The organism is Leuconostoc lactis, from assembly GCF_007954625.1.
Lineage (GTDB): Bacteria > Bacillota > Bacilli > Lactobacillales > Lactobacillaceae > Leuconostoc > Leuconostoc lactis_A.
In genome coordinates this window covers 650,343-747,500 of record NZ_CP042420.1, presented here as the reverse complement: position 1 = coordinate 747,500, position 97,158 = coordinate 650,343, and the positions used below count along the sequence as shown (strand labels likewise).

The following is a 97,158-nucleotide window of genomic DNA, read 5'->3' as shown; positions in this document are numbered from 1 at the left end:
AACCCAACATCTCACGACACGAGCTGACGACGACCATGCACCACCTGTCACTTTGTCTCCGAAGAGAACACTTCTATCTCTAAAAGCTTCAAAGGATGTCAAGACCTGGTAAGGTTCTTCGCGTTGCTTCGAATTAAACCACATGCTCCACCGCTTGTGCGGGTCCCGTCAATTCCTTTGAGTTTCAACCTTGCGGTCGTACTCCCCAGGCGGAATACTTAATGCGTTAGCTTCGGCACTAAGAGGCGGAAACCTCCTAACACCTAGTATTCATCGTTTACGGTGTGGACTACCAGGGTATCTAATCCTGTTTGCTACCCACACTTTCGAGCCTCAACGTCAGTTGTTGTCCAGTAAGCCGCCTTCGCCACTGGTGTTCTTCCATATATCTACGCATTCCACCGCTACACATGGAGTTCCACTTACCTCTACAACACTCAAGTTAACCAGTTTCCAATGCCATTCCGGAGTTGAGCTCCGGGCTTTCACATCAGACTTAATCAACCGTCTGCGCTCGCTTTACGCCCAATAAATCCGGATAACGCTCGGGACATACGTATTACCGCGGCTGCTGGCACGTATTTAGCCGTCCCTTTCTGGTATGGTACCGTCGAACTAAAATCATTCCCTATTCTAGCATTTCTTCCCATACAACAGTGCTTTACGACCCTAAAGCCTTCATCACACACGCGGCGTTGCTCCATCAGGCTTTCGCCCATTGTGGAAGATTCCCTACTGCAGCCTCCCGTAGGAGTTTGGGCCGTGTCTCAGTCCCAATGTGGCCGATCAGTCTCTCAACTCGGCTATGCATCATTGTCTTGGTAGGCCTTTACCCCACCAACTAACTAATGCACCGCGGACCCATCTCTAGGTGACGCCGTAGCGCCTTTCAACTTTGTATCATGCGATACTAAGTTTTATTCGGTATTAGCATCTGTTTCCAAATGTTATCCCCAGCCTTGAGGCAGGTTATCCACGTGTTACTCACCCGTTCGCCACTCGCTTGAAAGGTGCAAGCACCTTTCGCTGCGCGTTCGACTTGCATGTATTAGGCACGCCGCCAGCGTTCATCCTGAGCCAGGATCAAACTCTCAATTTAAATGAATTAAATTCATCGTTTGAAGATGTACTCTTCGATTAAACTGACTAATTGCTATATCTCTATAACGACTATCCGTTTATTGTTTGTTACGAATTGACTTCGCAAATTTGTTTCAGTTATTACTGCTAATAACTAGTAACAGATTCGTTTGTTCAAAGTTTTGTTCAGTTTTCAATGTGCTACTTGTTGTCGCTGAGACAACTATATTATCTTATCACGCGGTTGATTACTTGTCAACACCTTTTTCAAAATGTTTTTTCGTAATCATCCCCGCTGCGCTTTCGCACCGCTAAGACAACTTTATTATTCTACTACGTCGCGTTTCGCTTGTCAACTACTTCTTTCGAAATTTCTTTCAGAAATCTCTCACTGTAACCGCTTGCTTGTCCGCCGCCGTTAGAACATATACTAATATACCGCCTTTATCCCCCTGCGTCAACCCCTTTTTTACTTCTTTTTTACACGTTCGTTTTATACCTTTGTTGGCTTTTTTATCACTTTCTTCGTTCGCTTTTTACTGGATATTTCACCCAATTTTTTCACTATGTTAGGTTTGTTCCCATCAGTCATTTTATTGCAACGTCAATTTAAGATCTTCCGGTTTAATCAAATGCCATTTTTTGATAAATAACCACTTTAATGTCATAGCTAATACACAAGGTAACACGACAAAAACCAGTACAATATCCAATACTGCTTTTGTCGATTGATTAGACAACCCATAAGCCGTCATCGGTCCAATTAAGCCTGAAAAACCAAAACCAGCAGAAAACGGCGTCCCCTTGACATCAAATACCGTTGCCAAAATACCCATAATACCCGCGCCAATCGTTGTTGGGATAAATAGTTTTGGCTTCAAGAGCATATTGGCCATCTGAATTTTTGGCGAACCAATAAAATGTGCCAAAGTACCACCAATAGGATTCACACTAGCGCCCATTGCCGCTAAGGTAAAGCTTGCGACAACAATACCCGCATTAGCCGCCCCAGACCCAACGCCGGATAAATTAATCGCCATTGCAATGCCGACAGATGATAACGGCGACACCACAAGGAAGGCAAAGGCCATACCAAGCAAAGCCCCCATCAACAATGGCGTCAAGTGGGTAGCTGCTGAAACCGCTGCTCCCATCAGAACCTGCACTTGTCTTAATGGCGCTAATGTCACCAAGCCCAATCCGCCCGCCAACAAAACAACGATCAACGGTTGCAGTAACATCTTCAAATGACCAAACACAGTTGTTGTCAACTTTACTAAAATTGCCGCAACCAGCGTAATCAAAACAATGTTTAAAATAACCCCAGTCCCACTAATCATCATCCCCGTAGCTGTTTTCGTCACAACACCCGAGGACACAAACGTTGCCAAAGCAATCGCGCCAGCGTCAATCGTGGATAATTTCAATAGATGTCCCACCGCAAAGCCAGCAACAAGCGGTAACGTACTTTGAATCAACGTCGTCATAAAATTAATATTTGCTGCAATCACGCTATTAGGAAAGAGCAACAAGAGTTGACTCACTAGCGCACTTGGAATCAGGGTAATAACAATCCCTAAACTTGTCCCATTTAGCACATCAACGATAAATTGCTTGATTTGTTGGCCACGACCGACACTTGACTTCATTTCTTTTCTCCCGTTATCACGCATTGCAATAGTTACCTATATATGTACGCGCAAAAGCGCTTTTTAAATTTCATGTAATGCTGGTTGGCCTTGAATGATCAATAAAACATCATCCAATGCAATATCAATCATGTTTTGTACGGCAAGGTTCGTATAAAACGCCACATGGGGTGTCATGATGACATTTGGCAAATCAAGTAACTGTTGAATACGTTGATCCGCTACACCCTGTTGCCGTAAGTCATGATTAAATATCGCCGATTCACCTTCAACTGTGTCGAGTGCTGCAGCTTCGATCTCACCACTCATCAGTGCCGTAAGTAAATCATCCGTATTAACAACTGGCCCACGCGATGCATTAACTAAACCTGCATGTGATGGCATACGTTCAAAGTCCGTTGCACTCAGCAAGCCAACTGATGATGGATTTAAATCAACATGCAAACTCACAATATCACTCTCAGCCAATAACGTCTCTTTGTCGACATAAGTCAGAAATGACTCGTAGGCTGGTTGGGGATTAATATCATAACCCAACACACGTGCACCAAGTGCATGTAATAATTGCGCCAAGGTACTCCCAATCCGGCCAGCTCCAATAATACCTACCGTCACTGTATGAATTTCTCTTGCTTGTAAGCCGCCCCACCGAAAATCATGTTGCGCAACACGCTGATCAAAAGCCCATGTTCGGCGCAATAACCGGAAAATTTGCATCAATGCCATTTCAGCCACTGATCGTGGTGAATAGGCCGGTACATTGGTGACTTTTAAGCCAGCTTCTTTTGCTAACGCCACTTCGATCATGTCATAGCCAGCTGTTCGCGTCGTAATTTGTTGCAAGCCCTGTTGTGCTAATGTGCGGTAGAATGCCGAATCCCCACCGATTTTAGCAGTTTGTTGCACAATCAAACCATCATATTGACGCAAATCCGGTAGTTTATCTGGGTGCAATTCATCACGTGAAATATCAATCTCAACATGGTGTTGTTGCGCATAGGCAGCAATAGCCGTCTCTTCATCTTCACGTACGCTAGTCATTAAAATTTTAGGCATGGCGATTCGCCTCGATATATGCTGTTAAGCGCGCCATCGCTTCTTCCAATGTTGCCATTGATGCGGCATAACTCAATCGTACGTACCCTTCGCCACCTGGGCCAAAAGCTGAACCAGGAATAACCGCGAGCTTGTTTTTTTGCGCTAAGTCACGGGCAAACGCTACATCATCTTGCGGTAAATCAGCTGGAATCTTAGCAAAAATATAGAAAGCACCCGCTGGTTTTGGTATATCAAACCCTAAGTCAGTCATCGTTTGGTAAACATAGTCACGGCGCGCTTGATATTCGGCCTTCATTGCCAATGTATCTGCTTTTCCGGCTGGTGTGCCTAACGCTTCGGCTGCCGCTGCCATCGCTGAGTTCGTCGGTGTCGTAATCGTGAATTGGTGAATCAAACCCAATTTAGCCACCAATTCTGCCGGCCCGGCTAACAAACCGATCCGGTAACCCGTCATCGCGTGTGACTTAGAGACGCCGTTAAGCAAAATAGTTTGTTCTGGTAAGAATTGTGCCATCGAAACATGCGTTGTTTCATAGGTTAATTCGGAATAAATTTCATCAGAAATGACGACAATATTCGTATCACGCAACACCTCAGCCAAAGCGCGAACGGCTGCTTCGTCATAAGTCACACCGGTTGGATTAGACGGGAAGTTCAACACAATCGCCTTAATGCTGTCGCCATGTTCTGCAATCGCTGCTTTTAACATTTCCGGACTTAAAACAAATCCATTGGCTGATGTATCAATAAATACTGGTTCGCCACCGCCAACTAACGTCACCGGAATATACAATGGAAAGATTGGCGTTGGCAACAATACTTTATCCCCTGGATTTAATAGTGATGTCACAACCGTATAAATCGCTTCCGTTGCCCCAACAGTGACAATAATTTCACTTTCAGCATCATAGTCAACCCCATAGCGATCTGCCAAAAAGCCGGCAGCTGCTTGACGTAAAGCCAATGTACCGTTAGACGCCGCATAATGTGAATCATTTTCAACAATTGAACGAACAGCGGCCTGCTTAATATGTTCTGGCACATCAAAATCCGGCTCACCCAACGTCAATTTTAAAATGTCAGGAATGGCACTGACTTCATTATCGAAAGCACGGATTGCACTGGGCTTCACGAGATCCAATCGTTGGTTAAATGATGATAGCAAGGCTGGTTTTGCGTGTGGCATAATTTTCTCCTCTAATTCACAACTCGGTTTAACAAAAAAAACGCACATTCGGTTGTTTCCGAATGTGCGCTAACTTGAGTCATGACAAAACTCATCAGGCATTCGGAACCATCTCCTCCGAATACCAATGCAAAATGCTTTTGGTATACGGTAGGCTACCTAAAATACCAAAAGTAAAACTGTTCTGCATTTTCTATGTGTTTGACTGTCATTTGTTAAAAACCTTCATTAATTTATGAGATAATCATAATCTTTTACCTTGTGAAAGTCAAGCACATTATTACTAATTTATCATATAATATCGTATTAACCGAGCGGCTTATTTTTAGGCACGCTACGCCCATTCATAATATCATGAACAAACAAGTCCAGTTGTGTCTTTGTTTTCGCCCAGTCATCATTATCTAATTCGTAAGCCACACCCTTTAAGGCATCCGGCAATACCATGTCCCGCAAAAATTCCGGCGAAGCCACACGTTGTTTAATCGCCGTTGGATCATCCCCACGTACTTGCACCCGTTCCACTAAGACATCGGGACTTGTCACCGTCACAAAGAGAATGACCGCCTGATCACCTAGTTCGCGCGCATAAGTGATGGCCCCCGCCGTATCCAAAACAATCGTGATATAAGGATTTTTCGCCCAGGCACGTTGCAGTCCTTCATAAGATGAGCCATATTGCGCTCCAGCATAATTAACCCGCTCAAGATAATGATTTTTCTCAAATGACGTCTCATCTTCAAAATAATACGATACACCCTCGACTTCGCGATCGCGTGGTGGACGCGTTGTATGCGTAATGACACGAGGCATACGAAAATTATCTTGTAAATATCGTGCAATAGTTGTTTTGCCGACGCCGGTTGCCCCAGTAATCACAAATACTTTATTTTCTTTCATATATCCTGTATCCTGATTCGTTATTATTTCTATTGTAGCGTATCTTTACAAGCAACGTTAGACATTCGCGCGTCAACTTGTTAAAATAATAGTTATGTTTAAATTAAAATAGTATGGGAGAAATGTTATGTCTATCTTCACAAGAGCATTTAGACGTGAATCTGTGCAAAACTACATTAATGCAGATTCTCATATGACGCGCGAATTGACAACGCGCGACCTCATTGGTCTTGGTGTTGGGACGGTGATCGGAACAGGTATTTTCATCTTACCTGGCCACGAAGCTGCGCAACACGCTGGCCCGGCTGTATCCGTCGCCTTTTTGATTGCCGCCATCTTCTCTGGCCTATCTGGTATGGCCTTTGCTGAATTTTCATCAGCGATGCCGGTGGCCGGATCCGCTTATTCTTATGGGAGTGTCATCTATGGTGAGATTATCGGCTGGTTACTAGGTTGGTCACTTATCTTAGAATACTTCTTAGCCGTTTCAGCCATTGCGACTGGTTTTTCCGCTTATTTCGGTAACCTCCTCACAATTTTTGGGATTCACATGCCAAAAAGCCTGATGGCCGGCCCACTAGAAGGTGGCGTGGTGAATTTATTTGCCGTTTTGATCATCTTAATCGTCACCGCAATTTTGTCTCGCGGATTGAATACATCTAAAAAGGTCGAAAATGCTGCTGTAGTTGTGAAGGTTGCTATCCTAGGGTTGTTCATCATTGGTGGTTCTTTCTTTATTAAGCACACCAACTACGTACCTTTTTATCCAAAAGAATTCCATTCTGGTGTCTTTGGCTTAAACGGTATCTGGGCGGCCACTGCAAGTATCATCTTTGCCTTCTTGGGATTTGATACCATTGCCGCACATGCTGCCGAAGTTAAAAATCCACAAAAGACGATGGCCCGTGGTATCATCGGGACTGTTTTGATTTCAGCCCTGCTCTATGTACTGTTTGCCGTTGTTTTGACTGGTATTGTGAACTATAAAAAGTTGGGCGTGGATGATCCGGCAGCATTTGCCCTACAAGCCATTCACCAAACGCAATTCTCTGTTGTCATCATTGTCGGTGCATTAATTGGTATGTTTACAGCCATTTTGGCACTTGTCTACGCCTCATCACGTCTCACTTACTCATTTGGTCGTGATGGGTTACTCCCAAAGCCATTAGGTAGGATTTCTGCTGGTTCACGTTTACCAGTTAACGCATTAATCGTTGCTGTTGTCGTTGAATCAATCTTTGCTGGTTTAATTCCACTGAACACATTAGCGAGTTTGATCAATGCCGGTACCTTGTTAGCCTTCACATTCATTAACTTTGGTATCTTAATCTTACGTCGTCGGAAAGACTTATCTCATGACGGTTTCAAAGTGCCTGGTTATCCAGTGCTCCCATTCATTGCTGGCGTGATTAGCCTATTGTTGATCGCAAAACTACCCGTCAACACATTGTTCCTGTTTAGCCTCTGGGTCATTGCTGGTATTGTTTGGTACGCTATCTACGGTGTACGAAATTCAAAGTTATCTTAAAGCCACATAAAAAGGACTGCAAATGCAGTCCTTTTTATGTGGTCAAATTTTAAAGTAACGGTGTCTTGCGACGCATATAAGCATCCACTAACTTCTCATAGACCCCTGGTTCAACACTATCCAGTGCTGGTCCCAAAACATCCATCGCTTTACCAAAATTGTAATCTCGTTCGTAAAACATCCGTGCTTGTTCGCTTGCCGCAGCCACACGTTCATTAGTGGCACGATAGCGATTAGCGTACTGCAACAATTGTTCTGTCAACGCTGCTTGGTCGACAATCGTGTCCGTCTTTTCTTTTAAGGTATCAATATCTGCTGACACAATGTTTAATTGTCGTTGTACCTCATCCATGTCAACTAAATCAGCTTTGAGTGACTTGGCGAGTCGTTCCAATTCATTCGTCACGGCAAAGAAATATTCTAGATAAGTCGCAGGCAAACCAGGTAAACTCATCCGTTCAACAGCGTGCTTAATATTTTCAATTTCTTGCTGGTATTCCCCACCGAGTTGACGGGCAGAACGCTTAGCTTTTTCCAAACCAGAAATCTTTTCCCACATGTCAATTTGTTGGGCTTCAATTTCGGCAAAATGCTTGAGCAAAGCTTCTTGCTTCGCCCGTAATTCACTGTATGACATTTCAGCAGATTCCAACAAATCATCATTGTGATTTACTTGTTCTTCTGCCGCATTGATTTGTTCTAGTAACACACGACGTGTTTCAAGTTCCTTATGGTTAAATTGGAAACTCTGACTTAAGCGATCCAGTTCAATCGCCAATGTACTATTTTGTTCACGCAACCGCAAAAGATCTGATGACAATGTCTTCGCATTTTTCATGACTTGTTGTCGGGCGGTAATTTCCGTTTCCATCATGTCGTAGAGTGTGTCAATGCGACGTTCGATGTAACCGTTCTGTTCAGATACTTCTTTCAACTTCAAATCACCTAACAATTGCAACACTTGTTGGCGTTGTTGGTCAATCGCTTGTAGTTCTTGTTGCAGGGTATCATTTGGGAACACATAACCTTGGGCAACTAGTTCATCATGGCCTTGTGCTAATTCATTGAGTTGATCCACATAAACTTTATCAAGCTTTTCAAACAACGGCGGAATATCTGTCATCATCTTTTCCATTTGCGTTGTTTCCATCGCCAATTGTTCATAGATATCCGATGCAGTTGCATGATCACCAGCTTCAGTTAAACGGGTAAATTCATCATAATCAGCCTCAAGTTGTTTCAAGAATTGATCAAGCGCACCGTTGGCTGGCCCAAACTTAAAGTTCTCAGCCAGTAGTCGTTTACGCAACTCGTCATACTTCTTTTTCAGCTCATTAATGGCTTCACGATGCGCTTCATTGATCTTTTTCAGTTCAACGAGTCCATTGCGAACGTCATGAATCGTTTGTTCCGTGTCATCCACCATGGCTTCAAAACGGGCCAACTCATGGCGTGTTTTAATGAAGTTAATCCCGCGCGCTTCAAACAAAACAAGGTTGGCTTGCTGGTCAATTTTTAGAAATTTATTGTTTTTAACATCATTAAAACGACTCTCTAAATTTTGATATTCCTTCAGTGACTGCCCAGTCAAGGCTAACTTGCGGCCTTCAACGAGTTCATCGCGGACCTTCAAAGACATTAGTTGTGCTTTTCTATCTTTAAGGATGTTGACTTTTTTGACGGTGGCACGCTGCATAACAAAGATCGCCAAGTAAGCAATGACCACAATACCCAAAACAATTGCTAATATAATTAAATTCATGTGTTTTTATCCCATTTTTATTGATTATTCCAATTTTATCACGCCACTTTTTTTTATGCCGATTTTCTCGCCTTTTTTTGCTAAATCTCAACGCGTTTACAATTTTCTTAACAACTTGCTAATTTTGGCCTTTTCTGGTATATTGGGATAAGTTGTTATATTGAGTAGCAGTAAGTAAAGAAGCGCGTCAACAGCGTCCCCAAATCGTTAGTAAGGCCACAGCTACTGGCACTGAGAAACGTCAAGTTTGGCGCTGCACGCATCTGGTGCTTACCCTCAAATGTACGACAAAATACATTTTGGAGGACATATATATGTCACGTTATACAGGTCCAAAGTGGCGCATTTCACGTCGCTTGGGTGTTTCATTGTCAGGTACTGGTAAGGAATTGTCACGTCGTGCGTACGCACCTGGTGATCACGGTGCCGGACGCCGCGCAAAGGTTTCTGAATATGGTATGCAATTGCGCGAAAAGCAAAAGTTGCGTTTCACTTATGGTTTGACAGAACGTCAATTCCATTCTTTGTTTAACAAGGCTGGTAAGATCCGTAAGGGTACTCACGGTACTAACTTCATGATCTTGTTGGAACAACGTTTGGATTCACTTGTTTACCGTCTTGGTTTGGCAACAACACGCCAACAAGCACGTCAATTAGTTAACCACGGCCACATTTTGGTTGATGGTCAACGTGTTGATATCCCTTCATACCAAGTAACACCTGGTCAAGTGATTTCTGTTCGCGATAAGTCAAAGAACATTGTACCTATCCAAGTTGCTGTTGAATCAGTTGTGGCACGTCCACAATTCGTATCATTCGACGCTGACAAGCTTGAAGGTACTTTGGTACGTTTGCCAGAACGCGAAGAATTAGATGCCGACATCAACGAAGCTTTGATCGTCGAATACTACAACCGTTTGGGTTAATATCTTAAACCAAATCTGGTTAAAAAACACCACCTTCGGGTGGTGTTTTTCGTTTGAATTAAAATTTCATCTTAACTAACGTATAATAGACTTATTACAACGTATCGGAGAAGAAAGAAACCATGGATATCAATGAACGCTTGCAAAACGAACAATTAAACGGTGGTCAACATCAACTTAATCCCGATGAACAACACCGTTATCTGGGCACTTTTAGAGAACGTGTCATTGCTGCTGTTAAAAAATCACAACTCAACTCACCAGCAATTCAGGCACAGTTCGAGGCCACATTAAAGCAACATACTGAGGGTAAAGTCTTAATCAGCCAACCACTCGCTGGTGATTTCTTTACAACGTATGTCCGTATGGCAGTCACGACAAATCACCCATTCACCTTACTATCGACAAATGACGCAACAACAGAAGATGATCCGATTGCGGTTTTGTTGGCTGCTGATGACGCCGTTAATATCGATCAAATTTATTTCACTTAAACCAACTAGAAAGGATGCTCGTTCATTATGCAACAACCACTCGCATATCGCATGCGTCCGACCAAAATTGAAGAAATTGTTGGCCAACAACATCTTGTTGGCGAAGGCAAAATTATCTGGCGCATGGTCGCGGCGAAACGCCTTAGTTCCATGATTTTGTATGGTCCACCAGGCATTGGCAAAACATCCATCGCTTCGGCAATCGCCGGCTCTTCTAAGTATGCTTTTCGCATGCTCAATGCTGCGACAGATAGTCAAAAAGATTTGCAAATCGTCGCAGAGGAAGCAAAAATGTCTGGCGCAGTGGTTTTGCTCTTAGACGAAATCCATCGTTTAAATAAGGTCAAACAGGACTTTTTATTGCCCTATTTGGAATCTGGCGCCATTATTTTAATTGGCGCCACCACTGAAAATCCTTATATCAACGTCACCCCAGCCATCCGATCACGAACACAAATTTTTCAGTTAGAATCCTTAACTGAAGCCGACATTTTGTCTGCGGTGGATCGGGCGTTGGCCGACCAAACTAATGGCCTCGGCCAGTATGATGTCACACTCGATGAAGCGGCGCGCCAACAACTCGCCCGTGCCACAAATGGTGATTTGCGCAGCGCATTGAACGGTTTAGAACTAGCTGTCTTATCAACAAAACCAGATGATAATCAACAAATTCATATCACCTTACCAATCATTGAAGAAACCGTCCAGCGTAAAGCACTTTCGGCGGATAAAGATGGTGATGCGCACTATGATGTCATTTCAGCCCTTCAAAAATCCATTCGTGGTTCAGATGTTGATGCCGCCTTACATTACGCCGCGCGGATTATCGAATCCGGTGATATCAACATTCTCGCCCGCCGCTTGACGGTGATTGCTTACGAAGATATTGGTTTAGCTAATCCCGGCGCTGCACAACGTGCGATAACCGCTATTCAAGCCGCCCAAAACCTAGGATTGCCAGAAGCACGGATTCCTTTTGCCAATGCCATTATTGAACTGGCGCTATCACCAAAGTCAAATGCCGCCTACCGTGCGATCGACGCTGCATTAGCTGATATTCGTCAGGGCAAAAGTCGTGACATTCCGCCACACCTTAAAGACGCCCACTACAAAGGTGCCGCCGACTTGGGACATGGAACAGGTTATATTTATCCTCATGATTACGACAATGATTGGGTACCTCAGCAATACTTACCCGATCAACTGCAACAAGTGACTTATTTCCAGCCAAAAGGCAATTCCAAAATTGAACAATCATTCCAGGAAATCTATCAAACTTTGAAAACACAACAAAAAAAGGGGCTGCAGTAACCCCCAATATCATTTAAAATGTCAAGACTGGTTGTACGACCATTTTAGCGGTATAATAATTGATGAATTCCTCAGATATGCGCATTGCTACACCATCAGTTTTTTCCTTACAACCTTTATTTTTCGGTTGGGAATTCACGGCTGGAAAGATCTGCCCTTTCATTCGGTAATCTGACCAGCCTGATGAACCATCCACCTCGATAATTTCGAGGAAAATCTGCGTAGCAGTTAACGGTATCACGAGTGTTCCGGGCATGTCCCGTGCATCCATTTCGATGGATGCTTTTTTTGTAGTCAAATCAGGCCAAAATACTATTATTTTTTTCATGTAAGCGTTATACTTAGTATATACCTACACTAACTAGAGGAGATTTCTTATGACAGCAAACTACAACAAAATTTTGGTTCCTATGGATGGTTCAAAAGAATCAGAAGCTGCACTTGTTCGTGCCATTGAATTGGCAAACGAAGCTGGTGATCAAGGTGTTTTGTCAATTCTAAACGTTATTGACACACGCGCCTTCCAAAATGTTGCAAGCTTTGACGACACAATGGTTGAAGCTGTTTCTGAAGAAACACGTAAGAGCCTTGAAAAGTACAAGCAACAAGCGCTTGATGCCGGTGTAAAGAACGTTGATTATCTCATTGAATACGGTTCACCAAAGGCTTTGATCGCTAAGGAAGTCCCTAACGAAGTCCATGCCGATCTTATTGTGATTGGTGCCACTGGTTTGAACGCTGTTGAACGCTTTGTTATTGGTTCAGTTACTGAATTCGTCACACGTACTGCTAAGGTTGATGTCTTGGTTGTTCGTGGCTAAACAGCAAAAAAAATAAGCCTAACGGCTTATTTTTTTTTGCTTAAATTTCAACTGTATCTAATTCAGCCAAATGCTTTTCAGCGGTTTGACGATTTGACAAATAGGCGGCGACATGTGCGTAATGTAACTGACGCTTGGCTTCAGCCAAATTACCACGTTTTTCTTCTACTTTCGCCAACAATTCGCTCAAGTCTGGCACCCAGAACAAATCAACGCGCTTACGTAATACCTGCAACGCTTCTTGCAAGAGTTCTGCTGCAAAATCCAAATCACCACGTTCAATCAAAAATTCAACATAACGTTGCCGCGCTTTCAACACAACATGAAATTCCAATTCATTTGCAGTGAGCAGATCTGGTTCGAGTTCAGCGGCTAATAAGAACTTTTCTGTAGCTGCTTTAATATCGCCTTGTAAGAAATAATTGGTTGCCATTTGACGATAGGCATAAAACACGTAGAAATCACCTAGTGATGGCGTCTTCTTATCAACTGCCAAATCAGTGTATTGAATCACTTTGGCAAAATCTTCACCCTTATAGCTTGCTTCTTCAGCTTTAAGAATATAGTAAGCTTGCAAAGTCGGCGCGTTTTGACTCAAGGCTTTTTCAAATTCTTCAAATTCTTTCAGGGCTTCATGCTTCATTTGCAAAACCACTTTGCCCAGTAATTCCTTAGCCTTTTGCGTCAAGAAATCACCCGACACAAATTCTGACATGTCGAGGTTCAAGCGATCTAGAATTGCTAACAAAACATCAGCATTTGGGACACGATTTTGATTTTCAACTAACGAAATCGTTGCTTGCGTTGTAATCCCTTCTGCAAGTTCGACTTGAGACAAGTGCATCTTCTTACGCGCTGCACGAATTGCCTTTCCGTCGAAACTGTCATTTTTTCCGTTCTTTACCATTAATTAAACTTCCCTATTTTTTCTTCACCTAATGTGACAAATTGATAACTTAACTTGGCATTCTTCTCGAATTCTTCAAAACCATAGGCGATCATCTTTTCAACAAGTGCCACATTATCAATATCTGAATAATCCCATAAGCGCTTAAACAATGACATGTTTGTAAAGCCTGGCAACGTATTTGGCTCACCCAAATAAGGGACATCGTTTTCATCTAGCAAAAAGTCCATCCGTGCTTCACCACGCAAGTTCAAAACTTTATAAGCCTTCAAAGCCATGTCCTTCACTTCTTGCGTGATGGCATCTGGCAACTTTGCTGGAATTTCAAATTCAACAGCAGAGTTATCCACAAACTTGTTGTTGTAATCATACCAGCCGTCACCATCACCCTGATTTGGTACGGCATGCGCGCCAATTTCTGAGACCAATGGTTCATCATTACCGATCACACCAACTTCAAGTTCGCGTGGGCCCTTGACTGCTTGTTCTACCAAGACTTTGTAGTCATATTGGAAAGAATCAGCCAACGCAGCTGCAAATTCCTCAGCTGTTGTGGCACGGGAAATGCCGACTGATGAGCCTTGGTTCGCCGCTTTAACGAAAACAACATCGCCAAACGTTGCCACAACCTTATCCCAAGTCCAATCTTTGGCTGTTTTTTCATCCAACACGACATAGTTGGTATTGCGAATGTTGTTAACAGTTAGCAATTCCTTCGTCATAGCCTTATCAAAGCTGACCGCATGACCACGCAGTGGCGCACCAACAAATGGCTTATTCAAAAGTCGAAAGAGTCCTTGCAATGTGCCATCTTCACCAAGATTACCATGCACGACTGGGAAGAAAATATCAAAGTCTCCTGCTTCACGTAAAGCACTAATGCGCGCCAACGGATCCGTCGTATCAACTTTGGCCATGAAAGCATCAACAATTGGTTGTTCGTCTTCTAAGGCCAACACGCGTTTTGAGCTTTCAGGGTCTAGAAAATAGCCATTTTGCGCAATTGCAAATACGGTAATATCGTACTTACCACTCGCTTCAATCGCTTGATAGTAGTTTTGGGCGGAACGCTTTGACACATCATGTTCAGAAGAATTTCCACCAAATAATAGGGCAACGTGTTTTTTTGTCATTGTATTTTACTCCGATTTTTATTATATCAATATGAGGTAATATTATGCAAGGTATATTCTATGTTAAGTAATCTTTTGTCTGTTCGACGTAGTTGTATATCGCGTCAGGAACAGCCTGTCGATCTGTCAATAAAATTGCGTGAAAGAAACGTGTTCGGTTATACAGTTGATGCCACCGCCCTTCTGATTGTGGCGCTTGCCGCGTCACCAAATCTTTCCGCCATAACTTCAAGGTTAACAGCAGATAGTCTTCGTAAATCGCATGTGTTTGCGCTGCTCGCAAGGCAACCTCAGCAATACGGTCGGTTTCTCCCATCACTAAGGGCTGGTGTAACTCGCGATAGCCCGCTAACATACTGGCCATTAAAAATAATTTGTCAGCCCGCATCAGCTTTGGCATCAACATGATTTCATTAACAGCATTGCCAATATGTGTAAACGCGTGCGCCCAACCATTGGTGCCAATGAACCCACGCGCATCACGCTCTAATGCCGCATATAGCGCAACCCGATTAATCACATAGTCTAATAAGTCATCAGACATAAAGGCCGTTTTTGTCCGCTGCGTAAATAACAAAAGTGACACTAACAACACACTAAACGATCGTCGATAAATCGCCGCATTGTTCACTTCAAAAATGTGCGCAAATAATTGCTCATCAGACACCAAATCAGTGATTAGCCACCGCATCTGTGACTCAGACACTAATTGATTTTGAATGATATCACTCAGGAAAAAAAACGCCCCCGTGTCGCGATACTTGGGCAATGGATTGGCCAACTGTGCTACTGCCAGACGTAACGTCTCATCCGGAACTGGTAGCAACTGCGCCTTCCCGCCATGGGCCTGCGCAGCTTCCTCTAGTTGTTGGCTATACGCTCGCATAGCAATCAAGGCTTGTTCACCGTCTACTGGCAACGCCACAGCAGTGACGGGTTGTGGCGACAACTCAGCAAGTATTTCAGCCATCATTTCCCCTAACGACTGGAAAATCTCACCATCACGCGTTTTATTTCTTAAAGCAATAAATTGTGTTTGTAGTTCGCTTAATGTCATCATTACATTGAAAACCCTGTCGACTCTTTAAAGGTCGCGTTCTGCTGCTGATAACCGATACTTAAAATCAGACCAATCCCTATCAAGTTACCCAGCAGCGATGACCCACCCTGAGAAATAAAGGGTAGCGGAATACCAGTTAACGGTAGCAAGCCGATATTCATCCCAATATTTTCAAATACGTGGAACAACAACATCATCACTACACCAGTAGCAATATACGCATAAAAAGCATTTTGCGCTTTAAATGTGGCCGCAATGAGACGATAAATCAAGATAAAGTACAGCGCGATGAGCAAAGCGCCACCAATAAAGCCAAAACTTTCACCAATTACTGAGAAAATCATATCAGACTCACGTACCGGCACATAGACCTTCAAATGGCCAAATCCTTGTCCGGTCAGTTGACCAGAGCCAATGGCCTTCAAACTTTGATACGTTTGATAACCTGATGATGACGTATCTTGATCCGGATGCAGCCAAGTCTGAATACGATCAAATTGATACAACTTGAAGCCCAACGCATCCAAAATATTTTTCCCAGTTGCTGATGTCACTAATGCCAGTAACGTAATTCCAATTGCCGCTGCTGCCGCAATAACGGGTCCCAGAATACGCCAAGTCACACCTGACACAAGGGCAACCCCACCAAAAATCGCCATAAATACAAGCAATGTCCCCAAGTCATTTTGCATCGCGATCAAAACGGCGACTGGTAAGAAGCATAACGCCATCTTACCTAACAATAACCAATCCGAATGGATGTCATGATGCTCATATTGACGATTGTGTTGGGCTACTACCCGACTCAACATCAGGATAAACGCTGGTTTCACCACTTCGGACGGTTGGAAAGAAACTGGCCCGAAAACAAACCAAGATTTAGCGCCGGTCGCTGCCGCCATCCCTCGGTTATAAAAAATTAAAACGGCCACCAGCAAAAATATGCCTAAGCCGTAAGCCACTGGCGCTAGCCGCCAGAGTTGAGAGGCATCAAATCGCAACAAGAAAGCAATAATAATTGCCCCCAAAATCCAAAACACCCCCTGCACAATTGTCGCTCTCAGAGCCGATTGCATCGTGCCATACTGTGAGTTGAGTGCTGCTTCGAAAATCGAACTCAGACCAATAATCATAAATAGCAAAAGAATTAAAATAATGCCCCAATCCAATTCTGAACCGGACGTACGATTACTCATTTGTCGTGAAGGTCGTTGCATGTTGATGTTACCTCGTTTTATGTACAAACCCTTATCATGTCTTAATGATAAGGGTTTTTCTGATTATTTTATTGATATAAGTTAAAACTTGCTAAAATAGCTTCAATTGCTTCATCTTGTGTTTTCGCTTGGTTAATCACTGCTTGCTGCCCAAAATAACCAACAAAACCACGGTCTGCAGGTGCAACGTAACCAATCTGTTTCTTGTCGATCAAGACTTGCGTTTGGTTCTCGACAACCACAAGCTCAACACCAAAATTTTGATTTTTCTTCCGCATATTACAATCCTTTACGCCCTGATTTCATGTGTTCAAGCAATGCCCCAGCGCCCTTAGCCACATTGTCTAGTGGTGAATCAGACACAACAACCGGTACTTCTAGCGCATCAGATAATAGTTGATCCATGCCGTGTAACAAAGCACCACCACCCGTCAACATGATACCACGATCAATAATATCAGCTGCTAATTCAGGTGGTAGCTTAGCCAAAACAGAATGCGTCGCACGAACAATTTGTTGCAACGTGTCATGAAGTGCTTCTTCGACTTCGTTCGAATTAATCGTAACCGTTTTTGGCATCCCTTCAAAATTATCACGACCACGTACTTCCATCGTCAATGGTTCATCGACCGGCAAGGCTGAACCAATTTGAATTTTGATTGTTTCCGCTGTGCGTTCACCAACAATCAAATTATGATGGCGCTTAAGGTAACCTACAATGTCAAAGTTCATTTTGTCACCGGCCACCCGAATTGATTCAGATACCACAATATCACCAAGTGATAGCACCGCAATATCTGAGGTTCCACCACCCATGTCAATGACCATTGACCCAACTGGCTTAAAGATATCCAATCCGGCACCAACAGCTGCAACCTTTGGTTCATATTCCAGATAAACCTTGGCGCCACCTGCTTTTTCTGCAGCTTGAATGATCGCCTTACGTTCGATTTCAGTGATGTTTGTTGGGGCGCAAATCATAATGTTAGGCTTTGACATGAAGCCCTTAACATTCAACTTATTCACAAAGTACGTCAACATGGCTTCGGTTACGTCAAAGTCTGAAATAACCCCATCTTTCAAGGGACGTACGGCCCGAATATTGCCAGGTGTACGGCCAACCATCCGGTAAGCTTCAGAACCCACTGCTAATACACGATCTGTTTTGTCATCAACTGCTACAACAGAAGGTTCGTTCAAAACGATACCCTTACCTTCTACATAAATGAGAACATTGGCTGTTCCCAAGTCAATGCCGATATCTTTTGCCATGTTTTGTCTCCAGTTTTTTTATTTTTATAAACGGGCGTACAACGCCGACTTGTCTACATAATCTAGTCAATTATACCACAGTTGCTAATCGTTTTTGAGCTACTTTCCAAATACCGTCGCTGGTAGGACAAGGATCCAATTCGTAATAGAAATAAAGAAACTCGCCACCAAATAGCCTAAAGCAATCGCCAAAATAATCTTTAAAAATCCGGCTTGTTTCGGTGTATATGGCATAAACTTGGCGAAATTAATTGGTTTAATCGTCCAAAACACAAAATACATGGCCAATACATTGAGACTCAGCATAACTATTGGATTCATGATGCCCCCCTTTTTTTGATCACATTATTGTAATCAATTATAACAATATGCACGTTACTTTTGTCACAGTAATAACCTGCAATAAAAAACAAGACACCAGTCCAATATGGTGTCTTGTTCTCTTTTATTTCTGCTGTGTCAAATCAACATCTTCCAATTTAACGATGTGTGTTTTGTGACGAATTTTGTAGCCAACGTATAATACTAGGAAGAACGGTACTGATAGGTAAGTCACCGCCAGCTTTTCTAGGTTAAATTGTGAAAAACTTGCCGGATCCTGACCAATAATCACGCCAATTGAAATCACTAGCGCAAATAGTGGGCCAAATGGGAACCATTTTGCTTTATATTTCAATGCATTCAAATCTTTTCCCTGTACAACGTAGGCACGACGGAAACGGTAATGAGACAGCGCAATACCAACCCAAGCGATGAATCCAGTCAAACCTGAAGCATTCACAAGCCAAGTATAAGCCACTGATCCACCCTTCGTGTTTGAAATGAAGGCCAATAAACCAATCGCTGTCGTCAAGAAGAGGGCCGCTACCGGTACCCCACGGGTTGACAATTTTGCAAAAATCTTTGGTGCCTCACCCTTACGTGCCATTGCATATAACATACGGGTTGAGGCATAAGAACCTGAATTAGCTGATGATACAATTGATGTCAAGATAACCGCGTTCATCAAACTGGCGGCAAAGGCAATTCCTGCATTTTTAAAGACAATTGTAAACGGTGATTCTGCAACATTTTTAGTTGATGCACTCAACAAGCTCGGATCACGGTAGTAAACCAAAGCTGAAATGACGAAAATGGCCATAATATAGAAAAGTAAAATACGCCAGAAAACTTGATTGATCGCCTTAGGCACAGACTTTTCCGGATCCTTAGCTTCACCAGCAGTAATCCCGATTAACTCCGTACCTTGGAACGAGAAGCCAGCCACAACAAAGACTGACAAAATAGCTTGCGGACCACCGACAAAACCATGGTTCCCAACAGATAGGTTTTTCATCACGTTAATATCTGAATGGATAACCCCAAAAATCGTGGCGACACCCACAATCAAAAAGGCAATAATTGTAATGACCTTTATCATTGACAGCCAAAATTCTGTTTCACCAAAGGCCCCCACAGAAAATAGATTAATGAAGAAAATGAACACCATTGCCACCGCTGAAAAAATCCACGATGGGGTATTGGGGAACCAAAAGTTTGACACCAAACCAACAGCCACAATATCGACGGCTAATGTAATCGCCCAGTTAAACCAGTAGTTCCAACCCATCGCAAAACCCAGTGCGGGGTCAACATAGCGGCCAGCATAATCAGAAAAAGAGCCTGATGTTGGTGAATAAGTTGCCATTTCACCTAAACTGGTCATTAAGAAATAGACCATGACACCAATTGCCAAATAGGCAACAATCGCTCCTGACGGACCAGCTTGGGCAACTGTCGCACCGGAAGCCACAAACAAACCTGTTCCAATTGAACCACCTAAAGCAATCATTGACACATGACGTGTCTTGAGATTACGTTTCATCTCACCATTATGTTCTGCCATTAACATTCTCCCTAATCGGGGCAAATAAAAAGCCCCTTTCTTGTAAATAGAAAGAGGTCTAAAAAGTTAGTTTATCGTAACTTTTCAAAGCACACCACGTCGCCGTGACAGTCTAACAACTATTCGTTGTTAGCCCAATCTCCCGCTGCCTTGCGAGAAATTTCGGCAACCGCCCCTTTCGCGTAAAATCACTGTTCTTGGCGAACTCATTTACGTTACTCATGTTGGTTGCAACCTCTTTGATAACTTGAATATCATATCATCTTTAAATTAAGGTGTCAATTTCTAATACACGACGCCAGTGTTTTGCATGTCGACGATATTGCTGTTCGCTCAATTGCCACCAAAAATACCCAAAGCATAGCGCCCCAAGTTCACTAGATAGCAGCATGCCATTTTGTTGCATGCGCGATAGCGCCATCAAACACCATCCGAACACAACCAGCAGCTGAATTCCCCACTGCCATTGCCAGTCAGCTGTTAGTCTTGGCACAATAATAGCGGCAATGACCGCCAAAATCTGAAACCACCAAACTAACAAAAGATCTGGCATCATTGATCCCATTTTGAAACCCTTATCCCAATAAGTGGTTAACACCATCGATAATAGCTCAACCACCAGCAGCCCTAGGACTTGCGTGGCAATTAACCAACCCATGGCAATTTTATAATTGACCAAGTAGAGCAAACCAGATAGGCCGATAATCCCAAACACTGCCAACCAGTAATGATTCAACAAGCTAGCAAAACCAATTCCTTGTTGCACGAGCTGTGGCATAAAATTATGCACCGCTAATTCTGCCCCATCATTCATGACATGCATAAACAACAAATTAAAACGTACCTGAATCGCTAAAATCAGAAACAAACCACCAAAAATCAACATGAGGCATTTTCTTAATTTATCCGGCTGGATTAACATGCTATTAACTCCCTTGTCTGTTGATCACAACAATTGTACCATTATAGCCAGTATCATTTGCTTAAATTCACGATCTGGCACTTTTTTAACCTTGTCTTTATATTCAAGTGTTATGATAATTATAATTGTGAGTCCTATCATATTGTTGAATATGATAGGCAAATCTAGCAACATTTTAGGAGACTTATTCATATGGATCCCCAATCAGATTCACGTACGCACCGATATCAAGCGCCAAAGCACAAGCTACGCAATCTGATTTTTATTGGTATTGCTATTATGACGTTTGTGATCGGCTGCTTTGCTTGGTTAACCATTCACAACACAAAAGGTGTCATCGACAAATCATATGCCGGTGCTGGCCTCACCAAATCACGTGATGTATCCGAAGTGATTAAAAGTGGTCGCCCAATTTCTGTTTTATTGTATGGTACGGATACTGGTGAATTAGGTCGCACCTATCGTGGGCGTACTGACTCCATGATGCTGTTGATCATCAACCCTAAAACTGAACAAACAACTATGATTTCGCTCCCTCGCGACGCCATGGTCTCAATTGCCGGTTATGAAAATACTTTCCCACAAAAATTGAACGCAGCTTACGCCTTTGGTTCCACAGCTACGTCAATTAAGACGGTGGAATCATTTTTGAACATCCCCATCGACTTCTATGCCCTCGTCAATATGGGTGGTCTAGCAACTATGGTTGATCAAGTTGGTGGTATTTCCGTAAAGTCACCACTTGATTTTACCTATAGTCAAGAAACTGCCCACAATTACGGGCCTAATCTCTACCGTTTCCATAAGAACAGTAACAAATATGAGCATTCTGACGATAACGGTGCGACTTGGTCCGCTTCCAAAACGGTTATGAATGGCGATGCTGCTCTGGCCTTTTCACGCATGCGTTACGGTGATCCGACTGGTGATTATGGTCGTCAGCAACGGCAACGCTTAGTTTTAGAAGGCCTCATCAAAAAGTCGGCCAATGTGTCCAGCTTACTCAATGACAAGTTCATGGCCACTATTTCTAAAAATGTGCGAACTGACCTGACGTTTGGTGATATGACAACAATGGCTAGCAAATATATTAAAGCTAAAAATCATATTACCACCGAACACATGCAAGGTGTGACCACCAATTATCCCGATGCTGCCGGTAACGATGTCTCTTATGAAGTGATACCACAAAAGGAAAAGCAACGGGTCACGGATCTCGCCAGAAAAGCCCTTGGTCTTAAAGCCGAGAAAACTGGCCGCCCTTACGGCGGTAAAATTCCATCAAGTCTCGCCAACATCGCAGCATCATTACGTCCAGTAGACGATAATAGTAGCGACGAGACCGATACAACCACAGCACAATAAAAGCACCATGCCAAATGGCTTGGTGCTTTTTTATTATGCTTTATCCAAAGTAATCAACGCCCATCGCATGACGGACATCTTTCATCGTCGCTTCCGCCACCACATTAGCACGTTCTGACCCTGTTTTTAACATCTCCAGAACCGCCGGAATGTCCTGAGCAAATCGTGCACGTCGTTCACGAATTGGTGCCATTTCGGCTTCCATCACGTCAATTAAATGCTTCTTAAGCTTCATGTCGCCTAGACCACCGGCCGTATAGTGTGCCTTTAATTCAGCCACGCGTTCTTTGTCGGGATCGAAAATATCAAGGTATGTGAAGACAACGTTACCCTCAACATGTCCCGGATCGTCAATATTGATGTGCAACGGATCAGTATACATCGCCTTCACTTTTTTGGCCAATGTATCGGCATCATCAGAAATATAAATCCCGTTGCCCAATGATTTAGACATCTTAGCATTACCATCAATACCAGGTAAACGCCCTTGTCCCTTCGGTGGAAAGACACCGACTGGTTCAACAAGGACATCAGATTGGTAGGCATTGTTAAATGACCGTACCAGTTCACGGGCTTGTTCTAACATTGGTTCCTGATCATCCCCAACCGGCACTTTCGTGGCGCGGAAAATGGCAATATCAGCAGCTTGTGACACCGGATAAGTTAAGAACCCAGCGGGGATTCCTTCACCAAAGCCTTTTTGTGAAATTTCTGCTTTCACGGTCGGATTACGTTGTAGACGTGCTACCGACACCAAGTTCATAAAGTATTCTGTGAGTTCAAATAGCCCTTTGATTTGTGATTGTACAAAAATCGTTGTTTTCGTTGGATCAATCCCAACTGCCAAATAATCCAAAGCAACTTCTGTTAGTGATTGTCGAATTTTTTCTGGATTACGCGCATTATCTGTAAAGGCTTGCGTATCAGCAATCATCACAAATGGTTCATATTCGCCTGAATTTTGCATTGCCACACGATTTTTTAATGACCCAATATAATGACCGATATGCAACTTACCAGTTGGTCGATCACCTGTTAAATAAATTTCTTTAGACATTTTAACTTCCTCTATTAAAAACGTGCAGTATGCACTCTATCTCTTATTATACGGTAAATTTCACAATGTTCATAGCCAAAAAGATTAAAAATACCCTTGACTTAAAATGTGATAAACATTAGAATTATATCATTATATGACGATAGGAGATCGATACGATGAAATATGCAGTAGTTGGCGCAGGCGCAATGGGATTGCGATACGGTATTCTCCTTCAGGAAAATGCAGGTGTCCCAGTAGACTTTGTTGAACCTACCCAGGCGAGTTTAGATAAGATTCGTGCGCAAGGCGACAAAGTTTGGAAATCACGTGACCACAAAGATCGTCATGACATTAAAATTAACATTTTCTCACCCGAGGAATATGATGGCGAGCCTGATGTCTGGATTTTCTTTATGAAGCAAATGCAGCTACAAGATACCCTCGATCGTCTGGCACCAAAATTCAAACCTGGTCAAACAGCCTTAGGTGCTATGAATGGCATGGGCCATATTGAAAAACTACAGCAATATTTCGATGATGAACACATTATTGGCGGCACAGCCATGATCGCCACTGTCTTAAATGATTTTGGCGACGTCGACTTTATGGGCGCTGAAGGCGCTGGTTCTTCTGTCTATGCCAATTTGACAGAGAAACCTTCCGCAACCATGGATGCGCTCCTAGCTGACTTTAAAGCTGCGCATTTAAACCCAAGTTACACTGAAAATTTCATGGGTACACTGCTGACTAAAGTCTTCTTCAATGCCGTTGAGAACTCAATTGCAACGATGTTTCAATCACGGATGGGCCAATTAATGGCTTATGATAATTTCCTGGAAGGCATTGCCCGGCCACTCATCAACGAAGCGTACGATGCCGCTGAAGCTGCTGGTATTGAACTCATCGAAAGTCGCGATGATATGGTGGCGCAAGTTGACTATGTCTCAAACGTGGCCAATCCCCTCCATTTTCCTTCTATGTACCAAGACTTTGTGAAGGGACGGCCAACCGAAGTTGATTATATCAACGGCTGGATTGCAGACCTTGCGGATCAACACGGTACCCAAGCTCCAAATCATCGTTTGGTCACCAATTTCGTCCACTTGGCTGAATCAATGCGTGAGTTCACGCCACCTGTTAATAAGTTAGCCCCAGATTATACTGGCGCTTAATAAAAAAGCATGCCACGGCATGCTTTTTTATTGTGCTAACAAGGCCAATGTTTCAGCGTGTTGCACACCATTAAAATATTTATCAAGTGCTTGTTGGTAAAGGGGCGTCTCCGGCGCAACTTGGTTAAATAGCGTCAAACTGGCTTGGAACTTTGGTGTATCTACTGCGCCAAACACAGCCACTGGATCGTTACCTGCCAATGCCAGCGTCGTGGCGACAATCGCCTCTAAACGCGTCCGAAGTACTGGATCTGCCAAGTAAGCTTGTGCCTCTTTGGCATCAGCTAGCCCATAATAAATGGCCCGTTCACTTTTACCCAAAGCACGTAATTGTGGTAAGACGTACCACATCCAATGCGTCTGCTTTTCACCCTGACTTAATTCTGCTAACGCATCTGTATACGTATTAACCCCGACAATTTCGCCGTTTTGCGCATCCACAAAGCGCTGTAAGGCTGAATCAAGCGTGATATTTTGGACAGCGCCAGATGCTTGGTACTTTCTAAATAAACGATATACGGCCCGCCCTGCAAACGTGAGGTGCATATGGTCAATTGTTTGGGGGGAGACCCACTTTTTGGCATCGATTTCCGTCTCGTCAATACCTGTTTGTTCAGCCGTCCAATCCGTTAAATGAAAAACCGTCGTATAAAGTTTTGCACGGTCGCCATTTGGATAATGCGCCACAAATTGTTTGCCGGACACTGTCCCAATCAATTGTAGCTTTTTCGGGTCAGCCGTAATGCCCGCTTCTTCGGTCGCTTCTCGTGCGGCATTCTCTTGCCAAGACAATTCTGGTTCAACGTAACCTCCAGGAAACGCCCAACCGTCAAAATCCCGATTATAAATCATCAGCAATTCACCTTGTGGGTTTTCAATCACCACATCGGTTGTAGGCATCACTAATTCAAAATCGTGCCCCACTCGTTCACGAATTTTTGCAACATAAGAATCTGCGTATGGCATGACATTGTTTATCCAAGTTATAACTAACTTAGCCCTTTCTTACCTTATCCTATTTTCCTCATTATAGCAGTAAATGGTTCTGTACCCAATAATTGATACTGTCACACTGAAAACTTATTGGCAATTTGTTCAATATCTTTAATGACCAGTGAGATTGTGCCATTGTCATGATTGATAAATTCGACTTTTGAGCGATCTTGATAGACAGCCATTGGGATGGAAACTTCAATCCCTGAATCTAATTTAAATTTTTGCACGCGATACTTCTTTTCATATTTTGGCGTATTCTCGACCGGTACTTTGGGCGCAACCGCTTTTTCGGTTAACTTTTCTTGATATTGCGCTTGGGCCGTCAAATTATCTGGAAACGCTTGTTCAGCAATTGCAGTTGTATCAATCTATCCCGTTGATAAGCCGTCATAAATGACTGCCTGAGTCATCGCTAATGCTTCATGCGCCGGTATGTCGTCAAATTTTTCAGCCACGGCTTTCACAGTCCGCTTAATGGTCTGAATATTTTCTTTCAACGACGTTTCGGGTGTCAACGCCAGAAACTTTTCCGAAAAATAAGCACAACGCTGGCCATCAATCACATATTTTTTCTCTAATAACTGATAACGTTGCGTCGTCAAATCAACGATAATCGCCTCATCAACGGTTTGACTGCTGGCCGGTAAAACCGTTTGGTTCAACACCAAATTGTTCACCATTTGATCGTCAATATAGGTCACAGTGTGCGCATAACGCGGTGAAAAATTCAGCTTGAGTAAGCCAAAGATTGGGCCATCATCTGACGTCGCCAAAAAGCTCAGCACATCCCCGGCTGGCACAGCGTCACTAGCAGCAATAAGATCAAATAATTTTGTGGCTAACGCCGTCGTCATCTCTGAAAAATCAGGATTAGCCAGCATCGTTGCCAGATAATCTTGCGCTGTCAAAGTGCCTTGTTTCACATCCCCGGCTGACACTTTAGCGACCAGTTTTTCAATATACGCTTGTACGCCAGCATTATCTAAGGGCATCTCTCCTTGTGAAGCGATGAGGCTGCCTGTATTCGTGTCTAGAATATGTAACATCGCATGTTGGATAATCATCTTTGCATCCTTTATGTTTAATCATTTTATTATATCATGCACGCTAATGTTGCTATCTTTCGGATAACAAAAAAGCCGACAAACCGTTAGGTTTATCGACTTATCACGTATGATCACGCAGCTAATTACTTCTTCTTATCAGACTTGCCTTTGTGATCCTTGCCCTTACGAGCTTCACCCTTGTTAGCTTCGCCCTTATCGGCTTCAGCATCTGAAGCTTCACGAAGTTGTTCATCTTCATTCACGACATCATCGTCAGTCAAAGCAGAAATGATCAACTTGTCGTCAACTAAGTCAGCACGCAAGTGCTTTTCTTCAGGATTTTCAAGGTAGAAGTCCGTCACTTGATCACGGATTTGTTGTTCGATCACGCGACGAAGTGGACGTGCACCCATTGCTTCATCATAGCCTTGTTCAATCAAGTATTCCTTGGCGGCATCAGTCACTGTCAACGTGATGTCCTTCTTAGCCAATGTTTCGTTCACATCGTCCAACATCAAGTTCACAATGTGCTTCAAATCTGTCTTTGTCAAAGCTGAGAATTCGATCACACCGTTAAATCGGTTCAAGAATTCTGGACGGAAGTATGGTGCCAAACGGTCCATTAATTCACCTTCGCTCTTGTCTGAGAAGCCAGCGTTTGATGTTGCGATAATCACTGTGTTCTTGAAGTTCACAACGTTACCTTGACCATCAGTCAAACGACCATCATCCATGACTTGCAACAACAATGTCAAAACTTGTGGGTTAGCCTTTTCAATTTCATCCAATAGGACAATTGAATATGGATTACGACGTACCTTTTCAGTCAATGTGTTGCTGTTGTCGTCATAACCAACGTAACCGGCTGTTGTACCAATCAACTTTGATACGGCTGTCAAGTCTGAGTATTCTGACATATCCAAGCGGATGATGTTTTCCTTTGAACCAAACATATCAAGGGCTAGTTGCTTAGCCAATTCTGTCTTACCCACACCAGTAGGACCGACAAATAGGAAGCTACCGATTGGACGGTTACCTTCGTCAAATCCGGCACGGTTACGACGGATGGCACGTGCCACCATGTTAACCGCTTCATCTTGACCAATAACCTTACCAGCCAAACGTGAACCGATTGTCTTCAAACGTTCGATATCTGAAGCACCCATTTGTGATACTGGGATACCAGTCAAACGTTCAACAGATTCAGCCACATCGTTTGTTGTTGCAACAACCTTAGTTGCCTTGTCTGCGCCAGCAATTTCCTTTTCCAAATCGGCAATCTTGTTCTTGTGCATCAAAGCAGCTTCGAAGTCTTCGTCAGCAACAGCCTTTTCTTGCTTTTCCTTAGCTTCAGCAAGTTGCTTTTCAAGACTTACCTTATCTGTAACAGGGTTCTTAGCACTCAAGTGCGCAGCTGTCATATCCAACAAATCAATGGCCTTATCTGGCAATGAGCGTTGTGGAATGTATTGAATTGAATAGTCAACTGCAGCCTTCAATACTGGTTCTGGCAATTCAACATGGTGGTGCTTTTCATACAATGACGCAATACCCTTAAGAATTTCCAATGTATCCTTTGCTGATGGCGCATTAACCGTTACTTCATTGAAACGACGTGCCAATGCGGCATTCTTCATGATTGTGTTACGGTATTCGTCTTGTGTTGTCGCACCAATAACTGAAATTTCACCACGGCTCAAAGCTGGCTTGATGATATCAGCCAATCCCTTACCGCCATCTTCACCGCCAGTTGAACCGGCACCTAGGATTTGGTGGATTTCGTCAAAGAACAAGATGATGTTACCGGCAGCCTTAACTTCCTTCATCAAGTTTTGGATGTTTTCTTCAAAGGCACCACGGTATTGTGTACCAGCTTCAAGACTTGAAATATCAATTGAGAAGATTTCCTTGTCCTTAATTGCGGCTGGGACATCACCATTCACAATGGCTTGTGCCAAACCTTCAACAACTGCTGTCTTACCAACACCAGCATCACCAACCAATACTGGGTTGTTCTTTGTACGACGACCAAGGATTTCAGCTGTTTCTTGAATTTCTTTGTTACGACCAATAACTGGATCAAGCATACCTTCACGCGCTTCAGCCGTCAAGTTACGACCAAGCTTCATCAAGATGCCTTCTTGCTTAACTTGTCCAGGTTGTTGTGCAGCCATGCGACCGTTCCCAGCAACTTGTCCTTGTTGTGTGCTTTGTGGCAACTTACCAGTTTGACGATATTCTGCAAATTGTTCAGGTGTCACTTCTTGTCCGTTGATCAAGTAACGACGGTTTTCAGTGTTGAAACCGTTCATGTTACCCATCATGTTGTTAAAAATTTCGTTCATGTCAGATCCGAATGGATCATCGAAAAAGTTGTTATTTGCCATAAGTATATCCCCTCTTATCTTAAGTTATAATCAAAATTATCTGCGTCAAGCCCCAACTGCGCTGATATCAAATAACGGTTCAACGTCCCTCAGGGTTGAAATAAAAATTTTCTAGATCGCGAAGCACTTCCCACATGGCCTTATTTTGAGCCTTAGCAAGTGCATCCAAATCTCTAACATTTAAACTAGTTGCGTCTGATTGTGTTTTGTTAAACGATTTATGAATCGTTGTATAGCCGTAACCAGACGCCTTCGCTACCCGATAAATCGTGAGCGAATTATCATCTAAATACGCCTTAATATCAAATTTCATGATCGTTTGCTCCAACTAATTTATCTATTTTGTCTGACCGCGCACATGAATGTGGTGACGATCAGTAAAGCTTATGCTCCCCTTCATTTTCCCCCATCTCCTTTACGATTATCATTATACCACTTTTGTATTATAACGCAAGTGTAAAACACTCACTTTTGTAAATTATTTTATCAGCCCAGAGCTGTTATACTGAATAGGTAACAACGTCACCATGGCATTGCATTGCAGAAAGGACATGTGCGTGAGCTCACGCACATCATCAATATGACAGAAAATACAAACAAAAAACGGGCTTATGCACAAAAAGCACGGCCAACAACCGGCAAAAAGCCCTATTACGGCAAAAAATTTGATCCCCGTCGACAAGATCGTCGCCAAGCAACTGGTGATGGGGTCGACGTGCGCATTGGTCAAAATTTCCCACTAACAATTAAGCGTTTAGGGATTAACGGCGAAGGTATCGGCTACTTCAAGCGTAAAATCGTTTTCGTCCCTGGGGTTTTACCTGATGAAGTCGCAGTCGTTAAGGTAACCGATGTCCAACCCAAATACATCGCAGCTAAAGTGCTCAAAATCCGTGAAAAGTCCCCTAATCGGGTAACCCCACGCGATGAATACGCAGATGAAGTCGGTGGCTTTGAACTAGAACACATGACTTATCCAGCACAATTAGCCTTCAAAAAAGACGTGATTGCCCAAGCCCTGGAAAAGTTCCAACCACGCGGCTGGACTGATTATGACTTACGCGATACCATTGGTATGGCAAACCCCTATGAGTATCGCAACAAAGCGCAATTCCCTGTGCGAAAAATTGGCGATAAGCTGAGCGTGGGGATGTATAAGCGCAGCAGTCATGATTTGGTTGATTTGCCTGTTGTGCACACGCAAGATCCAGCAACCATGAAAGTGTTGCGGACAGTACGTGATTTGCTTGATAAATTATCCGTTTCCATTTATAACGAAGATAAAAATCGCGGGACTGTCAAAACCATTGTCGCGCGTGCGTCACATACAACCGGTGAAGTCCAATTAACATTTGTCACAAACACTGACGGCTTCCCCGGTGATGCCGCTTTAATTGAAGCCATTAACCAAGCACTCCCCGAGGTCACGGGTATTTTCCAAAACTTTAATCCTGGCCGAACAAGCATTGTTTGGGGTGAGGAAACCATCAAATTATGGGGTAAAGATTACATCGAAGAAACGATTATGGGCAAGACTTTTCAGTTGTCACCCCGTGCCTTCATGCAATTAAACTACACCCAAATGACCGTTGTTTATAACGAGGCCCTTGCCGCACTTGATTTGACTCATGCAGATAAACTCGTGGATGCTTATGCTGGTGTTGGCACAATTGGGCTGAGTTTGGCAGATAAGGTCGGTGAAGTACGCGGTATGGAAATCATTCCAGAAGCCGTTGATGATGCCAACATTAACGCTGAAATCAATCACATCACTAATGCCAAATATGAAATTGGTACGGCAGAAGAACTCTTTCCAAAATGGCAAGCAGAAGGTTGGATCGCTGATGCCCTCGTGGTGGATCCACCACGCACTGGTTTAGATACCGCCTTGCGTCGTGAAATTCTACGGACCAAGCCAGAAAAGTTTGTGTATATTTCTTGCAACGCGTCAACCTTAGCACGAGATTTAGTTGATCTCACCCAAGCTTATCAAGTTGAATACATTCAAAGTATCGATATGTTCCCGCAAACTGCCCGTTGGGAAGGCGTCGTGAAGTTAACACGCCGTGATTAAAACATAAAAACAGCCAAACCATTAATGGTTTGGCTGTTTTTAGTTTTATCATTCTGATTTCTTCATTCTTTTCACTGCAAAGTAACTCATTAAATAAAAGACAATCATCACAATAACCATTAACCCAGCGTACAGATACCGACCAGATTTAATACGAAGCAACGCATCAAAGTGCGGTATTCTTGCAATAATACCCATAATACCAAAGGCCAACGCTACAATCACAAAAGGCGTCCACATCTGTTTATCTGTCAGTCGCAGATAAACAATTCCGCCTATTAACCAACCTAACAAAATAACACCAATCCCCCAAATACCATCAAGAGATATTCTGACCGGAGTTTTCACCAAAATAGTGATTAAAGATAGCGGCGCTAAAGCAATAATGGCTATCAGACACCAAATCAGCCATTGCATCACCTTATGCAAGCGCCACGTCGATACACGATATATCGTTACCGCAAGGTACTTAAAAAGTATTATAACCATTAGTAAGGCATACAATCCAGCAATTAACATGGCCCCCACATCAGTTGGTTTACCAGTTGTCGTCAATGTTGGAAAGATGGTAATGCCCATATAACTCCCGACAACTATCAGCGCGAGTTTAACCACCGCCCAAAAACTTCTGGGTACTTCTGCCAAAAATGCATCCGCTACCTCTTTTGGCTCTTTTCCGAAATAATCAACTGCAGATAGGCCATCTTTTTGGGCAGCAAGAATATCTTGTAGTACATCAAGTAAGAAGGATTCAATCTGCGCCTCATCACGCGAGACACTTTGAAAGCGCAAATAAAGTAGCAAATCATTATAGTATGCTTTATTTTCTTCATTTAAACGTTGCCGCAATTGGTTATTTTCTTCAATCATTTGATTCGTGTTCATTTTTTCTCCCCCCATCAATCATGCGATTAACGACATTTGCTAAGATATCCCACTCCAAAAGAAATGCCTGCTTTTCAGCTTCCCCAGCTGGTGTCACATAGTAATACTTACGGTCTGGACCTTCTTGCGACGGTTGCATTTTCCCCATAATTAATCCACGCCTTTCCATTGCAGCTAATAGTGGATAAATTGTCCCTTTTGGAATATCTTCTAGGCCGTAGTCATTCATTTGCTTACTAATGCCATAGCCATAATCAGGTTTTCGTGACAAAATAATGAGCATCATCCCTTGTAGAATGCCTTTCAACATTTGACTCGACCTATTTTGCTTCATGTGAATACGACCTTTAGAACTATATTGTTTAACATACTAGTAGTATATAATATTTTTACTATATTGTAAAACATACTAGCGAACAAAATAAAAAGCAGTGATTTAAAATCACTGCTTTTCTTGATGCCGACTAGCGGATTCGAACCGTTGACCCCCTCATTACTAGTGAGATGCTCTACCAACTGAGCTAAGTCGGCAACGCCAAGTACTCAAGTATACCTAAGTTATACTAGATACCCCAGAGAACAAATTGTTCTCTTAGTACGGGTGACAGGAATCGAACCTGCACGCCTTGCGGCACTGGAACCTAAATCCAGCGCGTCTGCCAGTTCCGCCACACCCGCATTTAGTTGCTTAGACAACTATATTAGTTTACTTTAAAATCTAACATTCGTCAAGACTTTATTTCACTTTTTTGCTTTAACTGATAGGCCCGTGTCATGAGATCAAGTAAAATCCCATTTTCCACTAAAACCTGCCACATTCCTGGCGTGTATTTTTCCCCGCGAATGATTGCTGACAACACGGCACGTACTAAATCATAGTCTTCTGACGTGGCGGCAATCTCTGCAACAACAGCCTCTGGCACACCTTCATGAAAACCATGTTGTCGCAATGTGCGGTCAAAATTACGATCATATTCCGCTGACTTAAAGTAACTTTGCGCGAGTGCCAAAATATCAACTGAATAGGCTGGATATGGGCCAGATGGCCAGGGAATTGGTTGGCCTTTAGCTGATGCCAATACGGCAATATTTTTTTCAAAGTCAAATGCTTGCATAACTGAACCCCCTACTAGATTAAACTCACTATCTAGTATAGCACATTACTTACTTTTTGTCAGTATAAACAACTCAGCAGCAAACTGTACCACAACGCGTAAGATGGCATAAACTGGCACAATCAAAATCATACCAACAATGCCCCACAAGTTACCTGCAACCATCAATAAAATCATAATCGTTAACGGATAAATCGCCAAACTTTTACCAATCACATTTGGATAAATGAAGTTCCCATCCAATTGTTGCACAATCGTCATGACAATCAACACCAACACCACTTGTTTCCAAGATTGTGTGCTGGCAATAATGAGGGCTGGCACCACACCAATCCACGGTCCAAGGTAAGGCACAATATTCGTAATGCCGGCAACAATTCCGAGCAACCAAGCATAAGGTTGTCCAATTAAGAGATAACCAATGGCCATTGAGGCACCAACGAAGCCCATTTCAATTGCTTGTCCGGAAATATATTTTTCAATCGTCGTATCCATCTTTGTGGTGAGTTCTGAAATTGTTTCCGCGTGCCGTGCAGGAAATAGTTTTTGAATGGCGGGCACCAAGCGATTCCCATCGCTTAACATATAAAATAAAATGACTGGAATCGTGACCAAATTGATCGTGACCGTTGTGACCGTTGAAGCAACAGTGCCGAGCGTCCCAGCAGTTACCGTCAAAAACGAACCGGCGTATTTGCCCACCGCTGTTTTAACTTGTTCCACATCAACTGACAAGTGAAGCGCATCAAACCATTCACTCTTCACGACTTCTGTCGCGATGCGTTGCGCATCATTCACAAAGCTTGGCAAAGCGTTCACTAAATTCGTTATTTCTTGAATTAATGTTGGCACCAACACAACTAGCGCCCCGACAATCATGGCTAAAAATCCCAAAAATGTGATGACGACAGCTACTTGATGTGGCATCACTTTACCACGGATTTTTATTTTTTGAATCAGTGAGACCAGTGGCTTTAAAATATAATACAGAAAACCAGCGACCACCAAAGGTGCAAAGACCGTCGAAATGAAAACCTGAATCGGGCGCATCAAAAAGTCAAAGCCAGAGACGATATACACCAGCAGTGATAGCGCTAATAATTCAATTGTCCAAAAAAAGAGTTGCTTTAACTTAGGATTTGGAAACATGTGTGTTATTCCTCCAACGCATTCAGTAATTTGTGTTGTACTGTGGGCAGTGATAGGTGCTGCCACTGGTCAGGCGTCAAGTATTGCCGATTATCAGTTAATGGCAAATCTCGTTTCACAAGCCAAATTTCCCACCGACGATGTGTAAAGACGTGCACAATAGGTTTAATGTGTAGCTGTTCACCGACAATTTGCTCAATGCTTTGAATTTCTTCCAACGGGAAAGTCCAAAAACCCGATAACAAACCAGTATCTGGTCGTTTTTCAAAGAGTAGGCGGCCATCTTTTTCTGAAACGGTTGCCATATACAGCTGTTTAACTGGCTTCTGCTTCTTTGTTTTAACCGGATACGCCATTTCCACACCATCGCGATAGGCTGCGTTAAAGGCCCGCACCGGTGAATCCTCACTGTTAGGATTTTTAGCTGTCATATAACTTGAGCCAAGATCCATAATAGCTTGGTTAAAGTCGCCTGGTCGATCAGGATCAACAATCGGCAAGATAGCATCGTAAAAAATCTTTCGCGATTTTGGTTGCGCAATATCGGCGTCAATTTTTAGTAAACGACTGAACACGCGATAAGCATTGCCATCCACAGCCGGTACGACTTCGCCAAAGCTAATCGAAGCAATGGCTGCTGACGTATAAGGGCCAACACCTGGTAAGACTTGCAGATCATCAGCACTTTCCGGCCAATGCCCATGTAAATCATCCACAACAAAACGCGCTGCTTTTTGTAAGTTACGCGCCCGTGAATAATAGCCCAGACCTTCCCAAAGCTTTAAAACTTGTGCTTCTGGCGCACGTGCTAAATCCTGTACCGTTGGTAAGGCCTGCATAAACCGTTCATAATATGGTAAGACAGTATCCACTTGGGTTTGTTGCAACATGATTTCTGATACCATAACCCGATAAGGGTCATGATCCACACGCCAAGGTAATGTCGCACGTCCCTCACGGTCATACCAATCCAGTAATGTGCGACGAAAATTTTCAATTGTTTCTTCTGACCAAAATTCCATAATACTATTGTACCCTAAGTTAGCCTGAATTTAGCACGGGTTATTCGCAAAGCCTTGTTTTTTCGGGATATATAACGTATAATAATATCTTGTATGTAAAACATTTAAAAAGGAGTACCCATCATGGCATTAAAGAAGCCGCTTAATTCATTCGCCCGTGCTCGCAAGGTCGGACACAACTCAGCCAAGAAGCAACGCCAAATTGCGATTGCAAAGTTGCAACAATGGGCAAAAGGTAAGTCAGAAGAATTACCTGAAACAAAGTAATCACATCTGATCCCTAAAAAAACCAGTACAAGTACTGGTTTTTTTGTTTGCCCTTTTTTCACATAAAAGCACTTATTTATGGTACGGAGAGCCTTGTTGAATCATAAAGGCCCGATAAATTTGTTCAACCAACACCAAGCGCATTAATTGATGTGGTAGCGTCAATAGACCAAAACTCATTTTCATATTGGCGCGTTGCTTGATCGTAGGATCAAGCCCTAGCGAGCCACCAATAATAAACGTGATGTCTGAATAACCCGCTAAGGTGACATCTGCTAGTTTTTGCGCAAACGCCTCTGAGGGTAATTGCTTGCCTTCAATCGCTAACACAATCACAAAATCACGTGCCCCAATTTTTTCTTGAATCCGTGCCCCTTCTTTCATGAGAATTTGTTGATTCTGGGCTTCACTCGCTTTATCCGGTGTTTTCTCATCAGTTAATTCGATAATGGTCGTTTTAGCAAAACGTGATAATCGCTTCGTATATTCCGCAATTCCGGCTTTCAAGTAGTCTTCTTTTAACTTACCAACAGTGATAATTTTAATGTTCATAACGGTTAACACCTTTATATTTTCTTAAACTTTTTCATCATGATGCAAACATTTGTATCTGGCAACTTATCCACAATTTGTCATACGAACAACATAAATGCAACATCGTAATATGCCTATTATACCAGTACTTATCCTGTTCGTATATTTTTTTATCCACAGTTTTTAGCACATTTTAAATAAAATGTGGATAACTTTTTCCACGTTTTTGAATAGCGTTTTAGCCAATTTTCACCCGCAATTCTTGACCTTATCCACAGTTTTCCACTTTTTTATCCACAACTGTGGATAAGCACAGATGTTCCCTTAACATTACAACAGAAAAAATGGCTAATGTTCCTATTTTCAGTCACTATCTTGATTTCATCTGTTTTTTAACGTGCCTTACGTCCTAAACGCAAACATTGACGCGCTATTGACATTATTGATCAAAAATTTACGAAATCACGCCGATTTTGCCGTTTTCATCGTCTATTTAATGAAAACTTAACAAATAAAACCAGTTTTCAACATGAGCCCGCCGACTTATCCACATTTTATCGACTTTTACACCGATTTATCAACATTTTCAGGCGATTTATTAACATTTTCAGAAAACAGCAGCTCATCCAATTTGTAAAAAATGTGTAAAGAAAAAAGTTAACGTGTACGTTAACTTCCTAATTTTTGTGTTAATTTAACTTTAACAGTCTTTTTCTCTGCTTGGTGATAATAAGTGATTGTGACCGTATCATCGAGATCATGCTTATACAGTTCTTCACGCAAGTCAGCTTGCCCAGTCACTGTTTTACCATCAATCCCAGTAATCACATCGTATTTCTGAATACCAGCCTTAGCCGCTGGTCCATTAGGGGTCAAACTCATGACAACAACGCCGCCCTTAACTGTATCCGGAATCTTCAACAATGACTTTTGGTCATCAACAGTCACAGCTGATAATTCAACTAATCCAATCCCAATAGCTGGACGCGTCACTTGGCCATACTTGACCAACTTATTGACAATATCCACCACTTGATTTGACGGAATAGCAAATCCCATGCCTTCAACACTCGTGCCTGAAGCAGATGAAGAGAGTTTCATTGAGTTGATACCAATCACTTGGCCAGCAAAATTGATTAATGGACCACCGGAATTACCAGGGTTAATGGCCGCATCGGTTTGAATAACCGTTGAACCTCCATAATTTTGCCCATCTTCAGAAGAAGATTCCACCAAACGCTTCTTAGCCGAAATAATCCCTTCTGTGACCGATGAGGCGTATTGTGCGCCTAACGGTGAGCCAATAGCCAAGACTTTCTGACCCACCTGAATTTTATTGGAATCACCAAATGCTGCCGTTGTGGTAACCTTATCGGCCGCGATCTTTAACACCGCTAAATCCGTCATGGCATCTTTTCCAACCAACGTAGCCGTCACTTTTTGCCCATCATGTAACATCACTTGAATTTGGGCTGCCCCGTTAATCACGTGATTATTTGTCACCACATAGGCCGTATCCCCAGACTTCTTGTAAATCACGCCGGAGCCTTCAGACGCTTCTTGAAAAGAATTTTTCCCCGCTTGGGAGAAATTCAACACAGAAACAACCGCATCTGACACTTTATTATAAGCTGATGTCGCTGTCGCATCCTTGGCAATTGTCACCGTCTTATCGGCCTTGGTTGTCACTTTTTGCTGTGATTGTTGTACGTCTTCCAAACCACGCTGCCCATACAACATCGCCCCACCACCAAGAACACCAGCAATTGCGCCAGTTATGATAATTTTTGTTAATGATTTATCCACCATATTATTCACCCATCTATTGCTTTGTTTTAAGTGTACCGATTACAAATTAATATTAAATTAAATTATACCGATAAGTTATCCCCAGTAAAGGCATTAATCTTTAAAATATATTTATCACGACCACTATGTGCTTCAAACGCCCAAACTGGCAGATAAATATCATAACCATTCACCGTTAATATTTTATCATAGTACAAGTAGCCCTCAGATAAACGATCCCCACTATCCAATTCATTATATCGGTACAGCGCAACAATCGCCTCTTCTTCCGAAATAAGTGGTCGGTCATCACGGAGCTTTTGACTATTGATTAACTGCCGTTTCACCACGTTGGTTGGCTTGCCATTTTTATCATAGTGAAAAACCATTGTGGCTGGATCCGTCATCACCGGTAGACCATTGACGACTTGAGAATAGACCTTATCCCCATTCGACTTATTGGCGGTTAAAATCGGATTATAGCGGTAACCCGCATCATAAGCAATCACGTTGGGCGATAGGCTTGTTGGCTCACCATCGCGTGGTTTCAGCCCTTTAGCTGTGCGGAATTCGCCAACCAACGCTTCCGCATCGCCTGCCGTTGTTGTCGCGAGATCACTTGGCAAGCGGATAATTTCTGATTTTTTAGCATGTTGCGCAGCCAGATAGCTTTTATACTTAATCGTTGTGCTAAAACTCGGCAACTTAATATTTTGCTTTCTCATCTCCAAAATAATATTTGCGTTAGCGTCCGCAACTTGAATCGGTGCGACACGGCCAGCCTGCCACCAATTAAATAGGAAAATGTCCAGCAAAACAAACAAAATCAACATGAGCACGGTAATACGTTTAAATTGCATGGCTGCCTCCTTTTTGTTTTGCCAATCACGATTGATTAGCTTTTGCTGCTATATAGGCTGTGACACTGTGCCAACCATCTGGCGTCTCAATCATCCAAGTTGGCACCATGTTGACCGCGGCTTGGCTATCTTTATTAATCAGCCATTCATAACCTGGCGTAATAAAGTTATAATCGCTTGGCTTGACGCCTGCATCACGCAATTGCTTTAAGACATCAGCGGTTGACGGCAAGGTAACATCTGGCTGATTATTAGGTACTGGTACGCCTAATTCATTGAGCGAATAGGTACTGGTCTGATGCCCATTTTGTGACATATCAATATGAATCGCCCCACTTTCTGATTGGAAATAAACCGGAAAGCCTTCGACATATGTCCGATAGGTCACTGATTGGCCAAGATTCTGACTTTCAAAAAAACGCGTATCGGTTAAGTTAAGTTGTAATAAGTTGATTTGTGCAAAACTCAAATTCAAGCGCTCAAGATATGATTTCGGTAACTTATTTTTAACGTTATTGTCCTCAAAGGTGATCGTTTCCCACTCAGGATCATACGTGACTTTTTGATGGTTTAATTTGTTGGTGTAAATCGTTTTATCGCCATCTTCGGTCATCACGATCTGATTCATCGTGCCCAGTAATGCAGAAACATACATTTTGGGGTCGCGTCGGTTCACAAGATAAGAATAGACCGGTAGCTTAAACGATTGCGCGTAGTTTAACTCGGCACGTCCTTGCTGTGTTTTAAAATTAACCGCAGTATGTTTAGGGAGCTGATTCACCATGCGCCAAACGTCATCATCATCCAATCGCCCGACCTTAACCGTGGTGATCTGTCGCTTTTTAGTATTCACAAAATAACCATTATTAGACTGATCAAGTGCCAAAACAAAGTAATCAAAGTTAAGCGCTTTCTGGCGTTCAACTTGTTGATTATAACGTGTATTGAAATAATCAATTGGGATCACATCCGGATAACGTAACACTAGGCTACTTTTGGTCCTTAAAATCTTTTCTATCCGCTGCGTACTGACCGTGGTTGTTTGCGCATCGGAAAAACGCGCTGACATCAGTGCGTTTCTAATTGTTTTAACTTGTTTTGAATCGGTCTTTAGAACAACATGTTGCTGGCCATTGGCTTGGGTAATAATATACTGCGTTGGCCGAAAAACCTGAATGAGCTGCTGGTTGGATTGCTGCGTTGCGGATTGGCTGGCCGTTTCCGTTGGTCCAAAAGACTTAAAAGTAAAGGCGCTCAAAACAACTGAGGCGCCAATCGCAAGGACCAAGAGCACATTCAAAATGGTTTGTTGGAGAAGAAATGGTTTATTCCGCATCCCAATCATCCTCCTCTAACTCGGCATCATCCACATACGCTAACGAAATATAGAAGGTAGAGCCTTTATTTTCAACGGAATCAACCCAGATACGACCATTAAACTTTTCCACAACTTCTTTTGAAATTGCTAGTCCTAAGCCAGTGCCACCTTGGGCACGTGACCGTGATTTATCCACACGGAAAAAGCGGTTGAAAATATTATCCAAATCTTTTCGTGGAATCCCCAGCCCTTGATCGGAAATGCTTAAAATTGCGCGTGTCTTAGTTTTAATTAAACGTGCCGTAATCGTGCCGCCATCAGGCGAGTACTTCACGGCGTTATTCATGATATTATCCAACACTTGGGTAAACTTATCTGGATCCACTTCAACCCAAACATCTTCATTGGTGAATTCACGTTTAATGTTGTAGCTTTTGTTTGGTGTGTCAGCATTTTTAGCATCGTTTTCAATAATCATATCGAAACGATTTAAGACAAAATTGAACAGACTATTGAGGTTCACCACCTCAAGTTTCACATCCATCGTCCCTTGATCCAAGCGTGATAACTCCAACAGATCGTTAATCATCCGAATCATGCGTTGCGTTTCATCCTGAACCACGCCCAAAAAGTTTTGCGCCATTTCGGGATCATTAATCGCGCCTTCAGCCAGTGCATCAACATAAGAACGCACAGAGGTCAACGGTGTTCGTAATTCGTGTGACACATTGGAAACAAACATGCGGCGTTCGGAATCAATTCGCTGTTGTTCCGTAATATCATGTAAGACCACGACTAGGCCAGAGATAAAGCCCGACTGCCTTTTAATCAAGGAAACATAAGCTTGGACGACAACTTCTTTGCCGGCATCTGACAAATCAACCTGGAAATCATTCAGATTTTCCAACATATCGCGCAACGTACGCTTACCACGTAGATGTAGCAAATCCACAACATGTTGTCCAATCGCCTCTTCACGATCGACACCGACAAAATCTGCTGCCGCTTGGTTAATAATCGTCACTTCACCCCGCCGGTTAGCTGCCAAAACACCGTCCGCCATGTGGGTGAGCACCGAATCCAGTCGATTTCGCTCCGCATTGACCGTTTCGGTGGATTCCTCGACTCGCGTGGAGAGTTCATTAACTGATTGGGCCAAATGACCGATTTCATCAGAACCATAGATATGGTTGACCATCGAATAGTCGCCATTCGCAATTTTAGTCGTCTGTTCATCAATTTGTTCAATCGGTCGCGTTAAGGTATGCGCCAAGAACAGCGCCAGACCAATGGTGGCAATTAAAGCAATTAAGCCAGCAATGATAAAGAGCCGCATCACGCTGTTAACATGTTGATAAACTGGTGCCAAGCTGGCAGCAACAACGATAACTCCACTCACATCACGGACACGATCTGACGTCACCCCTAACGGTATCGTTAATAATTCCTTACGATCACCATTATCATTGATAATGCGTGTCTTTAAAAAAGATTGCTCGCCGGAAATCGCTTTTTGGGCATTTAAATCCGTGGTTTTTTGCCCAATAGTTTGCTGACCAGAAACGGATAATGTCCCACGAATTGTCCCTGTACGATCGATAACTTGCGCTTCCTGCAAGTTATCATTATTTAAACTGGATAACACATCTTGAATCTCATGGTTACCCGCGTTTGTATCTGGGTTTTTGAGTGCCGTTGTAATCTGATCGGTCACATATTTGGGTAGCGTAATTTGTTGCTGAAAAGTCGCCAAATTTTGCTGTTCAATTTGGCGTACAAAAAACGCACCCAAAAGTTCGAGTGCGATAATCATTAGCAACACAAAAACAAGGGTGATGCGAAAACGAATAGATTTAAAAAAGCTGATCGTACTGTTCATAGTTACCGACGGCTTGCGTCTGTCTCCTTGCAATATCCATATCAAAATGGTGTCATCATCGCATATTTCAACCTGCAAGGTATGAAACGATGCGACTTATTCTGCTTCTGGGCGTAAGTAATACCCAACGCCGCGACGCGTTGCGAGCCAGTTTGGGTGACTTGGGTTGTCTTCAATCTTTTCGCGTAAGCGACGGACAGTGACATCGACCGTGCGGACATCACCAAAATAGTCGTAACCCCATACTTGTTGCAACAAGTGCTCACGGGTCATCACTTGCCCAATGTGTTGGGCAAGATAATACAGCAGTTCAAATTCACGGTGTGTTAATTCAATATCCTGCCCCGCCTTTGATACCATATAGGCTTGCGGATGAATCGTTAAATCACCGAGTTCAATATCTTCTGTATTGACGACCGCATCATCTGAATGTTGCGCAACTGCCTTACGACTACGCAAGTTAGCTTTGACACGTGCGACTAATTCTCGGTTAGAAAAAGGCTTCGTCACATAATCATCCGCACCCATTTCTAGACCCAAGACTTTATCAATTTCAGAATCCTTGGCTGTCACCATAATGACCGGAATTTCTGACTTTGAACGAATTTGACGCAATACTTCAACGCCATCAATTTCGGGTAACATTTGATCTAACAAAACAAGATCTGGCTTTTCGTCACTGAACATGGTTAAGGCTTCTTGACCATCCGCTGCCGTGACAACATCATAGCCTTCTTTTGTTAAATTAAACTTTATGATATCTGAGATTGGCTTCTCATCATCCACAACCAAAATTTTACTCATGGATATGCTCCTCACGCGTCTTTGCTAGTTTATTTATCTTTAAGTATATCATTTTTATGCCATTTTGTAATATATTGCACAAAAAAAGCCGAATCATCGACTTTTTACCGTACCGTTCAACGTCAAGTCCTGGTTTAGTGTGAACGACGATGGAAACGATTTTTAAATAGTGATGAAATGGCTTCGTTGTTATTAATCCGGCGAATGGCTTCACCAATCAGTTCACCAACTGAAACAATTTCTAATTTATCAAACTTTTTATCTTCAGGTAAGTTGATTGAGTCTGTGACAATCACTTTTGTGAAGACAGAATTCTGCAAGCGTTCAACCGCTGGTCCTGAGAACACGGCGTGTGACGCAACAACATACACTTCTTTAGCCCCATGTTCCATGATCAATTCGGCCCCTTGGGTAATCGTGCCAGCAGTATCGATCATGTCATCAATCATGATGGCTGTCTTGCCTTTAACATCGCCCACAATGCTGCCGACTTCGGCCACATTTGGCTTGGGACGGCGCTTATCAATGACAGCTACCGGTGCTTCTAATTCCAACATATTGTTCAAGTTACGCGCACGGGTCATGCCCCCGTGATCTGGTGACACAACCACCGCGTTCTTCTTGTCCGCAATTCCAGATTCAATCAAATAGTCGGCTAACAACGGTGCGCCTTGCAAATGATCCATTGGAATATCGAAGAAACCTTGAATTTGCGCTGCATGTAAATCAAGCGCCAATACCCGCGTTGCGCCCGCTCGTTCCAACATATTGGCAACAAGCTTGGCTGTGATTGGTTCACGCGAACGCGCCTTACGGTCTTGGCGTGCATAGCCATAGTAAGGTAATACCACATTGATTTGGTTGGCTGATGCGCGACGCAAGGCATCAATCATAATCAACAATTCCATCAAGTTATCGTTGACTGGGGCAGCGGTTGATTGGATAACAAAGACGTTATCCCCACGAATGCTTTCCTCAATGTTAATCTGTACTTCACCATCGGCAAAGCGCTTGACAGATATTTCACTCAAAGGGACACCCACGGATTCAGCAATCTTTTCCGCAAGTGGCTCATTTGAACTTAAAGAAAAAAGTTTCAATTTAGGTTCTGGCATGTTTGGCTCCAAATATTTTATGTGAATTTAATGTCCCTGTTTATTTTAACAAAAAAAAGGGCCCAGCGCCACTGACGACGTTGCCTTTTATCAGATCATAAAAAAACAGACTGGACATCCCAATCTGTTTTTGATCACGCAATTTACCCTTGTAATTCACGTAAAACGCGTAGTGCATCATCATAATCTGGCTCTTCAGATACTTCTGGTACAATTTGTGCGTAACGCACAACACCGTCAGCATCAACAATGTAAACTGCGCGAGCATCAAAGCCTTGTGACGGAATGTAGAGCTTGGTTGCGTAGCCAAATGATTCTTGTTCATCAGACAACATCCGCAAGTTCTTAACGCCTTCAGCCGCACACCAGTCACGTTGTTCCGCAACAGTGTTTGTTGATACTGTCAAGAATTGGATCCCTTCAAATTGATCCACTGTTTGATTAAAGTGGCGCGTTTGCAATGTGCATGTGCCAGTATTCAAATCAGGCACAACTGAAATTAACATCAATTGCCCAATCAAATCAGCAGTTTTAACCTTTTCACCGTCTTGATCTTCCAACTTAAAGTGTGGTAATGTTTCACCAACTTTTAAGGGTTCCCCAACAAGCGCTGTAACTTCACCTTCTAATAAAACGTCCATTTTGCGACCTCCGCATCTTATATAACCGAACTTTAATTATGATTTAAGCACAAATTTTTCAATGGCGCGTGCCACGCCAGAGTCGTTATTGCTTGCTGTTTCGTAATCGGCGATTGCTTTCAAACTTGGAATCGCATTGCCCATCGCAACGCCAATGCCAGCTTGTTCAATCATGGAATAATCATTGGCCTGATCACCAATCGCCATTGTTGCGTCATGGGATACACCCAATTCATCAGCAAGGGCTAATAACGCATTACCCTTTGAAGCTTGACGATCAATAAATTCCAAATTATTCGCCGTTGAGCGAATGACATTAACATGTTCACTAATTGTCTTTGGTACCGCGGCTTGCACAGCGTCAAGTTCATCACTTTCCGCGTTCGCAATCGCCTTAATAAAGGCAATCTTTTCTAACTCAGCTTCTGAATCTAACACAAATAATGGGAGATTAACCAAGCTATTTTCAAAGCTTGCCCACGGATGGATACAATGATTCGTTGTATACGCCGCATCATGTGATTCAACCTGCACATAGATTTTCTGTGCCGTCATAAAAGCATTAATTTTTTGAAATTCTGATACCGCTAATGGTTGCCGGAACAAGGTCTTTTGACCATCGGCCGTTTGTACGAGACCACCATTATAGGTAATCACATATTGATCCGATCCAGTAATGTTTAATTCTGACAGGATCTTTTGGACACCAGGTAATGGTCGGCCCGTCGTAATGACAATTTTCACGCCTTGTGCCATAGCTGCTTGTACAGCTCGCTTGACTTCTGGTGTAATTTCGTGACGATCATTGATCAGTGTTCCGTCAATATCAATTGAGACAATTTTAATTTCTGACATCTGTTTGCTTGTTTATCCAACAACTGTGTTGTGCTTGTTGTCGCTTCCCTTCATTTAAAATCAGCTAGACACAACCGTTTATCATGCTTAATTACATTATAACAAAATAATAAAGTGCGTCACGACAAAACACTTCAACTTGTTCGGTTCTCGCGTAACATCAGCACGGCTAAATAAGTAAACAAGATGCTGATCCCCGTAGCCGTGAGCAATAGTAATGCGGCGCCAACATTGCCAACCAAAACAGACGCACTCACAATGCCCGACGCTAAAATAGCACCAATCGGCCGAATCGCAGCACTAAAACCACTATAAGCGCCAATTTTTTCTGGGTTCATCATTTCAGCACGCAGAGACTGACTGGCTGGCGTGACAATCATTTCGCCAAGTGTCAAAATAACGGTAAAAACCATAAGTGGCCAAAAGTCCGTTAATAAGAACATGATGGCAAAACTGCCGCCCTGTAAAGCTGTACCGACCGCACTCGCTTTCATTTCAGACCAATGCTTAAATAGTTTGGTCATCATGCCCATCATCAAAACAATCATGAAAGTGTTCACCATAGTCACAATGGATAGCATCCGCTGCCCAAAAATCTCAACACCAGCGATATCAATCGTGTGGAATGTTTGGGATAAATGTGCGGCAAGATAATAATCTGGCGACGTGAAAATAACCGTTGCCCCAATGCTTGCGACCATAAATTTCATATAGCGGCGGTCTGAAAACACGGTTCGGTAACTTTTCACTGCCGCCCAAACCGATTGGCCATGAGTTGGCCGCTTGTCCTTGGGTAAGGTCTCAGTAATCCATACGAGGACAATGATGAGACTAATTAAGGCCCCAATGGCGGTGCCAATCAAGAGCTGAAAACGTGCCGTTTTGAAAAACCAACCACCAAGTCCTGCGCCAATCATCACCGCTAAATTGATGACCCAATAAATCATGGCATAAATAAACTTACGATTTTTCACCGTCGACACATCAATCATCATCGCTTCTTCAGCTGGAGAGGCAAAACTTAACCCCACACTCGCCATCAAGAAACCAAAAAACGTGATGTAAGGATTAATATATAGCGGTGAATTCATCACGGCAGCTAGTAAATAGCCTAATGTCATCAAGCCAATCCCAGCAATCATGACCCGCTTGCGTCCCCACAAATCCGCCAGGTGACCACCATATAAGCCCGCCAGAAAACCGGCCACTTGGACAAGGACTAACAAAATCCCCGTCAAAAAAGCCCCAAAATATCCCACATAATAAATTGTCATATTGGGACCGACCGAGGAGCCAATCGCGACTGTAATAAACATCATCACAATGCGTAATTGAATATTTCGATCAAGTTTAAAAAAATCAGCCATCCGGCGTGCCCTACTTTCTCATTGTGACAAAATAAAAGAAATATGGCGTCACAAAACCATATCTCTACTTTTTTCATGCGAACTACAATTAGAACAAGCGTGCTTTCGCTGTGTGTAATAAGTCGTTATCATCAAAGCCATTTGCCGTGTTATTGGCCAGCGCCTCAGCGAAACTCACCCAACGAACCGCCACCATTTCAGCGGTTTGTAATTGAAAGGCCACCGGCTGATCCGGTAATCTGATGGCATACCAATCTTCAATCCAGTCAGTATAGCGCAACGTCTCAATAAACACCAGCTCGTCAGCCGAAACGGTCAGCCCAAGCTCCTCAAATAATTCCCGCACTAAAGCTTGCTGACTTGTCTCACCAACTAAAACAGACCCGCCCGTATCAGCGGTCCATATCCCAGGATGGCTCAACTTGTCAAAAGCACGCTGCTGTAACAACACATCGCCCTTCGAATTAAATATCAAGCCATTAGTCACCAAATGGTAGTCCCCAGGTTGTAGTTGTTGGCCACGTCGATGCGTTCGTCCCGTACGTTCTTTTTGCGCATTATAGACGTCCCAGTATTCACCTAATTTATCTGCGCGATGATCACTCATTTGTGTAGTACCTCTGCTAACGCTTCCCGTGTCGCAACCAGATAATCTGGTTCGGATTGTTTCAGTGTTTCTCGTGTATGCGCACCCCAAGTCACTGCGATGGTTGTCATCCCAGCTGCATTCCCGGCGTCGATATCAAAGGTTGCATCGCCCACCATCACCGCTTCATTTGCAGATAATTGATATTCCGCTAGCGCTTGCTGTAACCCATCTGGTGCTGGTTTATAAGCTACGACGCGATCTGAACCATATACCGCCGTAAAATACTTGTCCAAAGATAATATGGCCAAATTCCGTTGCGCCACCGCTGATTTTTTACTCGTCATCAAAAATAGTTGCTGTCCAGCAGCCACTAATTGGGTTAACAATTCCGGGATCCCTGAAAAGGCCTGAATTGTCTCAACTGATTCGCCAGCTTGATAAGCCGATCTAAAAGCGGTGAATAACTGCTGTAGCGTCGTCTGATCCATGGGATGCTGTGCTAACAATGGAAACGACGTTTCGATTGGTATTCCTTGATATTGAATAATGGCTGCTGCCGTTGGTACTGGCAAACCCATTTGTGCAAAAGCGGTTTGCGTGGCATACACAGCTAATTTTTCTGTATTGGCCAAGGTGCCATCAAAATCAAAGAAAACTGCCCGATACTGCGTCGCCGCCGTCATGCTTGCAAAACCGCTGCAAGGTCATCAAAATAACGACCAACTTCACTCACTTGGTGGGCATCTGAACCATACACTACTTCAATGCCCATATCGCGGGCGGCCGTTACAACATTAAACTGCGGATAAGTTGCGCCATTTTCAACTTCACTAAGACCGGCCGCATTAAACTCTAACGCATAACCGCGTACTTGCATCATTTGGAAAATGTCCCCAATCATACGATAGATATCGTCCGCATAATCTGGCAAATCTAACACCTTTTGGAATTTTTTAACTAGTCCAAGATGTCCAATCGCCACCGGTACATCGACCCCTAAAACGGCTTCCACACTCTGCGCAACCGTTTCAAAATAGCGGCGATAGAATGCTTGTGGGTCTTGTAACAACGTGGCAAAGCGTGTCGTCAACAATTCTGCCGAATAATCAATGGGTGTGATGTCGCCTGAATCATCCGGTAGCAAATGAACAGCTAGGATAATTTCGTCAAACCAGTCGCGATTTTCTCGCAAAAACGTTCGCAATTGACGTTCTTGGCCCACCACATAGTCCACTTCTAACCCGCGCTTGATTTGAATTTTATCCCCATACTTGGCGATTAACCGTGCTGTTTCAGTCTTTACCTGCGCAAGATCATCTTGACTAACCACCGGATAGTCAGCTGGCAACGTCAGGTCTTGCAATAACGGTGCATGTTCCGTAATCGTATAAGTGTCAAATCCCAACGCAATCGCCCGTTCAATATAGGCATCAAACGGTTCATCCGAATTTTGATGTGAAAATGGTGTGTGCGTATGACCGTCTTTTTTTAATAGCATGATACAGCGCTCCTTGTCTCAATACGTTACTTTTATTTTACCGATAAGTATACAAAAAAGCGAACCAGAATAATCTGGTTCGCTTGATTTGTACTGGTGGTACATTTTCTGTAATAAGCCAAATAGCTGATTACTTCAAAGGTGCCCAGTTCCAGTCAGTGAATTCTTCAATATCGTGACCTTCGTTACGTGTTACTTCGTAGTGCTTTGCCAAGATATCGTCCATCTTAGTAATGAATGTATCAGCAGCAGCTTGATCAATCTTACCGTTAGCTGACAAGATTTCGGCAGCTTCCTTAGCTTGGTGGAAACGATCCAACTTTGAGTAAACACGCATGTCGTATGTTGTTGTGATGTCACCATCTTCACGGTAACCGTGAACGTATACATCACCACGGAACTTGCGTTCGAAGAAGAATGATTCAACCAAGTCTTCGAAGCCGTGGAATCCGAAGATAACTGGTGTATCAGCTTGGAAGAACTTGTTGAAGTCGTCGTCAGACAATTCACGTTCGCTGTTCAAGTAAGCTTCTGACTTCTTTTGCAAACGAAGCAATTCAACAACGTTGACATAGCGGAACTTAACTTCTGGGAAGGCTTGGTTAACCAACCACAAAGCAGCCAAAGTTTCGATTGTTGGTTCTGTACCAGCTGATGCGAATGTAATATCCACATCACCAGATGGTGCAGTAGATGCCCAATCGATGATCTTCAAACCTTCTGTAGCCAATTCTTCAGCTTCGTCAGCAGTAAACCATTGTTGACGTGGTTGCTTTGAGGCAACAATCAAGTTAACCTTTTGACGTTCTGAGAAGGCACGTGCTTGAACAGCCAACAATGAGTTACCATCGGCTGGCAAGTATTCACGGATGAAGTTAGACTTCTTTTCAGCCAAGTGTGTCAACATACCTGGATCTTGGTGTGTGTAACCGTTGTGATCTTGTTGGAAGGCAGTTGATGTTGCAATCAAGTTCAATGATGGGTAATCATTACGCCATGGTTGTTCTGAAGCGTGACGCAACCACTTGAAGTGTTGTGTAACCATTGAGTCCACGACACGTAGGAATGATTCGTATGATGCGAAGATTCCAACACGACCAGTCAATGTGTAAGCTTCCAACCAACCTTCAGCTTGGTGTTCTGACAATTGTGAATCAATGATACGACCTTCAGGTCCTACGTATTGATCGTTAGGGAACTTTGTAGGTTCCATCCATTGACGTGTTGTTGTGTTGAAGAGATCCCACAAACGGTTTGACATTGTTTCATCAGGTCCGAAGATACGGAATGATGTTGGGTTCAACTTAGTAACTTCTTCCAAGTATGCTGAAAGTGTTGTCATGTCCATGTTTTGCGTTACTTTTGGCAATTCATGTCCACGGTTTTCGTTAGTAATGTCGTTTGTGAATTGACGCCAGTCTGGCAAGTCCAATGTCTTAGGTGCTTCACCGCGACGGCGACCACCATTAGTGATTGGGTTAGCAGACATACGCTTGTCACCCTTAGGTGCAAGTGCCTTCACTTCGTCCTTCAATGAACCATCAGCGTTGAACAATTCTTCAGGCTTGTATGAGTTCATCCATTCTTCGAATTCTGGCAATGTGTCAAGGTTGTTTTGATCCAAAGGCAATGGCACTTGGTGCGCACGGAATGAATCTTCGATAGGGTCACCGTTCTTGTCGTAACGTGGACCACCCCAACCCTTTGGCAAACGTGCAATAATTACAGGCCATGCAGGGATTGTACCATCTTCATACTTACCGTTTTCACGCGCATCCTTTTGGATAGCCAAGATGTCTTCGATCGCTTGGTCAAAGACCTTAGCAGCGATTTCGTGATACTTAGCGTAGTCATGAATATCATCGTTTTCGATGAAGCGTGGTGAGTAACCAACACCTTCAAAGAACTTTGTGATTTCTTCATGGCTCATACGTGAGAAGATTGTTGGGTTTGAAATCTTGAAGCCGTTCAAATCCAAAATTGGCAACACGGCACCATCGTTCTTAGCGTTCAAGAACTTTGATGACAACCATGAAGTCATTGATGGACCTGTTTCAGCTTCACCATCACCAACAACGGCGAAAGCGATTTGGTCTGGGTTATCCAAAACGGCACCGAATGCGTGTGACAATGAGTAACCCAATTCACCACCTTCATGCAATGAACCCGGTGTTTGCGCTGTCATGTGTGATCCGATTCCGCCAGGGAATGAGAAACGCTTGAACAAGCGGCTCATACCAGCCAAATCTTGTGTGATTTCTGGGTAATCTTCAGTATATTCGCCATCCAAGTACGCGTTAGTAACCATAACTTGGCCACCGTGTCCAGGACCACCGATATAGAACATGTTCACGTCATACTTGTTGATCAAACGGTTTGCGTGTGCATACAAGAAAGTTTGACCTGAAATTGTTCCCCAGTGACCGATAGGCTTAACTTTAACGTCTTCGGCTTGGATTGGTGTGTTAGTAACTGAGAACAATGGGTTGCTCTTCAAGAAGATCATCCCTGCTGACAAATAGTTGGTTGCACGCCACCACTTATCAACGAGTTCCAAGTACTCTTTTGAATCGAAATCTACCATGAGATTAAGTACTCCTTATTATTTTGAGAGAATCGTAAACCACGAATCTTTCTCCGTTATTTACTCTTTCAGTATAACTGATTTGCCTAATTTATTCAAGATAACGCATCTGATTGGTTGATTATTTTTTCAAATTTGGTTGGCGCAACAACAACATTGGTGCGGTCCAATTATTTTGAGCGCTAATAAAAAAGCAACAGGCCATTGACCTGTTGCTATTCCGAATCAATGCTGACAAACGCATTGTACCGTAAATATTTATAATGCAACCGCATGTTTGAAAATTCTAACGGCGTGCCATCATCCATAAAGAAGATACCTTCCATAATGCCAACTGGCTCTTTGTCTGACAATTCCAATAACTGTTGATCCTCAGCGTTTGAGGGTTCAGCCATAATCGTCATAAAGGACTTGGTAACGGCTCGATTTTTGGTATTTTCCACATACTCATAGACTGAGCCGGACACAATTTCTTTGTTCAAACCAGGCAAAACGTTGATTGGGACATAACCGCGTTCAATCATAAAAGGTACCCCTTCCAAACGCCGCAACCGCTTAATCTCATATACAAAGTCGCCATCGTTTAAAAACAAGGCTTGCTGTTGGACAGGTGTTGCGGGGACCACTTGGAAATCGAGTAACTCAATACTTGGCGCTTTACCGTCTACCCGAAATGAGTCCGAGACCCCAAGATTAGACCCTTCATGTTGGAACAAGTCATGGTTTTTTAAATACAACGGGTTGACGAACGTCCCACTCCCACGCTTTTTAAAAATCACACCTTGTTGCACCAACACGTTTAACGCGCGTTTGATGGACGACCGTGACACCTCATATTGCGCCGCCAACGTCCGTTCATCAGGTAATTTCAAGTCCGGAAAATCACCATTATAAATTTTTTGTTTTAAGTCCGCCTGCACGGTGACATAAATTGCTTCTGACATCATGCTAACTAGTATAGCATAAATTGGTTGGACCGCAATCCTTTTTGGGTACGCCAATTTGTGTTAGAATGGACATATCATGGCAAAGAAAAAAATCAAAAAAACACTTCCCGAACAGGTCATGGACAAGCATGGCCTGGCTTACACACCCCTCACGCTGAATATCTTAGATAAAACAGCGGCTGAGCGTGATCAAATTCTTGCAGAATTTGGCGTCAAGCATGATGATATCTATAAAACTTTAGCGGCCACTGGTGATAAAACCGGCCCCGTCATTGCAGTGATCCCTATCACCCAACATCTATCAATGAAAAAACTCGCGGCAGCATCTGGCAATAAAAAAGTCACCATGTTGCCCTTAAAGACACTGCAGCAAACCACGGGTTATGTCCACGGTGCTAACAATCCAGTTGGGATTTGGCATACGAAGCATTTCCCAATTTTTATCGATTTGACTGCTCAGACCGCGCCTTACTTCTTGGTGAGTGCTGGTGAATTAGGACGCAGCGACCAAATCAACCCGACTGATTTGGCCAACTTAATCCATGCGCCTTTTGTCGATCTGCTAGAAAATTAATTTAAAAAAAGACAGTCGCATGACTGTCTTTTTTTACCACCCAACGTTGCTATTTGGTCCAGCATTCATATCATCGCGATACAATGGCGCCATTGGGCTAAATTTAAAGGTCGGTTTATTAAACATCAAGGTCGCCGTGCCACGCGCACCGGCACGATTTTTTTCCAAAATAATTTCAATTGGCACTGCTTCTTCTTCGTCACGCGGATCTGAATCACCATCGTCATCGCCGCCATCGTTGCGATAATAGTCATCACGATACAAAAAGGCGACAATATCCGCATCTTGTTCAATCGAGCCTGATTCACGCAAATCAGATAGCACTGGTCGCTTATCCGTGCGTTGCTCGACACCACGACTCAATTGTGCCAACGCCAAAATAGGCGTATGTAATTCTTTGGCTAACTTCTTAATTGCACGTGAAACTTCTGAAACCGCCTGCTGGCGACTTTCTGTATTATTGGATTCAATCAACCCCAAATAATCAATGATTACCATGCCAATTGGATGAGGATTACTTGCGCGTTGATCTGGTGGTAATTCATTCACCAAATCTTTTTCAAGTTTACGTAACTTGGCGCTAATTTGATTAATTTTAATCCCAGCCGTGTCGTCCATGTAGATTTGCATATTCGCCAATGATTGCATGGCTAATGTCAATGACTGCCAATCTTCTTGGGTCATCTGACCCGTTGTCAAATGACTTGAATCAATTGCCCCTTCGGCCGCCACCAGTCGGGTCACCAAATCCACGGCGCCCATTTCAAGACTGAACACAACCACCGGTACTTGCTCGGCTTTGGCCACATTTTTAGCAATATTTAACACAAAGGCTGTTTTCCCGACCGCTGGCCGCGCCCCCAACACAATCATCTGATCTTCACGAAAACCGTGGGTCAATTTATCTAATTCGGGATACCCTGTTGCCAGTCCAACCACATCATTATCATTGGCGACAGCTTGATCCAAATTAGCTTGGAAGGCTTGCAACACGTCTTTAATCTTTTGGAAATCTTCATCACCACGATTCTCAGCCAAATTATCCAGACTACGGCTCAATGTATCTAAGATTTCCTCACTCGGTGCCGCAGCGTCATAAGCTAACGACATACTGCGCGTCAACGTCTCAATCATCCGACGCAAAATAGCCTTTTCACGCACAATATTGGCATAATGCTTTAAATTGGCTGATGATGCAGAAGATTCCGAGATTTCAGCTAAGTAAGCCATACCGCCGACATTATCTAATTGCTGTAAACTATTGAGTTTATCCTGAAGCGTGAGCATATCAATCGGACGTTGTTCATCAACCAGCTGTTGCATCGCTTTAAAAATGGTTTGATGTGCTTGTCGATAAAAATCATCCGCTTCCAAAATGGCGCTCGCCGCTACCATCGCGTTATCGGATTTCACATCAAAGAAGATTGCGCCCAGCACCGCCCGTTCAGCATCGACATCTTGTGGGACTTGTCTATACTCGTATGCTTCTGGGTTATCCATGTTTAACCCTCGCTGACATGAACACGTAAGTCTGCTGTCACATCACGGTGTAGCTTGAGTGGTACCGTCGTGTAACCTAATGAGTGGATAGGATGGTTCAATTCAAGCTTGCGCTTATCAATTTTTAGTTGCTTTTGCTCAGCCAAAGCCGTCGCAATTTGCTTAGATGACACCGCACCAAAGAGACGGCCATCCGCGCCAGACTTGCCTTTGATTGTCACAACAAAGTCATCTGCTTCAATCTTTGCCTTCAGTGCTTGTGCTTCGGCTAATTGTTCAGCAGCTGCTTTTTCTGCTGCCTTCTGACGACCCTTAACAGCACCCACATTTTTACCTGTGGCTGGTTCTGCTTTTTTATTCTTAATTAGGAAGTTATTCGCGTACCCATCTGGCACTTCCTTAACTTCCCCTTTTTTTCCACGACCCTTAACATCTTCTAAAAATACAACTTTCATGTGTTACTCCTTCAAAAAATAGTTTCTTTCATAAACGACACACCGATGCAGACCAGGCTACTCTTCAACGTCCTCTGCCAAAATTTTAAGTAACTGATCATTCACTTCGTCTGTTGTCGTGTCCGCCAATTGGGTAGCAGCATTTGATAGATGACCGCCACCGCCCATCGCCTCCATGACGCGCTGCACGTTACGTTTTCCCGTTGATCGTGCCGAAATGCCGACGCGACCGTCTGCCCGTTTGGTAATGACAAACGAGGCCTCAACGCCACTAATTTGCAACAATTCATCGGCTGCTTGTGCCGTAATCAACCCAGAATAAACGCTATCCACCTCACCACAAACAATGGCATAACCGTCGGCCACAACCGCTAGGTTAATCAAATGCGTGCGCGCCTTGAAATCCGAGAACTTCTCTTTCATAAAGAATTGAATTAAGTTACTATCCGCACCGTTAGCGCGCAAATAACTGGCGGCATCAAAAGTTCGTGAACCAGTTCGTAACGTGAAGTTTTTGGTATCAATTTGAATCCCACCAAGCATTGCTGTTGCTTCTAACTTGGTAATTGGCGCATGACTTTGATCTTGGTACTGCAACAGCTCAACGACAAGTTCAGAAGTTGATGATGCATACGGTTCAACATAAGTGAGTAATGGTTTTTCAGCTAATCCTTGTTCAGCTAAACGATGATGATCAATGACTACCACACGATTACCCAACCGCTCCAATAGATTTGGCGCACTAGTAATTGCACCTTGCGCATGATCCACTAAAATCAAGAGCGTATTATCACGGACTAACTTCATGGCACGTGCCTCATCAACAATGGAGTCATTGATATTTGACCCTGGGGCCATGATTTCTGGTGGATTTTTGCGAATTTCTGCCAGTAGCAACGTGATGTCACTATACACCGATTTTTCATCAACAATCAAAAAAGCCGGTTTATTTTTTGTTTGTGCCATTCGCCAAATACCTAATCCAGCACCAATAGCGTCCAAATCTGGCGTAACGTGGCCAACAATCATAATATTATCAGCCTGTTCCATCAATTCAGCAACCGTCTGTGAAATCATCCGTGCACGCACACGTGTCCGCTTTTCCATTGGATTGGTTGCGCCACCGTAAAATCTCGCCGCAGCTTGCTTAGATTTCACCACAACTTGATCACCACCACGCCCCAAAGCCAAATCCAGATTGGTTTGTGCCATTTTGGCCAACTCAATAATGTCTTGTTCGCCATAGGCAATACCCATAGACAACGTCACGGGTAAGTTTTGTTGCGCGGTTGCTTCACGAATCGCTTTTAGCACCGAAAACTTATCGTCTTCGGCAGCGCGCAAGGCTGCCTGATACCCAAACATCACATAATGTACCGTACTGAGACGACGCAAGTAAATCCGGTGAGCTGCCGCCCATTCCGATAAGGCACCTGTCACATATGTGCGCAACGTTGAGGTTTCCGATTCAGTCATACCTTCGGTTACTTCTTCATAGTTATCGACTGAGATGAGCCCACTAAATAATTGATGATCCTCATACTCTTTGGCGATAGCCGCATATTCACTAATATCCATCATGTAGATGACACGCAAATTCTGCTGGACATAGAGTGAAAACTGCTTACCCTGCCACGTAATCGTGTTCGTTTCCCGTGCATCAGAATAGTTTTTAATATCAGTGGCAAGCTGCGGATCCAATTGTGTCAACGTCAAGCCTAATACATCACGCTTATCAAGATAAGTTTGCATGTAAGGATTGATCCAGTCAATTTTTTCCGATGCGTTTAAGAGAATAATACCAATCGGCATACGAATCAGGGCTTCTTGTTCACTACGAGATATCCGATACCCTAACCCCGTCAAATATTCTTGGGCATTTTCGTTCACTTCTTTTAATGATTGCGCGGAATAAACCAACCCGATTAACACAACCACAATCCAGATCAGTCCAAAAATCCAATTGACCAACAAGGCAAAAAATACACTCATGACACTGACGGATAACAACAATAACGCGACGGTGCCTAATTTTGTACTTTGAAAAAATATCGGTAACGTTTTAAAATCAAATAGTTTTTTCACAAGCAACCCCTACATCTTCCTCTAGCATTTTGCCTAAACCACTGTTACCAGGGCAAAATGTTTCTTGTACTATTTTACCACAGTTGCGATTTACCAAAATAAACAAAAAGAGACTCAGATAAAAATCTGAGTCTCTCAATCGCGCGTCAAAGATTAGTCTTCTGTCACGAATGGCAACAAAGCCATGATACGTGCACGCTTGATTGCAGTTGTCACTTTACGTTGGTTCTTGGCTGAAGTACCAGTCACACGACGTGGCAAGATCTTACCACGTTCTGAGATAAAGCGTTCCAACAATTCTGTGTTCTTGTAGTCGATGAATTCGATGTGGTTAGCTGCAATGTAGTCAACCTTACGACGACGACGTGGGCCGCCTTGTGGGCGACGTGAACGTTGTGGACGTTCTGAATTTTGTGGACGTGAGTTTTGTTCTGACATGATTAAAGCTCCTTTCGTAGTGTTGTAAGTTATATTTTAAAATGGTAAATCATCATCTGATATATCAATTTCTGTTTTGCCACTCGCCGCAAATGGGTTAGGGGCATCATTTGTTGGTGTTGCCGCTTGTGGGTTAGCTTGGCTAGCCGTAGCAAACGGATCAACGCCACCAAATGCATTATCACTTGGCGCACCGAATGACGCACCACCTTGGTGAGATGGTTCTGACGACCCGTTTTGGGCGCGTCGCTTATCACTTTCAGCACGTGATTCAAGTAATGAGAAATTATCAACGACAACTTCGGTCACGTAAACACGTTGTCCTTGGTTGTTTTCATAATTCCGTGTTTGCAAACGCCCTTCAACGGCAACTAGTGCACCTTTTCCAGTAAAGTTTGCAAAATTTTCAGCTGCTTTACGCCAAATAACGGCGTTAATAAAGTCAGCTTCACGTTCACCAGCTTGGTTGGTGAATTGACGGTTAACCGCCAAACTAAACGTGCCGACTGCTGTACCCGATTGGGTATAACGTAATTCCACATCACGGGTCAATCGCCCAATCAATACTACTCGATTAATCATATCAAAAGCTCCTTCACCAGTGGAATACCAGAATTATTCTGCGTCGCGCTTAACGATCATGTGACGCAAGATGTCTTGTGAGATCTTTGCCAAACGATCAAATTCGTTGATTGCTGCGTCGTCTTCTGCAGTGAAATCGATTACGTGGTATACGCCTTCGCGGTAACCAGCAATTTCATAAGCAAAACGACGTGTTGCCCAATCAGCTGACTTTGAGATTGTTGCACCATTATCAGTCAAGATACCATCAAAGCGTTCTACGAGCGCTTTCTTTGCATCCATTTCGATATCAGGGCGAACGATGTAAGTCAATTCGTATGATGTAGCCATGTTTTATTTCCTCCTTTTGGTCTCTGGCAGCCTTGGCTGCAAGGAGTGTACGCACTTTTGTGCGTTCACAATTATTAATTGTACTACAGAACAGCTATACATTTCAAGTGTTTCGCAGAATTAGCCACTTGGTTAATCAATAATACGTTGTTTATCCGCAAATCACTTAATCTTCCGGTACAAAGTCAATTTCCGCTAACGCTTCTTCCAACGTATCAATAAAATCGGGATCTTTTAACTGTGCTAAAATCTGGTCGTCTGATCGACCAGACATCCCCGCATGGATATTCGCCACAATCCCATCCCACATCGCATCCGCTTCGCGCGCCAATTTTACTGTACCATAGCGCGCTCTTGCAAGACGTTGATTATTTTTTTCGACTTGAAACGCATAAGCTTTATCGACAACCGTTGCCACGCTTTGTGCTGAAATAGCGGCTTCTAACGCGCGACGAAAGGTTTGCTGTTGCATAACATTTTCCTCCACTACCTAGCATTACTTACTTCATTATAAGAACACGTGTTCGTGTTGTCAACAGTGTCCTGTCTAAAACCAATTACCCGACAGGACGGAAGGGATTATATACCCGACCATGATCCATAAACAGTAGCATCACGCCGATAACAACGACAACAATGGCACCCATCACAACCCCGACATCACGCATTCGGAATGGCTGTTCTTGATACCACGTGCGGCCTTTTTCACGACCAAACCGGCGCAATTCCATGGCCTGACTAATCGTATCGATGCGATTTAGACTGGTAAAAACGAGCGGTAAAATAATTTGCACGGCCCCTTTGGCACGTGCCCATAGCGAGGCCTGCTTAGAAATCTCATAACCCCGTGCCTGCTGAGCCAAACTAATGGTCCGGTAATCACTTTGAACATCTGGAATATAGCGCAATGTAATCGCAAATGCATACGCAATTTTATAAGGTACGCCAATCTTGTTCAAACTCGCGGCAAATTCGCTCGGATTCGTCGTAAATAACAAGATAATGGCTAACGGCAACGAGAACAAGTATTTCAACAAGAGATTTAACTCATAGAAGACTTGCTCCTGTGTCAACGCCCAATACCCGCGACCCAAAAGCACATGGCGCGTCCCATAAAGTTGCACGCCGTACTGAGGGGCCAAAACCGCGACCATCACCAAGTTAATGATGGCAAAAAACAAGACTAACTTCAGCATAAAGGCGTATTCACGATATTTAATTTTGGCACTTCGCAGTAACAAGATGGCCAAAATTCCCAGTCCAAATAAAAACCGTGGATCATACGAAATCATCCCAATCGTTGTCAAAGCTAAAAAACCAATCAACTTGGCAGTGCCTGTTGTTTGGTTTAACCATGTATCTCGTTGTTTGTACCCAAATAAGTTATTCATCGTTGCTCTCATGTGCTTGTTTTGATAAGGATTTTTTGTCTTCACCCAAAACAGATGCTGTGTGCTGTAATACGGCCGCGTTCAATTCCTCAGGATGGGCAATTTGTAAGCGATTAGCTAACTGATAAATACTTGTCGTCCGTAAACTCGCCGCTTGTACCAACGCTTCATCCGCTAATAATTCAGCCGGCGTGGTATCTGCTAATAGCTGGCCATCAACCACCACTAACGCGCGCTGCACAAAATTAGCCAGCAAATGCATGTCGTGTGTAATCATGATAATAGTGACGTGTTCTTGACGATTGATGGCCGTCAAAAACGTCAACAACTCTTGTGTATGCGTGGCATCTTGACCTGCTGTCGGTTCATCCAAAATGAGGATTTGTGGCGAAAGTACCAAAACTGCCGCAATGGTCACACGCTTTTTTTGTCCAAAACTCAAAGCGCCAATTGGCCAATTACGCATCCCGTCAAGATCAAGCAGGCGCAAAACTGACCGCACCTTTTGCTCAATCTCAGCCGGATCTACCTGTCGTAACACCAAACCACTTGCCACTTCATCAAAAACCGTACTCTTTGTAATCATATGATTGGGATTTTGTAACACATAACCTATCTGCTCGGCCCGTGTCTTAATTGATTGGCCTAAAACCGACTGCCCTGCGAGGCGAATATCCCCCGCATCAGGCATTAAAAAGCCGGTCAAGAGATGCGATAAGGTGGTTTTACCAGAACCATTTTTCCCAACAATGCCGACAATTTCCCCACGGTTGATGGTGAGATTAAGATTTTGAAAGAGTGGCTGGCGCGGGTCATAGCTAAAGTCAACATTTGAAAGTGTCAGTTGCGGTTGCTGGACAACGGTTGTTTGCACCGGTACGCGCAATTTGGCAATCGCTGATTGGTGGTCTGCAACTTCAACTTTTTGAACATCCGCGACATGTGGCAAATGGGCGACATCGACTTGTGCCCGCCGCAACAGTTGCACATACAGCGGCTCATCTAAGCCATACTGTGGCAAAATACCAGCTTGAATAATGGCAGTTGGCGTGTCATTAGCCACGATACGGCCTTCAGACATCACAATAATCCGATCCACATTGGCACGTAATACTTCTTCAATCCGGTGCTCGATAATCACCACCGTCAAATCACGATCTGCTTGCAATTGATCAATCATGGTCATCGCATCCCAGCCCGCTGCTGGATCTAAGCTGGCTAATGGTTCATCAAATAAGAGTAATTTACCATCATCAACCAACACACCCGCCATGGCTGTGCGTTGTTTTTGACCACCTGACAGCATTTGTGGTGCCAACTCTAGCCGATTACTTAAACCAAAGCGCTTTGCCCATTTGGCCACCTCTGCTTTAATGCGCGCAACCGGTTGTTGATCATTTTCCAAAGCAAACGCAATGTCTTCAGCAACCGTCAAGCCAACAAATTGCGCGTCAGTATCTTGTAAAACCGTTCCCGCTTGCAATGATAACTCAAATAAACTTTGCGCTGAAATGTCGCGACCGTTAAGTATCATTTCCCCAGAAATATCGCCCGCATAAGCATGCGGAATCAGACCATTAAGCAAACGCAGTAACGTGGTTTTACCGGAACCAGAGGCGCCCGCAATCAAAACTTTTTCGCCAGGGAAAATTTGGAAACTCACGTCATGCAAGGTCGGTTCTGCTTGCGCATGATATTTAAATGTCACGTTTTTAAATTCAATGAGTGGTGTTGCCATAATGCCCCTTATTGATAAGATATGTACGCAAGCAACGCTTGCTGATTTACTCGCTACGCAAACTGCTCTTTTTTGGTCGAGACTTGACGTAAGCGATTAACAAAAGTGTGCCGATAACCGCCACAGAAATCGTGTTCACAGCTGCCGCCACAACACCTTGCAAGAAAACTTTTTGAGCGGCTTCTTTGTAGATTAAAATGTCACCAAGTGGGGCGATAATCACCCAAGCAATGACATTGGCCACCGCTTGCCAAATGTTAAATTGAATAATTTTTTTAGTCGTTAATGTGCCATATTCCAAGGCAAGCGATTTTTTACTCAATCCTAACAGGAAACCAAAAACACCATCAGCGATCACCCAAGACCACCACGGTGCGCCATAAGTGACCGCATCATTTAAGGTGTGCCCAATGATGCCGACCAGCAGACCGACGAGCGGCCCAAATAAACTCGCTATTAAGGCCAACCAACCTTCCGCCACGTTAATAGTGGTATTCGGTACGCCAGTTGGAATGGCAATAAATTTCATTAACACAAAGAATACAGCCGCCCCAATTCCTGTGGCAACGACTGACCGCACTGAAAAGCCAGCTTTTTGTTGCTTCTTTTGCATATTATTCCCTCGCTTTTTAGATCACGCCGACACTTTTGTTAGGGTAACCGCCCATTCAGGTCCAGCACCCACATGATAAGTTTGTTCAAAACTACCCGTATGCACACCAAACGCCACGGTGTAGACGGAGTCAATATAAATTAACGGTTCCCCTGGCGCCACGTCCGTAAACGTATGCACATAAGGTAAGACGTCATCAAACATGGTATGCCCTTGATGTTGAATTTGGACACGCAAGACATCCCCATATGCTAAATTGAATTTTTCAAATTCTTTTACGGGAATATTTGACCACAATGAGCCAAAATTAACATCAGTAATATCAATATTCCCAACTAACTGCGCAACCCCAGCTGCTGTCGTTTGATAGCGCCCTGGTTGCATTGGCAACTTCACCAATTGGTCAACTGGCAATACTTGTTGGTAATCGGTGTACTGAATTTGCCCACTGGCTAACTGCGCCCCGTTGTAAGCATAAATATCACGACCATGAAATGTCGAAGACTTTTCTGATCCCGGTAGCCGTTGTGTTGTTTCATCAATAACACGAGCACTCGCAATCAGCCCATGCGCCAAAAGATGCGACAACGTCCCGTTATCCGGCGTCACAATGTAATGCCCACCCGTTGTTTCGGCAATAATTGAGAGCCGTTTAGACCCCACACCAGGATCCACAACGGAGACAAATACCGTACCGGCTGGCCAATAACTAAATGTTTGAAACAATCGAAATGACCCTTCAAAAATATTAAACGGTGTGATGCCATGGGTCAGGTCACTAATGATTATATCACTAGCTACCCCGTAAGCCACACCACGCATTGAACTTACCGCCCCGTCCTGTAAGCCAAAATCCGTTTGTAAAACGAGATGATTATTTGTCATATAACACGTTTGCCTACGCGATGATATCCGCCTGTAGACTATTCCTTCCAAGTATATTGCCAATAAAAAGACCCTGTTAATCACTTTGATTAGCAGGGCACGACAAACAGTCCGGTGTGCAGGCCAGCGTCCTGTTTGACGGTTAGTAGCCAAATGGTTGACTCGTCATCACTTTATTAACATATTGTTATTTTAAGATAATTCTTATTTTATGTCAATTTATTTCTTAGTTTAGTCTGGCAAGATAATTTGGGTTGTTGGCCCTTGTGGGGCTTGTTCCGCTTGCTGTTCTTGCACTAAATAACTTGGGAATAACGTGAGCGACTTCTCAGTAAAGCCGACAATTGATGAACCCAAAATACGGGTGATTAATTCTAACAGACGCGCTTCAAATGTTGGCTCATCAACTTGTTCAATTTCCGGCTTCAAGGCTTGTTGATACATATTGATATGCACATGTGGCATCAATGCGTATTCACGACCAATTAAGGCAGCCCACTCTTCAAATAATTCGCCTGGAATTTCGTCATCATCGTTCACGATTGGCATAAAATTAACACTAAAAGTATTATTTGCTTCGCCTTCAACGTCAAACTCTGCTTGCGTGATACGCCCTTCCGTTATCTCTGTTGCATAGTCAAAATCATAAACGCGGCGCTCATCGAAGATGTGGATAAAGCCAGCCGTTGCTTGATCCGCACTGGCGGTATCAACAACACGTAAAATACGATCACGCTGGCCGCTAAAAAGTTGTTGTGTAAAGTATGGCATGCTTTATTACTGACCTCTCTTTCATCAGAAAAAAGGTCGTTTCCTCCAATACATTTGTTACCCAATTCTAACACAGGCATACAAAAACTGCTATGTCCAAGACAGCCAAGCGCCGCTTGACACGAACAAAAAAATCGCCCAAGAGTGGACGATTTTTTGCTTATAATACTGTGAAGTCAAACACTTTACGACCAGTAATCTTACCAGCCTTCATTTCATCAATCACTTCGTTCATGTCGGCAAAGGCAACCTTTTCAACGATTGGCTTAACCTTACCTTCAGCACCGAATTGGAAGGCTTCCTTCAAGTCGGCACGTGTACCAACCAATGAGCCACGCACTTCAATACCATCCAAGACAGTCTTGGCAATGTTCAAAGCCATGTCACCTTGTGGCAAAGCAACCGCAACCAACTTACCCATTGGGCGTAGTGAATCAACGGCTTGGTCAAAGGCAGCAGCATTAACGGCTGTGACTTGCGCATTGTGCACACCACCAGTTGCCTTTTGTACTTCGGCTGCGACATCATCAACCTTCTTACGGTTGATTAATACTTCAGCACCGTTTTCTTGTGCGGCAGCCAACTTGTCTTCGTTACCATCAATAACGGCAACATGTGCCCCAAAGACATTGTGCGCATATTGAACAGCCAAGTTACCCAAACCACCAGCACCATGAACCGATACCCATTGTCCTGGCTTTGTTTCACCGACCTTCAATGACTTATACATTGTCACACCGGCACATGTAATTGATGTGGCTTGTACTGGATCCAAACCTTCTGGCACCTTAACGGCGTACTTAGCGTTCACAACAGCTTGTTGTGACATCGCACCATCAATTGTGTAACCTGAGTTGCGTACCTTACGGCAGAATGTTTCGTTACCTGTCACACAGTAGTCACACACACCGCAGGCGTCAAAGAACCAAGCGATTGAAACACGATCACCAATCTTGAGGTAATCACTGGCACCTTCAGCCAACTTTGAAACACGACCAACACCTTCGTGACCGATAACACGACGGAACTTACCATTACGTTGTCCCAGTTCATTTGGATTACCAAAATCAGCATTCGCCACATGCAAATCAGTGTGGCAAAGTCCAACATATTCAATATCCACTAATGCTTCCCCAAAGGCTAATGGCTTTGGTTCCCAATCTTCAATCAAATCAACATATCCATCTGGATTTTCACGTACAACTGCTGCTTTCATGTTAAGCATACTCCTTTTACATGTGAATTATTTTACAAATAAATTGTACCTGTTTTTCGCGCATTTGTAAACTTTTATTATGACAAATTGGCATTAATTTTTTATTACGTGAAAAAAATCACGATTACTTACAAAATAAAAGTATCACCGAAGTGATACTTTTTAGTCAAATGTGAGCACGAGTTTACCCAGTACGTGTTGGCGCGTTTGAAAATCGCGGACGTTCTCTGCATTAAATGGGCGTGTTTCCGAAATGTTCACGACCACCTGACCTTGGGCTACTAACGCCAATAATTCAGCGAGCTGTGTACCGTTAGATTGCAAATAGCCCATCGTCACGCGCGGATCAGCCATAGTATCAACCAACGATACCAATCGCCCAGTCGGCTTCAAAACGGCCAGTGATGTCTGCAAGGTATCACCGCCAACCGTATCTAAAATCACATCCACACCTGCCGGGATAGCTGCTTGAAGCGACGTCGTTTGGCCATCAATCACCTGCAGTGTCGGATCAACGGCCTGTACAACAGCCGCTGCTGCCTGACCACGGACTGTCGTATAAAGCGTTTGTACCCCAAGCCATTTAGCAACCTGAATGGCTGTAAAACCAACCGAGCCAGCACCCCCTTGAATGAGTACCGTATCACTTGGCTGAACCGCTAAGTCTTTGGCCATCATTTGATAACCGGTTTGCCCGCCCAGTACCACCGCAGCCGCTTGTACATCACTCACTGCGTCAGGAATTTTAGCGAGTAGGGATTGCCCAACTGGCACAAATTCGGCATAACTTTTCAAATGCGGCGATGCCGCCACGCGGTTACCAACTGCAAATGCCGTCACTTCAGCGCCAACTGCCACGACAACACCTGCCACTGATGACCCTGGAATGAGCGGCGTTGCCTTATCTGTCCCCATCAACCCTTGCCGAAACTTCACATCATAAGGGTCAATTGCCGTCGCCCGTTGTTTCACCAATACCTGTTTGGGTTTAATCATCGGCATTGCTGCCTCTAGGTTATCGACCAAGACCGTCGGTTCCCCATAATTTAACATTTCTACTGCATACATGGTATTCACACTTTCTTTATGAGCTGTTACCCCATTGTATGCCAAATCCTGTCAAATGTCCTCGGATTTGCTGTCACAAAGTGCATCACAAAAGGCGCCTCAGTTAACCCGAAGCACCTTTATGACTCACCTAAATTAGGCTAAATATTTAGCTTTAACATCAGACATTATTGCTAAGACCTTGTCTTTCTCCAATACGACTAACATTTCTGGCAAGTTTGGCCCTTGCACTTCATGTGTTGTGGCGATACGAATTGGATTCCATAGGTTACGCCCTTTGATTTCAAGCGTGTTTTGAATCTCACGAATAGCTGCCATGTAATCTTCTGCGGTAGCCGTTTCTGGCAAGGCCGTGTAGGCTGATTCCCATGCCGCAAAGACCTGACGGCCTTCATCAGATGTGAGATAATCGACCATTTCATCCGTAATGTCACTTAATTCAAAGAATGGGCGACGCACTAAGTCAACAATTTCGCGTGTATAAGAAATACCTTCCACACCAGCAACCTTAATGACTTGTGTTAACCAATCGCGCTTCGTTTCTGCATCTTCTGCGCTAATTAAGTCCGCATTGACCAATTCTTGAATCAATTGTGGCATCACTTGATCCAAATCACGACGCATCCATTGGTTGTTAATCCATTCTAACTTCTTTTGGTCAAACTTCGCGTTGGCCTTTGACAAACGGTTCTCGTCGAACATTTGCGTAAATTCTTCAAGTGAGAAGATTTCGTCTTCACCCTTTGGTGACCAACCAAGCAAGCCAATAAAGTTCACCATCGCTTGTGGTTGATAGCCCAAATCCTTGTATTGTTCCACGAATTGCAACACGTTTTCGTCACGCTTTGATAACTTCTTGCCGGTTTCGCCGTTGATAATCAACGCCATGTGACCAAACTTTGGCACATCCCAACCCAATGCTTCAAAGATCATCATTTGCTTTGGTGTGTTTGAGACGTGATCATCCCCACGTAACACGTGAGAAATCTTCATCAAATGATCATCGACAACCACCGCAAAGTTGTATGTTGGCATCCCATCGGCCTTTTGAATGACCCAGTCGCCACCAATTTCCTTGGCACCGATTTCGATATGCCCCTTCACGATGTCATCCCAAGCATAAACTTTTTCTTCTGGGACACGGAAGCGAATGACTGGCTTTAACCCTTGTGCTTCAAATTCCGCATACTTAGCTTCGCGTTCTTCATCCGTCAAACCTTCATATTCATATACGTAATGTGGTGCTTGCTTAGCGGCTTGTTGCGCTTCACGTTCAGCAGCCAATTGTTCTGATGTCTTATATGACTTGTAAGCCAAACCTTTAGCCAACAATTCATCAATAAATGGTTGGTAAATGCCTTGGGCGTTACGTTCAGATTGGCGATATGGGCCATAAGCACCTGGCTTTTCTGGTGATTCATCCCAGTCCAAACCAAGCCAAGCCAAGTTTTCTAACTGTGACTTTTCACCGTCAGCGATGTTACGTGCTGAATCAGTATCTTCAATCCGAATAATGAATTGGCCATTGTAGTGGCGCGCAAAAAGCCAGTTAAAGATTGCTGTACGCGCGTTACCAATATGTAAATGCCCTGTTGGTGATGGGGCATAGCGAACACGAATGTCTTCTGTCATGTGATATAAAGCGTTAGACAAGTGGTTTGGCTAACGCATTTCCTCCTCAGTTATACGGTTTATCCCGTTATTTATCTACTCTATTGTACAACATTACCCCGCCAAAATTCCAATTGGCCACATATTCGCAAAACAAAAGGTCAGGTGGCTAACCTGACCTGCAAACCTTATCTATTTAATGACGATGAGCGTGAATTGGTGTATCTTGTTGCCGTACCAAACGTCTCAGCAACCGTACCCAGTGGTATAGTACCCATCCTAGACCGGCCATAATCACCAGCAATATCGCCATAACGGCAACTTTCCCCCACAAAATTAGGGCATCGCTGAGACCCACTACGATCACCAGCCAGCCTATACCTACTTGGATAACGAGTAATACCGTAGTTATCAGCACACCTAACCACCAACGCCCACGATAACCTGTTCCACGTGAAACATAACGATGTAACCCATTATGGACCACAATAAATAGATCACCAGGAATCAGATCCCACATGTTACCCCCTTTAATCTAAGGCTAATTGCAACGCTTCCCTTAACGTGGCGACGCCAATCACTTGAATTCCTTCAGGGAGCGTGACCCCATTCAAGTTGTTCTTTGGTACAATCGCCCGTTTAAAGCCGAGCTTGCGCGCTTCCTTCAACCGACTTTCAATATCAGCGACGCTCCGGATTTCCCCAGTTAGCCCGATTTCACCAACAAAGACGTCGCTTGGCCGCGATTCTTTATCATGATAAGAACTGGCCAACGCCACGGCAATTGCCAAATCAATTGCTGGTTCATCCAGCTTGACCCCACCAGCAGCTTTCAGATAAGCGTCTTGATTTTGCAGCAAGAGATTAGCGCGCTTTTCCAAAACGGCCATAATTAACGACACGCGATTACGATCTAATCCAGATGCCGTTCGTTGCGCGTTTCCAAAGACGGTAGGCGTCACCAAGGCCTGTAATTCAACCAAGATCGGCCGTGAGCCTTCCAAGGCGACCACAATGGCCGAACCAGTTGCGCCAGCTAATCGTTCTTCCAAAAAGATTTCTGATGGGTTGGCGACCTCAATCAAACCGCCGTCGCGCATTTCGAAAATACCCAATTCATTGGTGGCGCCAAAACGATTTTTCACCGCCCGTAAAATGCGGTACTTGTAGTTGCTATCGCCTTCAAAATAGAGCACCGTATCGACCATATGCTCCAAAATCTTTGGTCCAGCAATCGCCCCATCTTTGGTCACGTGGCCAACGATAAAAATAGAAATATTATTGGTTTTAGCAATTTGCAATAAATCTGCCGTGACTTCGCGGATTTGTGACACGGAGCCAATGGCAGACGTCACGTCTGGTTCCTGCATCGTTTGTACTGAGTCAATCACGACAAAATCTGGTTGCAGCGATTCAATTTGCTTTTTAATCGCCGTCATATCTGTTTCTGGATAGAGGTAAAATTCATCATTCCCCACACCCAAGCGATCTGCCCGCAACTTTACTTGGGTAGCGGATTCTTCCCCAGTCACGTATAACACACGACCTTCATGGGCCAATTGCCCAGAGACTTGGAGCAAGAGGGTTGATTTCCCAATGCCTGGATCCCCACCAATGAGCACCATTGAACCAGGGACAACCCCACCACCTAACACGCGGTTAAGTTCTTTAAGGTTCGTGGCAACACGCGGTGTTTCCTCTGATGTGACTTCATTAATTTTTTCAACTTTGGCCGTACGACCATCTAAGCTCACCCGACTTTTCCGATCATTGGTCTCTGGCATGATTTTTTCTTCGACAAATGTGCCCCATTCACCACAGTTTGAGCAGCGACCCAGATAGCGCGCTGACGTGAAACCACAGTTTGAGCAAATAAATTGTGTTTTAACTTTTGCGATAATGTCTCTCCTTTAGTTGTGTTAAAAAGTGTTTGGCTTGGGTTTGATACATCAAAAAATTGTCATTGCCACGCAAACTATCATGATCACGTGTGAAATGGCCTGTTTGTAACATGCACACGTATTCCGCTGCAAACGGCCAGTCAACAGACTGGGCACGTGATATTTCTAATTGGGTATCAAAATTCACGCGCCTAAAGTCCGTGCTCACGACACCAACAACATCATCTAATGTGAGCACTAAGTATTGTGCGACCATCCCTTGGGGGGTAAGTTGATAAGACTGACCGACAGTTCCAGTATTTAGAATGCGATGCATTTGAAAATGATTGTCCACTTGCGTCACAGCATCTGTGCGCATGATTTGCGCATGAATGTGGGCGTAAATCGCCATATCCGCATCGCGCCCTGTTAACATCTGATTGAAGTTTTCTTGTGGCGCATCAGCCAGTAGTGCATCACCATAATTTTGTGTGGGGGTGTGATGTGATAAGTGAAAATGGCGGCCAAAACGTTCAATCGTTGTCGCAATTGGTAATTGCTGAATTTGTGCTATCTCAGCGACTGTAAATTGCGCATAATCACGCGCCATCCAATTTAAAAATGCAACTTCAGCGGCATCGTCAAAGTCAACCGCCGTTGCGCGCTCGTATTCTTGGTAACTCGATTCCCAATTACCTTGTAAAAACACTGTCGTATTTTCTTGATGCAATAGACGATAACTCGCAACCGTATTGGGGCCATAGGTGGCGATGTCTCCTAGTGACCAGAATTCAGTGACCCTTTGATTTTTTGCATCAGCAATAACCGCCTCTAAGGCGGTTAAATTACCATGTACATCTGCTAAAACACCTATTTTCTGTTGCATATGCGGCTCCTTTCCAACTATTTCTGATGATACATCAAATGTACTGGTTGTAATGGCAAGTCACGCAACACCGGCTGTAAAACAACAGGTTTCAAATCATCAAGCGCAGTTGGCGAACGTCATATCACCGCCTGTTCCCAGCCGTCTCTTGCATCCCCCTGCGTTTGATCAACCCGCGTGACTAACCAAGTCATGCCAATTTCGGTAACTTGCTTACCGGCAATAGAAAATAAATTTTCAGTCACTGCTAGCAGGCGTTCTGCACGAACATTGATGCCCATTTCCTCGATAAATTCGCGGACAATGGCTGCTTGGCTGGTTTCGCCAAACTTCACTTTACCACCTGGTAAAAACACGCAATATTGCTGTGGCGCTGTATTAACGGCAATATTGCCAGTCGCATCAAGCAAGACACCTGTCACCCGTAACTTAAAATCTCGAGTTGCTTGACGTATCACGATATCATTGTGTTCATCAGCCATCAATCACCTAATTTTGACCCGTTGAGCCAAAGCCACCTTGACGCTCAGCCTTTTCAACCTGATCATCGCCATCAGCTAAGAGGTAAGGTAAGAAAATGCCTTGGCCAATCCGTTCGCCTTTTTTAATCACGACATCTTTAAGCCCAAAATTAATGAATTGGAAGAAAATTTCCCCTTCGTTGCTTGGGTTATTGTAGTAATCAGCATCAACAATCCCAACGGCATTTGGCATCATCAAGCGCTTTTTAATCGGACCACTTGAACGTGATACCAATTGCAAATATTCCCCTTCACCCATGTAAGCCTTAATACCTGTTGGAACAAGCACCGGCTTAAGCAACCCTTGCAAGTCCTCATCATCACGTACATTTTTTAATTTTCCGAGTGATAAGATGTTTAAGCCACGGAAAAAAGGATTACTCAATGCACTGGGAATCACAATCTCTTCTGCTGCTTCAAAATCATACCCAGCCGCTGCTTGCGTACTCCGCTTTGGCAAATTAAGCCCGTCGTTCACCTTTGTTGACACAATTTCAAATCCACGCATGTTTAATTACCAACCACAGTCATTCAAAGCCACGACTATGGTCGTTTTCCTCCATTTATTTAGTCAAATTGATTTACTTTGTATTATACGGTAAAACCGTAGTTGTTGCCGTCGATTTTTGGCACGCATCATCCCCAATAACCGTGTCCTGCGGTATAATAGAACTAATTAGATTATCACTGGTGATTTTCGCATCACCGTATCGTCACGAAATGGAGAAGCATGATGGACTTTCAACATGAACCCGGTCGTTACTTTTTAGAAGCAGATGGTAAACGTCTCGCTGAAATTACTTACACAACCATCAATGATGGCCAAACCTATGCGATCAATTCAACCATTGTTGACCCCGCACTACGCGGTCAAGGAGTTGCAGCAGCACTTCTTGACGCCGTTGTTGACGAAGCACGGGCAAACGGCATGACCGTGCATCCGATTTGCAGTTATGCCCGTAAGGCATTTTTTAACCAACCAGACAAATACCAGGAGATTCAGTACAAGCCATGACCCAAGAACAACAAAAGCTGATTGCTGGCCGACGGGCCGCAGAATTTGTCCAAAATGACATGGTTGTTGGGATTGGTTCTGGTTCGACGATTGCGCATGTCATCAATGCGTTAGGTGAACGCGTGGCGCACGAAAACCTCAAAATCGTTGGCGTTGCCACTTCGGAAAAAACGCGCCGTAACGCTGCCCAACTTGGCATACCAATGTATAACGTCGACGACGTTGATCAAATCGATTTAACCATTGATGGCGCTGACCAGATTTCCGATGATTTTTCGGCCATTAAAGGTGGCGGTGCCGCCCTCCTATGGGAAAAAATCGTGGCCTTTAATTCTCGCGAAAATATCTGGGTGATTGATGCCAGCAAGCAAGTACCCAAGTTAAATCAGTATTTGCCAGTTGAAGTCATTCCCTATGGTTCTCACCAATTATTCAAACGTTTTGCGGCTGAAGGCTTCCAACCAACTTGGCGTCTTGACCAAAATGGTAACCCTGTCCGCACAGACTCGGCTAATTTCCTCATCGATTTACATTTACCTGTGATTGATCATCCCCGGGCCTTCGGTGATGAACTTATCAAGATGGTGGGCGTTGTCGAACACGGCCTCTTCACCGATGTGGTGAACCGCGTTGTGATTGGCGAACCCGATGATCACGTGCGTGTAATTGATGTGAATCCCCGATAAAAAGCGTGTTAGCACACGCTTTTTTTATTTGGTTTGAAATTTATTACAGTGAAATATGTTGTTATATCAACACCACAGCATGTCATAATAAGTAACATGTTTAATTGGTCTAGCTGCTCTCCGATATAGAATATAGCTATACAATTTACTAAGGAGATCATCATGCGTACCGAAACTGACTCACTGGGTCCATTGAACATTCCTCAAACTGCCTATTATGGGATTCACACGCAACGGGCATTGCACAATTTTCCAATTGCAGCCCAAGTAACACACCCTGAGTTAATTCGCGCATTTTTGGAAATCAAACAAGCAGCAGCACAAACCAATGCCACATCCGGCAATTTAGACCGCTCCGTTGCCAAACATATTGTGCGCGCCACGAAACAGCTGCTCAACCAACCCTTCAAACCAGAATTGTTTCCAATTAGCGACATCCAAGGCGGTGCTGGGACATCGACCAATATGAACGTCAATGAAGTCATCGCCAATGTCGCATTAGAACAAACCGGTCGGTTACGCGGTGACTATGCTTATATCCATCCCAACGACCACGTTAATATGGGCCAAAGTACCAACGACACGTATCCTAGTGCAGGTAAAATCGCTCTGATTCGTCTCCTTGAGCCACTATTTACTGAACTACTGGCATTGATTGACGCGCTTGGCAACAAAGCGGATGAATTTTCAGCCACATATAAAATGGGTCGTACCCAACTCCAAGACGCTGTCCCCATGACCTTGGGTAACAGTTTCCACGCCTGGTTAAAGCCGCTACGACGTGATGTTGAGCGCATTACTACAGCACGTAACGCGCTCTATCTCTTAAATATGGGTGGCTCAGCCATCGGTTCTGGGATTAACGTCAGTTATCATTATCAAGTGCATATCGTGCCTAATTTGGCCGGTATCACCAACTTACCTTTGGTACAAGCACACGATCTCTTTGACGCGACCCAAAATCTAGACTGTTTTGTGGCACTCTCTGGCACACTCAAAACTTTAGCCATGAACTTATCTAAAATCTCTAACGACTTGCGTCTCTTGAGTTCCGGTCCCCGATCAGGACTGTCGGAAATTAACTTGCCGGCCCCACAGGCGGGCTCATCGATTATGCCCGGGAAAATTAATCCCGTTATTCCAGAGGTCGTTAACCAAGTGGCCTTTGAAATGTTTGGGTTTGATGCGACCGTGACAGCTGCCGCAGAGGCTGGTCAGTTAGAACTGAATGCCTTTGAACCTATTGTCTTTCGGTCACTGTTTGCCGGTATTGAGCATTTAACGGCAGCCATGCAGACTTTAAGAATCAATGCGATTGATGGCATTACCAGCAATAAGGTGCGCTTGTCTCAAGATATTGATCTATCCGCCAGCTTTGCCACAGCGATGGCGCCAATTATCGGTTATCAAGAAGCGGCCAAAATTGCTAAGGAATCACTACGCACTGGTAAATCACTCCGACAAATTGCGGAAAAGAAAAAGCTCTTTACCACAGAACAATTAACACGTATTTTCCGTGTTGAAGATATCGTGATTAATGCGCGTACCCCTGAACACGGCTTAGTGTTACATGCACCAAAATCATAAGTCAATAAAAAACCGACATACATCAAGTATGCCGGTTTTTTTAAGATTGCCCCTGCTGGATTCGAACCAGCGCATGGCGGTACCAAAAACCGCTGCCTTACCGCTTGGCCAAGGGGCAATAGTTAATTTATTCAGCCGTTAACTATTAATCGGCTATGGGAGCGGTAGGATTCGAACCTACGAACCCGAAGGAACGGAGTTACAGTCCGTCGCGTTTAGCCAGACTTCGCTACACTCCCATGTCTCAAACAACTATATTATAATAACAAATATTTGAGACCTTGACAACCCCTTTAGTGGATTTTTTTCCAATTTTGTTTAAATGAGTCACGAAATAACCCAAAAGCGGTCCAAAGTGACACCACAATAATCAATAGTTTCAGCAATTGCACATCCATACTCGTGAAGAACTTAGCCGCAACAATCACGCCAAGAATACCACCAATCGTGACACCAGCAAAACCACGCCATGAAATCCGATCCATCTTAATCACATTCCAAGCCGTCGTTGGCATGATCAAAGCGGCATCTAACATCATCACTGGAAAAGCAATCGCTGGATTAACACCCATCAGTGAGAAGAAAATCAATTCGGGCGCATAATTCCCCAGCCCCATCGTCATCAAAATGCCTACGCCAAGGTTAAACACGATGCCTAAGACAAGCCACCAGCCATGCAACCCGTGCACTGTTAAAGCGTTATCCGCTCCTGGGTTGGTGATCATCCGGACGATCATAATCACGACCGCGATAAACAAGGCCGCAGACATTACCCGCTGTACCGTTGGTGCATGCCAATTTTTCGTGACGTGTGTCCCCACGTATGCCCCCACGACAGCGGCAGTCGTCATCGGTAACAACGTGCTTAATTCGACTTTCACTGCGGTGATGAAAAATAGCGCTTCGATTATGACCGGAATGGCATGCATCGCATTTAACGTCCCCGGTAACTGCCGATCGTCATCAATGTAGTGCGTGGCTCGAAAAGCAGCTGTCGTCGTTGCAAAAGAACCAATCCCAAGTGTATCACCAAAATCAGTCACAAAACCAATGACCATCCCCAGCCCAAAACGCTGAAAAATAGGCTTTTTTTGTTTAAAATAAGCGCGTGCGATGAGACCAATCATCATCACCATCACCGTGATCAATACTATTTGAATGATTAATAGGATCATTTTTTCATACATATTGTCTTACTCGTTTCAAAAAATCAATACACACTATTGTATCAAAGTTTAATCACGATTTCTCATGTCTTGATCAACTCACAACCCCAGCATCAAAAAAACGCGCTGATTGTTTGTCAGCACGTTGTCTCGTTGTTATCATATCTTACCAAATTTGCACGCGTTCAGCCGGTGCCAACCACATCCCATCGCTTGGTTGCACGTTAAATGCCGCAAAGAAAGCATCAAAATTCTTCACTTGGACATTCACCCGTAACTTCGCTGGACCATGTGGATCCGAGGCCGCCAGGAGTTGCATATATTCTGGTCGCGCCTTCATCCGCCAAATTGTGGCCCAACTTTCAAAGAAGTCAGTTGCAGAAAAGTCTGGATCTTGCGCAGCTGCAGCTAGGGCAGCAGCCAAGCCACCCAAGTCCGCCACGTTTTCAGATACGGTTAACTTGCCGTTCACTTTAGCACCATAGGAATCCAAGCCGTCAAACTGAGCCACGACCCGATCCGTACGCACCTTAAAGGCAGCAAAGTCCTCGTCTGTCCACCAGTTCTTTAAGCTCCCAAACTCATCAAATGACGCCCCATTCGTATCAAACGCATGGGAAATTTCATGCGCAATGACCGCGCCAATTCCACCGTAATTCGCTGATGACGACTGTGACAAACTATAAAATGGGGCTTGCAAAATCGCTGCAGGAAAGACAATTTGGTTTTGCTGAGGATCATAGTAGGCATTCACCAGATGGGCTGGCATGTGCCATTCACTGCGATCAACCGGTTGTTGCCATTGCGACCATTCATGGGCGATTTCAATTTGTCGAAACTGTAGGGCTGTTTCTAATAAAGTCGCGCCTGGTTGGACAATTTTCTTGGCTAAGCGCGCGGGTAACTGCTCCGGATAACCAATGTGTGGCACGATGGTATTTAATTTCGTGATGGCCTTTTCACGGGTTGCAGCATTCAGCCAGTCATTTGCTTGTAGCCGTTGCTTAAACACAGCAATCATCTTGGCCACTTTGGCCTCAACATCGGCTTTGGCTGCTGGTGAGAACTTTTCTTGGGCGTAATAGTAGCCAATCGCTTGATTGAACGGGTCAGCTGCCAGATAAAAGGCTGCTTTATCCGCCTGCATGGCCTCTGGTGCTCCCGTCAATTCACGCTGGTATTGGCCACCCAGCACGCGCACGTCGTCCGATAAATAACGCGTAAAACTGTTAACAACCGAAACAATCAAATGGGCTTGCAATAATGGCCAAGCTTCTTCAGAAAAGAATTGATTAGCAGCCGCCCAGAAGCGTTCTTCAGGCACAATCACTTGATCTGGTGTCTGACCAACCAAGGCCGTTAAAATCGCGTCTAGCGGCAATTCTGGGGCTAATTTAGTAAAGTCTGCCCAAGTGTAAGGATGGTACAACTTGGCATATTCATGTCCCTCTTCCTGACTTAAAACGACAGCGGCCGCACGGGCATCAAAAGCCAGATACCGGTCAATCAAATCAGCCGTTTCTGCCTCAGAAAAACCAAACTTTGGCAGTAAGACCGTTTGCGCAGCCCGAAACTTCGCTAACAACGCTTGTCCTTGTTCATGATCGGGTGCATAGTACGTCGTGTCCGGTAAAACCAAGTTGACCGCGCTAGCCCATAAAACATTTGTCCGGGCATCTTTAAAATCAGGCCCCACACCAAGTGGCAAAGCATTTGGTAAGCCTTGCTTTTCCAATTCGGCAATATGTTGCGCAAAATCAGCAAATGAGGTGTAATTTTGATACTGTTTCAACAACGCTTGCACGGGTTGGGTACCTTGTTGTTCACGTGTGGCAAAATCAGTAGCTAAGCGATGATACGCAATAAATTGTGACAAAATCGGTGAGTCAGGTAAGTTTTTCCCTGCTTGCCAGTCCGCCGTGACTGTCAGTAACCACTTTTCAATCTCATCAGACAAGTCACTAAAACCACCTGTTCGTGGCTTATCGTTAGGAATTACCGCGGTCTTTTCCCAAGCACCATTCACTGCGTCATAAAAATCATCTTGTTGTCGTACCATCTTTTACCACCTTTTTATTAGTAATTAATTACAATCATACACCAGTTACCGGTTAAACGCACGTTATTATCATTTTTCTATCATAAAAAAGCTATAACAACTGTGAATCAGTTGTTATAGCTTTTTTAATCCCTTAAACCTGTTGCGCTTTATATAGCGCTGCTTCTTCAGGTGTGGCCAACACAAAGTGACCTGGGTTCACTTCAATCATTTCCCGTGTTTTACCGTCAGTTTCGATACTTGTATCATATTCCAACGGTTGACGCGCCTTTTCTACTTCTGGATCAGGCACTGGAATGGCTGAAAGCAAGCTCTTCGTATAAGGATGCAAAGGGTGATTATAAACCGCGTCCGCAGACCCGATTTCAAGCAACTTACCCCAGTGCATGACCCCGATACGATCAGAAATATACTTCACCATTGACAAGTCGTGCGCGATGAAGAGATAGGTTAGTGAATGCTTCTTCTGCAATTCCTTCATCAAGTTCACAACTTGTGCTTGAATTGAGACGTCCAGCGCAGAGATTGGTTCATCGGCAATGATGAACTTCGGATCAACCGCTAACGCACGGGCAATCCCGATACGCTGACGTTGGCCACCCGAAAATTCGTGGGGATAACGGGTAGCATGATCTTTGTTCAAACCAACCAAATCCAACAATTCTTGCACTTTTTGGTCACGTTCCGCCTTAGAACTGGCGAGTTTGTTCACGTCAATTCCTTCAGCGATAATGTCACGCACTTTCATACGCCCATTCAAACTCGCTTGTGGATCTTGGAAAATCATTTGCGCATCCTTACGGAATTCCGCTAATTGCTTCCCTTTCAACTGCGTGACATCTTTTCCTTGGAATAAAATATCACCAGCTGTCTGTTCATAAATCTTTAAAATTGTCCGACCAATGGTCGTCTTACCAGAACCTGATTCACCAACCAGGCCAAAAATTTCACCTTCGTAAATGTCAAAGCTCACATGATCAATTGCGCGTACTTCATTGGCCTTGCCTTGGTTAAAATACAACTGCAGATCTTTTAGCTCAACTAACTTCTTTGGTGCTTCTTCAGTCATGATTAAGCCTCCTGTCCTTGCATTTCTTGCCAACGATCCCAACGCTTTTGAATTTGCGCTGGTGGCGTGACCTTTGGTGCACGTTCATCTAACAACCATGTGGCCGCATAGTGCGTGTCACTCACTTTGAAGAATGGTGGTTCTTCTTTTAAATCAATCGCCAAGGCGTAAGCATTACGCGGTGCGAATGCATCACCCTTAGGTGGTTCCAACAAATCTGGTGGGGTTCCTGGAATGGCCTCTAACGTCCCAACTTCAGTATCAGTTGTTGGCATTGAATTGAGCAAGCCCCATGTGTAAGGGTGTTGTGGATTAAAGAAGATTTCATCCACGGTACCATATTCCACAATCTTACCCGCATACATGACAGCAACACGGTCAGCAACACCTGCTACCACACCGAGATCGTGCGTGATGAAAATAATTGAACTTTTCGTTTCATGTTGCAATTTTTTCATTAATGTCAAAATCTGTGCTTGAATCGTCACATCTAAAGCAGTTGTTGGTTCATCAGCAATCAAAATTTCTGGATCAGCAGCCAATGCAATGGCAACCACGGCACGTTGCCGCATCCCACCAGACCATTGGTGTGGGTAATCGTTGATGTGTTCTTCGGCGTTAGGAATCCCAACCCCTTTCATCAACTCCAACGCACGTGCTAGCGCGTCTTCTTTTTTCATGTCACGATGTTTTATGAGCGGTTCAGCAATCTGCATCCCAATCTTCATCGTTGGATCCAAACTCGTCATTGGATCTTGGAAAATCATAGCAATTTCGTTACCACGCACTGATTGCCATTCTTCTTCGGTCAAATCGAGCAAATTACGGTCTTTAAACAACAAGCGTGAATTATCAGGAATGCTAGCATTTTTGGCGTTCAAACCCATCAACGTCTTAGTCGTGACTGACTTACCAGACCCTGATTCACCAACAATCGCTAACGTTTCGCCCTTGTTTAGGTCAAACGAGACATCACGAATCGCTTGCACTGTCCCAGCATACGTGTTGAAGTTCACGTGCAAATTTTCAACTCTTAATATCGGATTACTCATTCTCTTGCACACCTCTTAATCTTCACTCGCACGTGGGTCAAATGCATCACGTAAGCCATCACCCAACAAGATGAAGGCCAACGAGATCAATACCAACACGGCTGAAGGAATTAATACTTGATAAGGATAGAATTGCAACATTGATTGCGCATCCGCAATCAATGATCCCAATGACGCTGTCGGTGGCTTCACACCCAAGTTAATGGCTGACAAAACCGCTTCGAACATAATCGCACTTGGCACAGTCATCATGATTTGCACAATGATCGTACCGGCCATGTTTGGAATCAAATGCTTCACCGCAATTTTAAATGAGCTTTCACCTAATGACTTCGCAGCCAATACATAATCACGTTCTTTTAATGACAACGTCATGTTACGGACTTGGCGCGCCATGCCTAACCAACCTGTCATGGCAATTGCCAAAATAATTGAGGCAATCCCACTACCAAACAACAAACCAAGCATCGTCACGATGATCAAGTTTGGAATAGATGACAAGATTTCAATGATACGTTGCATCGCGTTATCAACCCAGCCGCCTTTCCAGCCAGAGAAGACACCATAAGCCACACCAATGACCAAGTCAATGAATGTTGCCACAATGGCCACTAACAATGAAATACGCAACCCAACAGTGACACGCTTAGCCATTGAACGGCCAATATTATCCGTACCTAAGATAAACTTTTGCCCATCCGGCACACCTTGTTCGCTATAAGCGTTCGTTGAGGTCGTGTCGCCAGGCGCTTTGATCTTACCATCCCAACCAGGAATTGGTAAGCCAGAGTTTGGTGGTAAGTTCTTATACACACCAACTTTATCAGAATTAAATGAATTGGCTGCCTTTTGTGGGACGAAAATATTCGATAACACGGCAAAAGCCAAAATAATAACTAAAAACCACATGGATACAACCGCAAGCTTGTTAAGCTTGAGGCGACGCCAAGCATCTTGCCAAAATGACAAGGCTGGCTTTGAAATATGTTCGTTGGCATCAGAGCTTTGTGCGCCAACGATGACAAAATCTTCAGTATTTGCTGCCATCATAAGCCTCCTTATTGCAAACGAACACGTGGATCAACGATCGCCGTGAGCACATCTGTAATCAAAATCATCAACATCAACATTGCCGCATAGACAATTGTTGTGCCCATGATAACCGGAAAGTCTTTTGATGGAATAGACAACACGAACTGTTGCCCAATACCAGGAATCGAAAAGATTTGTTCAATCAATGTTGATCCCGTTAACAAACCAGCCGCCATCGGACCGATCAATGTCAAAACTGGAATCATTGAGTTACGGTAAGCGTGCTTGTTAACGATTTCCTTCTCACTCAACCCTTTGGCCTTCGCCAATTGCACATAATCAGAACTCAGTGATTCAATCATTTCTGAACGCACAAAACGTGTTGTGATCGCTGCTGGACTCACTGCCAAAGCAATTGTTGGCAAAATCGTTTGTGAGAACGAATCACCCCAACCAGAAACGGGGAAAAGTGGCCACTTGAAGCCAAAGAGGTAGACGAGGACAATTCCCAAAATGAAACTTGGCACTGAAATACCCAACGTTGACAAAATGCCTAATGTGCCATCAATTTTATTGTTCTTGTTACGTGCTGACACGGCACCCATGATCAAACCAGCAATCACACCAACAACCAAAGCTTGTGCCCCAAGCGCTGCCGAAACAGGTAACCGTTGCCCAATCAACATGCTAACCGGTTGGTTTTGATATTGGAATGAAATACCAAAATCACCATGTGCAACCCCAACCAAATAATTAAGATATTGTTGCCACAATGGCAAGTCTAATCCATAGGTTGTCTTCAACTGCGCCAAGGCTTCTGGCGTCAACTTCGGGTTATTAAACGGCGTTCCTGGCATAATTTGCATCAAGAAGAACGTCGCCGTAATGACTAAGAATAGCGTGAAGACAAGCCACCCTAGTCTTTTGAGAATATATTTCCACATAATTATGATTTCCTATAATGAACAAAATAAGAATTAACTTACGTCAATCCTTATTTGTTATTGCTTATATTTTAATGAGACCAACTTTTACTTCTTAACAGCGAATTTCCAGTCTTGGTTCAATCCTGTTGAGTTGATAATGATACCTGTCACATTAGGATTTTGTAGTGAGTAACCTGAACGGAAGTAAAGTGGGTTAAAGTTGCTGTCCTTGAACAAGTCTGCTTCAGCTGCCTTATAGTCGTTATCACGTGCTTCTTGCTTCAAAGCATCTGTTGTTTCGGCCTTGTTAACAGCGGCTGTATAAGGGACGTTCGTAAAGCGGCCATCGTTGTATGATGCGCCATCCTTGAACAAGTCATAGAACGTTGAGCCTTCAGGATAGTCACCACCCCAAAGTGTCACAACAATGTCAAAGTTTTGTGTTTGTGAATCCTTCAAACGTTGTTGGAATGGCACAAACTTTTCTTCAATCTTAAGACCAGGCAAAGCCTTTTCCCATGAACCTTGGAGGTAGTCCAAAGTTGTCTTAGCAGTTGGTGAATCAGCATCAGAAGTTACTGTCAATGTAGCACTTGTTTCGCCAACTTCTTGCAAACCTTGCTTGAACAATTCAGCGGCCTTCTTAGGATCGTATGTGTAACCAGGGGCAACATACTTGGCTAAGTCTTCACCAGTAGCTGTCTTAGCCAATCCTGTTGGCACCAAACCAGTGGCTGGTGTTGACACACCAGAAGTGACTTGATCAGTCAATTCCTTACGGTTAGTTGCTAAGTTCAAAGCTTCACGGATCTTAGCGTTAGCCAAGAACTTGTTCTTACCTGTTTGGTTATATTCCAAATAAGCTGTTGTTGCTTCTGGTGTCTTCACGACATCCTTGTTGTTCTTGTTAGCCTTATACAATTCAGGTGTGTTTGAAATTGACACACGATCAATCTTACCTTGCTTGTACAATTGCACAGCTGTTTCAGGCTTTTGAACAACCTGCACGTCAATTTCTTTTGTCTTGACGTTCTTAGCATCCCAGTAGTTGTCATTCTTCACAAGCTTGAACGTGTTGTTTGTTCCGTTCCAACCTTGAACCTTATAAGGACCAGAGTACAATGCCGTGTCTGAAGTTGTCGCGTACTTCTTGCCTTCCTTGTTCACAAAGCTTTCCTTTTGTGGCATGAAGTTCGCAAACGTCAACAAGTATTCAAATTGTGGCATTGGGCGTTCCAACTTGAATGTCAACGTGTTGCCCTTAGCTGTGACACCAAGTGAATCAACAGCGGCCTTACCGGCTGCAATCTTATCCGCGTTTTCAACACCAGATGCTAAGTAAGCATATTGTGACGCTGTCTTTGGATTCACGATACGTTGCCAAGTGTAAACGAAGTCTTGGGCTGTCAACTTTGAACCGTCAGACCACTTCAAGCCATCCTTCAATTCAACTGTATAAGTCAAACCATCGTCAGAGTGCTTAACTGACTTCGCCAATTCAAGTTGTGGCTTACCTTTGGCATCCACACGCATCAAGTTGGCACCAGAGTTACCAATGATCGTACCTGAGTATGTATCAGTATTCTTAGAGATGTCCAATGTTTGAATAGGTGTTGGCAATTGGAATGACAAGTTCTTGCTATTATCTGATGAACCGCCCCAAAGACCAGCAGCGCGTGTTCCACCACCGACAACGACTACAGCAGCCGCACCAAGGGCTACCTTCTTCCATGTTTCCATAGCATATATCCTCCCGAGATATAAAGGTTTGTGTTTTAAATTCTTTATTAACAGATATTAGTATACCATGTGTTTTTCTCATGTACAACTAATTATTTGTTATTTTTTTGAAATAATGGGTTTTAACACATTTTTATGAGATTACATCCATAAATAACTGTCCGAAATTAAAGACAATCCTTACGCTAATTTACGATCAGCCCAACGTGCAACTAACGACAAGCCGTAATTTAGAACGAAGTATACCAGCGTAATCACAATCAATACTGGAATAATGTACGTCGAGTTCTGTGCATAAACAATCTGGCCACGATACATCAATTCGGCCAACACAATTCCCATTGCCAAACTGGTATCCTTCACTAATGAAATCAATTGTGAAATAATTGGTGGAATCATTTTCTTATAAGCTTGCGGCAAAATGATGTAAATCATCGTTTGCATATTACTCAAGCCGTTCGCACGCGCACCTTCAAATTGGCCAATATCAACTGATTCCAAGCCACCACGCACAATTTCAGCCAACATCGCTGACTCAAACGTACTCATCGCAATGATGGTGGCCCAAAAAACTGATAAGTGAATCCCAATCTTTGGCAACGCAAAGTAAACAAAGAAAATAATTAACAATAGTGGCAAATTACGAATCACGTTATTGATTGTGCCGACAAATTTTGAAAAATAAGGAATACGTTCAAATTGAATAATTCCAACAATTGAACCAAAAATTAAACTCAAAATAACTGAAATGAGAGATACGCCAACCGTGATCCCCAGTCCGCCTAATAGATACGTCACATTTTGTGGTGTAAAGGCACTAAAAAATCCTAATGTCGCCATAATTCCTCCTTACGCTGCCTGCTTGAGCTTACGCTCAAGGTGCTGCATATAGTAACTCAACGGTAAGGTAATAATGAGATATAAGATACCGACAATGATATATGTCCCAAACGTTTCAAACGTATTGGCTGCAATCATGTTACCTTGATACATCAAGTCCAAACCACCAACAAAGGCTAAAATAGATGAGTTTTTAACCAAATTGATAAATTGGTTACCCAGTGATGGTAAGGCCACACGGAACGCCTGTGGCAAAACAATATGGCGCATGGCTTGCGCAAATGACAACCCATTTGCACGCGCACCTTCCATTTGCCCACCATTAACCGCCAAAATACCCGCACGCACGGTTTCGGCAATAAACGCTGATGTATACAACATCAACGCGACAGTTCCTGAAACAAAACCGCTCATTTTAACGTACTGTGACACGACCAAGAAGAAGAAGAACGTAATCACCAAAAGTGGGATATTTCGGAAAACTTGGACATAAATATTACCAATGCGACGGACCCACGCCTGTGGCATCACTTGCATTACCGCAAACACCGTTCCCAAAATCAAGGAACCCACTAGTGCAATCACACTCGATAGTAACGTGTAACCAAAGCCCTGCATCAAAGTTGGAAAATTATTCTGAAACAATTCAATCATCACTTCGCCTCCAAACTGTGCCAGTCAAGACCAGGAACATCACTGAACCACTTTTTAATTAACGCGTTGTAGACACCATTCTTTTTGATCGTTGCTAATGCCTTATTGGCTTCCCGAATCATTGGGCCTTGATCGTTATCAAAGGCAATCCCGTAAGGCCCATGCGTAAATGTCCCACCAGCAATGTGATACTCTGGGTTTTCAGTTGCAAAACCGTACAAGATCGCGTTATCAGTTGACATCGCTTGCCCTTGACCACTCTTCAACGCTTGCATACCTGTGGCATAGTCTTGCACTGCCAAAACCTTTGCCTTAGGCGCAAACTTCTTGATTTCCGTGGCAGCAGTTGTGCCCACGACCACAATAATCGTGTACTTAGAATCATTCATATCTTTAACAGAATGAATACCGGAATCTTTTTTCACCAAGATTGATTGTCCGGCGTCAAAATATGGCTTGGTAAAGTCAATAATCTTTTCACGTTCTGGCGTAATCGTCATCGTTGAAACAGATCCGTCAATATTAGTGTTCTTCAATAACTGCATCTTTGAAGATGCTGATACTGGGATGAATTGTGCTGACATCGGTACACCAGTTTGTTTTGCAATTTGCACCGTCAAGGCTTTGGCAATATCCACGTCAAAGCCTTCTGGTGTCCCAGTTTTGGTGTTCATCAAACCAAATAATTTTGTATCTGCTTTGACACCCCAGACAATACGACCCAGTCGTTCAACACGCGCCAGCGTGTCTTCGTGTTCTGAATTTTTCTTAGCTGTGGCTGTTGCCCACATTAAACCGAGGACAATAACGGCAGCTAAAACAATTGTTGCAATAATGCCAAATTGTCGTTTTTTAGCTTTTTCCATAATTTACTGTGCGTTCAGATTACTCGTAAACGCCCCTCCTCTATTTTTAATGATGTTCAACTTGGCTCAAGAACTTCTTAGCACGTGCTTCTTTTGGATTATCAAAGAATGCCTTGGTTGTGCTATCTTCAAGAATTTGTCCGTCAGCCATGAAAATTACCCGATCAGCCACTGCCTTCGCGAAACTCATTTCATGGGTCACGACAAGCATTGTCATGGATGAATCCTTGGCAATATCACGCATAACGTCCAACACATCCCCAACCATTTCCGGATCCAAAGCTGAAGTTGGTTCATCAAACAATAGGGCTTTTGGCTTCATCGCCAATGAACGTGCGATGGCAACACGTTGCTTTTGTCCACCAGACAATTCAGATGGCATATTCGCTGCTTTGTCGGCCAAGCCAACCTTTTCAAGCAATTCCATCGCGATTTTTTTGTTTTCCGCTTCATCACGCTTCAACACCAAACGGGGTGCAAGCATGATATTTTCCAGTGTTGATTTATTGTTATATAAATTGAAATGCTGGAACACCATGCCAACATTCTTACGGATACGGTTCATATCTGTTTTTGGATCGTGTAAATCAAAATCGTTAACCAGCAATTGGCCTTCTTGAATTTCTTCTAATCCATTGATTGTCCGAATCAACGTTGACTTTCCTGACCCCGATGGGCCAATCAACACGACGGTCTCGCCTTCATCAATTTTCAAATTGATATTTTTTAATGCGTGAAAGTTGCCATAGTACTTCTCAACATTTTTGAATTCAATCATTGACATGAATAAATTTCTCCTTTTTTCTCGCAAGTGCTTTAACACGGCACACGGTCCCGATACAAAAAGGGCGATTATCGTGCAATACGCAGGCATATTACACGATTCGCCCCAGTCTGCTCATACTTCTATTCTACGTGTCACCCGCCAGTTTAAATTAATCCATGGCAGGAAACGTGACATAAAAATGTGAGTTTCTTAACATTACACCCGGTCAACTAACTGCCGTCTCATCATCTGTCATCCCTTGCAAACGATATAAGTCATAGTAACGGCCGCGTTGCGCCAGTAACGCATCATGCGTCCCCCGCTCGACCACTTCGCCTTTATCTAACACGAGAATTAAGTCGGCATCCTTGATGGTCGACAAACGGTGCGCAATCGCAATTGTTGTCCGATTCTGACGCATTTTCCGGAGTGATTGTTGAATCAATACTTCCGTCTCTGTGTCCACATTGGCGGTCGCTTCATCTAAAATTAAAATTTTTGGATCTTTAACAATCGTTCGGGCAAAACTAATCAACTGTTTTTCCCCAGCCGAGAAGCCTGAACCACCTTCTTGTACTTTGGCATGATATTGACCGTCCAGCTCATCAATAAAGCTATCTGCCCCAACAAATTCAGCAGCCTTAATAATTTGGTCGTCGGTAATCGTATCATCATACATCCGAATGTTAGAGGCAACATCCCCATAAAACATAAACGGTTCTTGCAACACCAACCCCATTTTTTGACGCAAATCAACGGGATCAATATCGCGAATATCCTGCCCATCGAGCAAAATTTCCCCACTTTGAAAATCGTAAAAGCGCATCAATGTGTTAATCGTCGACGATTTACCGGAACCGGTGTGGCCAACCAAGGCCACGGTATCACCAGGGTTCGCTGTGAAGGTCAAATCCTTTAAGATTGGATGTTGCCCATCGTAACTAAAGTTGACATGCTTAAATTCGATTTTCCCTTGGGTAATTTGCTTATCTGCGCCTGGATTTTGCGCTGGGGCATACGTGTCATCATCCAAAATGCCTAAAACGCGATAACCCGAAACCAATCCTTCTTGGAAAGGACTAAACAAATTCATCACATTTTCTAATGGACTAAAAATATTGTTTAAATAGGTAGTAAACGCATAAATTACCCCAGCTGAGACAGCAGTGGTCATCGACAAAACCCCGAAGTACCAGAGGACCAGCACCATTGCGCCACCTAACATCAAATCAATCATCGGCTCTAATAACAATGCATCGGCTTTAATCATTTTAAAACGCGCATTAAAATATTCGCCGTTGACCTTAGCAAAGGCCTTTTTAAACCGATCTTCTTGATAAAATTCTTGAATAACATCAATCCCAGTAATACTTTCGGCAATTTTAGCATTTAAATGTGAGAGCCGTTCACGCATATGACGGAAAAGACTCGATGAGAAACGCTGGTACAACACCACCGAAATGACAATAAATGGCACCACAACTAGCATAAGCAATGTGGCTTTCACACTCACCGTCAACATCCCGATATAAGCACCAATCATGCTCATCACCACAAAGGTTAATTCCATGAAAAAGCGCCAAAAATCTGCTAATGACGCCGTATCATTGTTCACCCGCGTCACCAAAGACCCCGCCGGCACGCGATCAAAAAAACGCATCCCTAAGGTGTGCAACTTCTCAAAGACCTTGACGCGGATATCTTCTAACGCATATTCTGCGGCCACCGTGAAATAGTAGGCATTCAGACCATCCGTAATGGCTTGACAGACCCGAATAGCAGCGACTAACAGAGCAAAGCTCCACATGATTTGGATGGTGATATTATCCCCTTGATGCAGGTACGTCGTCATATAGTAAGCAATCACACGTGGTGCGGCTGCTTGCAAGAGCGCAAAGACACCACCAATTGCAAGGGCGACAAAAAACATCTGGCGAAAGGGCTTTGCTTGTTTCATCAACGTTGTAACCACCCGAATTTGTGTTTTGAGCGGAATACTTTTCGCCCAGACTGATTCATTATTTTCAGACATCAGCGCCCGCCTTTCCATCTAATTTTTCTTCTAATTCTGTTGCTAATTGTTGTTGGTGGTACATCTCGGCATACCAGCCGTCTCTGGCCATTAACTCGGCATGCGTACCGCGTTCTTTAATACGGCCTTGATCAAACACAATAATCTCATCAGCATTCATCACCGAACTCATCCGATGCGCGGCAATAATTGTCGTTTTCCCTTGGCGATCAGCCTTCAAGGCTTGTAAGATTTGCTTTTCCGTCCGCGCATCAACGGCTGACAAGGCATCATCTAAAATTAAAATTTCCGGATCAATGATTAACGCACGCGCAATCGCCAAACGTTGCTTTTGCCCACCAGACAAGCTCACCCCGTGCTCACCAACTTCGGTGTCGTAACCGGCTGGCAACGCTAAGACATCTTCATGAAAAGCGGCTTTTTTAGCGGCGGCTTCAACTACCGCTTGTGTTTCATCAATATTGGCAAACCGAATATTGTCACGAATCGTTGTGGAGAATAGGAAATTTTCTTGCGCAACATAACCAATCGCACGTAAATACGCTGCAAAAGTGTAATCCTTAATATCCGTACCGCCCACTTTAATCGTGCCTTGATAGTCATCAAATTGCCGCAATAACAACTTCAATAATGTGGTTTTCCCTGAACCAACACGCCCGACAATCCCCAACGTTTCACCGGCTTTGACCGTAAAGTTAATGTGTTCTAAGGCCAAATTTTCCTCGGCATCATCAGGATAACTAAACGCCGTCACATCAATGACCAAATCACCCGTTGCCCGCGTTGCGACCGCATTCGGCTTTTCGACCACAGCGGATTTTTCAGACAAAATGTTTTGGACACGAATATATGATGCATTCCCACGTTCTAAGACGTTAAATAATTGTCCCAAACCAAACATTGGCCAAACTAATAAGCCAAGATAGGTGGAAAATGAGACCAGTTGCCCAATCGTAATGGCTTGATTAACGACCAGCGAGCCACCATAGGTAATCATAATCACATAACTAATGGTCATGATCAGTGTTGCCATTGGGCCAAACATTGCGTCAATTCGAGCAACCCGCTTATTGATTTGAATCGTTTCTTGTACTTGCGCCTCAAAAGCAGCGGCATCTTGTTGTTCTTGACCCAAAGTCTTAATCGCTTTAATCCCAGCAATTGATTCTTGGGATTTGTTAGATAAGCGTGAAAAGGCTTCTTGTGACGCCGTAAACGCCGCACGAATTTTCGGCGATAAGTAGCGCACACCGATAATCAACAATGGTAAGGGCAAAACACCAATTAACGTCAGACGCCAATCCACCACCAGAATCATCGAGGCCACCGTGAAAATAATCACCACGACAGAGTCAACCAGCATTAAAATACCACCCGACGCCACACGCTGGATCGCTGATAAATCATTGGATGCGTGCGCCATTAAATCACCCGTACGATGCCGTTGATAAAACGTGGTATCCATCGCCATGTAATGGTCGAAAAGTTGTTGCCGTAATGTTTTTTCTAGTAACGCAGATCCCTGAAAAATGTGGGTAATCCACGCGTAGCGAAAACCATACATTAAGATCGCAAATAACAAAATCCCACCAGCATAAAACACCAGCCCCTCAAATGTTAATTCTCGGCGTACAACTTTATCCGTGAATTGCCCAATTAGTGCCGGTGACACCATTTGTGAAATTTCTGTTAAGAATAAAAAAGACAACCCTAAAATATAAAGCCGTTGATGCGCTTTAAAAAACCACATCAATTTTCCAAAAATACTCATGTACACCTCCCTTTTAACCATTTTTATATTATTTAATCGTCATTTTTCACATAACAACATCATAAAAGGCATTATATCACACTATTTTATGAGAAAAAAATCACGTTTAAACCTGCTACAATGACCCACAAACTGCCAAATAGCACCTGTCGCCGTTTGTGCAAGCTCATCACCCCGGCAAACTCGCGCAAAAAGGCCGGTATGCGATGCCGCCAAACCGACACCCCACCACGGCCACGTGCTGAAATGCCTAGTGTTTGCGCGATCAATGCACCCCGAAAAACGTGGTAATCACTCGTATAAAACGTTAACGGTTGCCCATCAAGCAAAGCCGCACTATAACGAAAATTTTGAATGGTATTCCGTGACTGATCTTCTAATCGTGTTTGCGCCAGCGGGACACCATAGCGCAAGACGGCATGTTCTCGCATCGCTGCAGCCTCACTCCGTTGCTGATCGTCACCTTGTCCACCCGAAAATACGATAATCGGGAAAGGGGTCATCTTTTGGGCATCTAACACTGCCGCTCGGATACGCGCATCCACGATTTTACCAACGTGATAGCCATCCGCTAAACCACCGCCTAACACCACGAGCGGGCCAACTTTTGGTGGTCGATTGACGATCCCATAAGCCACACTGCTGATTAAAAAGCGACTAAACTGCCAGACAAAATAAAACAGCAACCACGGTGCAGCCAGCCGCCATAATGACCATGGGGATAACAAAACTAAGCTGATTAAATAGCCACCAATAATACCTGGTACCAGCAACCGCCGTGATTTTTTCCAACTGTACCACGCAATGCTCAGCATTAAAATAACACCCATGAGTATCGCTATGCTGTAGCTCCCGACACGAATGGCTTGCCGGCTGGCTGGCGATAAGTTGAGCCAATGCTGACACAATAAAATCACGCTCAATACAATAAAAACCCCATACGTACCGATTGTCATCGTCGCGGGGTTTTTCTGCAATTGGTAGCCAAGCGCTACCAATAATAATCCAATTGTTACAAGATAAATGAGGGTTATCATAGCCTTATTGTATCACGTTACGCTGTCGTAAATGGATTTGTTGCTGTATCTGGGACGCGCACTAAGTCAAGCGCCACCAATCGCTCAGCAATTTGCACGGTGTTCCAAGCTGCCCCTTTGAGGAGGTTATCTGACACGACCCACATATGGAAAGCATCATCAACTTCCAAATCCGGCCGGACACGACCGACAAACGTCTCGCGCTTGCCCGCTGCATTAACCGGTTGCGGATAAAGTTGCTCGGCTGGATTATCTTCCAGCACGACCCCTGGTGCTTGGCTTAAGACTTGTTGAATCCCTTGTGCCGTGGCCCCAGTACCAGCCGCTGTTTCAAAGTAAACCGTCTCCCCGTGCCCAATTGGCACCGGCACACGCACAGCCGTGCCAGTCACCTTCACATCACGGGAATCCTTGTCACCAAACATAATTTTCTTGGTTTCGTGAATCATTTTCCATTCTTCATGGGTATACCCATCATCTTCAAATACATCAATTTGGGGCAATAAATTGTAGGCTAATGGATAGTGCTTAGCCGCACCGCGGACTGGCAAAACTGATGCCGTGACCGGTTCACCGGCATTATAAGCGGTTGTTTGCGCGACTAATTCATCCCAACCTAATTGACCTGCCCCAGAGGCGGCTTGATACGTTGATACAATCACGCGCTCTAGACCATAAGCTTGGCGAATGGGTTCCAAGGCCACTACCATTTGAATGGTTGAGCAATTTGGATTGGCAATAATGCCTTGATGTGTTTGCAAAGCGGCTTCGTTAACTTCGGGTACCACCAGTGGCACGTCATCATGCATGCGCCAATAACTTGAATTATCGACAACAACGGCACCGCGCTTAACTGCCTCGGGCGCAAAGCGCTTTGAAACTGAGCCACCGCCTGATGCTAAGACCAGATCAACACCGTCAAAACTTTCTGGCGTGGCTTCTTCAACCGTCACCGGTTCGCCTTTAAACATTAAAGTCGTGCCAGCCGAACGTGCTGAAGCCAATAACTTAATTTGACCAACCGGAATCGTTGATTGTTCCAATTGTGATAGCAAACGTGTGCCAACTGCGCCAGTGGCGCCCAAAATTGCCACATGATAAGTTTTTTCTGTCATTTTGTTCTCCTCAATGTTAAGTTTGTTACGCTGTGTATCCTAATCAACAAGTACGCGGTGCAAGCGATCTTGCATCCCAGTCATGATTTCCCAAGGTGCTAGGCCCGCATGTTGCGCGACATCTTCCAAGGTATTTTCTAACCCACCGTCACGACCAATCAAAGTCACTTTTGTTCCCACAGGATATTCATGCGGCAAGCGAATCATCATTTGATCCATGGCGATTTGACCAACAATGGGTACATATTGCCCATCAACAATCACGTTAAAGCCGGTCAATTTGCGTAGCCACCCGTCGCCATAGCCAATCGGTACTGTCCCAATCCATTCGTCGCCCGTCGTGGTGTATTTGTGGGAATAACTAATGCCTTCCCCCGCCGGCAGTTGCTTCACAAAGTTGATTTCACTACGTAAAGCCATGACCGGTTGTAACTCATGGCCATCGGCCAATTCGCCACGGGAAGGTTCCACGCCATACAGGACTGTCCCCACGCGAATGACGTCATGTGGGACTTCGTCAGCGTGATACATGGCAGCCCCAGAGTTGGCGACGTGATAATATTCTGGTTCCGGTAAGCCATCCGTCAACTCATGCCAACGCGCCAGTTGCATCTCAAAATAATCAGTATTAGCCGAATCGGACTCGGCAAAATGCGTCGCTAAGCCAACATAGTCAAATAAATCATGATGTGCTTGGACATAAGCAATGGCTTCGGCCAGCGCTGCACGATCACGGAAGCCAATTCGGCCCATTCCCGTATCAACCCCTAACGAGACATGCAAACGTTGTTCACCGGACAAATAAGTCGCCGCCTCTTTTAACCAATCAAGCGACACAACCGTAGCCATAATATGTTGGACGGCCATTAATTCCGCATATTGCGCTGGTGAAATCCCTAAAATTAAAATCGGTGCCGTTAGTCGCTCATGGCGCAAAGCCAAAGCTTCATCAATAATGGCTACCGCTAAGCCGTAGACACCACCTGCCACGGCCGCCTTTGACGTTGGGATTAACCCCAAGCCGTAGGCATTAGATTTAACAGCCAAAAAGATTTTGTCTGCGCCTGATGTTTGCTTCACGACGGCGACATTATTTTTTAAAGCTTTTTGTGATATTTCAATTTGTGTTGGCCTTGTAATTGCCTCTACCATAGTCACACCTTTTTCTCATAAAATAAAAATCCGTGGCTGCTTGGAGGGCAGTCACGGATCGCAATAAAAAACGCTTATCTCCGTCATAGCACCCCGCATCCGCGACAGTCCATTGGCTCTTAACCAATGGCCCAGCTAACTGACATGATAGTGCCAACGCTTCGGCCACATCCCCTTTTGCTTGCTTCAGCGTATCTATCAATACTCCACAAGTGACTCTTGTCTATGGCAACCTCTATGATTTTCTCATTGTTTTTATTTTATTCTAATACTTTTATTTTGTCAAATGCGTTGTTATGATCTCGTTATCAACCCTGCCCACTATAGCTTAACTTGAGTCACTTCGCCACTCAACAAAGCATGTGACTCGCCAGTATCGTCTACCAACAATAACTCACCCTGTTGTCCGATGCCGGTTACCTGCCCTTGCAGCACCGTTGTGCCAATTTGGACCGATACATAACGGCCTGTTAAATAAGCATGTGCTTGGTAATAGGCAAGATGTTGTCCTTGTTGATAACCTGAAAAATCAGCTTGCAAAGCTGTGAAAATCTTGCAGACTAACCTATTTTTATCCACATCGACATCAAGTGCGCCGATTTTATCCCGCAGTTCAGGTGGCACAACCGTGGCTAAAATATTCAAACCAACACCGATACTGACTTGCGTGAGCTGACCTGCGGTCAGAATACCCTCAGCAAGAATGCCGGCAATTTTGCGATCCTGATAATATAAATCATTCACCCATTTCATAGCTACTTGAATACCAGTTACTTCAAAAATGACCCGCGCAATCGTTGCGGCCACACCGGTGGTCAATAGTCCGGCATCAAAGCTACCAGTTGGCACGTCAAAAACAAACGTCATATACACACCGCTCCCTCGCGGTGAGAAAAATTGACGTCCGAATTTTCCGTACCCAGCAGTTTGTTGATTGGCAACCACAGCAAAAGGCCGAGCCACGCCTGTATTCAGCATGTCTCGACCTTTTATCATTGTTGACGCAACCACATCAAAAACTGTCATGTTTTTCGGCATGTTGTTTTGTGTCAGTAGTTGCACCATACTAATCTGTTTCTTTCTTATAGGATAGCGCCGCAACGTTTAATTCACGGTCACCAAAGCCCTTTGTAAAGCTGACTTCGTGGGAAACGATAATGACATTTCCTGGGAATTTGTCAATCGCTGCCCGTAGGGCATTTTTCGTCCCTTCATCCAAATGGTTGGTTGGCTCATCTAAAATCAAGAAATTACTTGGCTTCATTTCCATAATGGCCAACTTCACTTTTGTCTGCTCACCACCAGAAAGTTGTTGCAACGGCTTTTGCGCGTTTTCAGCGTTAATCCCTGCCGCAGCCAATCGGGTCCGCAACGCCTTTGGTTCTAGCGTTGGGAAACGATCTTGCATTTCTTGTAATGGTGTCTTTGTGTCATCATCCCATGCCAAGTCTTGGTCGAAGTAGTTAACGACGGCAGACGGTGAGAATTCAGCTGTCCCGTGTAAGGCAGGAATCACACCGAGAATTGACTTAATCAATGTCGACTTACCCGCGCCGTTAAAGCCTTTGAAGACAATCTTTTGTCCCGTTGTCACTGAGAAAGTTACTGGCTCCAAGACTGGGGTCACGTAACCGACGGACAAATCATTGACTGTCAATGCGTTGGCAGATTGTGAGTTCACATAAGGGAAATTGAATTTTGCTTGTAATGTTTCTGACGGTGGATCAATCTTTTCCATGCGCGCCAGCATCTTTTCACGTGACTTCGCTTGCTTTGAAGTTGAGGCACGCGCTTTGTTCTTAGCGATAAACTTTTGGGCCTTTTCAATTTCACCCTGTTGCTTTTCATATTGTCGCAACTGTTGTTCCGTACGCTCTTCTTTTTGACGCATCGCTTTCGTGAACGAGCCACGATATTTGGTAATCTTACCAAATGACACATCAATAATCGCGTTGGTCACTTTGTCCAAAAAGTCAAAGTCATGGGAAATAATCAAAGCCGCGCCTTCATAGGTTTGCAAGAAATCTTGCAACCACGCAATGTGGGCAACGTCCAGATAGTTCGTCGGCTCATCCAAAATGATGACGTCATCATTTTCCAGCAACAACTTGGCCAAAATGACTTTGGCACGTTGGCCACCAGACATTTGTTCCAATTCACGATCACGACCGATAGCTTCTAAGCCCAAACCGGAGATAACGCGTTCGATTTGCGTATCCACATCATAAAAACCGGCAGCATCCAGTTCTTCTTGCATGCGACCGGCGCGATCCAACAACTTGTCGTTCATGGTTTCCGCATACTCATTGTAGAGTTCGGTAATGCGGTCTTGCTTATCATATAAGTCTTGATAAGCAGTGTGCAAAAAATCAACCAAATTCATGCCGTCAGGAATTTCAGCATACTGGTCCAAATAGCCAATTTTTAAGCCTTTTTGCCAGTCGATTTTCCCAGACAAGGGTAATTCTTGTCCGGTAATAATCTTAATTAAGGTTGACTTGCCGGCACCATTTTGACCAACAATTCCCATGTGTTCGCCTTGTTGTAGTTCAAAGGCTGCGTCTTCATATAAAGTTTTTTCTGCGTAGGCCATTGTAAGGCCACTGACTTCTAATAATGCCATAAGTTTAAGTTTACCATACTTTAAATCAACATTGAGTAAATATGTGGTATTTTATCCCGCTGGTTGGATTCAATGGCCGATTTTGTTTGGGCAATCGTTTGGCGTGTAAAATTAGCCATTTCCTGCATGCCAATCATCTCATAGACTGAAACCACTGACATAATCTGTTCATACCCAGCCGTAACTTGTCCTTGCAGCATCATCAGTAACCCTTCATCTAAGCGTAAACGCAACCGTTCACTCGTCCAATCAATCATAAACTCATCGGCTGCCTGAATGACTTGTGCTTCAAGGGCTAACATCTCAGCTGCCCCCGCTTGATCAACATACATTAGGCCGTTAAATGCCGTGTGAATAATATCAACTAACCGCTTTTTCTCAGATCTTAGTGCCGTGTAGACCCGTGCCCGTTGAATTGCCAATCGTCCCAAGACGAGTAAATCATCCGGCTGCATGCCAATATAAAAAAGGGTAAATAAATCAAGTTCCAACCGTCCCCATGTTTCCGCCTTTTTTAAAAATTGTACGGCTGGCTTAACATGTTGCTGAACACCAGGATACTCATACATCTCCTTTTTGACCCCATCATCTTCGGCTGTCAGGCCGATTTTGATCAACAGACCAAAATCACGCATAAATCTGGCACTTAAGCCACCACGACCACTTGTCAAATCACGGGTCGCCCGCGCAATCATCCGATCCAGTTGCTGACGTTCGCGTATTTTACCAGACTGCACCCCCATCTCATGCAACAACGTGTACATATAATTATCCCCAGGTTCCCCACCAAGAAATAAGAATTCATCATGACTCACACCCATGTCCGCTAATAAGCGATCCAATCGGTCTGCTGATAGCCGTGATTGCCCTTTTTCAAATTTGCCAATGAGTGAGCGTGAGATGTTTTCTTGTTCTAAATCAACAATTTTTAACCCTTTGTCTTCACGTATTCTTTTAAATGTTGCCCCGTAATCCATTTGTCACCGCCAGAAAGTAGCATATATTCGCTTTTTGATTT

At 43.9% G+C, this 97,158-nt stretch carries 91 protein-coding genes, 4 tRNA genes, 1 rRNA gene, 1 pseudogene and 2 riboswitches (1 of these 99 cut by a window edge); of the genes and pseudogenes, 13 read left to right on the top strand and 84 right to left on the bottom strand.

Annotation, left to right across the window (positions count from 1 at the left end; genetic code table 11):
• From FGL80_RS03780 to FGL80_RS03760, 5 genes are all read right to left on the bottom strand, one after another.
• Positions 1–1,099: ribosomal RNA gene (locus FGL80_RS03780) — 16S ribosomal RNA — on the bottom strand; it reaches 448 nt to the left of the window's first position.
• A gap of 574 nt (positions 1,100–1,673) precedes the next feature.
• A complete protein-coding gene (locus tag FGL80_RS03775) occupies positions 1,674–2,729 on the bottom strand; it encodes a PTS sugar transporter subunit IIC (RefSeq protein ID WP_055308411.1) in 1,056 nt (351 codons plus the stop codon).
• Positions 2,730–2,792: 63 nt separating this feature from the next.
• The gene (locus tag FGL80_RS03770; RefSeq protein ID WP_055308412.1) at positions 2,793–3,785 is read right to left on the bottom strand and encodes a D-2-hydroxyacid dehydrogenase; all 993 of its coding nucleotides are present in this window, start codon (positions 3,783–3,785) and stop codon (positions 2,793–2,795) included.
• A complete protein-coding gene (locus FGL80_RS03765) occupies positions 3,778–4,974 on the bottom strand; it encodes an aminotransferase class I/II-fold pyridoxal phosphate-dependent enzyme (protein WP_055308413.1) in 1,197 nt (398 codons plus the stop codon). Before FGL80_RS03765 ends, FGL80_RS03770 begins: the two co-directional genes overlap by 8 nt.
• Positions 4,975–5,280: 306 nt before the next feature.
• Positions 5,281–5,874 carry a nucleoside/nucleotide kinase family protein gene (locus tag FGL80_RS03760; RefSeq protein ID WP_055308414.1) on the bottom strand — a complete coding sequence of 198 codons (594 nt, stop codon included), beginning with the start codon at positions 5,872–5,874 and terminating at the stop codon, positions 5,281–5,283.
• A gap of 127 nt (positions 5,875–6,001) precedes the next feature.
• On the opposite strand from FGL80_RS03760, the gene FGL80_RS03755 reads away from it, so the two are divergent.
• Positions 6,002–7,402 (top strand): APC family permease, encoded by a 1,401-nt coding sequence (locus FGL80_RS03755; protein ID WP_055308415.1) that lies wholly within the window; start codon positions 6,002–6,004, stop codon positions 7,400–7,402.
• Positions 7,403–7,451: 49 nt separating this feature from the next.
• Here FGL80_RS03755 and ezrA read toward each other — a convergent pair whose 3' ends face one another.
• Positions 7,452–9,164 (bottom strand): septation ring formation regulator EzrA, encoded by a 1,713-nt coding sequence (gene ezrA, locus FGL80_RS03750; protein WP_147001810.1) that lies wholly within the window; start codon positions 9,162–9,164, stop codon positions 7,452–7,454.
• A gap of 314 nt (positions 9,165–9,478) precedes the next feature.
• On the opposite strand from ezrA, the gene rpsD reads away from it, so the two are divergent.
• The 3 genes from rpsD (at position 9,479) to FGL80_RS03735 (ending at position 11,895) form a co-directional block, all read left to right on the top strand.
• Entirely contained in the window at positions 9,479–10,090 is a 612-nt protein-coding gene (gene rpsD / locus FGL80_RS03745) for a 30S ribosomal protein S4 (protein ID WP_010004144.1), read from the top strand.
• 122 nt (positions 10,091–10,212) lie between these two features.
• Positions 10,213–10,584: a YueI family protein gene (locus FGL80_RS03740; protein ID WP_055308417.1), complete on the top strand. Its 372-nt coding sequence runs from the start codon at positions 10,213–10,215 to the stop codon at positions 10,582–10,584.
• 27 nt (positions 10,585–10,611) lie between these two features.
• Positions 10,612–11,895: a replication-associated recombination protein A gene (locus tag FGL80_RS03735; RefSeq protein WP_055308418.1), complete on the top strand. Its 1,284-nt coding sequence runs from the start codon at positions 10,612–10,614 to the stop codon at positions 11,893–11,895.
• 13 nt (positions 11,896–11,908) lie between these two features.
• Here FGL80_RS03735 and FGL80_RS03730 read toward each other — a convergent pair whose 3' ends face one another.
• On the bottom strand, positions 11,909–12,223 hold the full coding sequence (locus FGL80_RS03730; protein ID WP_009999887.1) for a hypothetical protein: 315 nt from the start codon (positions 12,221–12,223) through the stop codon (positions 11,909–11,911).
• A 49-nt stretch (positions 12,224–12,272) separates the two neighbouring features.
• Between FGL80_RS03730 and FGL80_RS03725 the strand changes: the two genes are divergently transcribed.
• Positions 12,273–12,716, top strand: coding sequence for a universal stress protein (locus tag FGL80_RS03725; RefSeq protein ID WP_009999885.1), 444 nt, complete (start codon positions 12,273–12,275; stop codon positions 12,714–12,716).
• A 40-nt stretch (positions 12,717–12,756) separates the two neighbouring features.
• On the opposite strand, the gene FGL80_RS03720 is transcribed toward FGL80_RS03725, so the two are convergent.
• The 9 genes from FGL80_RS03720 to FGL80_RS03680 form a co-directional block, all read right to left on the bottom strand.
• A complete protein-coding gene (locus tag FGL80_RS03720) occupies positions 12,757–13,623 on the bottom strand; it encodes a helix-turn-helix domain-containing protein (RefSeq protein ID WP_055308419.1) in 867 nt (288 codons plus the stop codon).
• Entirely contained in the window at positions 13,623–14,756 is a 1,134-nt protein-coding gene (locus FGL80_RS03715) for a D-alanine--D-alanine ligase family protein (protein WP_010001020.1), read from the bottom strand. The genes FGL80_RS03720 and FGL80_RS03715 overlap by 1 nt, the downstream gene beginning before the upstream one ends.
• A 58-nt stretch (positions 14,757–14,814) precedes the next feature.
• Positions 14,815–15,816: a DUF2785 domain-containing protein gene (locus tag FGL80_RS03710; RefSeq protein WP_055308420.1), complete on the bottom strand. Its 1,002-nt coding sequence runs from the start codon at positions 15,814–15,816 to the stop codon at positions 14,815–14,817.
• Positions 15,816–17,033 (bottom strand): FtsW/RodA/SpoVE family cell cycle protein, encoded by a 1,218-nt coding sequence (locus FGL80_RS03705; RefSeq protein ID WP_055308421.1) that lies wholly within the window; start codon positions 17,031–17,033, stop codon positions 15,816–15,818. Before FGL80_RS03705 ends, FGL80_RS03710 begins: the two co-directional genes overlap by 1 nt.
• Positions 17,034–17,101: 68 nt before the next feature.
• On the bottom strand, positions 17,102–17,311 hold the full coding sequence (locus FGL80_RS03700; protein WP_010001017.1) for a DUF2969 family protein: 210 nt from the start codon (positions 17,309–17,311) through the stop codon (positions 17,102–17,104).
• A 1-nt stretch (position 17,312) separates the two neighbouring features.
• Positions 17,313–18,305, bottom strand: a complete 993-nt coding sequence (gene mreB / locus FGL80_RS03695; RefSeq protein ID WP_010001016.1) for a rod shape-determining protein — start codon at positions 18,303–18,305, stop codon at positions 17,313–17,315.
• 99 nt (positions 18,306–18,404) lie between these two features.
• On the bottom strand, positions 18,405–18,626 hold the full coding sequence (locus FGL80_RS03690) for a DUF1146 family protein (RefSeq protein ID WP_010001015.1): 222 nt from the start codon (positions 18,624–18,626) through the stop codon (positions 18,405–18,407).
• 124 nt (positions 18,627–18,750) lie between these two features.
• Positions 18,751–20,190, bottom strand: a complete 1,440-nt coding sequence (locus FGL80_RS03685; protein WP_055308422.1) for an amino acid permease — start codon at positions 20,188–20,190, stop codon at positions 18,751–18,753.
• Between the two features lie 79 nt (positions 20,191–20,269).
• Positions 20,270–20,438: riboswitch (Lysine riboswitch) on the bottom strand.
• 17 nt (positions 20,439–20,455) lie between these two features.
• Positions 20,456–21,112, bottom strand: a complete 657-nt coding sequence (locus FGL80_RS03680) for a hypothetical protein (RefSeq protein ID WP_055308423.1) — start codon at positions 21,110–21,112, stop codon at positions 20,456–20,458.
• 192 nt (positions 21,113–21,304) lie between these two features.
• Here FGL80_RS03680 and FGL80_RS03675 point away from each other — a divergent pair, with 192 nt between their 5' ends.
• The gene (locus tag FGL80_RS03675; protein WP_055308424.1) at positions 21,305–22,477 is read left to right on the top strand and encodes an LCP family protein; all 1,173 of its coding nucleotides are present in this window, start codon (positions 21,305–21,307) and stop codon (positions 22,475–22,477) included.
• A 40-nt stretch (positions 22,478–22,517) separates the two neighbouring features.
• Here the strand turns inward: FGL80_RS03675 and trpS are convergent, their stop codons facing one another.
• Complete coding sequence (gene trpS / locus FGL80_RS03670) at positions 22,518–23,534, bottom strand: tryptophan--tRNA ligase (RefSeq protein WP_055308425.1); 1,017 nt, start codon at positions 23,532–23,534, stop codon at positions 22,518–22,520.
• Between the two features lie 158 nt (positions 23,535–23,692).
• Between trpS and FGL80_RS03665 the strand changes: the two genes are divergently transcribed.
• Positions 23,693–24,688 (top strand): ketopantoate reductase family protein, encoded by a 996-nt coding sequence (locus tag FGL80_RS03665; RefSeq protein ID WP_055308426.1) that lies wholly within the window; start codon positions 23,693–23,695, stop codon positions 24,686–24,688.
• 27 nt (positions 24,689–24,715) lie between these two features.
• On the opposite strand, the gene FGL80_RS03660 is transcribed toward FGL80_RS03665, so the two are convergent.
• The 4 genes and pseudogenes from FGL80_RS03660 to FGL80_RS03645 all read right to left on the bottom strand — a co-directional run bounded on the left by FGL80_RS03660 (position 24,716) and on the right by FGL80_RS03645 (position 29,430).
• Positions 24,716–25,654, bottom strand: a complete 939-nt coding sequence (locus FGL80_RS03660; RefSeq protein WP_055308427.1) for a DUF1810 family protein — start codon at positions 25,652–25,654, stop codon at positions 24,716–24,718.
• Positions 25,655–25,755: 101 nt separating this feature from the next.
• Positions 25,756–26,748, bottom strand: a pseudogene (locus tag FGL80_RS03655) (nucleoid-associated protein).
• Between the two features lie 125 nt (positions 26,749–26,873).
• Positions 26,874–29,117, bottom strand: coding sequence for an AAA family ATPase (locus tag FGL80_RS03650; protein WP_147001809.1), 2,244 nt, complete (start codon positions 29,115–29,117; stop codon positions 26,874–26,876).
• Positions 29,118–29,196: 79 nt separating this feature from the next.
• Entirely contained in the window at positions 29,197–29,430 is a 234-nt protein-coding gene (locus FGL80_RS03645; RefSeq protein ID WP_029510336.1) for a hypothetical protein, read from the bottom strand.
• Between the two features lie 267 nt (positions 29,431–29,697).
• On the opposite strand from FGL80_RS03645, the gene rlmD reads away from it, so the two are divergent.
• Positions 29,698–31,191, top strand: a complete 1,494-nt coding sequence (gene rlmD, locus FGL80_RS03640) for a 23S rRNA (uracil(1939)-C(5))-methyltransferase RlmD (RefSeq protein ID WP_055308429.1) — start codon at positions 29,698–29,700, stop codon at positions 31,189–31,191.
• 48 nt (positions 31,192–31,239) lie between these two features.
• Here the strand turns inward: rlmD and FGL80_RS03635 are convergent, their stop codons facing one another.
• From FGL80_RS03635 to mutY, 7 genes are all read right to left on the bottom strand, one after another.
• Positions 31,240–32,076 carry a DUF1129 domain-containing protein gene (locus tag FGL80_RS03635; RefSeq protein WP_055308430.1) on the bottom strand — a complete coding sequence of 279 codons (837 nt, stop codon included), beginning with the start codon at positions 32,074–32,076 and terminating at the stop codon, positions 31,240–31,242.
• Positions 32,054–32,410 (bottom strand): PadR family transcriptional regulator, encoded by a 357-nt coding sequence (locus FGL80_RS03630; RefSeq protein ID WP_055308431.1) that lies wholly within the window; start codon positions 32,408–32,410, stop codon positions 32,054–32,056. Before FGL80_RS03630 ends, FGL80_RS03635 begins: the two co-directional genes overlap by 23 nt.
• 124 nt (positions 32,411–32,534) lie before the next feature.
• Positions 32,535–32,607: transfer RNA gene (locus FGL80_RS03625), tRNA-Thr, on the bottom strand.
• Positions 32,608–32,672: 65 nt separating this feature from the next.
• Positions 32,673–32,754, bottom strand: a tRNA-Leu gene (locus FGL80_RS03620).
• Positions 32,755–32,804: 50 nt separating this feature from the next.
• Positions 32,805–33,191: a DUF6508 domain-containing protein gene (locus tag FGL80_RS03615; RefSeq protein ID WP_055308432.1), complete on the bottom strand. Its 387-nt coding sequence runs from the start codon at positions 33,189–33,191 to the stop codon at positions 32,805–32,807.
• 45 nt (positions 33,192–33,236) lie between these two features.
• Positions 33,237–34,340, bottom strand: coding sequence for an AI-2E family transporter (locus FGL80_RS03610; protein ID WP_055308433.1), 1,104 nt, complete (start codon positions 34,338–34,340; stop codon positions 33,237–33,239).
• Positions 34,341–34,345: 5 nt separating this feature from the next.
• On the bottom strand, positions 34,346–35,362 hold the full coding sequence (gene mutY / locus FGL80_RS03605) for an A/G-specific adenine glycosylase (protein ID WP_055308434.1): 1,017 nt from the start codon (positions 35,360–35,362) through the stop codon (positions 34,346–34,348).
• A 123-nt stretch (positions 35,363–35,485) separates the two neighbouring features.
• Here mutY and FGL80_RS09035 point away from each other — a divergent pair, with 123 nt between their 5' ends.
• Entirely contained in the window at positions 35,486–35,629 is a 144-nt protein-coding gene (locus FGL80_RS09035; RefSeq protein ID WP_010000998.1) for a hypothetical protein, read from the top strand.
• A gap of 72 nt (positions 35,630–35,701) precedes the next feature.
• On the opposite strand, the gene rlmH is transcribed toward FGL80_RS09035, so the two are convergent.
• The 15 genes from rlmH to FGL80_RS03530 all read right to left on the bottom strand — a co-directional run bounded on the left by rlmH (position 35,702) and on the right by FGL80_RS03530 (position 52,405).
• Positions 35,702–36,181: a 23S rRNA (pseudouridine(1915)-N(3))-methyltransferase RlmH gene (rlmH, locus tag FGL80_RS03600; RefSeq protein ID WP_147001808.1), complete on the bottom strand. Its 480-nt coding sequence runs from the start codon at positions 36,179–36,181 to the stop codon at positions 35,702–35,704.
• Positions 36,182–36,832: 651 nt separating this feature from the next.
• Positions 36,833–37,972, bottom strand: coding sequence for a S1C family serine protease (locus FGL80_RS03595; protein WP_147001807.1), 1,140 nt, complete (start codon positions 37,970–37,972; stop codon positions 36,833–36,835).
• Positions 37,973–38,034: 62 nt separating this feature from the next.
• The gene (yycI, locus tag FGL80_RS03590; RefSeq protein ID WP_055308437.1) at positions 38,035–38,811 is read right to left on the bottom strand and encodes a two-component system regulatory protein YycI; all 777 of its coding nucleotides are present in this window, start codon (positions 38,809–38,811) and stop codon (positions 38,035–38,037) included.
• Between the two features lie 25 nt (positions 38,812–38,836).
• Positions 38,837–40,147 carry a two-component system activity regulator YycH gene (gene yycH / locus FGL80_RS03585; protein WP_055308438.1) on the bottom strand — a complete coding sequence of 437 codons (1,311 nt, stop codon included), beginning with the start codon at positions 40,145–40,147 and terminating at the stop codon, positions 38,837–38,839.
• The gene (gene walK, locus FGL80_RS03580; RefSeq protein ID WP_055308439.1) at positions 40,137–42,008 is read right to left on the bottom strand and encodes a cell wall metabolism sensor histidine kinase WalK; all 1,872 of its coding nucleotides are present in this window, start codon (positions 42,006–42,008) and stop codon (positions 40,137–40,139) included. The genes yycH and walK overlap by 11 nt, the downstream gene beginning before the upstream one ends.
• A gap of 96 nt (positions 42,009–42,104) precedes the next feature.
• Positions 42,105–42,812 carry a response regulator YycF gene (gene yycF / locus FGL80_RS03575; RefSeq protein WP_029510319.1) on the bottom strand — a complete coding sequence of 236 codons (708 nt, stop codon included), beginning with the start codon at positions 42,810–42,812 and terminating at the stop codon, positions 42,105–42,107.
• A gap of 134 nt (positions 42,813–42,946) precedes the next feature.
• Positions 42,947–43,927 (bottom strand): ribose-phosphate diphosphokinase, encoded by a 981-nt coding sequence (locus tag FGL80_RS03570; RefSeq protein ID WP_010000991.1) that lies wholly within the window; start codon positions 43,925–43,927, stop codon positions 42,947–42,949.
• A gap of 143 nt (positions 43,928–44,070) precedes the next feature.
• The gene (tpx, locus tag FGL80_RS03565) at positions 44,071–44,568 is read right to left on the bottom strand and encodes a thiol peroxidase (RefSeq protein ID WP_055308440.1); all 498 of its coding nucleotides are present in this window, start codon (positions 44,566–44,568) and stop codon (positions 44,071–44,073) included.
• Positions 44,569–44,604: 36 nt separating this feature from the next.
• Positions 44,605–45,423 (bottom strand): Cof-type HAD-IIB family hydrolase, encoded by an 819-nt coding sequence (locus FGL80_RS03560; protein WP_147001806.1) that lies wholly within the window; start codon positions 45,421–45,423, stop codon positions 44,605–44,607.
• Positions 45,424–45,557: 134 nt separating this feature from the next.
• Positions 45,558–46,790 (bottom strand): MFS transporter, encoded by a 1,233-nt coding sequence (locus FGL80_RS03555; RefSeq protein WP_055308442.1) that lies wholly within the window; start codon positions 46,788–46,790, stop codon positions 45,558–45,560.
• A gap of 88 nt (positions 46,791–46,878) precedes the next feature.
• The gene (locus FGL80_RS03550) at positions 46,879–47,397 is read right to left on the bottom strand and encodes an NUDIX hydrolase (protein ID WP_055308443.1); all 519 of its coding nucleotides are present in this window, start codon (positions 47,395–47,397) and stop codon (positions 46,879–46,881) included.
• Complete coding sequence (locus FGL80_RS03545; RefSeq protein WP_055308444.1) at positions 47,394–48,062, bottom strand: HAD family hydrolase; 669 nt, start codon at positions 48,060–48,062, stop codon at positions 47,394–47,396. The genes FGL80_RS03550 and FGL80_RS03545 overlap by 4 nt, the downstream gene beginning before the upstream one ends.
• Positions 48,059–48,877: a histidinol-phosphatase HisJ gene (gene hisJ / locus FGL80_RS03540; RefSeq protein WP_244297956.1), complete on the bottom strand. Its 819-nt coding sequence runs from the start codon at positions 48,875–48,877 to the stop codon at positions 48,059–48,061. Before hisJ ends, FGL80_RS03545 begins: the two co-directional genes overlap by 4 nt.
• Positions 48,878–49,007: 130 nt before the next feature.
• Positions 49,008–51,461 carry a phosphoketolase family protein gene (locus tag FGL80_RS03535; RefSeq protein ID WP_055308446.1) on the bottom strand — a complete coding sequence of 818 codons (2,454 nt, stop codon included), beginning with the start codon at positions 51,459–51,461 and terminating at the stop codon, positions 49,008–49,010.
• 215 nt (positions 51,462–51,676) lie between these two features.
• Entirely contained in the window at positions 51,677–52,405 is a 729-nt protein-coding gene (locus tag FGL80_RS03530; RefSeq protein WP_010000983.1) for a GntR family transcriptional regulator, read from the bottom strand.
• Positions 52,406–52,484: 79 nt separating this feature from the next.
• On the opposite strand from FGL80_RS03530, the gene FGL80_RS03525 reads away from it, so the two are divergent.
• On the top strand, positions 52,485–52,982 hold the full coding sequence (locus FGL80_RS03525) for an aminoacyl-tRNA deacylase (protein ID WP_010000982.1): 498 nt from the start codon (positions 52,485–52,487) through the stop codon (positions 52,980–52,982).
• 33 nt (positions 52,983–53,015) lie between these two features.
• Here FGL80_RS03525 and dnaB read toward each other — a convergent pair whose 3' ends face one another.
• From dnaB to FGL80_RS03425, 20 genes are all read right to left on the bottom strand, one after another.
• Positions 53,016–54,482, bottom strand: a complete 1,467-nt coding sequence (gene dnaB, locus FGL80_RS03520) for a replicative DNA helicase (RefSeq protein WP_055308447.1) — start codon at positions 54,480–54,482, stop codon at positions 53,016–53,018.
• 2 nt (positions 54,483–54,484) lie between these two features.
• On the bottom strand, positions 54,485–54,937 hold the full coding sequence (gene rplI, locus FGL80_RS03515) for a 50S ribosomal protein L9 (RefSeq protein WP_055308448.1): 453 nt from the start codon (positions 54,935–54,937) through the stop codon (positions 54,485–54,487).
• Positions 54,938–54,994: 57 nt separating this feature from the next.
• Entirely contained in the window at positions 54,995–57,022 is a 2,028-nt protein-coding gene (locus FGL80_RS03510) for a DHH family phosphoesterase (protein WP_055308548.1), read from the bottom strand.
• A 153-nt stretch (positions 57,023–57,175) separates the two neighbouring features.
• On the bottom strand, positions 57,176–57,460 hold the full coding sequence (rpsR, locus tag FGL80_RS03505) for a 30S ribosomal protein S18 (protein ID WP_004904499.1): 285 nt from the start codon (positions 57,458–57,460) through the stop codon (positions 57,176–57,178).
• 36 nt (positions 57,461–57,496) lie between these two features.
• Positions 57,497–58,042, bottom strand: coding sequence for a single-stranded DNA-binding protein (gene ssb, locus FGL80_RS03500; RefSeq protein ID WP_055308449.1), 546 nt, complete (start codon positions 58,040–58,042; stop codon positions 57,497–57,499).
• Between the two features lie 33 nt (positions 58,043–58,075).
• Entirely contained in the window at positions 58,076–58,372 is a 297-nt protein-coding gene (gene rpsF, locus FGL80_RS03495) for a 30S ribosomal protein S6 (RefSeq protein WP_010000977.1), read from the bottom strand.
• 166 nt (positions 58,373–58,538) lie between these two features.
• Positions 58,539–58,844 carry a hypothetical protein gene (locus FGL80_RS03490; protein ID WP_010000976.1) on the bottom strand — a complete coding sequence of 102 codons (306 nt, stop codon included), beginning with the start codon at positions 58,842–58,844 and terminating at the stop codon, positions 58,539–58,541.
• Positions 58,845–58,929: 85 nt separating this feature from the next.
• A complete protein-coding gene (locus tag FGL80_RS03485; RefSeq protein ID WP_055308450.1) occupies positions 58,930–59,763 on the bottom strand; it encodes an energy-coupling factor transporter transmembrane component T family protein in 834 nt (277 codons plus the stop codon).
• Positions 59,756–61,501: an ABC transporter ATP-binding protein gene (locus FGL80_RS03480; RefSeq protein ID WP_055308451.1), complete on the bottom strand. Its 1,746-nt coding sequence runs from the start codon at positions 61,499–61,501 to the stop codon at positions 59,756–59,758. Before FGL80_RS03480 ends, FGL80_RS03485 begins: the two co-directional genes overlap by 8 nt.
• A 46-nt stretch (positions 61,502–61,547) precedes the next feature.
• The gene (locus FGL80_RS03475; protein WP_055308452.1) at positions 61,548–62,114 is read right to left on the bottom strand and encodes an ECF-type riboflavin transporter substrate-binding protein; all 567 of its coding nucleotides are present in this window, start codon (positions 62,112–62,114) and stop codon (positions 61,548–61,550) included.
• 21 nt (positions 62,115–62,135) lie between these two features.
• Positions 62,136–62,999 (bottom strand): SAM hydrolase/SAM-dependent halogenase family protein, encoded by an 864-nt coding sequence (locus FGL80_RS03470; RefSeq protein ID WP_055308453.1) that lies wholly within the window; start codon positions 62,997–62,999, stop codon positions 62,136–62,138.
• 231 nt (positions 63,000–63,230) lie between these two features.
• On the bottom strand, positions 63,231–63,770 hold the full coding sequence (locus tag FGL80_RS03465) for a hypothetical protein (protein WP_055308454.1): 540 nt from the start codon (positions 63,768–63,770) through the stop codon (positions 63,231–63,233).
• 160 nt (positions 63,771–63,930) lie between these two features.
• On the bottom strand, positions 63,931–64,986 hold the full coding sequence (gene adhP / locus FGL80_RS03460) for an alcohol dehydrogenase AdhP (RefSeq protein ID WP_055308455.1): 1,056 nt from the start codon (positions 64,984–64,986) through the stop codon (positions 63,931–63,933).
• A 162-nt stretch (positions 64,987–65,148) separates the two neighbouring features.
• Positions 65,149–66,054, bottom strand: coding sequence for an NADP-dependent oxidoreductase (locus tag FGL80_RS03455; protein ID WP_055308456.1), 906 nt, complete (start codon positions 66,052–66,054; stop codon positions 65,149–65,151).
• A gap of 135 nt (positions 66,055–66,189) precedes the next feature.
• A complete protein-coding gene (gltX, locus tag FGL80_RS03450; RefSeq protein ID WP_055308549.1) occupies positions 66,190–67,686 on the bottom strand; it encodes a glutamate--tRNA ligase in 1,497 nt (498 codons plus the stop codon).
• Positions 67,687–67,861: 175 nt separating this feature from the next.
• On the bottom strand, positions 67,862–68,185 hold the full coding sequence (locus FGL80_RS03445; protein ID WP_055308457.1) for a hypothetical protein: 324 nt from the start codon (positions 68,183–68,185) through the stop codon (positions 67,862–67,864).
• A gap of 10 nt (positions 68,186–68,195) precedes the next feature.
• Positions 68,196–69,563 (bottom strand): DNA repair protein RadA, encoded by a 1,368-nt coding sequence (gene radA / locus FGL80_RS03440; RefSeq protein ID WP_077281988.1) that lies wholly within the window; start codon positions 69,561–69,563, stop codon positions 68,196–68,198.
• A complete protein-coding gene (locus FGL80_RS03435) occupies positions 69,550–70,431 on the bottom strand; it encodes a metallophosphoesterase family protein (protein WP_055308458.1) in 882 nt (293 codons plus the stop codon). Before FGL80_RS03435 ends, radA begins: the two co-directional genes overlap by 14 nt.
• A gap of 119 nt (positions 70,432–70,550) precedes the next feature.
• Positions 70,551–70,913, bottom strand: coding sequence for an NUDIX domain-containing protein (locus FGL80_RS03430; protein WP_244297954.1), 363 nt, complete (start codon positions 70,911–70,913; stop codon positions 70,551–70,553).
• 7 nt (positions 70,914–70,920) lie between these two features.
• Positions 70,921–71,460, bottom strand: a complete 540-nt coding sequence (locus FGL80_RS03425) for a dCTP deaminase/dUTPase family protein (protein WP_055308459.1) — start codon at positions 71,458–71,460, stop codon at positions 70,921–70,923.
• A 225-nt stretch (positions 71,461–71,685) separates the two neighbouring features.
• On the opposite strand from FGL80_RS03425, the gene FGL80_RS03420 reads away from it, so the two are divergent.
• From FGL80_RS03420 to FGL80_RS03410, 3 genes are all read left to right on the top strand, one after another.
• A complete protein-coding gene (locus FGL80_RS03420) occupies positions 71,686–71,967 on the top strand; it encodes a GNAT family N-acetyltransferase (RefSeq protein WP_010002509.1) in 282 nt (93 codons plus the stop codon).
• A complete protein-coding gene (gene rpiA / locus FGL80_RS03415) occupies positions 71,964–72,653 on the top strand; it encodes a ribose-5-phosphate isomerase RpiA (RefSeq protein WP_029510095.1) in 690 nt (229 codons plus the stop codon). Before FGL80_RS03420 ends, rpiA begins: the two co-directional genes overlap by 4 nt.
• A gap of 162 nt (positions 72,654–72,815) precedes the next feature.
• A complete protein-coding gene (locus tag FGL80_RS03410) occupies positions 72,816–74,240 on the top strand; it encodes an aspartate ammonia-lyase (protein WP_055308460.1) in 1,425 nt (474 codons plus the stop codon).
• A gap of 46 nt (positions 74,241–74,286) precedes the next feature.
• On the opposite strand, the gene FGL80_RS03405 is transcribed toward FGL80_RS03410, so the two are convergent.
• The 21 genes from FGL80_RS03405 to FGL80_RS03305 all read right to left on the bottom strand — a co-directional run bounded on the left by FGL80_RS03405 (position 74,287) and on the right by FGL80_RS03305 (position 97,117).
• Positions 74,287–74,358 (bottom strand) — tRNA-Gln (locus FGL80_RS03405).
• A 38-nt stretch (positions 74,359–74,396) separates the two neighbouring features.
• Positions 74,397–74,479: transfer RNA gene (locus FGL80_RS03400), tRNA-Tyr, on the bottom strand.
• A 54-nt stretch (positions 74,480–74,533) separates the two neighbouring features.
• Positions 74,534–75,427 carry a sulfite exporter TauE/SafE family protein gene (locus FGL80_RS03395; protein ID WP_055308461.1) on the bottom strand — a complete coding sequence of 298 codons (894 nt, stop codon included), beginning with the start codon at positions 75,425–75,427 and terminating at the stop codon, positions 74,534–74,536.
• A gap of 145 nt (positions 75,428–75,572) precedes the next feature.
• Positions 75,573–77,465, bottom strand: coding sequence for a M13-type metalloendopeptidase (locus FGL80_RS03390; RefSeq protein WP_055308462.1), 1,893 nt, complete (start codon positions 77,463–77,465; stop codon positions 75,573–75,575).
• 133 nt (positions 77,466–77,598) lie between these two features.
• The gene (locus tag FGL80_RS03385) at positions 77,599–78,534 is read right to left on the bottom strand and encodes an ABC transporter ATP-binding protein (protein WP_055308463.1); all 936 of its coding nucleotides are present in this window, start codon (positions 78,532–78,534) and stop codon (positions 77,599–77,601) included.
• Positions 78,535–78,536: 2 nt separating this feature from the next.
• On the bottom strand, positions 78,537–79,586 hold the full coding sequence (locus FGL80_RS03380) for an ABC transporter ATP-binding protein (protein WP_010000762.1): 1,050 nt from the start codon (positions 79,584–79,586) through the stop codon (positions 78,537–78,539).
• A 15-nt stretch (positions 79,587–79,601) separates the two neighbouring features.
• Positions 79,602–80,633: an ABC transporter permease gene (locus FGL80_RS03375; RefSeq protein ID WP_010000764.1), complete on the bottom strand. Its 1,032-nt coding sequence runs from the start codon at positions 80,631–80,633 to the stop codon at positions 79,602–79,604.
• A gap of 11 nt (positions 80,634–80,644) precedes the next feature.
• Positions 80,645–81,562 carry an ABC transporter permease gene (locus tag FGL80_RS03370; RefSeq protein WP_010000765.1) on the bottom strand — a complete coding sequence of 306 codons (918 nt, stop codon included), beginning with the start codon at positions 81,560–81,562 and terminating at the stop codon, positions 80,645–80,647.
• Positions 81,563–81,649: 87 nt separating this feature from the next.
• Positions 81,650–83,284, bottom strand: coding sequence for a peptide ABC transporter substrate-binding protein (locus tag FGL80_RS03365; protein ID WP_055308464.1), 1,635 nt, complete (start codon positions 83,282–83,284; stop codon positions 81,650–81,652).
• A 180-nt stretch (positions 83,285–83,464) separates the two neighbouring features.
• Positions 83,465–84,124 carry an amino acid ABC transporter permease gene (locus FGL80_RS03360; protein ID WP_029510087.1) on the bottom strand — a complete coding sequence of 220 codons (660 nt, stop codon included), beginning with the start codon at positions 84,122–84,124 and terminating at the stop codon, positions 83,465–83,467.
• Positions 84,125–84,133: 9 nt separating this feature from the next.
• A complete protein-coding gene (locus tag FGL80_RS03355) occupies positions 84,134–84,775 on the bottom strand; it encodes an amino acid ABC transporter permease (RefSeq protein WP_029508931.1) in 642 nt (213 codons plus the stop codon).
• Between the two features lie 2 nt (positions 84,776–84,777).
• Positions 84,778–85,644, bottom strand: coding sequence for a transporter substrate-binding domain-containing protein (locus FGL80_RS03350; RefSeq protein ID WP_010000769.1), 867 nt, complete (start codon positions 85,642–85,644; stop codon positions 84,778–84,780).
• A gap of 46 nt (positions 85,645–85,690) precedes the next feature.
• The gene (locus FGL80_RS03345) at positions 85,691–86,428 is read right to left on the bottom strand and encodes an amino acid ABC transporter ATP-binding protein (RefSeq protein WP_029508932.1); all 738 of its coding nucleotides are present in this window, start codon (positions 86,426–86,428) and stop codon (positions 85,691–85,693) included.
• 208 nt (positions 86,429–86,636) lie between these two features.
• Positions 86,637–88,442, bottom strand: coding sequence for an ABC transporter ATP-binding protein (locus FGL80_RS03340; protein ID WP_055308465.1), 1,806 nt, complete (start codon positions 88,440–88,442; stop codon positions 86,637–86,639).
• Positions 88,435–90,213 (bottom strand): ABC transporter ATP-binding protein, encoded by a 1,779-nt coding sequence (locus FGL80_RS03335; RefSeq protein WP_147001805.1) that lies wholly within the window; start codon positions 90,211–90,213, stop codon positions 88,435–88,437. The genes FGL80_RS03340 and FGL80_RS03335 overlap by 8 nt, the downstream gene beginning before the upstream one ends.
• Positions 90,214–90,299: 86 nt before the next feature.
• Complete coding sequence (locus FGL80_RS03330; protein WP_055308467.1) at positions 90,300–91,250, bottom strand: YdcF family protein; 951 nt, start codon at positions 91,248–91,250, stop codon at positions 90,300–90,302.
• A gap of 17 nt (positions 91,251–91,267) precedes the next feature.
• Positions 91,268–92,365: an aspartate-semialdehyde dehydrogenase gene (locus FGL80_RS03325; protein WP_029510080.1), complete on the bottom strand. Its 1,098-nt coding sequence runs from the start codon at positions 92,363–92,365 to the stop codon at positions 91,268–91,270.
• A 39-nt stretch (positions 92,366–92,404) separates the two neighbouring features.
• On the bottom strand, positions 92,405–93,517 hold the full coding sequence (alr, locus tag FGL80_RS03320) for an alanine racemase (protein WP_055308468.1): 1,113 nt from the start codon (positions 93,515–93,517) through the stop codon (positions 92,405–92,407).
• A gap of 78 nt (positions 93,518–93,595) precedes the next feature.
• Positions 93,596–93,763: riboswitch (Lysine riboswitch) on the bottom strand.
• A 75-nt stretch (positions 93,764–93,838) separates the two neighbouring features.
• Positions 93,839–94,543: a biotin--[acetyl-CoA-carboxylase] ligase gene (locus FGL80_RS03315; RefSeq protein WP_244297951.1), complete on the bottom strand. Its 705-nt coding sequence runs from the start codon at positions 94,541–94,543 to the stop codon at positions 93,839–93,841.
• Between the two features lie 40 nt (positions 94,544–94,583).
• Positions 94,584–96,140: an ABC-F family ATP-binding cassette domain-containing protein gene (locus tag FGL80_RS03310; protein ID WP_010003651.1), complete on the bottom strand. Its 1,557-nt coding sequence runs from the start codon at positions 96,138–96,140 to the stop codon at positions 94,584–94,586.
• Between the two features lie 20 nt (positions 96,141–96,160).
• Positions 96,161–97,117, bottom strand: a complete 957-nt coding sequence (locus FGL80_RS03305; protein ID WP_055308469.1) for an Rgg/GadR/MutR family transcriptional regulator — start codon at positions 97,115–97,117, stop codon at positions 96,161–96,163.
• Positions 97,118–97,158 lie beyond the last annotated feature (41 nt).

Coding starts and splice junctions, on each gene's coding strand:
- FGL80_RS03350 (WP_010000769.1), bottom strand. CDS start 85,644: ATGGAAAAAGCTAAAAAACGACAATTTGGCATTATTGCAACAATTGTT.
- FGL80_RS03475 (WP_055308452.1), bottom strand. CDS start 62,114: ATGCAAAAGAAGCAACAAAAAGCTGGCTTTTCAGTGCGGTCAGTCGTT.
- FGL80_RS03705 (WP_055308421.1), bottom strand. CDS start 17,033: ATGCAACGACCTTCACGACAAATGAGTAATCGTACGTCCGGTTCAGAA.
- rpsR (WP_004904499.1), bottom strand. CDS start 57,460: ATGTCAGAACAAAACTCACGTCCACAAAATTCAGAACGTCCACAACGT.
- mreB (WP_010001016.1), bottom strand. CDS start 18,305: ATGGCAAAAGATATCGGCATTGACTTGGGAACAGCCAATGTTCTCATT.
- FGL80_RS03535 (WP_055308446.1), bottom strand. CDS start 51,461: ATGGTAGATTTCGATTCAAAAGAGTACTTGGAACTCGTTGATAAGTGG.
- FGL80_RS03570 (WP_010000991.1), bottom strand. CDS start 43,927: ATGCCAGAACCTAAATTGAAACTTTTTTCTTTAAGTTCAAATGAGCCA.
- FGL80_RS03420 (WP_010002509.1), top strand. CDS start 71,686: ATGGACTTTCAACATGAACCCGGTCGTTACTTTTTAGAAGCAGATGGT.
- FGL80_RS03730 (WP_009999887.1), bottom strand. CDS start 12,223: ATGAAAAAAATAATAGTATTTTGGCCTGATTTGACTACAAAAAAAGCA.
- rpiA (WP_029510095.1), top strand. CDS start 71,964: ATGACCCAAGAACAACAAAAGCTGATTGCTGGCCGACGGGCCGCAGAA.
- rpsF (WP_010000977.1), bottom strand. CDS start 58,372: ATGGCTACATCATACGAATTGACTTACATCGTTCGCCCTGATATCGAA.
- FGL80_RS03755 (WP_055308415.1), top strand. CDS start 6,002: ATGTCTATCTTCACAAGAGCATTTAGACGTGAATCTGTGCAAAACTAC.
- FGL80_RS03610 (WP_055308433.1), bottom strand. CDS start 34,340: ATGTTTCCAAATCCTAAGTTAAAGCAACTCTTTTTTTGGACAATTGAA.
- FGL80_RS03385 (WP_055308463.1), bottom strand. CDS start 78,534: ATGACTGAAGAAGCACCAAAGAAGTTAGTTGAGCTAAAAGATCTGCAG.
- FGL80_RS03555 (WP_055308442.1), bottom strand. CDS start 46,790: ATGGCTGATTTTTTTAAACTTGATCGAAATATTCAATTACGCATTGTG.
- FGL80_RS03395 (WP_055308461.1), bottom strand. CDS start 75,427: ATGTATGAAAAAATGATCCTATTAATCATTCAAATAGTATTGATCACG.
- gltX (WP_055308549.1), bottom strand. CDS start 67,686: ATGACAGAAGACATTCGTGTTCGCTATGCCCCATCACCAACAGGGCAT.
- FGL80_RS03525 (WP_010000982.1), top strand. CDS start 52,485: ATGGCAAAGAAAAAAATCAAAAAAACACTTCCCGAACAGGTCATGGAC.
- FGL80_RS03545 (WP_055308444.1), bottom strand. CDS start 48,062: ATGACGGCGGCGACGCAGTATCGGGCAGTTTTCTTTGATTTTGATGGC.
- FGL80_RS03465 (WP_055308454.1), bottom strand. CDS start 63,770: ATGCCATACTTTACACAACAACTTTTTAGCGGCCAGCGTGATCGTATT.
- FGL80_RS03665 (WP_055308426.1), top strand. CDS start 23,693: ATGAAATATGCAGTAGTTGGCGCAGGCGCAATGGGATTGCGATACGGT.
- FGL80_RS03680 (WP_055308423.1), bottom strand. CDS start 21,112: ATGTTAATCCAGCCGGATAAATTAAGAAAATGCCTCATGTTGATTTTT.
- FGL80_RS03455 (WP_055308456.1), bottom strand. CDS start 66,054: ATGTATGCAGTAGAAATGTTAAATTATGGGGAACCGACGGTCTTGGTC.
- FGL80_RS03490 (WP_010000976.1), bottom strand. CDS start 58,844: ATGCAACAGCAAACCTTTCGTCGCGCGTTAGAAGCCGCTATTTCAGCA.
- FGL80_RS03595 (WP_147001807.1), bottom strand. CDS start 37,972: ATGGTGGATAAATCATTAACAAAAATTATCATAACTGGCGCAATTGCT.
- yycF (WP_029510319.1), bottom strand. CDS start 42,812: ATGAGTAAAATTTTGGTTGTGGATGATGAGAAGCCAATCTCAGATATC.
- FGL80_RS03660 (WP_055308427.1), bottom strand. CDS start 25,654: ATGCCATACGCAGATTCTTATGTTGCAAAAATTCGTGAACGAGTGGGG.
- FGL80_RS03560 (WP_147001806.1), bottom strand. CDS start 45,423: ATGTCAGAAATTAAAATTGTCTCAATTGATATTGACGGAACACTGATC.
- FGL80_RS09035 (WP_010000998.1), top strand. CDS start 35,486: ATGGCATTAAAGAAGCCGCTTAATTCATTCGCCCGTGCTCGCAAGGTC.
- FGL80_RS03770 (WP_055308412.1), bottom strand. CDS start 3,785: ATGCCTAAAATTTTAATGACTAGCGTACGTGAAGATGAAGAGACGGCT.
- FGL80_RS03445 (WP_055308457.1), bottom strand. CDS start 68,185: ATGTGGGATCTGATTCCTGGTGATCTATTTATTGTGGTCCATAATGGG.
- FGL80_RS03345 (WP_029508932.1), bottom strand. CDS start 86,428: ATGTCAATGATTGAATTCAAAAATGTTGAGAAGTACTATGGCAACTTT.
- alr (WP_055308468.1), bottom strand. CDS start 93,517: ATGGTAGAGGCAATTACAAGGCCAACACAAATTGAAATATCACAAAAA.
- FGL80_RS03735 (WP_055308418.1), top strand. CDS start 10,612: ATGCAACAACCACTCGCATATCGCATGCGTCCGACCAAAATTGAAGAA.
- yycI (WP_055308437.1), bottom strand. CDS start 38,811: ATGCAATTTAAACGTATTACCGTGCTCATGTTGATTTTGTTTGTTTTG.
- FGL80_RS03740 (WP_055308417.1), top strand. CDS start 10,213: ATGGATATCAATGAACGCTTGCAAAACGAACAATTAAACGGTGGTCAA.
- FGL80_RS03715 (WP_010001020.1), bottom strand. CDS start 14,756: ATGACAAAAAAACACGTTGCCCTATTATTTGGTGGAAATTCTTCTGAA.
- dnaB (WP_055308447.1), bottom strand. CDS start 54,482: ATGGATAACCCAGAAGCATACGAGTATAGACAAGTCCCACAAGATGTC.
- FGL80_RS03710 (WP_055308420.1), bottom strand. CDS start 15,816: ATGATGACATTAAGCGAACTACAAACACAATTTATTGCTTTAAGAAAT.
- FGL80_RS03700 (WP_010001017.1), bottom strand. CDS start 17,311: ATGCGGAAGAAAAATCAAAATTTTGGTGTTGAGCTTGTGGTTGTCGAG.
- FGL80_RS03375 (WP_010000764.1), bottom strand. CDS start 80,633: ATGGCAGCAAATACTGAAGATTTTGTCATCGTTGGCGCACAAAGCTCT.
- FGL80_RS03425 (WP_055308459.1), bottom strand. CDS start 71,460: ATGCGTGGATTTGAAATTGTGTCAACAAAGGTGAACGACGGGCTTAAT.
- FGL80_RS03645 (WP_029510336.1), bottom strand. CDS start 29,430: ATGAAATTTGATATTAAGGCGTATTTAGATGATAATTCGCTCACGATT.
- FGL80_RS03725 (WP_009999885.1), top strand. CDS start 12,273: ATGACAGCAAACTACAACAAAATTTTGGTTCCTATGGATGGTTCAAAA.
- ssb (WP_055308449.1), bottom strand. CDS start 58,042: ATGATTAATCGAGTAGTATTGATTGGGCGATTGACCCGTGATGTGGAA.
- FGL80_RS03370 (WP_010000765.1), bottom strand. CDS start 81,562: ATGTGGAAATATATTCTCAAAAGACTAGGGTGGCTTGTCTTCACGCTA.
- FGL80_RS03650 (WP_147001809.1), bottom strand. CDS start 29,117: ATGGCAAATAACAACTTTTTCGATGATCCATTCGGATCTGACATGAAC.
- FGL80_RS03340 (WP_055308465.1), bottom strand. CDS start 88,442: ATGTCTGAAAATAATGAATCAGTCTGGGCGAAAAGTATTCCGCTCAAA.
- trpS (WP_055308425.1), bottom strand. CDS start 23,534: ATGTCTAAAGAAATTTATTTAACAGGTGATCGACCAACTGGTAAGTTG.
- FGL80_RS03720 (WP_055308419.1), bottom strand. CDS start 13,623: ATGGTAAAGAACGGAAAAAATGACAGTTTCGACGGAAAGGCAATTCGT.
- FGL80_RS03365 (WP_055308464.1), bottom strand. CDS start 83,284: ATGGAAACATGGAAGAAGGTAGCCCTTGGTGCGGCTGCTGTAGTCGTT.
- FGL80_RS03615 (WP_055308432.1), bottom strand. CDS start 33,191: ATGCAAGCATTTGACTTTGAAAAAAATATTGCCGTATTGGCATCAGCT.
- FGL80_RS03435 (WP_055308458.1), bottom strand. CDS start 70,431: ATGCAACAGAAAATAGGTGTTTTAGCAGATGTACATGGTAATTTAACC.
- FGL80_RS03360 (WP_029510087.1), bottom strand. CDS start 84,124: ATGGCGACATTAGGATTTTTTAGTGCCTTTACACCACAAAATGTGACG.
- walK (WP_055308439.1), bottom strand. CDS start 42,008: ATGAACAGTACGATCAGCTTTTTTAAATCTATTCGTTTTCGCATCACC.
- rplI (WP_055308448.1), bottom strand. CDS start 54,937: ATGAAAGTTGTATTTTTAGAAGATGTTAAGGGTCGTGGAAAAAAAGGG.
- mutY (WP_055308434.1), bottom strand. CDS start 35,362: ATGGAATTTTGGTCAGAAGAAACAATTGAAAATTTTCGTCGCACATTA.
- FGL80_RS03760 (WP_055308414.1), bottom strand. CDS start 5,874: ATGAAAGAAAATAAAGTATTTGTGATTACTGGGGCAACCGGCGTCGGC.
- FGL80_RS03410 (WP_055308460.1), top strand. CDS start 72,816: ATGCGTACCGAAACTGACTCACTGGGTCCATTGAACATTCCTCAAACT.
- FGL80_RS03305 (WP_055308469.1), bottom strand. CDS start 97,117: ATGGATTACGGGGCAACATTTAAAAGAATACGTGAAGACAAAGGGTTA.
- rlmD (WP_055308429.1), top strand. CDS start 29,698: ATGACAGAAAATACAAACAAAAAACGGGCTTATGCACAAAAAGCACGG.
- FGL80_RS03330 (WP_055308467.1), bottom strand. CDS start 91,250: ATGATAACCCTCATTTATCTTGTAACAATTGGATTATTATTGGTAGCG.
- FGL80_RS03480 (WP_055308451.1), bottom strand. CDS start 61,501: ATGGCAACACCACTCATTGAATTTAAAAACGTGACATTTAAATATCAT.
- FGL80_RS03335 (WP_147001805.1), bottom strand. CDS start 90,213: ATGAGTATTTTTGGAAAATTGATGTGGTTTTTTAAAGCGCATCAACGG.
- tpx (WP_055308440.1), bottom strand. CDS start 44,568: ATGGACGTTTTATTAGAAGGTGAAGTTACAGCGCTTGTTGGGGAACCC.
- yycH (WP_055308438.1), bottom strand. CDS start 40,147: ATGCGGAATAAACCATTTCTTCTCCAACAAACCATTTTGAATGTGCTC.
- adhP (WP_055308455.1), bottom strand. CDS start 64,986: ATGAAAGCAGCAGTTGTACGTGAAAATCCAGATGGATATGTTGATTTG.
- ezrA (WP_147001810.1), bottom strand. CDS start 9,164: ATGAATTTAATTATATTAGCAATTGTTTTGGGTATTGTGGTCATTGCT.
- FGL80_RS03550 (WP_055308443.1), bottom strand. CDS start 47,397: ATGAGTGATCATCGCGCAGATAAATTAGGTGAATACTGGGACGTCTAT.
- FGL80_RS03685 (WP_055308422.1), bottom strand. CDS start 20,190: ATGGCAGAACATAATGGTGAGATGAAACGTAATCTCAAGACACGTCAT.
- FGL80_RS03635 (WP_055308430.1), bottom strand. CDS start 32,076: ATGAACACGAATCAAATGATTGAAGAAAATAACCAATTGCGGCAACGT.
- FGL80_RS03310 (WP_010003651.1), bottom strand. CDS start 96,140: ATGGCATTATTAGAAGTCAGTGGCCTTACAATGGCCTACGCAGAAAAA.
- FGL80_RS03630 (WP_055308431.1), bottom strand. CDS start 32,410: ATGAAGCAAAATAGGTCGAGTCAAATGTTGAAAGGCATTCTACAAGGG.
- FGL80_RS03765 (WP_055308413.1), bottom strand. CDS start 4,974: ATGCCACACGCAAAACCAGCCTTGCTATCATCATTTAACCAACGATTG.
- FGL80_RS03390 (WP_055308462.1), bottom strand. CDS start 77,465: ATGGTACGACAACAAGATGATTTTTATGACGCAGTGAATGGTGCTTGG.
- rlmH (WP_147001808.1), bottom strand. CDS start 36,181: ATGAACATTAAAATTATCACTGTTGGTAAGTTAAAAGAAGACTACTTG.
- FGL80_RS03775 (WP_055308411.1), bottom strand. CDS start 2,729: ATGAAGTCAAGTGTCGGTCGTGGCCAACAAATCAAGCAATTTATCGTT.
- FGL80_RS03690 (WP_010001015.1), bottom strand. CDS start 18,626: ATGAATCCAATAGTTATGCTGAGTCTCAATGTATTGGCCATGTATTTT.
- FGL80_RS03315 (WP_244297951.1), bottom strand. CDS start 94,543: ATGACAGTTTTTGATGTGGTTGCGTCAACAATGATAAAAGGTCGAGAC.
- hisJ (WP_244297956.1), bottom strand. CDS start 48,877: ATGCTATTAAAAAAAGACGGTCATACGCACACACCATTTTCACATCAA.
- rpsD (WP_010004144.1), top strand. CDS start 9,479: ATGTCACGTTATACAGGTCCAAAGTGGCGCATTTCACGTCGCTTGGGT.
- FGL80_RS03325 (WP_029510080.1), bottom strand. CDS start 92,365: ATGACAGAAAAAACTTATCATGTGGCAATTTTGGGCGCCACTGGCGCA.
- FGL80_RS03485 (WP_055308450.1), bottom strand. CDS start 59,763: ATGAATAACTTATTTGGGTACAAACAACGAGATACATGGTTAAACCAA.
- FGL80_RS03430 (WP_244297954.1), bottom strand. CDS start 70,913: ATGGCTGATGAACACAATGATATCGTGATACGTCAAGCAACTCGAGAT.
- FGL80_RS03470 (WP_055308453.1), bottom strand. CDS start 62,999: ATGACAAATAATCATCTCGTTTTACAAACGGATTTTGGCTTACAGGAC.
- FGL80_RS03380 (WP_010000762.1), bottom strand. CDS start 79,586: ATGAGTAATCCGATATTAAGAGTTGAAAATTTGCACGTGAACTTCAAC.
- FGL80_RS03530 (WP_010000983.1), bottom strand. CDS start 52,405: ATGTCAGAAGCAATTTATGTCACCGTGCAGGCGGACTTAAAACAAAAA.
- FGL80_RS03675 (WP_055308424.1), top strand. CDS start 21,305: ATGGATCCCCAATCAGATTCACGTACGCACCGATATCAAGCGCCAAAG.